This is a genomic window from Aquisphaera insulae, from assembly GCF_011064615.1.
Classification (GTDB): domain Bacteria; phylum Planctomycetota; class Planctomycetia; order Isosphaerales; family Isosphaeraceae; genus Aquisphaera; species Aquisphaera insulae.
The window spans coordinates 1-97,000 of sequence record NZ_JAALJH010000028.1 but is presented as its reverse complement, the minus strand read 5'-3'; the positions used below and the strand labels follow the sequence as shown (position 1 = coordinate 97,000).

Sequence of the window (97,000 nt, the reverse complement as noted above, 5' to 3'; positions counted from 1 at the left end):
CTGGCGATCGCGCCGGGGCCTGGTTCCCAACGGCATCGCGGGCCGCGTCGGGCGGAACAGAAACCGTCACGACCACATCCCGGATGGGGGGTAGTCAATACCAACCTTTCATCGCGCCAGCCTCGCCCTCCCGGGCAACGGAGAGGCCTGACCTTGCGGGAGGACGGGGACCCTGCCGAGCCCCGGGCGAGCCATCGGATCGCCCGAAAGCCCTCGATCTCGAGCCTCGTATCCGGTCTGCAATGCCTGCGTCGTCCAGACGGACCGCCCATCTCGCCACGCTCAAGATCCCGGTTGTTGCCGCTTCCCCATCTGCTTCCGGACGGCGTGCAGCGTCTCGTCCAGCTTCGACAGGAATTTGGACCGGTCCGTCTTCGTGAACGGTTTCGGCCCGCCGCCGAACTCGCCCGATTGCCGCAGCATGTCGTGCAGCGCACGCGTGGCCATGGCGTCGCCGATGGCGTCCTCGGTGAAGACGCGGCCCGTGGGGCCGAGCACTCGGGCGCTCACCTTGAGGCAGCGTTCCGCCAGCGGGATGTCCGAGGTGATCACGACGTCGGTATCCCCCGCGCGATCCGCGATCCAGTCATCGGCCGCGTCGAAGCCCCCCCGGACCACGACGAGCTCGATCAGGTCCTCCTTGGGGACGAACATCGGTGCGTTGGACACCACGAAGACCCGCGCCGAATGCCGTCGCGCCACGCGGTAGATCTCCTCCTTCACGGGGCAAGCATCGGCATCGACGAGGATTCGCATCGGAGGGACCTCCCGGCGGCCTGGCGCGATTCGCGATCACGGTTCGCGGGCGTGCCGCGGATTCGAGGCACGCGGCTTCTCGCCCGCCATTTTCAGGTTGTATACTCGACGCGGGGCGATGGAGCTACATATCATGAAACTGCGCACAAGCCTCCCTGGCAAGGTAGGCTTTCGATCCCGCCGTCGACTTTGTCCCTCCTTGATGCCGCTCGAGCCGCGTGTCGTGCCCGCCCTGACGTTTCCGGGGATCGCGGGGATCGTCGCCGACTCGTCGGGCAACCTGTTCGTCAGCTACGACAGCTCGACCTATTATTCGGGCCAGAAGCAATCGGTCGCCGAGGTCTCGGCGAGCGGGTATCTGCTCAGCTCCAGCGTCTTCGGCACGACCGGCACGGCCGCGCATCCCGGGGCGCTCGAGGCGGTGGGGGCGTCGCCGGCCCTCCCCGGCATCACGAGCTCGCACGCGATCCTCGAGCTCTTGCCCGACGGCGAGCTCGACGTCTTCGATCCCGTCGCCGGGACGTCCTCGCGGTATGACAACCTGGCGACCGAGGCGGTGAACGCGTCGAGCGTGTACGACGTGCAGGCCGGTGCGACCGTCAATCTCGGCGGCCAGATCAACCTGTCGAACGCCACCTACGGCGATTTCGGCATCCGCGGGAACGACTTGATCGTCTCGGCCGAGTCGAACCACATCGACTTCCTGCTCCGCGTCGCGTACGGCCCGTCGGGGGGCACGGCGACGGTCCTGGTCGCTTCATCGGCGAACGACGGGCTCTCGGCCTCGCCCGGCGGGGTCGCGGTCGATCCCGAGGGGACGGTCCTGGCCACCTTGCCCTATCAACCGTCCGGCTCGTCGGTGATCCACGTCGCGGTCGGCTTCAACCTCCTCTTCGACACCGGGAGCGGCCTCACGCCGACGATCCCCAGGCTGGGGCTGGCCACCGTCTCCGACATCGACAGCAGCGGGATCACCGTGGACTCGCAGGACAATTTCCTCCTGGCCCTGAGCACCTCCTCGCTCTACGGCGGCGGCCCGGGGATCGCGCACGTCAACGCCGCTCTGACGGCGTTCCTGGCGGATCCGGTCGGCCAGTACGGCGAGAGCCCGGCGGCGATCACCTACGCGAACGTGGCAGGCGCGGATCATCTCGCGTTCACCAACTCGGACACGGACACCTACACCGAGGCCGGCGAGCTCGCCCTCTTCAGCGGGCAGATCAGCCCGTCTCAGCTTCGGCACGCTTACGGGATCGACCAGGTCCGTTTCACCGGGCCGGGCGGAACGACCGTGACCGGAGACGGGACGGGGCAGACGATCGCCATCGTGGAGATGGGCGTCGATCCGACCATCGAGGCCGACCTGACCACCTTCGACCAGTACTTCGGCATCGCGGCGCCGCCGAGCTTCCGGGTCGTCAACCAGAATGGCGTGACGACGCAGAACCTGGACATCGTCGGCGAGGCCTCGCTCGACGTGGAGTGGGCCCACCTGGTGGCGCCCGGCGCCTCGATCGTGGTGTACAACTCGGCCTATCTCCCGAACGACTCGACCACCTCGCTCCGGAACCTGATGACCGCGATGCAGGAGGCTTCGAGGCTGCCGGGAGTCTCGGTCGTGTCGCTCAGCTATGGGATCTCGGAGGCGGCGCTCGCCCAGTCGGGCCTGAGCCAGAAGACGATCGATTCGTACTTCACGACTCCCGGGGTCACCTTCGTCGTCGCCTCGGGGGACACGGGGATTTACGGCAGCGGCGGCTACCAGGTCACGGCCGACTATCCCGGATCCTCGGCCAACGTCCTCTCGGTCGGCGGGACCTCGATCGTCGTCGATGCGGCGGGGGACTACCCGGGCAACGGCAGCTCGGGCGAGGTGGCCTGGGGATATGGGAGCAGCAGCGGGTCCGAGGGGGGCAGCGGCGGCGGCCTGAGCGCCTACGAGGCCGAGCCCTCGTGGCAGCAGGGGGTGGTGCCCGCGAGCCTCGATTCCGTCAACGCCCGGGCGCTGCCGGATGTCTCGATCGATTCGGGCGTGGCCCAGGAGTACGACGTCTTCACCAGCACGCTGGGCTCCTCGTCCGTCTCGGCGTCAGCCGTCGGCTGGCTCGGCGACGCCGGCACGAGCGCCGCGGCCCCCATCTGGGCGGGACTGATCGCGATCGCCAACCAGGGCCGGGTGCTGGCCGGGGGGACCACTCTGACCGGCAACTCGCAGACCCTGCCGGCGCTCTACTCGCTCCCCTCGACCGATTACCACGACATCCTCTACGGCAACAATGGAGACGCCGCGGGCGCCGGCTATGACCTGGCCACCGGCCTGGGGACGCCGATCGCCAACCTGCTGGTCCCGGATCTGGCCGCCTACCAGATGGCGAGCCAGTTCCAGATCAAGACCGAGCCACCGTCGACCGTCGGCGCCAACGGACTCTTCGGCCTGAGCGTCCTGGTCACGGATCGGCAGGGCAATCCGGTCAGCAACGGATCCGTGACGGTCGCGCTGGGTGCCAACCCCGGCCATGCCACGCTCGGCGGCACGCTCACGCAGGCCGTCTACAACGGCGTCGCCACCTTCCCCGACCTTTCGCTGAGCGCAGCCGGGACGGGCTACACCCTGGTCGTCACCGTCGTCGGCGTCTCGGGATCCCTGGCCACGTCTCCCATCACCGTCTCGGAGGCGAGCACCCTGACCACCGTCGCCGTGACCTCGTCGCCCGCCTCGCCGGTGTACGGTCAATCGGTGACGCTCACGGCCACGGTCGGCGTGCCGAGTCCGCAGGCCGGCGTACCGACCGGGACCGTGACCTTCAGGGACGGCTCATCGTTCCTCGGGACGGCCACGCTCTCGGGGGGTGTCGCCACGCTTTCGTTCATTCCGTCGAGCGGCGGGACTCACGGGATCACCGTGGTGTACGGTGGCGATCTCGCTGACCAGCCCAGCCAGACGAGCCTGTCGCTCGCGGTCAGTCAGGCGATGCCCTCGGTCGCGTGGACGACCCCCGCGGACATCACCGCCGGGACGGCCCTGGGGGCGGCCCAGCTCGATGCGACCGCTTCGTTCAATGGTTCGCCAATCGCGGGGACCTGGGCGTACACCCCGGCGGCGGGCACGGTCCTCGCGGCGGGCGACGGCCAGGTCCTGACCGCCCGGTTCGTCCCCGACGACACCGTCGATTTCGCGAGCGTCACGACCACGGTCTCCATCAACGTGCTGCCCCGATCGATCCCGCTGACGACGGCGATCACTGCCGAGCTGCCCGTCTATCATCGCAAGGTGAAGAACGGCAAGCCGGTCGGACGGGCCGTCCTGGCGGGCTTCTCCCTGACCTTCGATGAGCCGCTGATCGCCTCGGCCGCCACGAACCTGGGCAACTTCGAGCTGGACGCCGTGGCGACCGTGACGGTGAAGCGGAAGGCCACCCACGTCCTCCGGAAGGTCACGGGGCTGACGGTCTCGTACAGCCCGGCCACTGAGACGGTCACGCTCACGCTCGCCGGCGCCGCGAAGTTCCCCCAGGGGGGCCGGCTGTCGGTGTTCTCCGGCGTCACCGAGGGGTCGGGCCGAATCCTGAGCGGGAGCACCGTGTTCACGATCGCGGCGGGGGGGAAGGCCCTCTCGCCCGCATGATCCGAGCGCCTGGCTTCACGGATCTCGCGGGGCCAGGCACCATTCGATCGCGTCCCGCGGCAGCAGGCCGTCGGGGATGGGTTCCGGGCCGGTCCAGGACCGGACGATTCGGTCGTGCATCGCGCCAATGAGCTCTCGTCGAACGGCCTCGAGCGACGGATCGCCGCTGAGGTCGACCTTCTCGTCGGGGTCTTTCTGGATGTCGAAGAGGCGGAGGTACGGGCCGGACGGAGGACGGTCCGATTCGAGATGGTCCCGGCGGGCTCGTCGCCCGGTCCCCAGGACGAGCTTGTGACGAGCCGTCCGGATCATGGCCTCCTCGTTCTCGTTGTACTCGCTGAAGACGAAATCGTGGCCCGCGGCGCCGGGCTTGCCGCGGGCGAGGTCGGAGAGGTCCTTGCCCTGGAGGTCGTCGGGCAGGGGGACATCGAGGAGCTTGCAGGCGGTCGGGAAGAGGTCAACGAGCTCCACGAGGTCCTCGACCCGGCACCCCTTCGGGAGTTTGCCGGGCCACCTCAGGATCAATGGCACGCGCACGGCCGGCTCGTAGAAGCAGTTCTTCTCGACGCGTCCGTGCTGGCCCAGCAGGTAGCCATTGTCGCCGAGGAAGACAACCAGGGTCTTCTCGCCGAGGCCGCTCTCGTCGAGTCCCCGGAGCAGCCGGCCGACCTGGTGATCCATGAACGACGTTGAGGTGTAATAGGCGGCCTGGATGCCCCGGATGTCGCCCTCGGTCAGGTCGCGGAAGGCCCTGGGGATCTCGCGACTCTCGGCCTCGGTAACCTTCGGGACCTGAAAGGCGTCCTCGCGGTAGCGCCCATTCCATTCCCTCGGGAACCGGAACGGGGCGTGCGGCTCGTAGAAGCTGACGACCATGGCGAAGGGCCGATCCTGCTCCCGCCGGATGACCTCGAGCGCCCGGTCCACGAAGTAGGCCGCCGAGGTCGATTCCGCCGGCAGGCCCTCGTCCTCGCAGCGGGCGTTGAGCCATGCCGCGGCGGGGTCCACGAATGGCCGCCATGGGCGCCGATGGTCGCCCCCGGCGGGGGGCGATTGCTCGAGATGCCGCCGCCAGTCGGCGACGTCCACGCGGGTTTCGAACCCGTGGTGAGACGGGCCGTTGAAGTGCATCTTGCCGATGGCGGCCGTGTGGTAGCCGTGCTCACCGAGCCAGGTCCCGAGTGTACGGACGCCCTCGGGCAGGCGCGTCTCCAGCCGGGTCACGCCCACGGCGTGCGGCAGCTTGCCCGTGAGGAACGACTGGCGGCTGGAAGTGCAGAGAGGCGAGTTGCAATAGGCCCGCGAGAAGAGGACCCCCTGGCTCGCGAGCGCGTCGAGCTGGGGAGTGGCCCCGCGAGCATCCCCGCCGGCGCCCGTCCAGAGCCCGGACAGGTCATCCGCGACGACGATCAGCAGGTTGGGCCGATCCTCGATCGGGTCGTACGCGACCCTGTGTTCTCTCACCGTCGGGCAGCCCGCCAGGGGCAACGCGGCCGCGACGCAGAACGGGGCCAGGAACGCGGCGAACCTCCCAGAACGCCCGGACCGATGACGGATCGGTTCCAAGATCGTCCCCCCGATCGGCGGAGCGGCCCCTGCCGGGAGCGCGTCGGGACGCGGGACGCCCTTGCCCCGAGTCAGGCACGATGATCCGGATCGTCCCGCCGTGAGTCTATCGCCTTCTTGCCCGGGTCGAGCCTCGAGCGGTTCCTCAGGAAAAAGCCGGTGTGACTCTCCTGGGACTCGGCGATGACCGGAGGCGGCCCGGTCGCCACCACATGCCCTCCCGCCGCGCCGGCATCCGGGCCCAGGTCGATCACCCAATCGGCGGCGGCGATGACGTCCAGGTTGTGCTCGATGACCACCAACGTGTTGCCGAGGTCGGCCAGCCTCTTCAGGATGCCGAGCAGCCGGTCGATGTCCGCGAAGTGGAGGCCCGTGGTCGGTTCGTCCAGGATGTAGAGATGTCGCCCGTGAGACGGCCGGCCGAGTTCGGCCGCGAGCTTGATCCGCTGGGCCTCGCCGCCGGAGAGCGTCGTGCTCGACTGGCCGAGAGTGAGGTAACCGAGCCCGACCTCATGGAGCGCGTCCAGCCCGGGCAGGACGCGAGGCTGTGCGGCGAAGAACTCGCGGGCCTCATCCACGCGGAGGTCCAGGGCCTCGCCGATCGACCGTCCCTTGAAACGGACCTCCAGGGTCTGGCGGTTGAAACGCATGCCCCGGCACTCCTCGCAGGTGACGTACAGGTCGGGCAGGAACTGCATGGGGATCCGGCGTCGACCCTGCCCCTCGCAGGCCTCGCACCGCCCGCCCGCGGCGTTGAAGCTGAACCGGGACGCCCGATACCCGCGCAGCTTGGCGAGTCGGGTCGCGGCGTAGACCCGGCGGATCTCGTCGAAGACCCCGGTGAACGTGGCCGGCGTCGATCGCGGGCTGCGGCCGATCGGCGCCTGGTCGACCACGACGAGCGACTCGATGGACTCAAGGCCATCGACCCGGAAGGTCGAGGCGACGGCTCCCGGCTTCGTCGCGAACTCACGCCGCCGCCAGGCGACGGCCAGGACGTCATGGACCAGGGTACTCTTCCCCGATCCGCTGACGCCGGTCACGCAGGTCAGCGTGCCGATCGGGATCCGCGCCGAAACGTCCCGGAGGTTGTGCTCCGAGGCGTGGGAGATCTCGATCCAGGCCGAATCGTCTCGAAGCCGGCCGGACGTGGCAGGTCCGGTCGAGACCTCGTCCCGCAGGTATCGGCCGGTGACCGAATCCGTCGATCGCGCGAGGTCCTCCGGCGTGCCCGTCGCCACCACGAGCCCGCCATCCGGCCCGGCCCCGGGGCCGAGGTCCACGACCCAGTCGGCGGCGCGGATCACGGCCTCGTCGTGCTCGACGACCAGGACGCTGTTGCCCGCCTCGCGGAGCCCCTGGAGGGCCTCGATGAGCCGGCCGGTGTCGCGAGGGTGCAGGCCCGCCGTCGGCTCGTCGAGGACGTAGCAGACGCCGACCAGCCCCGAGCCGAGCTGGGTGGCGAGCCGCGCCCGCTGGAGCTCGCCGCCGGACAGCGTGGGCGAGCCGCGATCAAGGCTGAGATAGCCGAGACCGACCTCCCGGAGGAACCGCAGTCGGCCGACGATCTCGCCGACCACCGGCGCGGCCACGGGCGCCTCCGCCGGGTCGAAGCTCAGCGCCTCGAAGAACCGGATCGAGTCCTCGACGGCCAGGGCGGATACGTCCGCGATCGACCGCCCGCCGATCCGCACCGCGAGCGCTTCCGGCCCGAGCCTGGCCCCGCGGCAGGCGGGGCAGGGGACCTTCTCGTCCGAGTTCGACTCGGCCGAATCGACGACCCCCAGCCCCTGGCACGTCGGGCACGCACCGAATGGGCTGTTGAAGCTGAATCCGCGCGGCTCCGGGGCTCGCAGGCCTGTTCCGCAGCTCGGGCAGGCGAGGTGGACGCTCCGGACGTGGTCCTCCCACTTGCCACCGGATTCGACGGCGAGCAGGACGATCCCCTCGGAGAGCTTGAGTGCCAGGTCGATGCTCTCGGCCAGCCGGGGCCGGATCCCGTCGCGGATCACCAGGCGATCGACGACGGCCTCGATGTCGTGTGACTTCGTCTTCGCCAGCTTCGGCGGCTGGTCGGTGACCTCGATCATCTCACCGTCGACCCTCGCTCGGATCAGCCCGGCGCGGCGGATCGCCGGGAAGACCTCCGCGTGCTGCCCCTTGCGGCCGCGGACGAGCGGGGCCAGCACCATGACCTTCGTGCCGGCCGGAAACGCGAGCGCCCCCTCGGTCATCTGCTCGGGAGTCTGGCGGTGGATCGGCTGCCCGCACTTCGGGCAATGGGGGATGCCGACGCGGGCGAACAGGAGCCGGAGATAGTCGTGGATCTCGGTGAGCGTCCCGACCGTGCTCCTCGGGCTCGCCTGCCCGGCCCTCTGGTCGATGGCCACGGTCGGCGGCAGGCCCTCGATCTCGTCCACGTCGGGCCGTTGGAGCTGGTCGAGGAACTGCCGGGCCTGCCCGGAGAGGCACTCGATGTAGCGCCGTTGCCCCTCGGCGAAGATCGTGTCGAACGCCAGCGAGCTCTTCCCCGACCCGCTCACCCCGGTCAAGACGACGAGTCGGTCCCGCGGCAGGTCCACGCCGATGCCTCGGAGGTTGTGCGTGCGAGCACCGCGGATCGAGATCGATGAGGATGGGGAAAGGAATTCCGTCGCGTGGCTCATCGCCGCATTCTCGCCCGATCGGCGGGGCGATGACAAGGCGGATGGGGATGGCGGGCGGAGAGTCGGATCAGGCGCCACGTCGAGACCCGAAGATTCACCGGAGGACCCGCGTTCGCTTACGCAGAGGCTGTCCACGGGTTAAGCAATCGTGCACCGGTCAGGGCGAAGTCGTCGACGTTTCGAGTCACGAGAGTCATACCATGAACGAGTGCGGTGGCGGCGATCAGAGCATCTGCAAAGGGGCGGGGATCCGGGACATGCATCGCCGCGCCATGCCGGGCGACGGCCGTATCCACGGGCAGTATGCGGTTGATGAAATAGTGCAGAACCTGGTCGTCGAGCCAGGCACGGAGGACCGCCCCCTGCGACGGGTCGCGTCGTTCCGCCAGGAGAACCCCGATCTCCAGTTCCTGGACGACGATGGCCGAAAGGAAGAGACTGCCGGCCGGCACCGCGTTCGCCCATGCCGTGACATGAGCATCGGCCTTTCCCGATCGAGCCTTGCGAAGCTCGGAGACGACATTCGTGTCGAGCAGATACATCACGAAAGATCCGGGGAACGGGGCAGATCCCGCGAGCGGGGGATCTCGAACTCGACATCCTCGACTCCGGCAGGCAGGCCGAGGGCATCGATGATGCTCTCCCTGACCCCGGTCAACCGCCGGTATTCCTCGATGCTAAGCAGGACGTGCGCGGGTTCCCCTCGATCCGTGATGAAGACAGGCCCTTGATTCGCGGCCTTCTTGGCCCGGCTCGTATCCTGGTTGAATTCCCGACTGGTTAGGGTCGTGATGGTCATGAGCGTTCCGCACTTCCAGAGAAACCGAGAGAAGCTGCTTTGTAGAAACGTTACTACATTTCCTTCCGCTGGTCAATGGCCGCTTGGTTTCTCGAGCCGTCCCAGAGCCTCCAGGATCCGGTCGAGCTTGCCATCCAGTTCCTCCACATGGGGTTCGGTGACGGCGATCCTGGAATCGATCGTGAGGTAGCCGTCCTTGACGAAGTACGAAAGGCCGAGGGGCCTGAGGGCCTGGTGCAACACAAGCTTCAGCGGGAGACCCGCGCGCTCGATCTGGACCGGCGATTGCAGGGTGTGCCCGGCTTCCTGAAGGCCGTAAGGCGAGGCGGTGATCGGGATTCCCGGGAAAGTAGGCGTGGCGGTCGCGCGCTTGATGGAAACGAGCACGACCTCGAGCGGTGTCGGCTCGGGGAATGCCAGCGCGATCGGCTCTTCCAGCTTCTGGAGGATCTCCTGGTTCTTCCTTCGGAGGAAGGCGGCGCTGGGCGGCTTCGCCGGGTTCGTCACCGGCGAGGGAAGGGCGGCCTCGCCTGTCGTCGCGGTCTTATCCTGGCGGGCGACGACGACCGTGGTCAGGGCACTCGCGCCCAGGAGGAGAGCGAGCCCAACGGCGGAGATCCTGATGGTCTGCATGGTCATGGCCTGAGTCACTCCTTGAACGAGCGCGGCGATGGGTTCGGGGATGGCTTCCACGCCAACGAGCAAGCCGGCGACCGAGGGCCATCTCGACGCCAGTTGCGTGGTCCCCTCGACGAGCGAACCGGACGGAAGCGAGAAATGAAGGCGGATCGCTCCCAAGGTCGGGGCGAGGAGACCCCGCCTCCGGAGCCTGGCGGCCAACTGCCTGCGGGCGCGGTGCAGGCGGCCCCGGAGTGTGGGCTCACGCACGCCGAGCGTGCTCGCCGCCTGATCGTAGCTCAGCCCTTGCAGGCCGCAGAGGACCAGCGGTGCTCGCAAGGACTCGGGGAGCTGGGCGATCTCCTCGAGGATGGTCGACTCGGCGGCCGACGATTCGGCATCCGCGTCCGGAGGACATGTCGGATCGACCAGGTTGGCGATCTCAAGATGTCTGTGGCGCCGCGACCTGACTCGAGCCTTGCGGGCCACTCGACCGGCCACGCCGCAGAGCCATGGGCCGATCGTCTGGCGATTGCGGATCGACGCGGCCCGCCGCGCGAGCACCAGGAACGTGGCCTGGAACGCGTCCTCGGCGTCGTGGGCATCCCGCACGATCCCGCGGCAAAGCCCCAGGACCATCGGTCCGTGCCGCTCGACCAGGAGTCGAAATGCCTCCTGTCCGGATGCATCGGGACGGGCCTGGAAACGGTCCAGGAGTTCTCCATCGTTCAGGCTCCCGAGCGCCCCGGCCGTCCAGAGAGTCTCCAGCGGCCCGCTCGGGGATTGGCTTCCTGACGGCACCCTCATCTCGACTCACTCCGTGTGCCATTCGGCGTCGCTCTCTCCCGCCTGCCCTGGTAGTGCCACCTTCGGTCGGATCCTCACGCGATTTCGGGTCGGACTTGCGGTACAATCTGAACAGGGGATGGAGGCGAACCGCAATGCAATGACCCGGATGGACTGAGATGACGTCGGGTCGAGATACACCGTGAGGACAGGCCATGACAACGATCAGTATCGAGGAAGCTCAGGCCAGACTCACGCAGCTCATTGATCAACTGATACCCGGGCAGGAATTGGTGATCACGCGTGATGCTCGGCCGATCGCCCATCTCGTTGGACTTCCCCTCGTCGCCGCGCCCGGTCCTGGGACGAGGGAGGGGTAAGCTCGTCATTCTCTCTGAAGATGATCAGCACCTGAAGGACGTTGCGGAATACATGCCGTGAGGATCTTCCTCGATACCTACGTGTTGCTTTGCTTCTACCTGGGAGATACGACTCGACGGAACTTCGTCCCCAGTGACTACCCCCTTCGATTCGCGACACCCGCAAATTTACCTGCCGGGGACGAATGACGGTCGCGTCGGTGGCGTCGCCGCGCGAAGGGAACGAGGCGAGAACGGGGGCAGAGGTTCGTTAGAATTCTCAGGTTTCTCCTCCTTGAAACACTGTGTTTCCATGAATGTGATCGATGCCGTATATGATCGTTTCTGCGAAAGCCGATTCAAGCTGCCATCGCCGCTCGAAGTCGCGGAGTTGGAGAGGAGCCTTGGTGCGGATTTCCCAAAGGACTATCGCGAGTTCCTGCTGGAATACAACGGCGGGACCTTTGCGGAGCCTGAAATCGTCCCCCCGGATGACGAGTGTCCCGTCGATTGCTTGACCTTCCTCTGCGGTGTCGGGGCGACTTTCGACGTGGCCGAGCTCGGTTCCACTATGGGACTAAATGTCTTCGAGGACAATGTCCCCTGTCAGGTCCTCCCGATCGGATACACCCTGATGGGCAACATGCTCCTCCTGATCCTGCGAGACGAGGACCACGGTTGCATTCTCCTCAAGGCCGCATGGTCATCTGAGTGCTTCTTTCTGGCCAACGGGATCGAGGAGTTCCTCACCCTGCTGCGAGAACCGCAAGAAGAGCAAGAAGCGGCTGAGTGACCGCGGCGCTCCGCTCTGGCCGATCGATCGTCCATGATGGCTCAAGCCGTAGTGGGGGGCTATCTCGGGTTCATCCGGGAGGAGCGGACGCCAGATCGGGGGCTCACGGCCGATGAGGCAAGACCACCTCCGAGATGGCCCGGACCATTCACGCCCTCTAACTCCCCCTTGGTTGAGGAGGAGAGCCGGATCCAGCCCTGTCCTGAAGCCCGCGCACGCTTCCGTCGGATCAGCCCTATTTCGGAGCCTCGAAACCCGCCGGCATCCACGCCGGCAGGCTCTGGACCGAGGCCCGTGCGCCCTCGCTCGTCGGCATGCCCCAGGCGCGGAAGAAGGGGCCGAGGTTCTTGCCGACGGCCTTCGAGAGCCGCACCAGCCACTGGTCGCGCTTCTCGTCGTCGGACCTGGGACGCTCCTGGTCCGGCAGCTTCGCGTACTCCGCGAAGGCGGCCTGGAAGGGGGCCGGGCCGAAGGCTTCGTAGAGCTGGATGTACATCATCAGGGCCAAGAATGGGTCCTCTTTCCACTTCTCAAACGACGATCCCTTCGCCATGAAGTCCTTGATTCGCCGGTCCCGCTTCGCGCGGTCGCGGATATCGGGGTGGCCGGAATCGAACCGGAGGCCGAGGACCTTATCGAAGACGTACAGGACCATCAGGTTGTTGGTCACCTCGCCGGTGCCCTCGAAGGTCCAGTCGCCGCGCTGGTGGTTGTGGCCGAGCTCGTGGAGGTGGCCCCAGGTGCCCTCCTTGCGGAGCCTCGCCTCGTCCAGCTCCAGCGGGACGCTGTCATCGACGGGGATCATGATCGGGTAGCCGGAATGCATGTAGCCCGCGGAGATCTGCACATCGGCGACGATCCGCTCCGGCCGGTCGCGGCGGGGGTGGCTCACGAATTCGTCCTGGGCGGCCACCATCCGGTCCCAGAGCGTCATCAGGCTCTGCGGGTCATTCAGGCCGCGAACCGCGATCGAGGGGACCGTGAAGATGACGTTCTTGCCCGCGATCTCCGCCCATGGGCCCGGACGCTTCCGCTGCTTCGTCAGCCATTCGTCGGGGGTCGTCTCGCCCAGGCGATAGAGGGGGGCCTCCACCGCGTGCCGGACCGTGACGGCGAGCTTCCGCGGCGGGGTGTGGTCCGGGACGTCGATGTAGAGGAGTCCCCCCAGCGCGTTCGCCACGGTGGTCGTCTCGGTCGTGATCGGGAACCGGCGGACGACCTGGGGGATGCGCTCCCAAGAATCGAGGTGCCAGAGCGAATCGGTGTGGGAGCCGATCTGCGCGGAGAGCTTCAATCCGACGGCATCTCCGGGGATGGTCACGGTGACCCTGTCGCCCGGCGCGGCGTAGAGGCCCAGGCTGTTCCAACCCGGCGTGAGGTCGATCGTGATCGCGTGCTCCCCGCGGTGTGCGGCTTTCGGGACCGTGCCGGGGAAGGCGGCGGCGGCGGGCGAAGCCGCGACCTCCTGGACGGGGGCACTCAGCGCCAGGCTCGTTTCGAGCCCCACGGCGAACCGCCGTGAGGGGTCGTCGGCGCGGACGGGATTCTCGCGGCTGGGCACGAGCGAGGCCCGGCCGCGGGCATCGAGCAGCTTGCGGACCTGGGCGCGGAAATGAGGCTCTCCGGCCGGGAGGACCTGGAACGCCTGGCGGACACTGCCGAGGGCACACGCGAGGTCCCTTGCCTCGGCCTTGCGGCTCCCCTTGAGGAGATCGAGGGCGGTCGCGGCATTGACGTAAGGGGAGATCGCGACGTCGCCGCCGGCCTTGAAGCCCTTCGGCCCCGTCTTCTCGGCCATGCCGTCGGTCCAGGCCAGGCCCGAGCCGTCGAGGAGCCGGTTGCCGGCGAACTCGGCCATCCGCTGTTCGCCGGCCAGCGGCGACGCCCAGCCCGTCGCGCCCAAGATCAGGCCGCCCCCCGCCTGGACGAAGGCGCGAAGCCGCTGCAACTGCGGGGCGGTCAGCTCGTAGGGGGTCAGGACCAGGACGTCCATCCCCGGGAAGCGATCATCGAGCGATGGCCGGCCGACGGTCGCGCCTTGTTGCTCGAACAGGGGTTGCAACGCGTGCCCGTGGATCAGCCCGACGCGCGGCCTGGACTTGCCGCCGGCGGACCAGTGCATGGCGTTGGTCAGGAGCCTGGCGGTGTCGGCGACTTGGAGTTGCTCGGCCGTGAAGAAGCCGTCGTGCGAGAAGGCCACGATGCGGCCCTTGCCGAGCCGCCCGGAGGCGACGACGACCGCCTGGCTGTTGCCTTCGCCGCCGCCGCCGACCGCGGCGCCGGCCGTGGGCGAAAAGACGGCGAGCGAGCCCGGCGCGCCGGGGGCCGCGATCTCGCGGACTTCTTCAATCAGTTGCGCCCGGTCGTTCTTCCCGAGGGCGGGCTTGCGGGTTTGGGCCTCGGAGCTAGAGACGCCGACGAACAGGAGCAGGGCACAGGCGCAGTGGATTCGCATCGAAGACTCCGGGCGGGGCCGCGGAGCCGACCGTCCGCGTCGAGGCTCAGTATACAGCGCCCGCCGGGCGCGACCCAGCGACGGGCCCGATGCGGGTCGCATCCGCCCCTTCCGACGAAGGTCGGAGGATGCTAGACTCGGTGCGGCCACGAGCCGGGGAGCGACCTCCGCGACCGGCTTCGAGCGTCCACGTCCGAAGGGTGCATCTCCAGGTGAAGAGGCCCGCTCGCATCGCCCCGGCCCTGTTCGCCGCAGTCCTCGCGGCCCTCGCCCTGGGCGACCGCGCGGCGATGGCGCAGCTCTCGGCCTCGGACGAGGAGCGGCTCCAGATCCTCTCCGATCCGGAAGCGGCGAAGGCGAAGGTCAAGGACGAGAAGGCGCGGCCCCCGTTCGAGTTCTTCCGCTCGCAGTTCGCCCCCTTCGACATCCTCCCGTTCATCAAGCCGAGGACGTGGAACACGGTCACGCTGGAGCTCCGGGCCAACGAGGCGGATTACGAGGGGTCTCTCCAGTTCCAGCCGGTCGCCCTGCCCGGGATGCCCCAGGCGGTCGTCTACGCTCGGGATGCGCGGCTGACCAAGGAGCAGCGGTCACGCCTGAGCCTTCAGGTCATGGTCCAGCGCCCTCCCGATATCAAGTCGCCGACGGAGATCGGCGTCGAGCTGATCCGCCCCGGGGCCATCCGGGCCGACGAGGCGTGGCCCGTGCCCCTGAAGCTCATCTCGCCGAACCAGATGCTCGTGGTCATCATGAGCAAGGAGTCGTCGAGCCAGTACGCGGCCTGGAACCGCTACCCGTGCTTCATGCCCTCGTCGATCGACCCGGGTGACGCGATCGCGCTGGACCTGAACCGGTATTACCGGCTGGTGATGCCGGAGCACGCCGACCGGCCGTTCCTCTCGCCGCATCCCCTGACCTGGGGATCGATCAGCCACGTCATCTGGGACGGCCTGGCGGCCGACTCGGTGCCCGTCTCCCACCAGCAGGCGATGCTCGACTGGCTGCACTGGGGCGGCCAGCTCGTGCTGGTCGGGGGCGCAGGCCCGTCGCTGACGATCTTCCGGGACAGCTTCCTCCAGCCCTATCTCCCGGCCGACCCGGACGGCCAGGACGTGCTGCTCGGCGAGGCGGACCTGAAGCCCCTGGCGGCGGCCTACCGCCCGGGGGCCATGCCGGTCGCCCCCCCCCAGGACGGCGAGGAGGCTGCGGCGGAGGCCCCGCCGCGGCCGGCGGGGAACGGCCGTGCCTATCAGCCGGTGGCGCCCCTCCGCCCGCCGCCGAAGCGGCCGGTCCTGCTGACGGGCCTGAAGCCGCGGGCCGGCGCCTCGAGGATCACGCTCGGCGAGGGATCCGACCGGCTGCTGGCCGTGGATGGCCGCGTCGGCCGCGGCCGGATCACCATGCTCGCGGTGAACCCGACCGAACCGACGCTGGCCGCCTGGCCGGGCATCGACACCCTGGTCCGCCGCGTGGTCCTGCGACGGCCCGAGGAGCCGCTTGGCGGCCTCCCCGGCGTGCCAACCGAGGCCCGGCTGTCCGCCCGGGGGATGCTCGAGGCGGTCGACCTGAGCTGGTATCGGATCACCAGCCGCGACCACGGGGCCGAGGCCCAGGCCGAGGCGGATCGGCTCCATTCGCAGGACCTGGCGCGGATCCCGGTCAAGGTCCAGATCAAGAGTCCGCGGGTGATCTCGCCCACCGGGGTCAACCAGCCGTCCGCGTCGAATCCTCCCAATTCCGAGGCCGAGGAGGCCGCCATGGCCCGCGCGGGGATCGCCGAGTGGCGGGACACGGCGCCGATCCCCAGGCTCTGCCGCGATGCGCTCGAGAAGGCCTCCGGGATCACCGTCCCGAGCTCGTGGTTCGTCCTCCGCGTGATCGCGGCCTACCTCCTGGCGATCGTGCCCCTCAACTGGCTGGTCTTCCGGATGCTCCTCAATCGCCGCGAGTGGGCCTGGGCGGTGGTCCCGCTCCTGTCCCTGGGCTTCGCCATGGCGGTCGAGCGGATGGCCGCGTACGACATGGGCTACGACTCGGCCTGCGATGAGGTCGACCTGCTGGAGGTGCACGGAGGATACCCGCGGGCCCACCTCAGCCGGTTCGGCTCGCTCTACACGACGGGCCGCGAGCGGTACACGGTCGCCTTCCCCGACAACCCCCTGGCGCTCGCCATGCCGTTCAACAGCGAGCGGTCGATCGGCGGCGAGGAGGCCTCCACGGCGGTCTGCCGCTCCTACCCCGTCCCCGCGCTCGAGGGCTATGCCGTCCAGCCGCGAAGCCTCGCCCTGTACCGGGCCGAGGAGTACATCGACCTGCCCGGCGCCATCTCCCTGAAGGCCGGGGCGGCGGGGCAGCGGACGCTGATCAACGCCAGCGAGATGGAGCTGCGAGACGCGATCCTGATCGAGCATGCCTCCGGCGGTCGCGTCCAGACCCGCGTGGGGACGATCGCCCCGGGGGCGTCGGCGGAGGTCGGCCCCGCGGGCTCGTCCGAGATCCCGGAGCAGGTCTCGGGCTTCGACGGGCCGGATCCCTCGCTCCTGCTGGGCGTGCTCCGGAGGTCGAGCGACCCGCTCCCCGAGGCCGCGCACGAGATCCGGCTGGTCGCCTGGACTCCCGGCCCGCGCGGCGGCCAGTCGTTCGAGCCGGCGCTGGATCGACATCGGGGGGTCACCCTGGTGCTCGTCCACCTCCGGCAGGGGGATGCGCCGGCGCCGGACGGGTTGCGGTATAACCTCCTGGCCGACGAGTCGCTCCGGAAGGCGCTGGACGCTCCCGCGCGCACCCCGGAGTCGCCGCCGCGTCGGCCCCGGAGGTAGGGGGCGGTCGTCGGCTCGCGGCGTCTTGGGTAGGCATGGAGCGTCAGGAAGAGGGCCGGCATGATCGAGGTGATCCACTTCACCAAGCGCTACGGGGATTTCGTGGCGGTCGACGACCTGAGCTTCTCCATCGGCAAGGGGGAGACCTTCGGGTTCATCGGCCCCAACGGCGCGGGCAAGAGCACCACCATCCGTTTCCTGGCCACGCTCCTGCGGCCGACGTCGGGGGAGGGGCGGATCGCCGGCCACTCCGTGACCGCGGACCCGATGGCCGTCCGCCGCGCGATCGGGTTCATGCCCGACGACTTCGGCGTGTACGACGGCATGAAGGTCTGGGAGTTCCTCGACTTCTTCGCCGTGGCGTACGAGATCCCGCGTGCCTCCCGGAGGAAGATCATCGGCGAGGTGCTCGAGCTGCTCGACCTGACGCACAAGAAGGAGGATTACGTCAACGGCCTCTCGAAGGGGATGAAGCAGCGCCTCTGCCTGGCCAAGACGCTGGTCCACGACCCCCCGGTGCTGATCCTGGACGAGCCGGCGTCGGGCCTCGATCCGCGGGCCCGGCTGGAGATGAAGGCGCTGCTGAATGAGCTCCGGCGGATGGGGAAGACGATCCTGATTTCCAGCCACATCCTCTCCGAGCTGGCGGATTTCTGCACCTCGATCGGGATCATCGAGCGGGGCCGGCTGCTCGCCGCGGGGAGCATCCAGACGATCCAGCAGCAGATCCGGTCGCACCGGGTGATCAAGGTGCAGCTCCTCGACGAGGCGACCGACCGCGCCGCGGCGATGCTCCGCGACGACCCGGCCATCCGCCAGGTGGAGTCGTACGACCACACGGTGACGGCCGAGTTCGAGGGCGAGGACCGCGACATGGCCCGGATCCTCGGCCGGCTGATCGGCTCCGGGATCGCCGTCCGGTCGTTCGCGGAGGAGCCGCTGAGCCTCGAAGAAGTCTTCATGATGATCACCAAGGGCATCGTGAGCTGAGCCGGCAGGTCGACATGCTGATCCGAGACAACCCCGTCCTCTCTCGAGAATTGCTGGTGACGCTGCGATCGTCCCGATCGTTCGCGCTCCTGTTCGTGTACGTGGCGGCCCTCGGGGCGCTCGTGTACTTCTACTGGCCGGCCGAGGACGGCGGCCCGCGGCAGGTCGGCCCCGGCGTGGCCCGGCGGCTCTTCGACATCTTCTTCCTGGGCCAGTTCTTCCTGGTGGCCGTGCTGGCCCCCACCTTCGCCGCCGGGAGCATCACCGGGGAGAAGGAGCGGAAGACCTACGAGATGCTCCTGGCCAGCCCGCTGCGGCCGGGGACGATCCTCGTCGGCAAGCTGCTCAGCTCGCTCACCTACCTGGTGATCCTGATCCTCTCCAGCGTCCCGCTGATGATCCTCTGCTACCTGCTGGGGGGGCTCCTGCTCTCGGAGATCGCCCGCAGCTACCTGGTGCTGATCCTGGCGGCCGGGACGTTCGGGCTGCTCAGCGTGGCCTGCTCCAGCTACTTCGGCCGGACGTCCTCGGCGCTGGTGGTCAGCTACCTGATCACGCTGCCGCTGGCCGTGATCTGCGTCTCCATGACGCGGACCGAGGACCCCGCGACGCGCGACTTCATCTCGATCGCCATCCTCCCGCCGTGGTGCCTGGCGACCTGGACGGTACTCCAGATCCTGATCAATCGCCGCCTCCTCCACCCGCCCGACGTGGGGAGCGAGGGGAAAGACGTGGTGGACGAGGAGGAGGAGATGAAGTACGCCATCGGCGTGGTCATCGACCGCGACCTCTTCCCGGACAAGCTCTTCGCGCCGGCCAAGCGGACGGACCTCATGCCCGACGGGACCAACCCCGTCCTGGACAAGGAGCTGCGGAGCGAGATCTTCAGCCAGGGGACGCTCATGCTCCGGGTGGTGATCCAGGTGAGCATGCTCCTGTCCATCCCCCTGATGGCGGCGCTGCTGTTCCTCCGCTCCGACAAGGCCCCCTGGTACGTGGCCTACGTCCTGACCTTCAACCTCCTGGTGGGCCCGGTCTTCTCCGCCGGGAGCGTCACCCAGGAGCGAGAGCGTCAGACCCTCTCGCTGCTCCTGACGACCCTGCTGACGCCGGGCCGGATCATCTTCGCCAAGCTCGTCGCGGCGCTCCGGGTCTCCACCGTGCTGACGTTCCTGCTCACCGAGCAACTGCTGCTGGCGTACGTCATGCTGCCGGAATTGCGTTACCGCTACTGGACGCTGATCGTCTTCCTGCTGATCATCGCCACGACCTGCCTGGCGACCTCCACCGTGGGCCTGATGTGCTCCGCGCTCGCTCGCAGGACGGCCACGGCCATGGTGCTGACCTACATGACCCTGCTGGTCCTGTTCGTCCTGCCCCTGGGCGTGAGCTGGTACCTGGAAGGCCTGACGCCGCAGCCGTTCTCGCCGGAGCGGCTGGCGTCGTTGACCGTCACGAGCCCGTTCTCCGCCGCCCTCGGCGTCCCCATGCACAGCTACCAGACGACCGGCTGGAACTCGCAGAACATCCCGGTCGAGCCGACTCTCGCCATACCCATCGGGGGCCCGTATCGGCTCGCCTTCTGGATGTTGTTCCTGCTGATCTCGCCGCCGACGAGCGCCCTCTGCTTCGGCGTCGCCTACCTGGCGTTCCGCTACCGATGGTGGCGGGCCAGCGAGTCCGGCTGAGGCGGACGGGCCCCGTCCATCGGGCGCGGGCCATCCCCGGCTCAATCCGGATCGTCGGACTCGAGGTCCCGGTGGGAGGACTCGAGACACCCGTCGTTCAGATACCACATCTTGTCCGGGCCGCGGACGAAGCCGCGCTTCAGGGGGATCAGGCCCAGCGATTTGAATCCGCCCGGGCCGGGGGCCTGCACCCGGACCTTGAATCTGGCCTCGATCTCGGTCTTGCCGGCGCTCTTGTCGTCGGCGCGGAACTCGGCGACGTGGAAGACGAGCGGAGCGAGGATCCCGGCCTTGCCGTCGGACAGCTCGCGGCGGCGTTCATTCCAGTAGCGGACGAATTCGCCGAAGGACGACCATCGGGACGAGTTCCTGGCGTCCTCGCTGAGCAGAAGCCACATCCGCCGGTAGTGGGGGAGGCGATGGGAGAGGGCGTTGAAGTAGTCGCGAGCCGCCTGCTCGGGAGTGATCCGGACCGGGCGCTCGAGGGTGATGAAGATCGGGTAGCAAAGCACGACCCCGGCCAGGCCGCCCAGCACGAGCAGGCCAAGGGCCGGCCAGAGGAATCCGGCGGACATCGCGAGATAGACGAGGGCCAGGACGATCGCCGCCCAGACGGCCAGGATGACCAGCGATGGGCCCCATTCGGCGCCCCGGGACCAGACCTGTTCCACCCTGGCGGGCCTGGCGGGTTCGGCGATCTTCGCCCGCTTCGTCCTCTCGATCCGGACGTCGCCCGCCTGGACGTGAGTTTTGGGCGCCGGGGGGGGGGCGTCCGGCTCGGCTTCGGGCTCGGATCCGGGAGGGATATCGACCAGCTTGAACTCGGCGGAGTCGCCGTCCGCGATCAGCGGTGATCCCGACCCGGCGCCGCGGCCATCGCCGAGGAGCCAGTCCGCGGCGGCGATCTCCAGTTCATGCTCGGACCGGGGGGGTGGCTCGGCCATGGGCGGGGCCCTGGTGTGATGGCGGGACGACTCGGTGTCCGTCGTTCGATCCGGGTGAAGAGGCCATCTTCCCCGCAGAGCCACAGGTAGAGCAAGTCCTTTTCCCGCCGCCCGTCCCCTGGCCCGCGCAGTCCGCCTATTTCACGACGGCAGGACACGGTCGCCGGGCTCTACCCCTGAACGGGGCGGTCTCGGGGCTTCAGAGACTCAACCAGGCCCCGGTAAACCGGATCTCCGTTTCAATCCGCTGAAGCCATATGCCCGAGAAAGCCGAATCATGCAGCAGGACCCGATCAATCGGGCTAACCAATACCAACGGCGAGGCCAGCCCCCCGCCTCGGCGGATGGTGGGCAACCGATTCACTGGCCGAGGTTTGTGCCGAAATGGAGCCAGCGGTGAGCAAGCAATACGGGATCGAGAGAGGCCGAGGCGGCCGGTCTCGACGGCGGCCCATCCTCCCGACTCTTGCGGCGGCGGGATGGCTCCTCGCGGGGTTGGCCGGGGCTCGAGCCCAGGCTCCCTCCCAGCCGCCCGGCGGCGTCCCGGCGGTGCCGCTCCCGCCCCTCCCCCAGCAAGGCGGGCTGATCCTTCCCCCGGAGGCCGACGAGATCACCGGATCCTCGCCCAAGGTCATCGTGCCCTCCCCGCGTCCGGCCCGTGAGGCGGTCCCCCCGCCCCCCTTGCCGGGTGCCGAGATGCCGCCGGCCGCGGCCCCCCAGCCGATCCCGGGGCAGGGGCCCGCGGCGGGGCTGGGCCGGCTCAGCGTCATCCCCTCGGCGCGGGACGCCACGGGGTTGATCCCGGGCCGGCCCCCCGGCACGCCGGCCGAGCGCGACACGAACGAAGTCCAGGAAGACGTCGAGAGGACGCTCAAGCTCATCAAGGTCCCGGAGGCCGAGATCGCGGTCGTCCTCAACGAGTCCCGGATCATCCAGACGAAGAAGGACCTGGTCCGGGTCGTCATGACCAACCCGACGGTCGCCGACGTCGAGGTCCTCACCGAGGACGACACGGGCAAGCGGGGGACGCTCCTGAATATCTCCGGGAAGGCGTTCGGCACCACGTCGTTGACGATCTGGGACGAGCCCGATCACGCGATCTCGTTCCTCGTCCGGGTGACCCTGGACGCGAAGGAGCTGGAAAATCGCGTCAACCAGGCGTTCCCGGGGGCGCAGGTCAAGGTCCGGCAGATCGGCATGCAGCTCATCCTGGAGGGGCAGGTTCCCGAGGCCAAGATGATGAGCGACATCCTCCAGGTCGTGCAGTCGTATGTCATGACCAGCCTCCGGGCCCGGGGCGGCACGTCGGGCGGCGGTGCCGCCATGATGGGCATGCAGGGGGGCGGTGCCGGCGGCGCGGGAGGTGCGGCCGGCGGTGCGGGAGGCGCGGCCGGCGGTGCGGGAGGGATGACGATCATCAACCGCGTGACCGTGCCCGGCCCCAGGCAGGTGATGCTGCACTGCAAGATCGCGGAGCTGAATCGCCAGGCGATCCGCCAGCTCGGGATTAGCTGGCTGAACACCAAGGGGAAGTCGATCATCGGCTCGAGCGTGGGGGGGGCCGGCAGTGTCGCCGCGACGACCACGGCCAGTCATGCGGTCTCGGCAGCCAACCCGATCGGGTTCCTCTCGCCGGTCAGCTCCGCCTTCAACGGGGCCGGGACCGCGAGCAGCGGCGGCCAGCTCTTCGGCGTGTTCGACGCCGGGCATTTCTCGCTCTTCATCAACGCCCTGCGAAACAACAGCCTGGCCAAGGTCCTGGCCGAGCCGAACCTGGTGGCGCTCGATGGCGAGCCCGCGCGGTTCCTGGTCGGGGGCCAGTTCCCGTTCCCGGTGCCCCAGAGCTCGTCGATCCCCGGCGGTACGGCGGTGGTCACGATCCAGTTCCAGAAGTTCGGTACGATCCTCAACTTCCTGCCCCAGATCCTGGCCAATGACGTGATCCGCCTGGACGTGGAGCCCGTCATCAGCAACCTGGACTTCGCCCAGGGGACCTTCGTCAACGGCGGCCCCGTGCCGGCCATCATCGAGCGGAGCGCCCGGACCGTGGTCGAGCTCCGCGAGGGCCAGACCCTGGCGATCGCGGGACTGATCCAGCTCCGCACGACCGGCGACTCATCACGGGTGCCGGGCCTGGGCGACCTGCCCCTGGTCGGACCCTGGTTCAGCAACAACCAGATCACCACGATCGAGACCGAGACGATCATCTTGGTCACCCCGGAGCTCGTCTCGCCGCTCGAGAAACATGAGGTGACCGAGGCCCCCGGCGACCGCGTTTTCCAGCCCAGCGACGCCGAATTCTACTTCCTGGGCCGGATCGAGGGGAAGCTCGGACGCGAGTTCCGGGCGACGGTCGCGGACAAGGATCCGCTCAATCTCATGAAGCATTTCCAGAGCGAGCAGCAGTGGGTTACCGGACCGCACGGCTATGCCGACTGAGCATCCGTGGCCGGCTGCCCTGGCAACCGGTGAGGCCGTGTCGGGGATAATCACGAGGGAGACGAGGATGCGTATCGATCGAAACCGTTTCGCCTGGTGGGCCGGCGCGGCGATGCTCTCCGGGCTCATCGCCGGCGGCGTGGCCGCGGCCCAGCCGCCGGAGGCCTCGACCGGGGGCGAGGCCCCTTGCCGCTGCAATCGGCCGTTGCACCGAATGTTCCACCATACGGCCTATACCCTGCACGACCGATTCATCGGCTATCCGGAAACCTTCATCGAGCCCCCGCTGGGCACCTACGTCCGCGAGCAGATGTCGATCCAGGTGGCCAAGGCCGATCCCCACCGGTACACGCTCTATCGCACCGACTTCCTGCCGGGGACGGACAAGTTCTCGCCCACCGGGGCCGCCCGCTTCAACCTCATGTTCGCCCGGACGGACAGCTCGCCCTGCCCGATCCTGCTCGAGTGGACCCCCGACCGTCCGGGCCTCACCGAGGCCCGCAAGCAGGCTGTCCTGGCGGCCTATCAGCGCGGCGGCCGGCCCATCGATCCCGATCGCGTGCGGATCGGCCCCTCCCCGTACCCGGGCGGCATGGGCACCGAGGCCGGCAACACGTTCAACAGCCTCATCTACCGGTCGCAGCAGGCCCAGAACACCTATCCACTCCCCCCCGCGCAGAACGCGATGGCCGGCACGACGGGAGGGACGAACTGACATGAGTCCCCCGATGGGCAAGGATCGACGGACCATCCCCGTTACGAGCGGTCGCGGCCGGCCGCGGGGCGGGATGGCGGTCGCGATGGCGGCCGCCCTGCTGGCGGGCGCCCCCACGGCGAGCCCGGCCCGGTCCCCGGGGAATGAGACCCCCGGGGCGACCGTCCCGGCGACGCCCGAGATGAACGAGCCGAAGACCGTGTCGGTGGATGTCGGCAAGCTCCGCGACCCCAACGACTTCAAGAAGGATGTGACGCCCGGCCAGAGGCTCCACACCCACCTCGACCTCGGCCGGGCGCTCGAGGTGAGCGGCGAGTTCGAGGCGGCCCTCGCGGAGTACCAGCAGGCCCTCGCCTCCTGCGAGCGGAAAGGACTGGGGCGATCGCGGTCGGCCGACGAGGCCCTGGCCCACCGGCGGATCGCCGGGGCGCTGGACCGGATGGGGCGGTTCGCCCAGTCCGAGGTCCATTTCAAGCGATCCCTCGCGCTCAACCCGCGGGATCCGAAGACCTGGAACGACCTCGGCTACAGCGACTACCTCCAGGGCCGCTGGGCGGACTCCGAACGGGCGCTTCGGACGGCCCTGAAGCTCGCCCCGGAGGACGAACGGGCGACGACCAATCTCGGCCTGACCCTGGCCGCGGCCGGCCGAACCGATGAGGCCATGCCGCTGCTCAGCCGGTACAGCGGGGACGCCATCGGTCATGCCAACCTCGGCTACCTCCTGGCCGCCACCGGCCAGGTCGAGCTCGCCCGCCAGCAATATCTCCAGGCCCTCGCCCTGCGGCCGTCGCTGGCCGTGGCCCACAAGGCGCTCGCCCAGCTCGATCGCGGTGCGCCGGCGGGCACGATCGCCGCTGCGCCCAGGGGCGTGGGCGGACCGGCCCAGGATCCGGCCGTCGCCAGGACCGCGGCGACGTCCGCGAAGATCCCGCCCCCGACCCGGTTCGCTCCCCCCGCCTCGGCGAAGATCCCACCCCCGCGCCCGTTCCGCCCGGGAACGGGGACTCCGAGGTGAGTCGATCGCGGCCCGGCGCCCGGGCACTTGGTTCCGGGCGACCGGGTTCGTAACATGAGTTCGCGCTCGAGACCCGGGCGTTCGCATCACTCGAGAGGACAGCATGGACAGGATGCTCATCTCATCGGCCGCCCGACGCGCGCGGCGGGTTACGCGGCGGTTGGTCTGGCGAATCGCGCTCGCGGGGCTCGTCACGGCCGTTTGGCATCAGGACTCTCGGGTCATCGGCGCCGACGCATCACCCTCGATCGACCTGACGCGCGCGATCGTGGTGACGCCCGGGAGCCTTACGGCGAGGGAGCGGAAGGCGGTCGAGCTCCTCGTGGACGACGTCGCGCGTCGCTCCGGCATCCGCTGGAAGGTGGCCGACGGGCGGGCAGCGGAGGATCGCCGGGGGCCGGTCGTCGTCGTCGGACCGATCTCGTCCGGCTTCCCGCCGCTCGCCTCACTCAAAGGCGAGGCGTCGACGCCGCTGCCGCCGGAGGGCTTCCACCTTCGGACCATCCCCGAGGGCACCGGCGTCCTCGTCGGCGGCAATGACGAACGCGGCGTCCTCTTCGGCGTGGGCTGCCTGCTCCAGGAGCTGAGGACGTCCCCGGGACGCGTCTCGATCGACTCGCCGCGGGAGATCCGCACGAGCCCCGCCTACCGGCTGAGAGGCCATCAGCTCGGCTATCGGCCCAAGACGAATTCGTACGACGCCTGGGACCTTCCCCAGTGGGAACGCTACATCCGCGACCTGGCCATCTTCGGGACCAACGCCGTCGAGCTGCTCCCGCCCCGCTCGGACGACTCGGACGAGAGCCCGCACTTCCCCCGCCCGCAGATGGAGATGATGGTGGGGATGTCCCGCCTCCTCGACGAGTACGGCCTGGACGTCTGGGCCTGGTATCCGGCGCTCGAGAAGGACTACACCGAGGGCCCAATCGCATCGCGCGAGCTCGTCGAATGGGAAGAAGTCTTCCGCAAGCTGCCGCGCCTCGACGCCATCTACGTCCCCGGCGGCGACCCCGGCCACACGTCCCCCGCCATCCTGATCCCGTTCCTGGCCCGGGTGGCGGAGGTCCTCCATCGCCATCACCCGAAGGCGACGCTCTGGGTCTCTCCCCAGGGCTTCACACAGGAGTGGCTCGACGAGTTCCTCGGCATCCTCCGGTCACAGCCGCTCCCCTGGCTGGCCGGCGTCGTCCACGGGCCCCAGATCCGGATCTCGTCCGCGGACCTGCGCAAAGCTCTGCCCGGTCGGTATGCACTGCGGACCTATCCCGACATCACCCATTCCCAGCAATGCCAGTTCCCGGTCCCCGACTGGGACGTGGCGTTCTCCATGACCGAGGCCCGCGAGACGATCAATCCCAGGCCGATCGACGAGGCCGCCATCTTCCGCTACTACCAGCCGGGCTCGATCGGATTCATCAGCTACTCCGAGGGATGCAATGATGACGTGAACAAGTTCATCTGGAGCGCCCTGGGCTGGGAACCGGGGGCGGACGTCGAGGCGATCCTCCGACGCTACGCCCGGGCCTTCATCGCGGATGGCCTCGCCGATCGGTTCGCCCGCGGGCTGATGGATCTGGAACGGAACTGGCAGGGTCCGCTGCGGACCAACTCGCAGGTGGAGCAGACCCTGCGGCTCTTCCAGGAGCTCGAGAAGGAGGCCGGCCCGGACGTCCGCGGCAACTGGCGGTTCCAGCAGGCCAGCTATCGGGCCCACTACGACGCCTTCCTCCAGCGCCGGCTATCCGTCGAGACGAAGATCCAGGACGAGGCCCTGTCCGCCCTGGCGACGGCCCGCGAGAAGGGGGCCATGACGGCGATCGCGGACGCGGAGCGGATCCTCGATCGCCTCTACCGGGTCGGTCCTCTCGACGAGATCCGCGGCCGGGTCCGGTCGCTCGGCGACGACCTGTTCGCCAGCATACGGATGCAGCTCAGCGAGCCGCTCCACGACGCGATCGCCGTGGACCGGGGCGCGAACCTCGACACCCTGGACATGCCCCTGACGGACCGGCTCTGGCTCCGCGACCGGCTGGCCGCTGCGCGTCGGATCGGCGACGAGTCGGGGCGGCTCGCGGCCATCGAGGCGATCCTCCATCGCACCGATCCCGGCCCGGGCGGATTCTATGACGACCTCGGGAACCTCGAGCGCCAGCCCCATCTCGTCCGCGAGGCGGAGTATGCCTCGGATCCCGACTTCCGCCGCTCGTCGCTGGTCGGATTCGGCTCTCAGGCGGGCTGGCCGATCGCCTGGTGCCAGAACGCCCAGACGCTCCACGACGCCCCGCTGCGGATGCGCTACGACGGCCTGGACGGCTCCGCCCGATACCGCATCCGGATCGTCTACGCCGGCGACAGCTTTCGGAACAAGATCCGCCTCGACGCCGAGGATCGGCCGGTCCACGACTGGCTTCAGAAGCCGTACCAACCGGTCCCCGTCGAGTTCGACGTCCCCGCCGAAGCCACGGCGGACGGACGTCTCGAGCTGACCTGGCGGCAGGAGCCCGGTAAGGGGCGGAACGGCCGCGGCTGCCAGGTCGCGGAGGTCTGGCTGATGAGGAAATAATCCGCGACCAAGACGGAGGACCCCGCGCGATGAGCCGCGACGAGATGCCCCGGGCGAGCCTCCCGGCCGATGCCCTCAGCCTGCCGGGCCGGTATTACACCGATCCGGACCACTATCGCCGCGAGATGGAACGGTTCTTCCTGGGCGGCTGGGCCCACGTCGGCCGCCAGGAGGAGATCCCGTCGCCCGGGGATTACATGCTCCGCGAGGTCGCGGGCGAGAGCCTGATCCTGGTCCGGGGCGATGACGGCGACCCCCACGCCTTCTTCAACGTCTGCCGCCATCGGGGCACTCGCCTCTGCGAGGCGGCCTCGGGCAACTTCGCCGGCTACATCCGCTGCCCGTATCATGCCTGGGCCTTCGACCTCTCCGGCCGGCTCGTCGCCGCGCCCCAGATGGACGACCTGCCCCATTTCCGTCGCGAAGATTACCCGCTGGTCTCCGCGGCCGTGGCGGCCTGGGATGGTCACGTCTTCGTCAATCCGTCGGGCAACTCGCGGCCGCTGCCGGAACATCTCGGCTGTCTCCCCGAGCGGTTCCGGCCCTGGGGAATGGACCAGCTCCGGCTGGGGAAGCGGACAACCTACGACGTGGCCGCGAACTGGAAGCTCCTGATCCAGAATTACTCCGAGTGCCTCCATTGTCCGGGAGTCCACCCGGCGCTCCAGCGACTCACCCACTTCCTCAGCGGCGAGAACGAGCCCGCCAACGACGGCTACCTCGGCGGCCGGATGTCGCTCCGCGAGGGGATCGAGACCCTGACGATGGACGGCACCCTGCGCCGTCCCTGCCTCCCCGGCCTCTCCGAGGCCGATCGGCGGATGGTCCTCTACTACGCGATCCTGCCCAACCTGCTGCTGAGCCTGCATCCGGACTACGTGATGACCCACACGCTCTATCCCCGCGCCGTGAATCGGACGGAAATCGTCTGCGAGTGGCACTTCCACCCCGAAGCGATGTCCGCGCCCGATTTCAGCCCGGAGGACGCCGCGAGCTTCTGGGACCTGACCAACCGCCAGGACTGGCACGTCTGCGAGCAGATGCAGCTCGGCGTCGGCTCGGTGGCCTATCGCCCCGGCCCGTACTCCAGCCGGGAGGACTTGCTCCACGGGTTCGACCGATTGGTCCGGGTGGACGGCTAGAAACGTGAGGTCGATTAACACCATGTGTAAAGAAACATAAAAAACTCGCACTAATACATTAAGAGAGTTTGATTAATAAACAGATCGATTATCATTTGCATGCTTGAAGCGAGACGCCTTTTCGAACGGACTCTGCGAGCCTCTCGGTTCCGGCCCGGACAACCCCGGCCGCGTGCGGGGCGTCCCGTTTCCGACGGTCTGGGGAAAAACAGTGAATGCAGAGAATTTTCACTGGCTTTTCAAAACTCCTTCGGTAAAACAGTCCCTGAACTGGATAAGCATGTCAATCAAACCCGCGATTTCCATGGTGTGGTGAGCACGTCAGGATTCGACGATCGCCGGGTGTAGTCCAGCAGGCTTGCTCTTCCGCAGGGTTGGAGGCCGAATCGACGCCGGGCCTTGGGGGCGATTTGCCCGCTACGGCGGCGCAACCAGCCCTTGGGGGGTTCCGCGCGCACCCCGTCAGGCCAATCCCCATGACATTCGCCGACAAGGTCCTGATCCGCCTGGCAGACCCCGCGACTCGCGACGCCGTGTTCGACGCCGTGGCCCTGGAGCAGTTCGCGTCCGCGGCTTACGACACGTCGCGAGTGGCGATCCAGGGGCCCTACTCGGCGGTGTTCGAGGAGCTTCGGCTCGGGGTGGCGGTCGGTCGGCGGGGGGTGGCCGAGGGCCAGTGGGGCCGACTCGGTTCGAGCGAGAAGTCGGCGGCCGAGTTCCAGGTGTCGGGGCTCGGCGGGACCGGGGTCTTGGTCGACGCGATCTGGCGGGGGTTCATCGTGGCGAGGGCGAACGCGCCGGTCGGCCGGATCACCTCGGTCACGACCAGTCACGCCGACCTTGCGGCCATCGACCGCGAGATCGTCGCCGCGCTCGGGGCCTTGCCGTCCGACCCGGTTGCGCTCGGGCAGGAACGGCGTCAGCGGCTGGTGGCGCGGCTCAAGGCCGCCGTCTCGGAACCGCCGATCGTGACCGACGAGCTGGTCGACCGCCTGCTCTCAACCGCCGGCGCGGCGGGGGTCAACGAGTTCTTCGACGTGGCGTCGCGCGGGGCGGCGTTCGAGCCGGTGCGGGTGACGTTCAGCGAGGGCCCGCCGCCCCCGCCCCCGTCGCCCCGGCCCTTGCCGGTGGCCGCGGCCGTGCTGGTGCGCGACGCCGGGTTCGGGCTCGCCCAGCTCCTGGCCGACAGCCGGGCGGTCCGCGACCAGCTCGAGGCCGACGCACTCGGCCGCGCCGACGACCCGGCCCTGCGCTCGAGGCAGGGGGTGCTCGTGGTCTGGATCGTGCCTGCGGCCCTCTTCCTGGACGCCGACTGGCCGGGCGCCAACCCCGACGCGCGCCGCAAGGCGGCCGGCGACTGGCTCGCCCGGGAAGGGATCGGGCTGGCGACCGCAAACTGAACGGAACCCGGCCGGCCGCCACGAGCCGGCTGGCGACGAGGACCAGAAAGGAGCGACCCGACCCATGGCCACCGTGCCCGCAGCTTACCCGTTCATCGAGGTCAAGATCGACACCTCGGCGCTGCAGCCCGTTGCTCAACGCGCGCCGGGAGTCATCGCCGTGGTCGGCATCACCCCCGACGGCGCCGACGGCGGCACCGCCGCCCTGAACACGCCTTTCGCCGTCGACACCCTCGCCCAGGCCGCGGCCCTGTTCGCCAAGGTCGCGGACGACAAGACGGTGACCGAGACGCGTCTCTACACCTCGCTCAAGGGCGCCATGCTCCAGGACCCCAAGCCGTCGAAGATCTACGGCGTCCGGGTCAAGGACGACTACGCCGCCGGCCTCGCGGCGCTCGAGGCGCTCGACGACGTCACGTTCGTGTCGCTGGCCAACGAGACCAGCGTGAACATGCTGAAGGAGCTCAAGAGCCACGTCGAGAACATGTCGTCGCAGGGGTACAAGCGGATCGGGGTGGCGATGGTCGACCCGACCACCGCGAGATCGAACACCTACGCCAAGGACGTCACGACCGCGGTCTCCGCCCTGCAGAGCTCGGCCAGCCGCATGGTCGTGATCGCGGCGCGCGGGGCCGTCTCCGACCCCAAGGCCGGGGCCGTCGGCGACGTGGCGACCGCCGCGATGGCGGCCATCGCCGGCTACGAGCCGCAGGTCTCCACGGTGCTCAAGCGAGTCCGGGGGGTGAGCATCCCGAAGGGGGCTCAGTACGGGCCGACCGAGATCAAGGACCTTTCCGAGGCCGGGATCATCCCCCTGATCCAGCCCGCCCTGATCGTGGGCGGCGGCTTCTACTTCGCCGAGGGCCGGACGTTCACGACCGACGCCAGCCTGCTCTACATCGACATCGTCCGCACCCTGGACGACATCGACTTTCGGCTCAAGGCCGGCCTGATCGGCCTGATCGGCGACGCCCGGATCACCAAGCCGGGGTTGATCCTGCTCAAGTCGCAGACCGAGGGCATCCTGGGCCCGCTCCAGCGCCGGGCCGTGATCGATGGATTCTCGATCGACATCCCCGTGCTGAACGTCCTGTCGATCCCCGAGGCCGCACGGACTCCGACCGACACGACGATCGTGACCGAGGCCCGGGCCAACCGGACGGTCGACATGTTCGTGTCCGTCACCTACGGGCCGGCCGTCCACCAGCTCCGGGTTACCCTCGCGCCGAAGTTCTGACCGAACCGGGTATCGAAGGAGTCCGACCATGGCCGACTGGAAGACCCGCCTGGCGGTGAGCTACACCGAGGGCGCAACAACCACCGAGATCTCGCCCATCGACTCGTTCACTCCGTCGTTCACGATGAACGCCGAGGTGCTCCACTCGCTCGAGCGGACCCACATGGGGATCATCTACTCGCCCGAGTCGATCAGCTTCTCGATGACCGTCAAGGCGATCGGCGACGTCGCCGCGCAGCTCACCGCGCTGGCGATCCAGCGGAAGCGGTTCAACCTGACCTTGCAGGAGAAGGTGGGCGACGACTGGTCGTTCGCCAAGGTGCTGCTGACCGATTGCGTCATCACGAGCGCCACGCCCACGTCCGCCACGGTCTCCGGGGCGCCCTCGGCCACGTTCTCCGGGGTGAGCCTGGCGGCCAGCAGCGAGGACAACCAGAACGTGGTCAGCAAGCTGCCGGCGGCGAGCAATGCGTGACTTACCGAGGAGCGATCCGTTCGGGGCCGCCCCGGAAGGTCAGCCGGCCCGCGTGGTCCGGACCGGGATCGCTCTGGTCCACGAGGGCGAGCTGGTCTTCCCGGCGGCCGGCAGCGAGGCCGAGGCCGAGCTGGCCGGGTCGGACGACCGCGTCGTCATCAACTATTACTTCCCGGTCGAGATCGAGGTCCGGGGCGGGCCCGAGCCGGCCGCCTCTCATCACGACGACATTCGCGCCGCCCTCCGGCGCCTGGCCGATGCCTTCGGCAACATGGCCTGAGCGGGCGCGCCGCGCCCGGCCTGCTGCCGTCCCCCAACTCGCGTCACCCGCACCATGCCGGTATCGGTCCACATCCCGGTGAGCATCCGGATCGACCGCTCCGCCCTGGCCGACGGCGGGGGCGACGCGGCCGATGCCCTGCGTGCCGCCGCCGCCCGCGCCCTGGCGGCCTCGCGCCGCGAGGTGCTCTCGCCTCGGGGCGAATGCCGCGGCGTGCGGGTCAACGAGCCGGATTTCTGCTGGAGCGGCGATCCCGTCCCCGGCCTCGAACGTGCCGCGTTCGAGGACCGCCTCCGCCGCGCCCTGGCCGACGCCGTCGGGCGCTCCGGCCTGCTCGACCGCGCCCGCCGCGACGCCGCGACGCCGCTGCAGGACCCGCCGGTCGAGCGTTTCGACCCGTCTCGCGGCAGCGACGCGCTGGGCGTCTATGTCATCCCGAGCTACAAGGGGCCGGGCCAGAACGCCAACGCCCCCCTCAAGGGCAAGCCGGGCTCGCCGCCCCCGCGGATGGTCCCCGAGGCACGGTGGATCCAGAACCCGAAGTGGTACGTCGGCAAGTCCGATGCGTTCCTCGAGAAGATCACCCGGCTGGCGTACGCGCAGATGGGGATGGTCTATCCCGAGGGGGAGCGGAACGCGCTCATCTCCTACAACGGGCCGCAGAAGTATCCCTGGACGATCTTCATCTTCGGGCTACCCGGGGGCACGGTCGGCCAGGAATTCGGGTCGTTCAGCACGCGCGCCGTCGCGCAGTCGGGCGGTGCGACGTTCCAGTTCGAGTCGCAGGACGTCGGCCCGCCTCCGGGCCCCGGCTTCCTCGAATGGGTATCCCTCGACGCGTTCCTGGAGAACCACCGGCAGGAGTCGATGGAGGCCGTCCGGACGATCAAGAAGCCGGAATCGATGGAGGCGGCCACCTACGAACAAATGCTGAAGACGATGGTGAATGACGAGGTCGCCGCCAAGGAGGCGGAGGCGAAACAGAACGGCGTCGCGGAGCTGCTCTGGGTTTCGGTCAGCGGGTACGGCACCTATTTCCATTCCCCGAACTTCGTCAAGTTTGCCGGCCGGATCCCGCTCGCGCCCCTGGCCGTGATCGTCGAGGTCGAGGAGAAGGTCAAGCCGGAGGACGAGAAGGAGAAGAAAGGGAGTGCGGTCCTCACCGAGGATCAAGACGATGAGGCCGGCGAAGGTTCCGGGCAGGGCGCGGGACCTGGGGGCCCCGGTGCCGGCAAGAAGGTCGGGGGCGAATCGGGTGCCGCGGCCGGCGGTCGGAAGGGCGAGGGCAAGGGGGACGGGGGCAAGGATGGCGGCTTCGCCTCCTTCGGCGATGACCAGGAGAAGGGCGAGTCCGGCGGCCGGAAATTCCTCGACGAGGGAGGTGGCGAGGCGCCCGTCTGCGAGGCGTTCATCGGCGAGCCATCGCTCGACGAGCTCGGTGAGGACGGCAAGGTCCTGCGGGCGCTCATCGACGAGATCGCCTACAAGCTCGAGATGCCGTTCTGCGAGTACCCGGCCAACTTCTGCCTCGATGCGGCCGGGCTGATCAGCGGCCGCTCCATCAGGGTGTCCGAGTACGGCGTCAAGGAGGGGTTCGAGATCATGATCTCGAACCCGAAGTACGATCCGGTCGGGCCGGGGAGGTATGACTTCCGGCCGACGGCGTCGCCGTCGCTCCAGCTCATCCGGCACCTGGCGACGGTCGTCCCCCGGATCGCCTTGCTCGGCCAGCTCGTCTTCGAGGTGCTGAAGCGGCCCGCGAATTCCGCGAAGATCTCCGGCTACCGCAAGGGTGACCCGATCGGCTGGGCGGTCAGCTTCTTCTACAAGCTGAACACCCGGATCTCCCGGTCCGTGGCCCACATGTTCATCGCCACCAACCGCATCCTTCTCGCCCAACTGCTCCTGTCCTCGAAGAAGGGCATCGAACAGCGAATCGGCAACGAGGAATACGCTCGAGTCTTCGAGTTCCTGGTGAAGGCGCAAATGACCAAGGTGGACGAGCTGATCGAGTTGCGCGAGCAGCTCCGCCTGTATGCCCTGGAGCACGGCGACGTGAAGGAGGCTCCAGGAGTCGTCATTCATAACTGGCGGCGGGCCCGTGGCTCGCTGTTCGACGCCTTCTCGCTCCGCGACCCGTTCGCCAATTCGTCGTACGAGCCGGGCGTCCCCTTCACCGAGAACGGGCGGCGCGGGATCCGCGACAGCAACGGCCGCGCCTGGACTGGCGAGCAGCTCGACCACGCCATCGCCCTCCGCCGCGACACCGTCAGCCAGCTCGACCCGATCGCGCACCAGGTCGTCATCGACGAGCGGCTGCGGGCCCGGTTCAGCCGCGGCACGCTTCGGATCCGGGAGGAGCTCGCCCTGCTCCTGGAGGAGATGCAGGAGAAGAACAAGGACGTCATGGGGAAGACGCGGAACCGCGTCGACTTCGCATTCAAGCTCTGCTCCTCGCCGTGGGACCCCGCGCACGGCGTCTCCGGGACCGGCTACGCGCTGAACGGGATCCACCGCATGGCGAACGATGCGATCCAGGAGTTCTTCGCGGGCGACCCGACATACTATCGCGGCCTGTCCGAGGCGCTCGACATGCTCGAGGGCTACCGGACCGCCATGACGGTGCTGGAGGTGGGCACGGTGGTCGGCCTGTCGATCCTCTGCCCGCCGCTCGGCACGCTCGTCGGGGCCGGTTTCGCGGCCTATCACGAGTATGAGGCCCAGGAGAAGCTCAAGGTCTACCAGAGCCTGCTCGACCCCGAGCTCGTCCTCAGCCGCGCCGAGGTCGAGGCCGAGCTGTTCGCGGCCGACCTCGGCGCGGCGCTCGCGTTCATCCCGGCCGGGAAGCTGCTCGGGAAGTTCGCCGCCGGCGGCATCGCGGGCAAGGTCGCCCAGGGCGAGATCCGCCAGGCCGGGCGGGCCCTGGCCACCCGGGTCGTCCGGGTGATCACGGTCGAGACGGTCAAGGCCCTGAGGCAGGATCTCATCCTGGTCCTCGCCCGCGACCTCCTGGTCATGGAAGTCTTCCAGTACCTGATGGGCCGGATGGTCCAGCCCCTGATGATGCAGATCCAGCACGACCTGGCGACATTCGAGCAGCTCGATGAGATGGCCCGCGAGGTGACCCCGTGAGCGGATCAATTTTCAAGTATGTGTTCCACGGCGAGACGGTCCACATCGACGTCGACGCGCTGGCGGCCAAGCACCCCGACATCGGGCGATTGCTGGCCCACTGCGAGCAGGTCGCCGGCGACGGCCGCAAGGCCACCGCGCGGCAGGCGGTCGCGGGCTTCATCGCGAGGGTGACGCGGCTGTACGGCGAACACTACCTCGAGCGGGTGACCTCGGCCCTGGAACGGATCAGCCGGGCACGTGGCGTCCTCGCCGACGAGATCGAGGCGACCCTTCGCGGCACCCTGCCGGATCTGACCAAGGTGAAGAACGCGTTCGACGAGATGGACCTGGCGTTCCCCGAGGTGCTCAGCCCGGAGGAGGCCGCGAAGGAAGCCCCCAAGCTGCCGGTAGAGGCCCTGATCGGCACGCGGAAGCCGCCGCCCGCGCCCGACAAGGTCATGGGGCGGGTCCGCGCGGCCGTGTCTCGCCTCCCCGCGCGGGCCGCCGCCCTGGTCGAGCGCGTCCGCCAGCTCGACCCCGAGGCCCTGTCCAGGGCCATCACCGCGGAGGCCGAGGAGACCCTAAACGCCCTCGCCAAGCGACTCCGCACCACCCAGGGCTGGAACCCGTCCGAGGCTGACGAGTTGCTCGAGGCGCTCAAGGACCTGAACAAGGAATGGAGGCGTCTGAACGACCCCAAGGTGGCCGCCGACCTCACGGCCGAGCTCGCCGCCGAGATCAAGAAACTTCCCGATCGGCTTCGCGGGGCCGTCCAGCGCAGCCGCGCCCTCCGCGACCTGTTCCACACCAACCGAGAGCAGCTCCTGGAATACTGGTCGAAGTACTCCGAGAAGCCGCGCCGCTACGGGTTCGGCCTGTACGTGTGGTTCAACATGTTCCACGTCAAGGGCCAGATCGGCGAGTATGGCGCCGCCTTCGACCTCGGCAACGTCGTGATCTTCCTCAAGGGGCCCGAGGGGAGGGTCACCCAGCGCGGCACGGACCTCGTCGGCATCGACCGATTCACCGGCGAGCTGCTCCTGATCGACAACAAGGCGCTCCGCGCCCGGATCGTCGACAAGGTCTCGGCCCTGATCAAGAACATCGCCCGCAACATGGGCGACGACCTCGCCGATTTCCGCCAGCGGCTGGTCGGCCGGGAGGTCCCGCCGCGGGTCCAGGAGGTGCTCAACAACCTGGCCCGCGCCAACGAGAAGATCGAGCGGCTGCTCTCCGAGCCCGGCCGCGACCCCGACGGCGAGCAGACCAGGCAAGAGATCGCCAACATCCTCGAGGACAACCACATCCGCCGCATGGTCACCCCAGCCGGGGGCCAGTCCGTGGACGTCGCCGCGGCCCTCGACAAGCTGGGGCTGGATTTCGAGGATCTCAACGCGCCCGTGGGGGACTAGCCGATGGCCGACCGCGAGCAGAGCTTCCACTTCTACGAAGGCATGCCCTCGGCCATCCTGACCGACGGCCTGATCCCGGTGCCGATGTACGCCGTCACCGCGATGACCCTGAACGAAACCTACATGCTCCCCCCGATCGGCTCGACCGCCGCCCGGTCGCTGGTGGACACGCACAACGACACCATTACGCTCACCGGCCTGCTGCTGGGCAAGGAGCGGTTCGCCTGGAAGCTCGCCCTGGAGACGATCGCGGAGTCGAGCAAGCGGGGCGGGGCCGGGCTTACGGCGGGGCTCTCTGCCCTGGGGGTCGACATCTCCGGGGTGATCCTGATCACCGCCATGACGATCCGCACCGATCTCCAGGTGCAGAGCCTGTCGTTCACCGCGACGGCCGCCAAGCGCGACGCGCTGGACGTGGCCATCCAGCTCGCCCACATGCCGCCGCCCGGCGCTCGCTCCAATCTGCTCGACATGGCGAGCGTCGCCGTGTCGACCCTGGCCGGATGGTAGCCCCCGGCGAAAGACCGAAGGAGCCCCCGCACGTGCTCGTGACCATCGCCGCCCGGTATCTCGTCCCCGACCCGCCGGCCTCGCCGCCCGAGGGGTTCGACCGCCTCGACGCGCCGCTGCGGCGGGGGCTGCCGCACCCGGTCCAGTTGACGCCCGGGCTGCGGCTCCTGCTGATCGTGCCCAGCGGCGTGGCCCGCACCTGGCGCGAGGCCGACCCGACGCTGGTCGTCTCCTCGTCGTCGCCCGACCGGGCGCCGGCCTTGCCGGACGACCCGGCGGCCCCGGTCTTCGGCGACCTCGCCCGCCCGCCCGCCCGGCTCTTGCTCCAGCGGTCCGGCACGACGGTCGCCGTCGTGCCGCTCGTCGCCGGCGCGGTCCGCCGCATGCCCGACGGAGACGACGCGCAGGGGGTGGCCGTCGAGGTCGTGGTGCTCGACTGGCTGCTCCACGCGGGCACGCTCGTCGGGCCCGGCGACTTCGGGTCGCGGCTGTCGCTGGCCTGGCGCACCGCCGACACCGCCGTCTCGGCGTTCTCCGAGCCGCCGCTCAGCGAGATCGTGCTGGCCCGGCTGAGGCCGGCGGACCGGCTGGCCTCGGTCGTCGGCGTCGACCGGTCCATCGTCAACCGCCGGTTCCAGACGAGGAGGTTCACCGCCCGATGAACGTCGTGCCGAGCCTGCCGAGTTCGAGCGAATCCGACGTCAAGATCGGCCGCGACGCCGGCTGGATCCTGACCTTCCATCAGGAGGATCGGGGCGGGGTCGCGCACGACCCCTTGCTCGAGTTGTCGCGAGACGATTACTACGCCGACATCCAGGCCACGCTGCCGTCGGGCCTCGAAGGGGGCCTCTACACCTTCGTGCTCGAAGGTGTGACCGACAAGCACTACGGGATCATCGCCCAGAACTCGGACACGTCCCCGAGCGTCGTCCGCCTGTTCCTCTATTACCGCGACCTGGAGGCCCCGGACCTCGGGATCCTCACCAACGTGCTGGGGGCCGACTTCCTCTCGAGCGGCTCCTCGAAGTGGGAGAAGCACTTCCCCAAGGACCTGGTCGCCGAGCTGAGCATCGTGTCGGTGACCCGCCGCGTCGGCGCGCGGAATTATGAGGCGGTCGTGACGGCTCGGGAGCGGGTGTTCGAAGCGGTGTCCGGCCGGCGCCCGTGCGGCGACCAGCCGGTTGACGCGACGCGGCTCGAGCCGGCGATCAAGGAGCTGATGCGCCGGGCCTGGCGGTTCCCGAACGACGGGGTCATCCCCCACGTGTTCCACCGCCCGTCCTCTCCCACCTTCCAGGACGACAGTGCGACGCGGCCGGTCCCGGCGCGCCAGCCGATCCTGACCGCTCTCATCGACCTGGCGGCGCGGATGGAGCGCGAGACGGGCCTCTACGGCCGCGGCATGCTCCTGATCCGCGACGGGACGCTGCATTTCGGCCCACGCCTGATCCCGCTGGAAGGCGAACGGAAGGCGAAGCCGCTGACCATCTCCAGCGGCCTGATCGAGCCGGTGGCCCTGCCCCCGGAGCCGGTCGACCCGAACTGGGACCCCTGCGCCAAGGGGGCCAAGCCCCGCCAGGAGATGCGCCGGGTCTTCCGGCTGACCCTCCGCGGCCGCCCCGACCTCAAGCCGGGCGACCTCGTGGTGTTCGACCCCCCGCCGGAGGACGACGTCAACACCAAGCCGCCGCTCGGCGGCGCGCTCGGCGCGCTGGGCGACCTGGGGGCCGCGATCGGGGCGGCGTTCGGCTCGTCCGACATGAAGTCCCCACTGCAGCTCTACGTGCGGTCGGTCGAGCACCGGCTCGCCCGCACGGCCGGGTTCCAGACGACCCTGGTCGGGGTGGAAGTTCAGGGCGACCCGCAGGGGCTCCAGTTCAGCTTCTGGGACAAGCGGGTGGCCGCCGATGTCCCGGGGACCACACCGGAGCGGGCGCCCCAGGAGGCGTCGGCCGAGGTGCAGACGGCCAAGGCGATCACCTCGTTCCTCGACCGCGCCGTCCGCGCCCTGGGGAGCACCGAGGTCGGCGAGGTTCGCGCCTTCCTCCCCCGGGACGACGGGACCAAGCCGGGGCAGACCGAGACCGTCTGGCGCGGCCTGGAGGGGACCGCGACGGCCAACCCAAGCCGCGTCGTCGACATCAAGAGGCCGACCGAGGCGAAGGCCGACGGCGTCCCGTATCTCACCCCGTTCGCCTGGGGCAAGTGTGGCCTGATCCTGCCCCGTTACCCGGGCATGCGGGTCGCCCTGGCGCACCGCCACTTCGACCTCAACGACCCGATCGAGGTCGGCGCGCTCTGGCAGACCGGCCACGCGCCGGCCGAGGCCAAGCCCGGCGACTGGTGGCTCATCCTGCCGGCCGACAACCCCTCCACGGGCAACGCCCCGGGAGACAAGCAGTCGGGTGCACCCCAGGACTATTCGGGGGCCGTCACCCAGGACCTGACCGACGCCAGCGGCAACCGCCTGGTGGAAGCGGGCACGATGGCGGTCCGGGTCGGAGTCGATTCGCTCAAGTCGCTCGGAGGCGGCCAGGTGCGCCCCGCCCTCGCGGACGCGAATGACGCGGCGGGCAAGAGCCCGACCGTGTTCGTGATCGAGAACACCCGCACCAGCACTCGCATCCTGATCAGGGACGACGGCAGCATCGCCATCGAGGGCCCGAACATCGAGATCACGGCCAGGACGAAGCTCACGATCACGGCCCCGACGGTCGAGGTCAACTGCGATTCGATGGAGGTCAAGTAACCGTGGACCCCGTGATGACCACCGACGGCTCAGCCTCCTGCCCCGACAAGGGGACCGTCACGCTCACGACCAAGAACACGAAGCTCAAGGCGGGCGGCGGCCTCGTGCTGCTCGATGGCGACGTGTCGTCCTGGAAGATCGCCGGCTGCAAACAGACCGGCTCGAACCAGACTCCCTGCGTCTCGATCCAGACCCACGGCGGGGCCTCGACGAAGTTGAAGGTGGGCGGATCGCCCGTCATCCTCGGCAGCTTCTCGGGCACGAGCGAGGGGAAACCCAAGAACACGATCTCGATCGGCGAACCCGGGCAGACGAAGCTCAAGTCGGTCTGAGACCGAAGGGGGGCGGTGATGAACAACGGCGACGGCAAGGACCGGGACCTGGTCCGCTTGCAGGCCCTGGGGTGGACGTTCGCGATGCCCGAGGTCGTGCCGGGCCTGGACGTCGGTCGCGACCTGGTGCTGGCACCCGGCCCGAACGGGCTCGACCTGGCCACGGTTGAGGGGATCGACGCCCTTTCCCAGTCTCTCGCCGTGGCCCTGACGACCCGGCTGGGCGACGACGTCTTCAACACGGCCTTCGGCTTCGACGGGCTGAATGCGCTGGCCGAGGAGCCCAACCCGGCCCTGATGCGAGAGCGAGTGCGGATCGGGGTCATCAAGGTGCTCAGGAAGGAGAACCGGGTCCGTCGGATCGTGGACGTGGGATTCGCGGGCGACGACCGGCTATCGCCGCCGGTGGTGGTTGACGCGGGCGGGGCCGACGCGGCGTCGGCCGGCTTCCGGGCGCTGGACGTCCGCGTGGTGTTCGAGGCCGTCGGCGGCGACACGGCCGCGGTGGACCTGGGAAAGGTGGTGTTCAGTGGCTGACGCGACCCAGGACCAGGCGGTCGCCGACGTCCTGGCGGTCGACGCCTCGGTCCAGACGGCCACCGGTGCGGCCGGCTACGGCCTGACTCCCACCGGGTTCGTGCCCAAGCCGTTCGCTCGACTGCTCGCCGAGAAGCTCGCGCTGGCCCGGCTGCTGTTCGGCGACGGGGTCGACCTGACGAGCGGCTCGGCGGTCCGCAAGCTGATGGAGGTCACCGCGCTGGAGGACGCCCGGACGTGGTCGGCCCTGGCGGCCACGTACGACAACTGCTTCCTCAGCTCGGCCACCGGCGCGGCCCTCTCTCAGCTCGGCCGCGAATTGGGGCTGGAGCGGCCCTTCCTGGAGGCTCGCGGGGCAATCACGCTGAAACTCACCGGCGCGCTGCCGGCCGGGCTGCTCCAGGTCCGCATCCCCCGGGGCGCGAGGCTGTCGTCGGCCGGCGGGCATCACGTCTCGCTCGACGAGACGGTGGTGCTCTCGGCCACGGCCAAGCAGCGGGACGTGGGCGTCACGGCGTTCTTCCCGGGGGCCTCGCACAACCTCAACCCGGCGGTCCCCGGGCAGGCGCTCGATCGTTTCAATCGGCTCGACCCGGCGCTCGAGGAGCTGAACGCGGCCGAGCGGCTCGCCGGCGCCCCGCTCGTCGCGATCGAGCACACCCTGCCGTTGACCGGCGGCGACCTCCAGTGGCCCGACGCCCGCTACCGCGATCTCCTGCTGCGAGCACCCCGCTCCGTCTGGACGACCGGGTCGATCCAGACGGCCGTCTCGCTGGTGCCGGGGGTCCGCCAGTGCGTCGTCCGCGACCCGATGGGCGGCCTCGACATCAACCAGTCGATCTTCGGGAATTTCAGCTTCCTCGAGCGAGTCTTCGGCACCGAGCGCGACCTGGGGAGCCCTTACTACTTCGGCGTGCTCGTGGCGCCGACCCCGGCGGCCATCTGGGACGGCCCCGGCGGCCTCCGCGCTTCGGTCGATCAGGCCATCCAGGACCTGCGGCCGATCGGGATCTTCCCTCAGATCCAGGAGGCCGAGCAGGTGGCCGTCGGCGTCCGGGCCCGGCTGGTGGTCGAGGGGCTGCCCCTGCCGACGGGCGGTAAGGCGGCGGTCAACGCCTCGGCCGCCGCGGTCGCCCTGAAGGAACGGCTCCTGATCCGGGTCGGCCGCTACATCGACGGCCTCCGGTTCGGCGAGCCGGTGCGCGCGGCCGAGGTCGTCTGGTCGATCATGAACGAGCCGGGGGTGGCCGACGTGCTCGACCTCCACCTGGTACGTTTCCCCGCCACCTTCGAATCACTGGCACTCGGCGCCGCCTCGCCCGATGGCGTGCTGGTCATGGGCGTGGGCCAGAACGTCACACTCCAGGCGGCCCAGATCGCCGTGTTCGTCGATGACCCGAGCGGCCTTGAGATCATCTGAGCCGCGCCCAGACCGGAGCCGAGCCGTCATGGCCTTCGACCTGCACCCCGATCCGTGGCTGTCCGCCTCGCACCGAAACGTGGCCGAGCACCTCTGCGGCCCGTTCGCCGCCGGGGCGGTCGACACGGGGGTCGAGGTGGCGGCCGACGGCACCGCCCGCGTCGGGGTCGAGACACGCGAGCCGCTGCTGCTGGTGGCGCCCGCCAGGCCGCTCGACGACCTGGTGATGAGGGTGGGCGCGACCCTCGATCCCGACGGTGCCGCCACCGCCTTGCCCACCCTGGAGTACGCCCCGTACACCGAGCCCGGTGCATTCTTGCCGCTGCTCGTCCCGGCCGTCGACCCCGCGACGCGGCTCACGCCGCCGTTCGTGGTGCGTCTCGCCGTGAGCTTCCTCGACCGGGACGGCGACCCCGTGGCCGTCGCCGTGCCCGACGTCTCGGCCTGGGTGGAGGCGCGGGTGTTCGAGGGCGTGATGGGCAAGACGCTCTATCTCCTCATCGCCGAAACGGCGAGGGTCCGACGCCAGGCGCGTGAGATCGCGGCCGTCCGCAACCTCTCGCACGCCCGCTGGGACGCGCTCGACCGATTCGGCGCCGACCTCTCGGTGCCGCGGTTCGCCGACCGGATCGAGTTCGACCCGGTGAAGCGGGAGATCGTCACCCGCGTGCGGACCCAGGGCGGGGACCCCGTCGCCGAGCCCGACGACGAGTACCGTCGACGGCTGGGGCTCTACTTCCCCTGGGTCGCCTCCACGCCCCGATCGCTGCTGGAGACGCTCAACGGCCCCGGCGCCCCGGACGACCCCAATCGCGGGGCGCTCGGCGCGATGGGACTGGACGCGCGGTTCCGGCTCGACGAGACGGCCAACGAGTTCGCCGTCGCCGTCCACCTGGTGTCGCCCGGGGCGCCGGCCCTGCGGGCGAACTTCCTGGCATTCCTGGCGGAGAACATCCTGGTGCGGCCGATCGACTCCCCGGCCGACAACGGGGCCCATGCCCAGCGGTTCCTGCCGACGGCCCGCAAGACGGCCGTGGAGGAGCTCCGGGCGCGGCTCCGGACCGCGTACACCCTGCCGGCGGCCTCGGCGCTGGCGCCGGTCCTCGCCGACGCGCTCGACCGAGTCGGTCGCCTCCGCGCCGCGCTCGGCGCCGCAGGCCCGCTGACGATCAAGCGGACGTACGATCCCGCGGCCGGCAGCCGTTATGAGCTGGGACTGGGGGCCGACCTCGAGCCGCCCGCAACGGCGGAGCTCGATGCCATGAACGCGGCGCTCCGCGCGGCCCCGCCGCCGACGTCCAATGACCCGGAGATCGCCGGGCTGATCGGCAAGCTCGCCGCCGCGGCAGCCGCCCCGGCCGACGACCCGGTCGCCGCGACCGCCCCCCGGCCCGGGGCCGAGGACCCGGACGGGAAGTGGCTGCTCGCGGCCTGCGGCCTGCGGACCGTTCACCGGCTCGACCCGGCCGTCGTCTACGTTTCCCACCTCCCGACCGCCGGCCTGGTCATCCAGGAGGGTCCGCCGATCGCTGGCTCGCCCGCGGTCGCGTTGGAGGCTCGATACCACGCGCCCGGCGACCCGGGCTCGAACGCCATGCTCATCGCCGCTCTGTCCGACGTGAAGGCCAAGTGGGCCGACGCCGGACGCGAGGCGTGGGTTGAGGTGGCCGACGCCGACGCCCGTGCGCTCTGGGCTCGCGACATGCCGCAGCCGCCGGCCGCACGCAACCTCTTCCTCGCCGCCGGGCTGCCGGCCGTCGGCAACGTGACCGAGGTCGGTAAGGCCCTGGCCGCGATCCCCGACGAGCTCTTCGAGGCGATCCAGCTTGGGCCCGTCCTGGCGCAGGAGGTCGTCGCGGGCACGCCCGCGGCGGTCGATCTGCTCCGGGAGCTGACGGGGCTGTTCCGCGCCGCCCACGTCAGCGCCATGCTCCCGCTGGTGACCGGGCCGAACGAGGTCACCCTGGTCCTGGCGGTGGTGGGCCTCCCAGGGGCAGGGATCAACCTGTCCGACCGGCTCTCATCCGGCTTCCGCTGGTACGCGGCGCCCGTGCAGGGGCCGGGGGGGACGATCCGGCCGACCGGGAGCCGCTCGTTGTTCGTCGCCGACAAGCCGGGACTGACCGCCGTCGTCGCCCTGGGTTACCTCCGCACCGGCGGGGTCGACCCGTACGAGTACGGCGTCGGCCTGCCCGCCGGCGTCGCCCTGACCCTCGACCAGTACGAGTTCCTGATGAATCTCCTGGACCGGACCTATCCGCTCGGCGTGATGGTCAACACGTTCGACCTGCGGCGGTCGCACGTCGACCTCGACGGCGACGGTCTGGCCGAGCCGCTGCCCGAATCGGTTTTCCGGACGTTCCGCAAGTTCCAGCGCCGCCGCCAGCGCGGCGAGTCGGGGGCCGCGCCCGTGGCGTCGCCCGGATCCTGAGCCCCACGACCGAGTTCGACCCGACAGGAGGCCCGCGATGGCCGTGAAGACCCTGAACGTCGGCGACCTATCGCCCGATCTGGTGTTCCAGACCCTGACCAAGCAGGGGCTCGACGCCAGCCAGGCGGCGAGCTTCGTGGGCGAGTGGCTGGTGGCGACCTACGGCACCGCCGAGCGGCGCTTCGACTTCATCGTCGCCCTCTCCGAGACCGACCCCGCGGCCGTCGCGACGTTCCAGCGGTCGTTCGTGCACAAGGACTGGGAGGACGGGGTGAGCATGGTTCAGGCCTCGGAGACGCCCGGGGAGCTTGGGTTCAACGCCCGGTTCCACCTCATCGAGGCCGACCTGGACGCCCTGGCTCGCGACACCGCCAATGGCCTCGTCTCCCTGGCCGCCCTCCGCAAGCAGGTCCACGACGCCCTGGCCGAGGTCCGTGCCGAGCTGAACCGGCTGAACGCCGACGTCGGCCGTCTCGGCGGCGGCCAGAAGGCCCCGTTCGGGGGGCCGAGCGGCCCGATCTTCCAGGGGGGCACGCTCGTCGGCAAGACCGTGTTCAACGGCAAGGCCATGCAGATCTGGCAGACCAACCAGGGCGCCATGCTGCTGCCCGACCTGGTGACGGTCGACCCCAGCCTCGCCACCAACCCGCGGTCGCAGCGGGTCGGGGCGCTCTACCAGTATCTGATGGAGAACCCTTCGGTGCGCCAGGCATTCCCGGCCGCCGTGTCGAAGACCGATGTGGTCAAGAAGTTCGGCGGCGAGAGGACGGGCGACGGGACGCTGGTCCGCGACCTGCTCGGGACGCTGCCGGACGACGGCCAGTACGCGAACCTCGACGCCCTCGCCCAGGACGTCGCCGACCGCGAGGCCGCCGCCCTGAGGACCACCTCGGGGGCCGTCGACGCGATCTCGGAGGCATTGGGCGCCGACGCGGTCGGGGGCGATGCGTCCAAGGTGTCGGTCGACACGCTCGACATCCTCGCGCCGGCCGCCCGCCAGGTGCTGCGTCAGGCCGGGGTCGACACCCTGGCACAGCTCGCGCAGCTTTCGCCCGGCCGGATCAGCGAGTTGGCCGCGAAGGATCGCACCGGCCAGTTCACCGCCGGCGACATCGCCCGCGCCTCGGGTCAAGCTCGGCTGGTGGTCAAATTCCGCTGATCGGAGCGGCGGCTCGAGCAGCCGGTCCCATGCATTGGATCCCCACCGATCCCGGGCCGCGTGGATCCCACCGCGGCTCACCCGTCGTCGCCGATGGCCTCGACGGGGCATTCCTCCAGGGCGCTTCGGCAAGCGGCCTCCTCGGCCGGACCTTCGGGCTGGCGGTGGACGAAGCTGCGGCCCTCTCGGTCGTTGCGGCGGAAGTTCTCCGGCGCGGTCTCGCGGCAGAGGTCGCAGTCGATGCACGTGGCATCGACGTAGAACCCGCCGCGGACGTTCTCCGGGACCTTCTGGCTGAGATCGGCCATGGGTGACGACTCGAGGAGGCCGTTGTCAGGGCTTGGACTTCGGGCTGGCTGAGGGACAGGCGGGAATGCCTGCCCCCGGATTCTACCCTCTGCCTCCGGACCCGAGGGCAGGCATTCCTGCCTGCCCGTCTATCCGAACCCTCAATGACGCGATCAAACGTCCTTGGCGTTGATCCAGGGCATCAGGGCGCGGAGCTTCTTGCCGACGATCTCCACCGGGTGCTGGCGCTCGAGCCGCCGCGTGGCCTTGAAGCCGGGCTGGTTGGCCTTGTTCTCGAGGATCCACTCGCGGGCGAACTGGCCGCTGCGGATCTCGCCGAGGATCTTCTTCATCTCGGCGCGGGTCTGCTCGTTGACCACCCGGGGGCCGCGGGTGTAATCGCCGTACTCGGCCGTGTTCGAGATGCTGTAGCGCATGTAGTTGAGGCCGCCCTGGTACATCAGGTCGACGATCAGCTTGAGCTCGTGGAGGCACTCGAAGTAGGCGCTCTCGGGCTGGTAGCCGGCCTCGACGAGCGTCTCGAAGCCCATCTTCACCAGGGCGGAAACGCCGCCGCAGAGGACGACCTGCTCGCCGAAGAGGTCGGTCTCGGTCTCCTCCGCGAAGGTGGTCTGGAGCACCCCCGCGCGGGTGCCGCCGATCCCCTTGGCGTAGGCCAGGGCGAGCGCCTTGCCGTTCGGCGAGCAATTGTCGGCGGTGGCGATGAGGCAGGGGACGCCGCCTCCCTTGACGTACTCGCTGCGGACCAGGTGGCCCGGGCCCTTGGGGGCCACCAGGGCGCTGTCCACGCCTTCGGGCGGGACGACCTGGCCGAAGTGGATGTTGAAGCCGTGCGAGCAGAGGAGGAGGTTACCCGGCTTGAGGTGGGGCTTGATATCCTTCGCGTAGATGTCGGCCGTGACCTCGTCGGGGAGGAGGATGTTGACGAGGTCGCCCGCCTCGGCGGCCTCGGCCGCGGAGACCGGCTTGAAGCCGTCGCGGACGGCGAGGTCGTAATTGGCCGAGCCCGGGCGCTGGCCGACGACGACCTTGAGGCCGGAGTCTCGGAGGTTCTGGGCCTGGGCGTGGCCCTGGCTGCCGTAGCCGATGATCGCCACGGTCTTTCCCTTGAGCAATCCGAGGTCGGCGTCCTGGTCGTAGTACATCAGCGCGGGCATCGTGGATCTCCTGGTGCGGGCCGCTCTCGGCCCCGTGGACGAAGACAAAAAGACCCGGGGCCGCATGCGGTGGCCCCGGGCGTGGATTCGGCGTTGAGAATATCGGGTCCGACTCGCCCGCGGCGGGGCGGACTAGAGCTCGGAATGCCCCTGCACGGAGGCCTCGTCCTCCTCCTCCTCGGCCGGCGCGACGGCGGCGCCTTCCTCCGCCTCTTCGAGGTGCTTCAGGCCCCGGACCAGCGCGATGCCGCCGGTGCGGGCCAGCTCGAGGATCCCGTAGCCGCGGACCGCCTCGATGAACGCCTCGATCTTCCGCTCCTGGCCGGAGATCTCGATCATCAGGTGGTCGGGGCTGACGTCGACGATCCGGCCCCGGAAGATCTGGGCCAGCGTCTGGACCTCCGGCCGGTCGCCGGCCGTCGCCTTGAGCTTGATCAGCATCAGGTCGCGCTCGACGTAGTCCTCGCGCGAGATGTCCTGGACCTTGACCACCGGGATCATCTTCTCGAGCTGCTTGCGGACCTGCTCGAGGTGGCGCTCGTCCCCCTTGACCACGACGGTGATCCGGGAGAGGTCCTGGTTCTCGGTCTCGCCGACGGCCAGGCTGTCGATATTGAACCCGCGCGAGGCGAACATGCCGGAGACCTGGGCCAGGACCCCCGGCCGGTTCTGGACCAGGACCGAGAGGACGTGGCGACTCCGGCTCCCCGCCCCCGAAGGGCGGGCCTGAGAGGCGGCCGGGGCCGCATTCGCGTTCGATCCCGAGCCCGCTGCTGACGCTGACGCCATCGACGATTCCCCACGCCGGCCTGCCCGGGTCGCGCGAGCCGCGGCCTGGCATTCACGTTCGAGCACAACCAGCCAAAGAATTTACATCTTTCCTGCCAATTCACGCAAGGGCCTCGCCGCCCGCCGCGGCGCCCGCTAGACACCGCGGGCCGGCGGCGGGTTCAACTCCGTCACGCCGGCCCGAAATTCGGGGCATCGTCGCGGGGCTCGCCGCGACGCTCAGGGCTGGATCGGCGGCAGGCCGCCGGGGAGTCCGCCCCCCGAGGGGAAGCCGGGGGGGAGGCCGCCGGCGCCGGGGCCCCCGGGGGTCTCCGCCTTCTTGGGGCGGACGAGCGCGACCGGGTCCACCTTGATCGACCGGAAACTGTCGCCGGGGGTCACGTAGTACCAGGGCCCGAACCGGTCGGTCAGGTCCTCGGCCTTCTTCTTGCCGTCGGCCAGCTTCTTCTCGTAGTCCTTCTGATCGCGCTCCGCCTTCTCCTTCTTCGCCTTCTCCCTGGCCACGACGGCCGGGTCGTTCGGGTTGTCCGCGAACGGGCGGGCGGGGATCGTGCCCGGGGTCGTCACCGGCTTGGGCGCGTCGTCCTCGGCCTTGGGCTTGCTGATCAGCGACGGGTCATACCAGGCGGTGACCATGACGTAGCGGTTCTCCGCCGATCCCGCCGGCTTCTTCGGGTCGTCCTTCTTCGCCTCGGCGGCCTTCTCGGCGTCGTCGGACTGGCCGGCGGACAGGTCCTCGCCCGAGCCGAGGGCGAGCTCGCCGAACCGCAGGGCGTAGACGATCCCCTCGTCCGTGAAGACGCGGACGTCACCCTGGTTGGACAACATCTGGCCGTCCCGGGTGGGGAAGAAGCCGCGGGAGGCGAGCGAGGTCAGCACGTTCTTGGGGAAGTTGAAGTCCTTGTCGCCGCTCCGCTTCAGCTCGCGGGTGACGCCGGCCGGCTTGGGCCGGACGCCGACGATCTTGAGATCGGCCAGGGCGTCGGCCATGGCCCGGAGCTTGTCCGGGTCGAGCTCCTTGTCCTCGGAGACGCCCTCCATCGTCCAGGGGGAGCTCGCGTCCTTCCGCTCGATGGTCAGGATCGGGCCCTGCTCGATCCCCTGGTCCAGGCTCACCTTGTGGTTGTCGAAGACGACCTTGCGGACGTGGCTGGCGTCCAGCTTCAGGAGATTGGTCTCGATCCAGTCGGCGAACCGGACCGAGGGCTCGGCCTTGATCTTCACGCCATAGACCCGCTTCTGGTCGGGCAGGCGGACGTAATGCTGGACGGCCCGGTCCTTGGGCTCGGCCCCCTTCGAATCCCCGCCCTTGATCTCGGCTCCGATGATGAAGTCGGCCAGGACCTTCTCCGAGGCGTCCCGCAGGGTGATCCGCTTGCCCCGGCCCTTGAGGGTGGTGTTCTTGGTGTCGAGCGGGTCGATCACCCCCATCGCCTCGTAGTTCTCCGGGCTGTCGGTCCGGATCGTGTCCTTGGCCAGGTCCATGAGCGCGGCGGCCGTCTTCGAGAGGCGGTCGCGGGCGTCGGCCGGATAGTCGTAGTGCGACGGGATCACCCAGCGGTTGTTCTTGAACATCACCCGGAACCGCAAGGGCTCGGCCGTCGCGGCGTTGAAGTCGACGACCTCCAGGTCGGTGCAGGCGAGCGGGTCCTTGAAGTCGGGATAGAACGCCTGGCCCTGGTCGTTGAACGCCTCGGACTGGACCACGCGGTCGCGCGTGGAGAGGAGCGCCACCACGGAGAGGACCAGGGCCACGGCGGCGAAGGTCAGCGTCTTGGAAAGCTCGGTCATCATGGATCCTCGGGGAGGAGCCCGGCGGCGACGGGGGCCGGCCGGGCTTGCATCGGCGCGATGGTCCTGGAACCTCGGTGTCGGTGTCGGTGCGGCGAAGAGGTCGTCTCGCCGGGTCTCGCCTCGCCTCGCCTCGTCAGGCGAGGCGGGTGGGGACGGCCCCCGTGTTCTCGCGGTTGAGCCGGATGAAGAAGACGACCAGGCCCAGCAGGAGCGGGGGCAGGGGGGGCAGGGCCGCGGCCATGAACCGGACCCGGTTCTCGATCGCGCGGGTCTTCTGCTCCGACTCGGCCTTCGCGTCGCGGACCTTGTCCAGCCGCTCGTCCTCGACCTTGGTCTTCTCCACGTCGAGCCGCCGCTGGGCCACGTCCTGGAGGTTGGCCAGCATGATCTCCTTGGTGCGCTCGTCGTAGTCGGTGCGGGCCTTCACCTCGTCGACCTGCTTGTTGAACCGCTTCTGGGCGTCGTCCAGCTTCTCCTTGGCGGCGTCCTCGGCGAGCTTGGACTGCTTCTCGTACTCGGCGACGAACGTCTTGGTCTCGCGCTCGATCCTCTCCAGCGTGCGGTGCTTGAGCCGCTTCTTGCGGAGCTCGACGAAGGAGTCGTCGCCGGCCAGCACGTCCACGCAGTTGAGGATGAAGGTGACGTTGTCGAAGTCGAGATTGGCGACCTTCTGGCGGCGGAGCTCGAAGAACTGCTCGCCGATGAGGTCCATGTCGGCGATGGCGATGACCTTGATCGTCGCCGGCTTCTCGTCCTTCTTCGGCTCGTCCTTCTTGGAGTCCGCCGCCGGGGGCGTGGCCTGGGCGGCCGGGCCGGAGATCCGCGCGGCCAGCGTGTAGCTGGAGCCGGTGGAGACGTGCCGCCGCCGCGGGTTGATGCCGCCGATCCCCATGAAGCTCTGCTGCACCGCGTCATCCCAGTTGAGGATGCCCCCGGAGTCGTCCGTCCGGAGCAGGGGGGTGAACTCGGGGCCGGCACCGCCGGCCTTGGGACGCAGCAGGCCGGGGAAGAGGGTCACGACTTCCTGGAGGCCTGAGGTGGCCGGCTCCTTGGGATTGAACGCCTCGGCGTTGCCGCTGCCGTCGCCGACGAACACGATCTCGGGCTCGAGCATGGCGAGCTGGGGGTGCGGGTTGTACCGGTTCCAGACGATCTCGGTGCTCGGCCAGTCCAGGCCCAGCAGGTCCAGCAGCGGCTTCAGGTCACCCTTCGGCTCCGGCGGCTGGCCGCCGCCGAACATCCCGCCGGGCGGCATCCGCGGGACCGACGGCGAGAGCTGCGGGTTGAAGATCGGCAGCGGGTCGAGCAGCAGGATCGTCGGGCCGCCCCCCTTCACGTAGGTCGTCAGGTTGTCGATCTGCTTCTGCGTGAGCGACGACGGCAGGCCGACGATGAGCGCGTCCAGGTCCGACGGCACGGTCGAATCGGGCGAGACCATGCTCACCTCGTACTGCTTCTTGAGCTCGCCGACGACCGACCACTCGGGGGACTGGTTCATCGACCGCATGTCGAAGCCGCCCATCATCTTGGCGTCGGTGTTGAGGATGCCCACCTTCTTCCGGGCGGTCCGCGAGACGACGCGGATCGACCGCGTCAGCTCGTACTCGACCGGCAGCCCGCGGTCGAAGAAGGGGACGACGACCTCCTCGAGCCCGGAGGTGAACGCCACGCCCAGGATCACCTCGGAGACCGACCGCTTGGCCTGGTCCTCCGAGAGGACCTGCTTGGGCTCGATCCCGAACCGCTTCTCCGCCTCGTGGGCCGCCTCGGAGTAGAGGTCCGCCGGGACCAGGTTGAGCTTGATCCGGCCGCCGCTGGACGCCTCGAACTCGCGGAGCAGGCCCAGCAGGTCGGATTTCGTCTGGATGAACTCGCGGGGGACCTCCGGGCTGTAATACGCCTGGACGAGCACCGGGCGGTCGGCGGGGATCTGACTCACCAGCGCCAGCGAATCCGCCGAGAGGGTGTGCATCCGCTCCGCGCTCAGGTCCTTCCGGATGCCGGACTTCTCGAACATCAGGCTGAGGGAGAAGAGGCTCACGAGCACCGCCACGAACCGGATCGCCGAGTGCACCCAGCGTCCCTGGCTGGCCTCGCCCCCCGCCCAGTGGCGGCGGCCCAGGAGCATCATGTTCAGGTAGAGCATCGCCGCGGCCAGCGAGGCGAAGTAGAAGACGCCCGAGAGCGACACCACCCCGGTCCCGAAGTCGCGGAACTGGGTCGGCACGGACCAGCTCTCGATGTTCCGGCGGAGCGAGCCCGCCGTCGGCGAGCCCAGCCATTCCAGGAAGATCGGCACGGCGCAGAAGAGGGCGCCCATGATGAAGGCCACGGTCACGTTCGACGACAGGAGCGAGGCCACCATGCCGACGGCGATCAGCATCGCGCCCATCAGCCAGTAGCCCAGGAAGGTCGCGAACATCACGCCGTAGTCCGGTGAGCCCAGGTAGGCGAGCACCACCAGGTGGCTCAGCGAGAAGCCCAGCGCGACCGTGTAGATCCCCAGGGCCGCCAGGTACTTGCCCAGGACGACGTCCAGGTCGTGGGCCGGCAGCGTCAGGAGGAGCTCGTCGGTCCCCTGCCTCCGCTCGTCGGCCCACGAGGTCATCGTGATGGCCGGGATGAAGAAGAGCAGGACGTAGGGCATGTACCGATTGAGCTGATCCAGGTTGGCCAGGTTGCTCGCGAAGAACTCCGGCTGCCAGAAGGCGACGCAGGAGCAGATGATCACGAACAGGGTGATGAAGACGTAGCCGGCCGGGTTGCTGAAGTAGCTCTGGAGGTTCCGCTTGAAGATCGCCCAGATCACATGCGGGCGGAACGGCCCGGCGCCGGCGGACGGTCGCCTGGCCGCCGGAGGCTTGCTCGTCGGTTGGGTCTCGAGGGTGGTCACCGCGGGGATCCTCTGGGAAAGTTGGCCGTCGGACGTCGCCTCCGGCCTGTCCTGACTGACAATGTGCCTGGTGGGGGTGGCCCGGTCGTGCGCGTCGCGTCAGACCGGCTGGGCGGTCAGCTTGTAGAAAGCCTGTTCGAGGTTGCCGGCCTCGTGGGCGAGCTCGGCGGGCTTGCCGTCGAAGACGATCTTGCCGTCGTGGATGAACAGGACGCGGTCGGCGACCGGCTCGACCTCCTGGAGGATGTGGGTCGAGACGAGGATCGTCTTGGACCGGCCGAGGTCGCGGATCAGGGACCGGACGCCGCGGATCTGGTTGGGATCCAGGCCGCTGGTCGGCTCGTCCATGATCAGGACCTCCGGGTCGTGGAGCAGGGCCTGGGCCATGGAGACGCGCTGGCGGTATCCCTTCGAGAGCTTGCCGATGGGCTTGTGCGCCACGGTCCGGAGCGAGCACTGGTCGATGACGGCGTCCAGCCGGCTCTCGAGCCTCGCCGCCGAGAGCCCCCGCGCCGTGCCGAAGAAGCGGATCAGGCTGGTCGGGGTCATGTCGGGGTAGAGGGGGCCGTTCTCCGGCAGGTAGCCGAGGTGCTCCGCGGCCCCGATGCGATCCTCCTGGACGTCGATCCCGGCGATCCTGGCCGAGCCGTGGGTGGGGGCCACGAATCCGGTGAGGAGCCGCATCGTGGTGGTCTTGCCGGCGCCGTTGGGGCCGAGGAACGCGACGACCTGACCCTTGGGGATGGTGAAGGTCACGTTTCGGACGGCCAGGAACGACCCGAACTGCTTGCAGAGACCGTCGGCCTCGATCATCACGGGTGTGGACATGCCGACAACTTCCTCCCAGGCCACGAATCCACTCGCCGGCCGTCGCGGGCCGGATCCCAATCTCTCGCCGGGCGAGCCGATCTTGCCTCGGGCGCGGTCAAGGGGGAGCCCGCCCACGGATCGGCTGCATCACCGGTACATCGAACGCGGCGGCCGGCCGCTCTCCGTTGATTACTACGAGCGGCGTCCGAAGGGGTTCATTATGCGCGCCCGGCAAACCCGATGCAACCGTTACCGAGCCCGCGTCGGAGTCCATGCTAGCCGCGGCGAACCCCGCCTCCGCGCCGCGTGTCCGAACGAATGCACGGGCATCGGCCCCTTGCCAGCACGAGGTCGGATCGCTACGATGATCTCACGTCGAGCAGCACGACGCACCCGTAGCTCAATTGGATAGAGCATCGGTCTACGGAACCGAAGGTTATAGGTTCGAATCCTATCGGGTGTACTTGGATTGAACAGCCACGAAGCATGGTCCAGGCCCGCGGGCTCTCTGTAGCTCTTCGTATTGATTGAACCGAATCCAGACAGCTCTCCTCGCCTGCTACAACACTTCCCGCCAGGCCTCACGTGCCGACTGCTTGCGTTTCTGCGTGCCGTGTTCCCACCCGGTATGGCGGCCACGGTCGAAGGGATTCTCTCCTTCACGCCCACTCCAAAGGTGGTGCCAGATGTCCACAGTATCGACGACCGGCCAGGCCGAGGCGACTGCGACGGCGCGATCGGCCCCGCCTGGGCGCATCAGCCTGGCGGAGTACGAAGGGTGGATCGACTCGGGGGCGATCGAGGAGGGGGCGCCGATTGAGCTCTTCGAGGGGAGGTTGGTCCGGAAGATGACCAAGGGGCGGAGGCACTGCGCGTCGTCGGTCAAGGGCCTGCAGGCGATCGAGCGGATGTTGCCCCCCGGCTGGTTCGTCGGGACCGAGTTGCCGATCCGGATGCCGTCTTCCGCGGGCATGCCGGAGCCGGATCTGTCGGTGACGCGGGGCGAGGCGGACGACTACCTGGAGCGGGCACCCGGCCCGGCGGACGTCGCCCTTGTCGTCGAGATCGGCGATAGCTCGTTGTTCGAAGATCGCCGCCGGGCGGCCGTCTTCCTGGCCGAGGGTTATCCAGCTTATTGGGTCGTGAACATCCCCGATCGCCGGCTTGAGGTCTACACGCCAGCCGGCGTCGAGATCCTTCCCGAGGGCGCCTCGGTCGAGCTGATACTCGACGGCGCGGCCATCGCCCGGATCGCCGTCGCCGACTTGCTACCGCGGCGCACGGCCGACTGATCACATCGCCGGGGCCGATCCTCAGAACCGCGTCGTCGCCGTCTTCCGCTGGAGCTGCAGGACCATCGCGTCGGGATCGACGACGATCTCCTCCGGCTCGAAGGGGCAATCGATCGTCACCTCCTTCGATTCGCCGGCCCCCGGCGAGGCCGTGGCGCGAGCCTCGAGGTAGTCGGCAGAGGGCTGGCCCTTCGTGTCGAAACGCTTGCCGCGGGTGGCGGCGACCTCGACGGGCATGATCCCGGTGCCGGCGTTCTCCAGGCGGACGGTCACCTTCCAGCGGTCCCCCTCGGCCACCTTCTTCGGGTCGTGGAGGCGGTACTCGGGGAGGACCACCTCGCGGAACCACTGGCGGGCGAAGGCGTCGAAGTCCGCCGGATCGGCGGCGAACGGACGCATCGCGGCCAGGAAGTCCTGGATCACGGGGTGATCCGGGTTGTTGTGGTATGCCTTGAAGAAGGCGTGCAGCCCCTGCATGGCCCGGTCGCGGCCCATCCGGTTCATCAGCATCCAGAAGGCCCAGCCCCCCTTGTCGTACGTGACGGTCGTGTCGCCGTCGCGCGAGCCGTCGAGCTTGACGAGCGGACGCTCCGAGTCCGCCTTTCGGCTCTTCGCGTAGCTCGATTCCAGGCGCTTGCACAGGTCAATCCGGGCGTTCAGGCCCTTCGCCCGCTCGACCAGGAGGATCGTCGAGAAGTGCGACGTCCCCTCGGAGAGGACGTTGCCGCCGGGCCCCTTGCCCGGGCTGACGATGCTCCCCCACCACTGGTGGGCGGCCTCGTGCGCCGTGATCTCGAAGGGGGCGTGGATCTCCGCGCTGTCCTCGGTCAGGAAGCCGATCCCCTCGGAGAACGTGATGTTGGTGGGGAAGCCCTGGGCGTAGGTCGCCAGGTTGGGGAACTCGCTGAGCTTCAGCTCCTTCCAGGGGAACGGATAGAACCACTCGGAATAGTACTTCCGCGCGGCGTCGAGCGAGGCGAGCATCTCGGCCACGTTGTAGGCGTGGGGCGGGTGGTGGAAGACCGCGGTCCCCTCGCCCCGATCGACGTCCCAGCGGCCGGCGACGACGTTGAAGAAGCTGACCGGCTGGTCGCTCTCCCAGGTCGTCGTGCGGCGGCCGTCCCGGACCTCGTCGGCGACCTGCGTCCCGACCGAATTGAGCGTGAAGTCCGCCGGGCCCGTGATCCGGATCCGGGTGGTGAACGGGCTCCTCGGGCCGAGGCCGGAATCGGTCTGCCCCTCGAAGAAGTCGTCGGGATACTCCTTCGAGTCGAACTTGTTGTCGTCGTCCACCCCGAGCTGCTCGACGAACCCGACCACCGGCACGAACGTCGGCGTGAAGCTCGTGAGCACGACCGACGACGGGAGGATGAACTCCATCAGCGAGCCCCCCTTCTTGCTGATCCCGCGGGGGACGGCCCCCTCGTGATGGAAGCCGATCTTGACCGACCCGTGCCGGGGCAGGGGGGCTTCGGGGGTGAAGACATAGAGCTTCGAGCGGTCGGCCGGCTCGTAGGGCCGGCCGTCGAGGGTCCAGGTGAGCTTTTCCCAGTTCATCCCCCCGGTGAGGGTGACCTGCCGCAGCGGGGCTTCATTCGGGTTCGTCAGGTCGTAGGTCCCCGAGGCCCGGAAACGGCCGGTCTCCGGGAAGAGCTCCAGGTCGAGGTCGACGTGGGTGATGTCCGGGACCTTCGCGTCGTGGAAGGTCGCCAGGTTCTTCCGCCAGTAATCCTTCTGCTGCTTCTTCGCGGCCTCGCCCCCGTAGCCCCACGAGACCTCGAGGGCCAGCCAGAGGCCGGCGACCAGCGCCAGCGAGCCCCAGCCTGCCAGTCGAAGGCCCGTGCCGAGGATGGAGCGGGGCCGCAATCGCTGGATGATCCGCACCGGATCGGCCTCGCGCCGGCCGAAATAGCGGGCCGTCGCCGCCACGAGCCCGACCGCCAGGCCGACGGCCAGCAGCCGGCTGAGGACCAGGGCCCGGCGGTCGAGCTCGAGGACGCTGATGTCGCTCCAGCTCGTCGCGCTCCAGAGCGGCCAGTTGCCCACCCAGTTGATCTCGCCCGTGAACAGTCGATAGGCGGTGAAGGTGATCGTCGCCAGGCCGATCGCGTAGGTCGCGTAGCGGTTTTTCGTCAGGGACTGGACGGCCATGACGAAGCACGCCCAGGCCGCCAGCGAGGGGAGCGCCAGGAGGCCCCAGACGATGACGAAGGGGCGGACGGAGAATGGCACCTTCCCCTGAACGAGGATCGCGATGTATCCCGCCAGCGCGGTGGCCGCGACGATCACCATCGCGACGGCCGCCTGGGCCACGGCCTTCCCCAGGATCATCGAGCCGGTCCGGACCGGCGTGGCGAAGGCGATGGCCGCCAGCCGGGTGGCCCGCTCGCGCTCGAACGAATCCACCGAGTAGAAGAGCAGGAGCAGGCACGTGCACGTCACCAGCGGGTTCATCGAGCTCATGGCGAAGTTGCCGGGGGTCACCAGGAACGACGTGTCCAGGAACCCGACCCGCGAGACGGCCACCTCGTAGGTCTGAAGCAGGATGAGCGCCGCGAACAGGTAGATCCCCGGGCTGGTCAACAGCGCGGCGAGCTCCACCTGCGCGACGGAGATCGCCCCGGCGAGGAAGCCCGGCCGGCGACACGTCATCTCGAGGGCGGCGAGCGGCGAGGCGGCCTGCGTCGCACCGACTCCGAGCTCATCCCCGACGGCTCCCTCCGACTGGATCACGGCGTCGGCGAGCGCCGCACGCTTGCGCCGGCCGACGAGTCCGCGCACCATGGCCGCGAAATGCGAACGGGTCCAGGCCACGGCGGCCAGCCCGGCGACCACGAGCACGATTCGGCTGATGAGGAATCCCGGGTCGGGCGGGATGGGCGAATTGTTGTAGAAGGCCGCGCCCCGGTCCACTTTCAGCCACGTCTCCTGGAGCCAGCGGAAGCCGCCGATGTCGAGCCACATCAGGAGGCGGTTGAGCCGCGGATCGAGCCAGCCGGGGGACCAGCTCCAGAGGAAGAAGATGTCGAACATGAACATCGCCAGCGGCAGCAGGAAGACCAGGACAGGCCGCCGGGATCGCTCGCCGACGAACATCGACACGCCCGACAGGAAGACCAGGAGCGGGACCGAGATCGACAGCGCCGGCCGGATGTAGTTGATCGCGTGGAGCGGCCCGCGGAGGTCCTTGGCCGCGGCGTTCGGGACGACGTGGTTGAAGAAGACCATGGCCGCCAGTTGGAGCGCCAGGACGAGGAGGCCGATCGAGAGGACGGCCAGGTATTTCCCCCAGATGTACTCACCCGGCCGCAACGACGTGGCGTGGAGGACGTCGCCGAGCCGCCATTCCTCGTCGTGGAGGATGGTCATGCCCGAGAGGATGGCGAGGAAGAAGCTGGAGACCAGCGGCGTGAGCATGGCCAGTTGCATCGCCACGGCGAACTCGGACGTCAGCCAGGCCTTGGTCCCGCCCACGCCGGAGTCCCCGCTCTGGATCCGGACGGATCCCGAGGACATCCCCCACGCGAGCAGGACGAGGAGTCCGCACCAGACCAGGACCGTCGGCTTGCGCACCTGCTGGCCGAATTCGCCGGCGAACACGGTCAGGAAGCGGCGGAGGCTGAGGCGCGTGGCGGCGGCCGCGGGCCGCGAGGGGGTGAGATCGGTCACGAGAGGCCTCCCGCGACCGGGGCGGCGGCGTCAGTGGCGGTGGCCGGTTCCGGCGTACCCCCCGGCGGCCGTTGATTCCCCTGAATCATGAGCATGTAGGCGTCTTCCAGCGTCGGCGAGACGGGCGAGAAGCCCGGGGGCGGGTCTCCCTCCGGCTGATGGATGCGGACGCGGTCCTGGCCCTCAACGAGATACGACTGGGTGACGCAGCGGCCAGGTCCGCGGAGGATCTCGGGGAGCGTCCCCGCGGGCAGGGTCCCCTCGAAGAGCGTGCCGGAGAGCCAGCGGCGGGCCTCGGCGGGCGTCGTGTTCGCCACGAGCCGGCCGCGGCGGACGATGGCGAATCGCGGGCAGAGGACGGCCACGTCCTCGACGATGTGGGTGGAGAGGAGGACGATCCGGTCCTCCGCCAGCTCGGAGAGGAGCCGGTAGAACCGCAGCCGCTCCTCGGGGTCGAGCCCGGCGGTCGGCTCGTCGACGATGATCAGCCGCGGATTGCCGGCGATCGCCTGCGCGATGCCCAGCCGCTGCCTCATGCCGCCGGAGTAGGTCTTCACCTTGCGCCCGGCGGCATACGAGAGGTTCACCTTCTCGAGCAGCTCGTCGCAGAGAGGATTCAGGCCGCGAGGACCGGTGACCCCCTTGAGCCGCAGCAGGTACCTGAGCATCTTCGTCCCCGTGAGGTGGGGGAAGAAGCCGAAATCCTGCGGCAGGTAGCCGAGCTGTCCCCAGACGCCGGCCGGGTCGTCGAGGATCGACGTGCCGTCGAGCGTCGCCGAGCCGGACGTGGCCTCGAGCAGCCCGGCGAGGATCCGCATCAGGGTCGTCTTCCCCGCCCCATTGGGCCCGAGCAGCCCGAACATGCCCTGGCCCACATCCAGATCGATCCCCTGGAGCGCGGCGACGGGCCCGGGATAGACCTTCACCAGGTCGCGGATACTCAGCATGCCAGCTCCACTCCTCGTCGAGAAACCTCGGTCCATGGGAGCGTGTTCGCCGCCCAGCGACGATTGTTGCCGAGGCCGGCGGAATTCGGCAACGGCGGCGGCCGGTTTTGCCCGCGGTCGCGGTATCGTGGTAGGCTGAAGGGAGATGACAAGGCCTCGGCTCAATGGCCCTCGACCACGAGTGCACAACGATGCCATCACCGTTCCCGGGCATGAATCCGTATCTCGAGCGCGACGATGTCTGGCCCGACTTCCACCATCGGTTCCTCGATCGGATTGCCGAGGCGATCGCCGACCAGATCGATCCTCGGTATCTCGTGAAGATCGAGGAACATCTCTACGTGCAGGATTCGCCCGGGCTTCCCCATCGTGCCGGCCCGCGTGCCGACATCGGTGTCGAACGAGCCGAGAGGGGCGAAGGCCCGGCAGCCGGCCTTGCCGTCCTCGAAGCACCCACGCGAATCACGATCCCGTGGCCGGACGTCGAAACTCAGGCATACCTCGAGATCCGCGACCGCTCGTCCCGAGGACTGGTCACGGTCCTGGAGTTGCTGAGCCCGACGAACAAGGGCCGGCACCGCGATCAGCACGTCCGCAAGCGAGACCAGGTTCTTGTGAGCACGGCGAGTCTCGTCGAGATCGACCTGCTCCGGGGCGGCGAGCCGATGCCCTCACCGGATCGGCCGGATTGTGACTACTCGGTCGTCGTCAGCCGGGCGGAGAAACGTCCGGAAGCCGACTTCTGGCCGATCGGCCTCCGAGATTCGCTGCCAATCATCCCGATCCCCTTGCGTGCCCCGGACCGAGACGCGATCCTTCGCCTCCAGGATTTGTTCCACCGCGTCCACGACGCCGGCCGTTACGCACGGTACGTCTACGACACGCCGCCAGGACCGCCGCTCTGCGCGAATGACGCCAGATGGGCGACCGAGATCGCCTTAGCCTCTCCGGGGGCCTGAGCCGACTTCGCTTGCCACCGCCGCCGAGTCCTCGCCAGAAGGAAAAAGGACATGCCGACGACCCTCGAGACCGAACCGGTCCGCTCGCTCCTGGAGCGGCTCTTCCGCGAGGCGGACGAACGCGACCCGGGCATCTTCGCCGTCGTCGGCCAGCTCGAGAAAGGTGGCGCGTCGCGCGAGGATCCGAAGGTCGCCGCGTTGCTGTCGGAGGCGTACATGCCGGTCTCGCCCGCCTCGGGCCGGCTCCTCTACCAGCTCATCCGGGCCAGGCCGGCGCGGCTCGTGGTCGAATTCGGGCTCTCGTTCGGGCTGTCGACGATCTACCTGGCCGCCGCCGTCAAGGACTCGGGCGTGGGCCGCGTGATCACGACCGAGCTCGACCCGTCCAAGATCCGCCGCGCCTCCGAGAACCTCCGGATCGCCGGCCTCCTCGATCACGTCGAGATCCGCGAGGGGGACGCACGGCAGACCCTCGCGCCGATCGACGAGGACATTGACGTCCTCCTGCTCGACGGCTGGAAATACCTGTATCTTCCGGTCCTGAAACTGCTGGAGCCGAAGCTGCCGCCCTCCTCGTTCGTGGTGGCCGACGACATCGACCTCCAGGTCGAGGCGCTCCGGCCCTACATCGACTACATCCGCGACCCGGCCAACGGTTACACGACCGTGCACATCCCGATCGATGACGGGCTCGAGGTCTCTCAACGAGGCTGAGCGTCGGCCGCCCAGATGGCGCGGATGGCCCGCTCGTCGCCGAAGCCCTCGGGGACCGCGGCGCTCGGCCTGTTGGCGTAGTACCAGTGCGGAGCCCGGCCGCGACCGGGGCTCAGCGTGCGGCTGCCGGGCATCTGCAGGTGGGCGGCCGGATCGGCGTGTCTGAGCCAATCCCAGGCGTATTGCAGCCAGAGCGAGCGGTACTCGGCCGGCTGGAGGGCGAACCAGGTGATCTCGTCGTAGCCCCAGACCCAGACGCCCCCCTGGCCCGGCTCGCCGGGATGATTGCTGACGCCCCAGTTGTCGATCTCGCCCAGGTACGGCAGGTGCTCGCATTCCCAGCCGCTGGGCGTGATCCCTCCCTTGCTCCGGCCGTACAGGCTGTCGATGAAGCCGACCTCGAGGACGCCATCGCGGGGCTTGGCGGGGACCTCCTTGATCCGGAGCGGGAACGCGTGCGAATCCAGGAGCAGGCGGCCGTCGCGGACGAGCCCGCCGCTCGGGACGTGGGCGTCGCAGAGCACCAGGTGGCGCCTGGAATGGGCGGCCGCATAGGCCCTGATCTTGCCGAGCAGCTCCGCGTAATGGTCGTGTTTGCTGTCGTTCCGGTCCATCAGCTCGACCTGTCCCAGGTGGAGCGCCTCGAGGCCGGCGTCGAGGAAGGACCGGGCCAGGAAGTAGAAATAGAGCTTCGTCTCCGGGCGGCTGACGTCCGGCACCGACTCCCCGCGTCGCCAGTGGTCCGCGAACCGTCCGTCGGCAAAGAGCATGTCGGCGTAGCGGAAATTCCGGGCCTCCGCGGCCCGGCCGAAGGCGGCGAACGCCCAGTCGGGCACGGGGACGCGATCAACCTGCGTGGTGACGATCTCGAAGATGCAGCCCTGGAGGACCATCTCCGGATCCGCCGCCAGGACCTTCGGGACCTGAGACCTCGCGCGCTCGAGGTTGCCCATCAGGTTGGCCTCGTTCCCCCAGAGGCAGAGCGCCCGGCCGATGAACTTCGCGCCGGTCTCCCGGAGCATCCGTATGTTGTCATCGAGGTCCCCGCGGCCGTTCAGGAGCCCCTCCATCGTGATCGATCGCGACAGGTAGTTCTCCAGGACCGGGCGGGAGATCGTCCGGTCGAAGCGATAGTCACGAGTCGCCTTCGCGGAGGGGAGCGAACCGTCGTCGGCGATGACAGACGGGAGAAACGGGACGAGCGCGAGCAGGGACGCGAGGCGGAGCGGGAGGGGCTGTCTCATGGGAGGGACCATCCTGTGGCGGTGTCGGCGAGGACGCAGACGGTTTCCGCATTGGAAGGGCTCTCGGCGCCTCGGTCAAGCGGGTGGCGAGGCCGGCGCCCGGTAGCCGCCGTTAGTTGGTGCCGTTTCCCTTCATGTGGTCGGATGTTAAGATGGGAACTTCCTGAGCGACCCGAGCCCAAAGACACGGGGCTCACCCAAAAAATCCCCGCAAGGGCGCGAGCACGAGGTCCGACACTTGAATCGATTCCTCCTCTCCCTGAAAACCTTCTGGCGGACGTTGACGGATGCGGCCTTTGCCGAGCGGGTGGAGCCGCTCTTTTCCCCGGCGCCGACGGGGCCGGACCTGAGGATCCTGGCGGTCCTCCAGCGCGACGGGCGGCTCGTGGACTTCCTCCAGGAGGACATCGATGCCTATGGAGACGCGCAGATCGGCGCGGCGGTGCGGGACATCCACCGGGGCTGCCGCAAGTCGCTCCGCGATTACCTGACCATCGAGCCGATCCTGCATGGGCCCGAGGAATCGCCCGTGAACGTGCCGGCGGACTTCGACCCCGCCGCGATCCGCCTGATCGGCAACGTGGACGGCAAGCCGCCGTTCCGCGGTGTCCTCAAGCACCACGGCTGGCGCGTGAGCGCGGTGCACCTGCCCTCGCTACCGGCCACTCGCGACGAGACCTCGGTCCTCTCCCCGGCCGAGGTCGAGATCCACTGACCTTCCCCGAGACGTCCGACCACGAGAGAGCCCACCGCATGTCCCGCTACGTCGTCGGCATCGACCTGGGAACGACGAACTCCGCGCTGGCCTACGCCGCGTCCGAGGTCGAGGGGCCGGGCTCCGCCCTGGCCGCCGCCGCGGGGACCGTCGCGAACCCGATCGAGTCGCTCCCGATCCCCCAGCTCGTCGCCGCGGGGGACGTCTCCGAGCGGCCGCTCCTCCCCTCGTTCCTCTACCTGGCCTCGTCGCGCGAGTTCCCGGCCGGCGCGCTCGACCTGCCGTGGAAGTCGCCCCCGGACCGGGCCGTCGGCAGCTTCGCCCGCGACCACGGGGCCAAGGTCCCGGGCCGCCTGGTCAGCTCCGCCAAGAGCTGGCTCTCGCACGCGGGCGTCGATCGCCGGGCCGCCGTCCTGCCGTGGACGGCGTCGGAGGACGTGCCGAGGATCTCCCCCGTGGCCGCCTCGGCCGCCTACCTCGAGCACCTCCGCGAGGCGTGGAATGCTCGGGTCGCCGGCAAGAAGGCCGAGGAACGGCTCGAGAACCAGGACGTCCTGCTGACGGTGCCGGCCTCGTTCGACGCCGTCGCGCGCGAGCTGACCGTGGAGGCGGCCGGCCTCGCCGGGCTCAAGCACGTCACCCTCCTGGAGGAGCCGCAGGCCGCCTTCTATGCGTGGCTGGCCGCCCAGGGGGAGCGGTGGCGGAAGCATGTCAAGGTCGGCGACATCCTCCTGGTCTGCGACGTCGGCGGCGGCACGACCGACCTCACGCTGATCGCCGTCACGGAGGAGGCCGGCGACCTGGTCCTCTCGCGGCTGGCGGTCGGCGAGCACATCCTCCTGGGCGGCGACAACATGGACCTGGCGCTGGCCTACGCCGTCGCCGCCACGCTCCCCCAGGGGATGGACGGGCTGGACCCGGTCCAGCGCGTCGCCCTGGGGCATGCCTGCCGGTCCGCCAAGGAGGCCCTGTTCGCGGAGCCGAAGAAGGCCGCGGCACCGGTCACCGTGCTCGGCCGCGGTTCGAAGGTCATCGGCGGATCGATCAAGACCGAGCTGACGCGGGAGCTGCTGGACCGAACCCTGCTGGACGGCTTCTTCCCCGCGTGCAAGCCGACGGACCTCCCCACCCGGGGCCGCCGCGTGGGGCTCGCCGAGATCGGCCTCCCGTATGCCGCGGACCCGGCCATCACCCGCCACCTGGCCCGATTCCTGGGTCAGCAGGCCGGCTCGCTGCACACCGGCGGATCGATGGTCCTCCCCTCGGCCGTCCTCTTCAACGGCGGCGTCTTCAAGGCGACCGAGCTCCGCAAGCGTGTCCTCGAGGTCATCTCGACGTGGGCCGGAAAGCCCGTGCCCGAGCTCGAATCGACCGACCTGGACCTGGCCGTGGCCCGGGGCGCCGCGTATTACGGGCAGGTCCGCAAGGGGAAGGGGGTCCGAATCCGGGGCGGCGTGGCGCGATCCTACTACGTGGGCCTGGAGACCTCGGCGCCGGCGGTCCCCGGGGTGGCGCCCCCCATCAAGGCGCTCTGCGTCGTCCCCATGGGGATGGAAGAAGGGACGAAGGCGGACGTGCCGAGCCCGGACCTCGGCCTGGTGATCGGCGAGCCAGCCGTCTTCCGGTTCCTCAGCTCCACCACCCGTCGGGATGACCCGGTGGGGACGATCCTGGACCGTTGGAACGCCGAGGAGATCCAGGAGCTGGCCCCCCTCGAGACGACCCTCCCCGCCGAGGACGGCGACGCGGGCGAGGCCGTGCCGGTCCGCCTCCACTCGGACGTGAACGAGGTGGGGACGCTCGAGCTCTGGTGCCAGAGCACCCGCGACGATCGCCGCTGGAAGCTCGAGTTCAACGTCCGCGAACCCTCCGAGGATTGATCGGAGCCGGGAGACCCGACCGATGAACGAGCCCGCCCTGGTCGTCGATGGCCTGGTGGAGAATCCCCGGGAATTCGCCCTCGCGGATCTCGCCGGACTGCCGGCGGACGCACAGATCGAGGACGTCTCCCGCTTCCATTCGAAGCGGAAGGGGGACGGCGTGGCCCTGGAGGCCGTCCTGGATCGGGTCCGGCCGCTCCCGGAGGCGAATTACCTGACCCTCCACGCCGATCGCGACGACTTCCACGTCTCGATCCCGCTCCAGGCCGTCCGGGCCGAGGGCATCGTCGTCTACCGATTGGGGGATCGGCCCCTGGGCGTCGAGCAGTGCGGCCCGTTCCGCTTCCTGATCCGAGATCCCGCGGCCTGCCACACCAGCGAGCTCGACGACTGCGCCAACGTGAAGTACCTCAGCCGGATCGAGCTGAGTCACCGCCGCGGCCGCGATACTCGGCCGCGGACGGATGACGAGCACGCGAAGCTTCACGAGGAGTCTCGGTAAGCGGCGCGAGCTTCAGACGATCCATCCCATGTTCTGGGCGAGCTTCCAGGAGAGGACGATCGCGGTCACGGCGCCGGAGCCGAAGGCGGCGACGAGGACGGCGGCGGCGGCGATCTCGCGGGCCATGCAGAGCCTCGGCTCCTCGGGGTCGCCGATGGCCCGCGCCAGGGTGTCCACGGCGCTGTGGACGAGCTCCGCGATCAGGACCAGGCAGGCGCCCAGGATGAGCAGGCACCATCCCCACTGGTTCACGCCGAGCACCGAGGCGGTGATGACGATGAGCGTCCCGCGGTAGCCATGGGCGAAGAAGCTGGAATCGCCGCGGATGGCGTGCTTGAGCCCGCGAATCCCGGCGAGCATCTTGCCGCGGGTATTCCGCCGGTCCGCCTGCGCGGTCAGCTCGCCGGCCTGGTCGAGCTCGAACTGGAGCCGGTCCTCGTCGAACTCGGGGACCGGCAACAGGCCGCGCGGGCTTTCGACCGCGGTCGCCCCGGCGGCCTCTCCGGCCGCGAAGGCGTCATCGGGCTTGCGGCGTTCCGTCATGGGCTCCCCCTGCCGGCTCCCTCCGGGCGGGCCGTCATCCGCTCGCCACGTGGTCGCCATCGTTGCCGCCTCGCCCCTTCCCGTCAAGTCGGGTCGCCCCGGAGGCTCCCCCGTTTGCACTCGGCCCGTGCCGTCGTCGCGAGGCCGCGTCGAATCACTGGGTCGCGGCGTATCGCGAATCGAACTGATTCAGGCCCACGCCGGAGCCGAGCCTGATGTTCGGCGAGAGCCGCGGCGACACCTGGATGGCGAACATGTAACTCTGACGCTGCGGGTCGACGTTCAGGCCGACCGACGTGAGGTAGTCTGCCCCGATCCTCGTGAGCGAGAACATCGATCCCAGCAGGATCTTGTTGCCGAAGTCGTACGAGGTCGAGAACGACCCGTACCACTTCGGGCTCAGCCAGTAGGAGATCGACGTGTTCAGGGCCGACGTGTTGATCACGCCCGAGTTGATCACCGTGTAGCCGATGAAGACGCTGGCCCGCGGCGGCCGGCTCAGCGAGATCCCCGTGGTGATCACGTTCAACCCCTGCGGGTTGTAGGTGTTGACGTTGTAGTTGTCCAGCGGCTTGCTCCCGGAGATGTCCCAGTAGTCGAACCATCCGGAGGAGATGAAGCTGGTCCGATCGCCGAGGAACCACTGGTAGTTGTAGGTCGTCTGGCCCCAGGGGGTGTTGAAGTTGTCCCGCTGGGCGTTCGGGAAGTACGTTCCGTTGACGTCCAGCGTCATCCAGTCGACGATCCGCCGCTTCCCCTCGGGGCCCCGCTTGGTCTGGAGCCGCTGATGCCAGCCGAGCTGGAGCGTCGTCATCGACGCCTGCACGTCGGTCGTGCCGGTGATCGGGGAGATGTTCCTCCGGAGGATGAGGTGACGCGGGTCGTACATGCCGGGGAGGATGCCGCCGGTCCAGCTCGTCATGGCGGAGTAGCGGCGGACGAACTCATACGTGTTGTCGTCCAGGTCGTCCTGGACGGCGATCTGGTCCAGGTTCCGGTTGGCGTACGAGGTCCGGAAGTCGCCGGAGATGCTGATCTTGTTGTTCAGCCCGTGGATGTTGAGGATCTCGTTCTCCGCGCCGGGGTAGACCTTCCAGGCCGACATCTCGGTGTGCACGCCGGCGGCCCCCCAGATGCGGCCGAGCGCGCCGGTATCCTGCTGGTTGAACGGGCCGCCGCCGATCTGGTTGCTCCAGCCGACCGCCTGCCCCTGGAGGTATGGCTTGACCCGGACCACGTCGTAGATGTTCAGGGGCATGTCGATCTCGTGATTCGTGTACGCGCGGAAGGCCTCGAAGACCCCGCTCGTGTTCGAGATCGGATCGTACGGTATGAAGGCGAACAGGTTCGGGTTGTTCACCATGATGTCGGTGTGGGTGTTGGCGTAATCCGCCCCGGAGTGCTGGGAGTAGTTGATCCAGTTCCCCAGCAGCGAGTCGCCCAGCCGGTAGTAGTCGAGCCGGGGGAGCCACTGCGTATCGGTGTTGAAGTCCTGGAGGTTGGCCTCGGCCCACAGGTCCCAGGACGTGCTGTTCTTCTGATACTGGAGATAGCCGACCGTCTCCTGGTCCATCCCGACCTCGTTGAGCCGCTTGTAGTACTCTTCCATGAAGTGCCGGTCGGAGACGTAGGCGAGCTCCAACTGGAGCCGCAGGTCCTCGAACTTGTGCTCGTCGTCGTCGGGGAGGAAGTGCTGCATGTGGCGGATGTTGAACCGCCCGCGGAAGTCCTGGAAAGGCGGGACGTTGTCTCGCTGGTATCCCTTCGTCCCGGCCCCGGGCGGGCCGTTGGTGACGACCGCCGGGCCGGAGCCCAGCACGTCGTTGCCCGAGTCCTTCAGGCCCCAGATGTCGAAGTAGCCGAAATAGTCCTTGGTGATGTTCTCACCGGGCGAGCGATCCCGGTGATACGGGTCGGTCAGGTCCTTGATCAGGTCGGAGCCGAACCAGCCCATCTCGCTGCCGAGCGCGGGGAAGTCCTTCGTCCGGGCGCTCAGGTAGTCCAGGTCGAGGTTCCAGTTGTCGATCCACTGGGGTCGTCGCAGGCCGAAGACCTTGAACCCGTTCCAGTCCGTCAGGACCTGCTGGCCCAGGTAGTTGTTGGACCGGAAGGCGATCTGCCGCAACGGCGTCTCCAGGTCGTCGATGTCCCCCTTCAGCCGCGGCCAGTAGAAGATGGGGACCCAGCCCATCCAGAAGACGTTCTGACGCGCGTCATAGTGCCAGAGGAGGTCCACGGGGGGATTCGGGTCGTCCGGATCTCCGACCTTCCGGCCGGAGTTCGGGTCGCGCAGCGGCCCGGTCGTGCGGGACAGGTCCACCGTCCGGTTGTTGAACTGGTAGGCCGGGTTCGGAAACCGGCTGCCGGTCATCATCGACCGCTCGGCGCGGATCTCCGGGTTGGGATCTTGGATGAAGGTCCCGTCGGGCCGCTGCATGATCTTGTGGAACTGGTCGATGCGGGGCGACTTGATCTTCAGCGGCGAGATCAGGCCCGGCGCGAAGAGGTTGGCCTCGCCGTCGAGCACGACGACGCGATTGGTGAGGAAGTTGTAATAGGCTCGCTTGGCCAGGTAGGTTCGCTGGTCCCCCTTGCCGGCGATCTTGTTCTCGTCCTGGCGGATCACCACGTTCCCCTCGAGGTAGATCTCCATGGGATCGCTGGCGTTCTCGATGATCTCGCCGTTGGGGCCGAGCGCCTGCTCTCCCTTCTTGCGGGGATCGGGATGCCGCCAGATCACCAGGCTGTCGGCCTCGCCGTCGATGGTGCCGTGCTGGGGCGTCTTGCCGACGATGTTGACGCCCCCTCGCCAGGTATAGACCTCGGTCCCGTCCGGCAGGACCTGCTTGGTCGAGATCGGGTTCACGCTGCTTCGCTGGTTGATCGAGACGACCCGCTGCGTCCCGGGAAGGAATGGGGTCGTCGGCGCGGCGGAAGCGCCCGGGCGGGCGGCGGGTTCACCTCGCAGGGGGGGCGCGGGCTCGTCGTCGGTCGCCCCGGGCAGGGGTTGCGACCGGGGCACGTTCGCGGGCGCCTGCTTCAGATCCGGGACCTCGAACTGCTCGGCGCCGTCGATCGGCGGCAGGTCCACGTCCGGCTCGGTGAGGGGAGGCGGCTGCGCGGGCTCCGCCGCGGCGGGCTTCAGGTCGTCCGCGAGCGGCTCGCCGCGGGCCTGTGTCTCCACGACGGCCTCTGGCGGAGCCGGCAGCGGCTCCGCCACGGGGGGCTGCGTCACCTCCGCGCCGGCTCGTCTCACCTGCGGATCGCTGAGCCGGGCCGGTGCGGCGGCCACCAGCCCGCTCCGGGCCAGGATCGGCAGGTTGCGCGGGGCGGCCCTGAGCGACTGGAGCCCTTCCGCTCGATAGGCGCCCAGGCGGACGTCGCGAGCGGTCCGGATCGTGGTCCGGAGCCTGGGCTTCGGATCTCCGCCCTGGCCCGTGAACCGGATCTCGCCCTCGGCGTAGACGTCGGCCTGGTAGCCCTTCCCCTGTCCCATCTGGATCTCAACGATGCGGACGACCGCATCGCTGCAACGAAGCCCCTCGGTCCCCTGGAGCAGGGACGTCTCGCCCGAGAGGACGACCCACTGCTCGCCGGGCGTCCGCCAGGTGAGCACGCGGTGAGCGGCCAGCTCGATCGGCTCGGCGGATTCTCTCCGGCCGGCGGCCGCGTCCCGGGCCGCGCCGGTCCTCGCGTCCACCACCGCCGCATCCGGCTCCTGGGCCGACGCCGCGGCGGGCGCCGCCAGGGATCCGACGGACACGGAGAGGCAAACGGAGACGATAAGGCCTGGCCATGCCCCGAGGGGCGCGTGGCCTCTGGGTTGGTCGTGCTCTCGCACGGTTCCTCCCACGGTACGACCCGCCATTGCGCTGCGGACAGCCTTCCCTGGCCGTCCCGCGACCGTCCCTGGCTCGAAATATCAGGCTTCCGAATCAGCCCGGCACACGCCGATACGAGACGGCCCGAAAGCCCCCGCGAGCGATGCCCGACCCATTCGACTCCCCGCCCCGTCTAGCCCTGGAATCGGGCCCGGATCGCGCGGGGTTTCTGACAGAGATGCGAGTGACAGGACAATCGCCCGGGAAGTTAGCCGTTTCGCCCGGGGGGGTCAAGGGAGAGAACGTCGATTCCCAAATCCAGGAGATTCCCGAGGGGGGCGATTCCTGGACGAAGACCATCGTTTGAGGGGTCGTCGGGGATGCCTGGCCTCGTGAGGACCAGGAGGGACAGGCATCCCGCCTGTCCCTCAGCCAGTCCGGAGCCCGGGCCCCGGCGAGACGCCCCGGCTCAGTCCCCATCCTCGAGCGGCACGTTCCAGTAGGCGTCGCTGAGGAACCGCGACCAACTGGCGATCCGGACCGTGGAGGCGTCATAGAGGGGCTTCCAGGCCGGCCGCACCGGCACCTTGCGGAGCTTCATGTTGGCCTGCTCCGGGGTGCGATTGGCCTTCCTGGCGTTGCAGGAGACGCACGCCAGGGCGCAGTTCTCCCAGGTCGTCTGGCCGCCCTGGGAACGGGGGATGACGTGGTCGATGGTCAGCTCCTCCGTCCCCGGCCGGCAGCCGCAATACTGGCAAGTGGTGTGGTCCCGCTTGAACAGGTTGCGGCGGCTGAAGGTGACGGCATTGTGCCGCGGCCGATCGTGGCGGGTGAGCGTGAGCACCTCCGGCACCCGGAGCCGGAACCGCACGGTCCGGATGAACAACTCGTCCTCCCGGGGGGTGAGCTTCGCCCAGTCGGCCCAGGAATAGAGCTGGAAGTTGTCGGGATCGACGACGAAGGCGGCCTCGTTCCAGAGCAGCACCAGGGAACGCGCCACCGTGGCCACATGCACGGGCTGCCAGTGGCGATTCAGGACGAGGGTCGGCCGTTGCAGGACGCTAGCTCCCATGGCGAACGCTCTCCGACTTGTCGTGACCGATGATACCTGGCTTCTTCGGCGTCTCTCCCGCGGGCAAGTTGACGACGGACCTGCTCGCAAGATCATAACCTATATACACAACCACAGCACAGGACCTTCCCCGTGAAATCCCCGGCGGCGGCCGGGAAGGCAGGCCGCCGGCCTTTGCTATCCTGGATGGACCGGGATACCTTCGCAGGCGGCCCGGCCAGTCGGACCTCAACGGAGCACGCAACCGTGTTGAAAGCGGAAACCCTCGCCATCGGCACCGAGCTCGTCAGCGGCCAGTCCCTGGACACGAACAGCCAGTGGCTGGCCCGGGAGCTCGGCGCGATCGGCATCCCGGTCCTGTTCCACCAGACGGTCTGCGACCAGCTCGAGGAGAACGTCTCCGCGCTGCGGATCGCGGCCGGCCGGGCGGGGCTGGTCGTCCTGACCGGCGGCCTCGGCCCCACTCAGGACGACCTGACGCGCGACGCCCTGGCCGCGTATGCAGGCGTCCCGCTCCGCGAGGACCCCGCGTCCCTGGAGGCGATCCGGGCGATGTTCGCGCGCCGGAACCGGCCGATGGCCGATCGCAACCGGGTGCAGGCCCTCTTCCCGGAGGGAGCCGAGCCGCTCCCCAACCGGGTGGGAACGGCTCCGGGAATATGGATGGAGCACGGCACCGCCACGTTCGCGTGCCTCCCCGGAATTCCGTCCGAGATGCGCGTGATGTTCCACGAGCAGGTCCTCCCGCGTCTCAGGGCGAGGGGCCTGGGGACCCGCAGCATCGTCTATCGCAAGATCAACACGTTCGGTCGCGGCGAGTCCGACGTCGAGGCCATGGCCCCGGACCTGATCGCCCGGGACCGAGTCCCGGAGGTCGGCATCACCGCCCACGAGGCCACCATCAGCTTCCGGATCCGCGGCGAGGGGGAGACGCCGGAAGAAGCCTTCGCCCAGACCGAGCCGACCGCCGCGATCATCCGCGAGCGATTCGGCGACCTGATCCTGGGCGAAGGCTCCGACGACCTCCCGGAAGCCGTCTTCGCCGAGCTGCGCCGCACCGGCGCCACGCTCGCCTCCGCGGAGTCGTGCACCGGCGGCCTGGTCGCCCAGATGATCACCTCCATGGCCGGGGTGAGCCCCTATTTCCTCGGCGGCGTCATCAGCTATGCGAACTCGGCCAAGACGAGCCTCCTCGGCGTGCCCGCGGAGCTGCTCGCGACCCACGGGGCCGTCAGTCCGGAGGTCGCCGAGGCGATGGCCGCCGGGGCCCGAGTGCGGTTCGGTGCCGACATCGCGGTCAGCACGACGGGCGTCGCCGGGCCCGCCGGCGGCACGCCCGAGAAGCCGGTGGGCCTGGTCTACCTGGGACTTTCCACGGCGGACGGGACCTGGTCCAAACGCCTGGATATCGGCCCGGAGCAGCCCCGCGACATCATCCAGCGCCGGGCGGCGAAGAACGCGCTCAACTGGATCCGGCTGACACTCCGGGGACGGCCTCCGGGCTAACCCGGACGCCCTCTGGCCCTAAGGCGTCCGACGTGGGCTATTTCGACTTTCGGCGAGTCGATGCGGGACCGAGCTCGTCGCGGAAATCCTTCAGGCTGGCGCACGTGGCCGCGAATTTTCGCAATTCGCGGAGACGAGCCTCGTCCTCGATTGCGGCGAGTCGCTTTTCCATGGCCGAGGAGCGTGAACCGAATCGCGCGTCCAGGTTGTCCAGGATCGATTCGACTTTCTCCTTGTGCGTGGCTTCGCGAGTGGCTGTGATCTTGGCCTCGCGAGCGGCCTCGCGAGTCCACTCTTCCTTCAGTTCCTGAAGCAGCGGCGACTCGATCATGTTGGTTTTCCTTCCCAGCAGGTTCAGAAGCCAACGATCATTATAGCGGAGGCTGGCGAGGACCATCGAGACCGAGATCAGGTTCTCCTTCTCGCCGGGCTCTGCCTCGCGGTCGATCCGTTCGCGGCAGCGTCGGAAGACGGCTTCGGGGGGGCCGTCGATGTGGGCGACGGTGGCCCAGGGGACGACGCCGACGTCGTCGGCTTCGAGGAGGAGCTGCGCCGGGATCTCGGCCAGCTCGACGGTCCGCCACTGGAGATTCAAAATGGTGGTGCCACGGGGCCCCCGCAGTTCGATGGAACGGGGGAGATTCCGGCCGCCGCGGGGGCGGAGGACCAGGACGACGACCTCGGGCATGACGCCGCGATCGAGGTAGACGAGGGCGGCATCGCGGAGGGCCTGCTCGGCGATCCGGGGCTCGGCGTTGGTGGCGATCTCGAGGATGAAGAGCTCGGGCTCAGACCGACCGGCTCGCCAGACCATGATCAGGCCATCGGGGAGGCTGCGGGGCTGGACGACCTCGGCCTGGAGCGGCTTCCACTTGACGACGTCGGTGATGCCCGCGAGCCAGAGGATGGCGAGGCCGTGGTGCTGGATGAGCCACTTGCTGCTCTTGTCGTAGTCATGCATCGCAAGAACCGGACGGAAGAGGCCGCATCGCCGAGGTCGTTCCGATCCTCCGTTCTTTCCATGTCGCGATCCGTTCTCAACGTCCCGGCCCCGGCGTGCCATGAGGGGACGCCGGGCCCTCCAGGAAACTCCGCAGCGACCCGAGGAAGTCCGCGAGACGGGCCTCGATCTGCGGTGTGGAACGGAGGCTCCCGAACGGGACCGAGGCGATCGACCGGACCTGGGCTCCTCCCTCGGTGAGGAGGTCCGCGGATAGTCTCGCGACGCGCTGGTCCCAGGAGATGGAGAGCATCGCACCCGGCGCGGCGTAATCGAGGAACAGCATCGGGCGAGCATCCTTGCGATTGCGGCCCACGAGGCGGTAACCGGCCGTCAGGAGTTCCGGCTCGATCTGGGTGCGAACTCGAGCGAGGAGCAGGCCCGCGTCCTTGTACGGGTTCGGGTCTCCGCCGGAGACCTGCGCCTCACGTCGCCGCGCCCTCTCTCGCTGCCGGCACGGGCGACACAGGCTGGCCGTCGAGAACACGTCCCCCCGGGCGACCTCGTACCACCATTTCTGCTGGGCCGCGGTCCAGACCTGAGGTTCGCCGCACGAGCGGCAGACAAACGGCGTATCGACGTAGAAGCCACGCTTGACGAACCCGGGCTCGTCGTAGCTATTGCTCGGGGCGAGGGCCTCTCGGTTGACGGGGAGACCTTCCGCCCCGGCCGGTCGCCGTTCCTGCTCCGCCCGAGCGGCCAGGCGTGCTTGCCGTTCGTGAAAGCGGCGCTTTCCGCTCATGGTCGTTCCGCCTCTGCCCTGGGTGATCGATCTCGCGTCAGGCCGTCCTCCTGGACCCTTCCCGATCTGCGGACCTCACGAGCCGTTCGACGAGCTTCCCGTATTCTCCCTTCATCGGCAACTCGCGATCGACCTTCATTCGCCTCCGCACGGTTTTCACGGCGAGGCCCCGCATGGGGTCGAATCCTTCCTTCTCGAACCGCTCCCAGTAGATCCCGGTCCCGCGTCGCTGCCAGCAGGGGAGCTCGTTGAAGTTGATGCCGTGGTTGCGAAGCAGATCGTTCTTGAAGGCGACCGACTTGCCATGGAGGGCGGCTGTCGCCTCGGCCACGCTCCGGCCGGCCTTCCGAAGCGTCCAGTAGGACCATCCGTTGAGGGCGCAGCGGGTGGCATCGGCCTGCCGCCAGCGGAAGTAGTCGACCACGTCCTCGTCGCGGGCACCGAGCCAGGCCCGGCTGTCGAACTGGACGGGTTCGCCGCAGGCGATCGAGAAGACAGCGCCGGCGAGTGATGCGGACAGGCTCGCGGCCTTCTCGAGCTCGCGGTCGAAGAGGTCCCAGTCCCGGGGGAGGAGGATGGAGATCTCGTCGCTCTCCGTGTAGGCATAGAGCCCCTGGAAGCGTTCGAGGAGCCGCTCCGCGGTCGCGATCATCTGGGCGTGGAAGCTCGCGTCGAACGGCTTCTGAAAGCGCCGGGCGGTGAATCGGGTGAAGCCGTGTCCGTCCAGCCGCAGGACGGCCCAGGTGGCCGGCAGCATCCGCAGGTCGTGGAAGAACTCGCCCGACCTCATCCGGGCCTCGAAGTCGGAGGGTTTCACGGCACGGACTCCTCAAGGTACTCGAAGATGCCTTCTCCCGTTCGCACCAGCCGGACGACCGTGATCCGATCGAACCCCTCGTCCCTGGTCGGCGGTTTCAGCCGCCCAATCGTCGCCAGGATCGCCACCTTCGGGACGTTCGCCCGGCCGGTCCGCCGACCGTTCCTCTCGAGGCAATCCGCGAGCGGCGAATCGAAGTGATACGCGGTCACTGTCGCGCCGTGGGCTTTCGCCATGGCGATGATCGGGGCGCGATCCTCGACCGTCGGATCGGTGTTGTCCACGACGACCGAAAGGCCCTGCAACAGCGATTCCTCGATCAGGGTCATCTGCTTCAGCCGCGGGCGACGAGCGTTCCGGAAGTTGTCCATGCTCACGTGGACGTGCGTCCCCGCGAAACGGTCCCGATAGAACGTGCTCTTCCCCGATCCCTGGATTCCGACGAACACCATGACTTCCATGGACCGGACTCCGGGGGCGACTCCGCGAATTGGACACCGGTCATCGCACCAGGTTCGACGATCCGAGCGGGGAGGTCGAGGCGGATGGAGAGTTTTCGGGTTATGACGATCCTGTGGGTTTCGGTCTGAATTCCTTTTGGGAAACATGGCTCGGAGGGAACAAAAAAACTCGATCATGGCGCACTCTCTCTATAGGCGCAGCCATGCAGGAGGTTGAAGGTGCGCGCCGGCGGGCGCATGCATGCGGCTCGCCGCGGCCGACGAGGTTCTTCACGCGGGACCCTCGGGCGACCGGCGAGACAGTAACACGGATGCTCTTTGGCGGTTCTGAAGTGGCGAGGCCGAGCCACGCACCGGCCCGCACGGACGACGAGGATCGGCAGCCGAGACGGGACCCTTGCGGGTGCAAAGCCAATCGAAAAAACGACGCCAATGGATTCTGTATTAAGGACTTACGGCGAACGTGCGAAACACGCCGCGCGACGAACGGAGCCAATTTTCCGCGATCCGGCTCCGAGACTTCGAGCCGCGCTAGAGGGGGCCGGCGACCGGCCTGGAACCACCCGCCCAGGAGAGGACCCGGGAGACCAGCCGATCGGCGAGGTCCGGTCCCGGTCCGAGGGTCTCAACCGGCCGGTCCTGGCGGACGAGGTGGACGGTGTGGCGGCCGGCGGTCAGGATCTGGAGGTCGTTGGCGACGGTCAGGTCGGCGCGGTTGGTCCGGCCGGCGGTCCTCGCGGCGGCGATGAGGTCGTCGGTCGAGGCACGCGAGAGGAGCTTGAAGCCGACGAGGTAGACGCCCGGCGACCAGTCGCGGACGGACCGGATCACCTTGGTCGTCCGACGGCAGCGGATCGTCAGCGCATCGGGGCTCGACGAGAGCTTGCCGGCGTGCGGGTCGGGCTCGAAGTCGGAGACGGCCATGGCCAGGAATGCAACGTCGATGGGATGAGTGCGGAGGAGGTGCTCGAGGGTCGAGGCGTACTCGGCGACCGTGCCAACCTGGAGCGGCTGGAGGTGGAGACGATCCTTCGAGGCATTCCAGGTCCGCCGCAGCGCCTCGAGACGCCCCATCTCCGCGGCCGGTTCCGGCGACTCCGGATCGAACCGGGCGTGGCGGAGCAGGGGGAGGGCCGCGGAAGGGGCATGGACGTGCCAGACCTCGGCGCCTCTCGCGAGGGCGCTCTCGGAGATGGACGCGGCGAAGCGACCGGTGGAGACGTTGGTGATGGTCCGGACGTCGTCGATGGGGGCCACGGTCCCGCCCCCGGTCACCAGCACCTTCATGGCTGGCCCGCCGCGATCAAGAGGCTTGCACGCGGCGCCCGGGCCGGGCTAGGTTGAGCGGTAGGCATGCCGCGGAGACCCGCCCGAATCGGGGCCGGTCGCGGGCCGAGAATCCCCTCCACGACCGAGTTCAACACGATGACGCTGGCTCGCAAGACGATGCTCCCCACCAACCCGCAGGCGCGTGCCCTCTTCGAGGAGATCGCGACCTGGCCGATCGTGGATCCCCACTCGCACATCGATCCGCACCGGCCCGCGGCGCGGAACCTCGACGAGGTGCTCGGCTACCACTACTATACCGAGCTCGCCCACTCCGCGGGCATGCCCGCCTCCCAGGTCGCGGCGGAGCTGGACCCGCGGACCCGCGCGGGCAACCTGGCCGAACACCTGGAGCGGATCGACAATACGGTCCAGCATTCATGGCTGATGGAGATCGCGCGCACCTTCCACGACTTCCCGGACGAGCGGATCGACATCGGGAACCTCGACATCCTCTACGACCGCGCGAATCACGAGCTCGATGGCGAGGATTGGGACCGGCGGGTCTGGACGACGACGAACCTGGAGTCGGTCTGCCTGACGAACGACTTCGACGACCCGCTGGAAGGCTGGGACACCACCAGGTACATCCCCTGCCTCCGCACCGACGACCTGGTGCTGAAGCTGCATGAGCCGGCCGTCATCGAGCGGTTGCGGCGATGCACCGGTGAGGACGTCCAGGACCTGGCGAGCCTGCGCGAGGCGCTCGGGAAGCTCTTCAGCCGGTTCACGAGCAAGGGGGCCTGCGCCTGTGCGATCAGCCTGCCGCCGGATTTCGTCCCCCGCCGGGGGGCCCCGAGGCGGGCCGTCACCCCGATCCGGCGGGCGATCCAGGGGCTGGACCTGCGGCCGGACGAGCACGCGGAGATCCGCGCGACGGTCTTCTGGATGCTCGCGGAGTTCGCGGCCGAGTTCCGGCTGCCGTTCGACCTCATGATCGGCCCGGTGCGGAACGTCTACCCCGCGGGGGTCGCGGGGGGGCGGGACCTCTTCGATCGGCGGGTCAGCCTGCACGACTATCGCGAGCTGTTCAACCACTTCGCCGGGGTGACGTTCCCGGTCTCCACGCTCTCCCCGGACGCCGCCGCGGAGCTGGTCGCCTATTCGTGGATCTTCCCCAACGTCCTGCCGCACGGTCACTGGTGGTACTCGAACGTCCCGGCCTTCATCCGGGCCGACCTGACGGCGCGGATCCAGGCCCTGCCGAAGGTGAAGCTGCTGGGCTATTACTCGGACGCCTACAAGCTCGAATTCGTCCTCCCCAAGTTCAACACGTATCGGAGGGTCCTGGCGGAGACGCTGGCCGAGGCGTGCGTGCAGGCGCAGGGGTGGAGCGAGGGGCGGGCCCTCCAGCTTGCCCGCGCGATCCTGCTGGACAATCCGCGGCGGGTCTTCGGGCGAAACCCCCTCGGATCGCCCGGCTCGATTTGACGGCGGTGGGATCGAAGGGCATGTTTTGGGGTAAGACGCGATCTCCGTGCGTCCGGGACCCCTCGCCCCCGACGCCCGAGCGGGCGCGCCGTCGAGCCTCCACGGTTCTGACCGTACGAGTTCAAGGATCTACGCCATGCGCCCACGACATCGGCAACGGCATCCGCGTTCGCTCCGCCCCCGGCGCCTTCCCGTCATCCTGTCGGCGGGCCTCGCCCTGGCCGTCCCGGGCCTGGCGTGGGGCCAGGTTCCGCGACCACCGGCGGGGATCCCTCAGCCGGATCCGATCGAGCGGATCCCGCTGCCGGGCCCGGGGATCGACGTCCGCTTCCCGGACGACCCCTCGCTGGCCCCGTTCCTGAATCAGTCGATCGGCGAGGAAGGCACGAACGCCCGGGCCCAGGTGACGCGGCCCTTCCTGGAGTCGATCAAGCTGATCAATTCCAGCTACGACCGCTGCCGGGCGCTTCTCCAGACCACCCGGGAGGCGATCCTCAGCAACCAGCTCGTGCTCGCCCACAAGACCCTGGAAGAGGCGTCGCAGGCGGCGATTGCGGAGTCGTCGGGGCTGCACCACGATCAGTTGCTCATCGAGTCGATCACGGTGACGGGGCTCCTCACCGACGCGCTGGTCCGCGAGGGGCGGCTGCAATCGGTCGCCGCCGAGACCGGCGATCGGACGGCCCCGCTGCCGAACGCTCACTCCCCCAAGCAGTTGGTCCGCCTCGTCAGCCTCGAGTGGCGGCGGGCCGGCGCCCTGGCCGGGAAGCTCGACAATCCGACCTATCGGAACGAGTACGAGGCGAGGGTCGCCGAGGGGATGAGCCGCGACAGCTCCAAGATCATCGGGGAAGTCGTCCGCCGGACCCAGTCCGCCGAGGCCCTCGGCGAGGCCGACAAGATTGACCCCGCCAGCGTGAAATACTACGAGGACCAGGCCGGTAGCCTCCTGGAAGAGGCGGCGAAGATCGCGACGTCGATCGAGCGGCCGATCTGGAAGTTCGCGGCGCTGGAACGCGTGGCCATCTCGGCCGGCGAGTCGCGCCAGTTCGCGCTCGGGATGAACATCGCGGGGCGGATCACCAACGCCGAGGCCCGCGCCCAGGCGTTCGTGCTGCTGGCCGAATCGGAGACCCGCGCCAACCGGACGGAGGAGGCCTCGGAGTCGTATTCTCACGCGGCCGAGGCGATCGCCCGGGTGGAGCAGGGGGGCCTGCGGGGCGTCCTGGCGGGCTACCTGGTGGACAGCCTGATCACCTCCGGGCGATTCACGGATGCCCGCGCCAGCCTGGTCCTTTACCCGACCGAGGGCCAACGGTTCGTGGCACTCGGGGCCATCGCCGAGTCCCAGGGCCGTCGAGGCGGCGCGGACAGGGCCCGCGAGTGGATCGCCCGCGAGGCCCCGCCGGCCTACCGGTCGGCCCTCTATCGCCGGGTGAACGACGGCGTCCTCGCCTCGGTCGGCAACGAGCGGCAGAACCTCTACTACACCGGACCGGCCTCGCGCTGAGGCCGGTCGCATCGCGTGGCGCTCCGCGGTATCGGGCGAAATCCGCTTCCGATCGCCGCGGCCGGCGGGCATACTGGCCGGGGGGCACCCTCCGTCGGGCCCCGCCGGATGTCCACGCGAGGCCCGATCATGGCACGGATTCTCGTCGTCGAAGACAGCCCGACGCAGGCCTCGGAGGCCCAGTTCCTGCTGGAGGACGCCGGGTTCGAAGTGGACGTGGCCGGCGACGGGCTGGCGGCCCTGGAGTCGCTCCGGGAGCGGTTGCCGGACGTCATCGTGACCGACCTGCAGATGCCCAGGATGGACGGCCTGGCCCTGGTGGAGGCCGTCCGCCGCGATCACCCGACGGTCCCCGTGGTGCTCGTCACGGCGCATGGGAGCGAGGACATCGCGGCCCGCGCCCTGGTCGCCGGCGCGGCGAGCTACGTCCCCAAGAAGAACCTCGCCAATGACCTCGCCCGGGTCCTCCGGCCGATCATCGCCATGGCTGCCCCCGACCCGGCGCAGGAGCGGGTCCTCAAGAGCCTGGAGGAGGTCCGGCTGCGGTACTGCCTGGCGAACGACGAGTCCCTGGTCGCCCCACTGATCCGCCGCCTCGAGGGCCTCGTCTACGAGATGGGCGTCTGCGAGCGGCCCGACCTGATCCGCCTGGGGGTGGCGCTCCAGGAGGCCATCGTCAACGCCATGGATCACGGCAACCTCGAGCTCGACTCCGAACTCCGCCAGGACGATGAGCGGGTCTATCACGAGCTCGGCGAGCGGAGGAAGGCCCAGCCCCCTTATTGCGACCGCCGGGTCCGGCTCGACGCGGGCGTGACCCGCGCCGAGGCGTCGTTCACGATCCGCGACGAAGGGCCGGGCTTCGACCCCTCCACGCTGCCCGACCCGACCGACCCGGCCAACCTCTGGCGGATCGGCGGCCGCGGGCTGCTGCTGATCCGCACGCTCATGGATGAGGTCCGATTCAACGAGACGGGCAACGAGATCGTCCTCATCAAGCGGAGGTAGGGGCCGGATCCGGCGGATGTCCGTCGGAGGCTCCTCATCCCCCGGCCAGCGGCTCGAGGGCGGCGGCGAGGCGGCCCATCGCGGCCTCGAGCGGCGAGAAGGCCGCGTCGGCCCCGGCGAGCTCCCCTGCCTGGCCCATCGATTCCAGCGAGACGACCATGTCGGCGAGGCCGGGGACCTCGAAGAGCCCGCACGCCCCCTTGAGCGAGTGTGCCGCACGCTTCAGGGCCGCACCGTCGGCCGCGGTGATCGCCGCGTGCATCTCCGCCAGCAGGACCGAGGACTCCTTGAGGAATGTCCGCACGATCGTCCGCAGCCGGTCCTCGCGGCCCCCCACCCGGGCCAGGAGGGCCTGGCGGTCGATCCGAATCTCGACCGGCCTCTCGGGCCGGTCCCCCGATGGTCCCCCGTCGCCCGGGAGTTGAGCATGGCCCGTCGAAGCACCGCCGGCGACCCCCTCGATCGCCTGGCGAAGGTCGGAGAAGCGGATCGGCTTGGCGACGTAGGCGTCCATGCCGGCCTCCAGGCAGCGTTCGCGGTCCCCTTTCATCGCGTGGGCGGTCATGGCGATGATCGGCAGATGGCCGCCGCCCTGGCGCTCGCGGTCCCGGATCCGGGCGGTCGCCTCGAAGCCGTCCATGACGGGCATCTGCACGTCCATCAGCACCAGGTCGAACGACCGCGACCCGAGGACGTCCAGGGCCTCCTGGCCGTTGGTCGCGAGCTCGACCTCGTGGCCGTCCTTCTCGAGGAGGGAGAGGGCCAGCACCTGATTGGTGGCGTTGTCCTCGACGAGGAGGATCCGCAGCGGGGCCGGGCCGCCGGCCTCGCGCCGGGGAATGGTCCGCTCGGCCCGCGGAGGGGCCGGCCCCGGCTTCCGGGACTTTCGGCTCATCGCCGTCATGATGGCGTCGAGCAGCTCGGATTGCTTGACCGGCTTGGTGAGGAAGGCAGCCACGTGGGGGCCGTCGACGCGGCCGCGATCGCCGTCGCCCCGGGCGCCGGCGGACGACAGGAGGATGACCGCCGCCTCCGCGAGATCGGGCCGGGTGCCGATCCGCTCGGCCAGCTCGAAGCCGTCCATGCCGGGCATCATCACGTCCGAGACGACGATGGCGAAGGGGGAGCCCGCCGCGGCCGTGATCTCCATCATGCGGAGCGCGGCGGAGGCGTCGGGGGCCAGCCTCGGGGACATGCCCCACTGCGAGAGGACCTCGCGGAGGATGAGACGGTTGGTCTCGTTGTCGTCGACCGCCAGCACGCGGAGGCCGCGGAGGCTGAGCGGCTCGACGGCGCCGGCCGCCCCCGGCTCTTGCTGGAGCAATCCGGCGGTGAAGCGGAACGTGCTGCCGAGGCCCGGCTCGCTCTCCAGTTCGATCCGGCCGTCCATCATCTCCACCAGCCTGCGGGCGATGGTCAGGCCCAGGCCGGTGCCGCCGTACTGGCGGGTGGTCGACGAATCGGCCTGGGTGAACGGCTGGAACAGCCGCGACTGCGCCTCCCGCGGGATGCCGGGCCCGGTGTCCCGGATCTCGAAGGCGAGCCGGATGGGGCCCCCGGCCGGTGCCGCCGGGGCGCCGCCCCGATGCCGATCGTCGCGGCGGACGGAGAGGACGACCTCGCCCTGGTCGGTGAACTTGATCGCGTTGCCGACGAGGTTGATGACCACCTGGCCGAGCCGCCCGGGATCGCCGAGGAGGGCGTCGGGGACGTCCGCGGAGAAGTCGCAGGCCACCTCCAGCCCCTTGCGGTGGGCCCGCATCGCCAGGGCCTTCATCGTGTCCCCCAGGCGGTCTCGGAGGGAGAAGGGGATCTCCTCGAGCTCGAGCTTGCCGGCCTCGATCTTGGAGAAGTCGAGGATGTCGTTGACCACGGAGAGGAGCGAATCCGCCGAGTTCTTCGCCAGCTCCAGGTAGCGCCTCTGCTGCGGCGTGAGGTCGGTGTCGAGGGCCAGCTCGGTCATGCCGAGGACGCCGTTCATGGGGGTCCGGATCTCGTGCGACATGTTGGCGAGGAAGTCGCTCTTGGCCCGGCTGGCGGCCTCGGCCATCGCCTTGGCCTCGCGGAGGGCCGCCTCGGCCTCCTTGTCGGCGGTGACGTCGGTGTGGACGCCGACCCATTCGCGGATCTTGCGGTCGTCGTCGAGGATCGGCACGGCCCGGACGACCATGTGGCGGTAGACGCCGTCGCGGCGGCGGAGGCGGTGCTCGACGTGGTAGAGCAGCCGCCCGGCGACGGCCGTGCACCAGACGCTCGCGGTGTCCGCCCGGTCGTCGGGATGGACCGCATTGAGCCAGCCCCAGCCCCGGAGCTGCTCGAACGACTGCCCCGTGAACTCGCTCCAGCGCGGCTGAGGGACCTCGAATTCGCCGGAGGCCGGCGTGTTCCAGACGATGGCGGTGGTGGCCTCGACGAGCGACCGGAACCGGAGCTCGCCGAAGCGGAGCTCCGCGGCCTGCCTGCGAAGCTGGTCGACCTGCCTCCTCAGGTTCTCGTTGGCCGCCTCGAGCACGACGAGCCGCTCGCGGATCGAAACCTCCTCGTCGGGGACCATCGGTCATCCTCCCGCCAGGTCGGTTCACGATGCGGGGAAGAAGCCCGGGTGCCGCTCCTTGGCGGCGCGGATGCCGAGATGGACCATCTGGATGTCGGCCGCCAGGACGAAGAGCCGGCAACCCATGGCCCGCATCCGCTCGGCATACTCGGGCCCGCGCGACCAGACGCCCCAGGCCTTGCCGGCGGCCTCGCAGGCGCGGGCGATCCCGGCGATGGCGTCGATGCACCGCGGGTTCTCGAAGTCCCCGGGGATCCCCAGGACCTGGCTCAGGTCCGACGGGCCGACGAAGAGCATGTCCACGTCCGGGATCGCGGCGATCGCGGCCACCTCCGCGAGCGCCCCGGCGGTCTCGATCTGCACGCCCAGGAACGTGGAGGCGTTGGCCGTGGCGATGTACTCCGGGATGGGCGTGAGGCCGAACCGGCCGTCGCGGTTCCCCCCGTTCAGCCCGCGCTCGCCGCGGGGGAAGAACTTGGCCCAGCGGACGGCCTGCTCGGCCTGGGCCGCGGACTGGACCATGCTGAACATCAGCCCCCCCGCGCCGGCCTCGAGGGGCCGCATCACCGAGGCGTAATCCGTGGGGGGCAGGCGTACGAAGTGGTCCATGCCGTAGGCCCGGGCGGCCAGCGTCGCCAGCTCGACGTCGCGGATCGTGATCCCGGCGTGCTCCGCGTCCAGCCAGAATGCGTCGAAGCCGCCGTGCTCGCCGACGACCTGGATCAGCTTGGGGCTGATGAGCTGGCCGGCGGCGAAGACCCGGACGGCCCGGCCCTCGGCCAGAATGGTCTTGATCTGGGGCATCCGCGTCTTCCTCACGCCGGGCCGGTCGGGCAGAATCATGGGGTCCGGTCCGTCGAACGCGGCGAGGCGATGCGAGGCGGCCCGGGTGCGTTACACCACACTACACGCGGGGCCGCGCTCAGGGTAGCGTCATTCGCGGGGCGGCCCCACGTCGGGGCAAGGAGCATGGCATGGCGGATCCTGGCCGCTATAGGGTCCTCTTCGCGGACTTCCTCGACGAGAACTCCGTGGAATCGCCCGTCCTGTCGGACATCGCCGACCTGGTCCTGGTCGGCGCCTTCGACGAGAAGGACCTGGCGGCCCACCTCCCCGAGGCCGATGCGATCGTGCTCTATCACGACGTCCCGCTCCTGGGCGAATCGAGCTTCGCCGCCGCGAGCCGGTGCCGCTGCGTCATCCGCGCGGGGGTCGGCTACAACAACATCGACCTCGAGGCCGCATCGAGGCACGGGGTCGTCGTCTGCAACGTCCCGGACTACGGGACGGAGGAGGTGGCCGACCACACGATCCTCTTCCTGCTGGCGCTGGCGCGGCGGCTCGTCGAGTGCCACGGGGACATCCGGGCCGGCACCTGGCATTACCGATCGGCCGAGGGGACGCCCCGGCTCCGGGGCAAGACGCTGGGGCTGATCGGCTGCGGCCGGATCGGCACCGCGGTGGCGATCCGGGCGAAGGCCCTGGGGCTGGACGTCGTCTTCTACGACCCGGACCTCCGCCAGGGGATGGACAAGGCGATCGGGATCCGCCGCGTCTTCCGGGTCGAAGACCTGCTCGCTCAGAGCCACTTCGTCAGTCTGCATTGCTACCTCGACGAGTCCACCCGGCACATCATCGACCGCAAGGCCGTCGCGGCGATGCGCCCGGGGACCTACGTCCTCAACACGGCGAGGGGGCCGTGCATCGACGCCGAGGCCCTGCTGGAGGGCCTCGATTCCGGCAAGATCGCGGCCGCCGCCCTCGACGTCGTCGAACGCGAGCCGCTCGACGACGCCAGGCTCCGGGAACACCCGCGCATCCTGTTCACGCCGCACTCGGCCTTCTACAGCGTGGAAGGGTTCGTGGAGCTTCGAACCAAGGCCGCGGAGGAGGTGCGCCGGGTCCTCCTCGGCGAGCCGCCGCGGAACCCGGTCCGGCATCCTCCGGGCGGGCCGGCGTAGCCGATCCAGACGTCGCGAGCACGTGGGCGTTCGAAATTCGGAATATTCTCCGAATTCGCGCGAACATCTCGGGGCGATAGAATGTCTCTAGGGCAGACTCGCGTTCGCACCGCGCTTCCCGGCCCGCCGGATGGACGTGTGGATGCGGTTTGCCCGATGACGTGTCGGTGAGAACCGGGAGGAGTTCCCGTTCCGCCGCTTATTCTCGGAGTTGGCCTCTAACCCATGAATCCCTGATCGATCTCCAGGGCGTCCAGGAGACGTCCTTCCCCCGTGAGGTCTCGCCCCGCCATCCCGCCGGTCCGCCGTCTCATCCACCGCGGACGCAAGAGGATGCGTCAAGGGCGAATCACCAGCCTCACTCATGTGCCCGCCTCTACGGCGGATGCGAGGGTCTCGCCATGTTGAACCGCAAGAACCTGACTCTGTCGGCTCTTTCTCTCGGGAACCTTCTCGGGACGCGGTCGCTCGTCCTCAACGCGAGCGTCAATCATGGCGGTCTGACCCTGCGCACCTCCCATCTCGATTCGATTTGGATGCGCGAAGTCATGCGCGAGGACGTCGTTACCTATTTTGAGGTAGGGGAATACGACGTCCCGAGCGTGCCAGGTCCGATCGTCCCCGGCGTCCCGCAGCAACCCATTCGGGGCGGATTCCAGGGACCGGGCCAGTCTGCCCTCAGGTCCTGCCACGGTCACGATACCAGTTCCACGACGTGTGGGACGTCCGCGAAATCGGCCACGACGGCGCGAAAGCGCCGGCCCGGTCGAGCTACGCGGGCGGCCGGCACCGGGAGCTGGCGGACCGTCGCGAGACGAGGGGCGGAGGGGTCACCGGCCGGCACCTTACGGGTGCTCGCCGGATCCTGAGCCGAGCCGGCGAAGGCCGGGAGTCGTCGTGACGCAGCTCGCTAGCTCGACCGGGCAGACCCGCCCGACGTGGAGTCGGGGTCGGGGACCGCGCCCGGGGATGGACCTGCCAGCCGCGGCTTGCATCGACTCCAGACCGAGTTCGGCCCGACGCGGAAGCCTCGAAGACCGGGCGTGATCCGGGAAACGGGCCGCCGCAGACGCGCATCAACACCGTCGCCGCGCCGGGGTGATGGCCCAGGCTCGCCGCGATCCACGGCGGAACCGTGATCGCCCGAGCGGCCTCCCCTGACCGCCGCGCAGGACGTTCGACGATCGAGATCCATCCCGATGGCCCCCAGGTTGAGACGCCGCAGGAGCGGTGCGAGGGGAGGCAATCGGGCGAATCCCCGTGGTCGGGGAAGGTGGGGCACGTGGTTACCCTGGAGATGGATGAGGTGCGGACTCGGGGCTGGTCGGCCGTCGCGGAGCTGGTCCGGCTGGCCCAGGATGGGGATCGGGAGGCCTTCGGGCGGCTCGTCGAGCAGTTCCAGCCGACGGTGCAGGCGATCGCCGTCCGCCGGCTCGGGAACGTGAGCGAGGCCCTGGAGCTGACCCAGGAGGTCTTCCTCCACGTCCTCCGGAGGATCCACCAGCTCCGCGAGCCCGAGCGGTTCGCCGGCTGGCTCCGGCAGGTGGCCGTCCGGATGGCCATCAACCGTGCGACCCGGCGGGTGGCCCTCCCCACCGTGGAGGACTCGGTCCTGGAGGGGGCCCACGAGGCCGCCGACCAGCCGATCGACGAGCTGATCACCCGCGAGCGGGCCGAGCGGCTCTGGGAGGCCATGGGCCGGCTCAAGGAGCTCGACCGCGAGACCCTGATCGCCTTCTACATCCGCGGCCTCTCCCTGGTGGAGATGGCCGACGAGCTGTCCGTCCCCATCGGGACCATCAAGCGCCGGCTCCACACCGCCCGCAAGCGGCTGCGGGAGGAGCTGGAGTCCTCCGTGGCCGACGCGGACGAATGGACCGAGGGTCCCGGGCGGGATGACGACGAGGACGACGACGAGCCCGAGCTCCTGACCGTCCTCAGCGACTCCGCCCGGTGGTGAGAGGACAGGACAACCGGGAACTGAAGCCCACGGCCTCGTGGCGGGTGCATCGTCGTCCGCTCACGGGGTCGTGGCGTTTTCCCGATCCGCTCCGAGTCGTCGCCGCTCCTCCTGGAATGCGGCCAGTTCCTTCAGGTACGCCCGGGCTCGTCGGTTGAGCCGCAGGTCGCCGAGCCAGGCTCCCGCGACGATTGGGAGGAAGAGCAGGGCGACCACGATCAGCCCGATGTCCGGGCGGCCGAATGCCGTGAAGAGCACCAGGAAGAACCCGGCAAGGACCGACGGGATGAGCGTCAGCGCCCAGGTCACGCCCCGGTAGCGAGCGAGCTGCTCCGCCAGCGGCTCGACTCCCAGGCGGAGTCGGCCGAGCTTCCGCGCCCAGGCGATCTCACGGAGCCGCCAGCGGTGCGTCAGGACTTCGATCGGGTCCATGCTCCCGGGAGCCATTTGCGTGATCCTCCGGCCGGAGGTCTCGACCCAAAACGATCGGCCACGGCTCGCCCGAGATTCTATGCGGAAGGATCGCACCGAGGTAGTGGCGACCATCCGCAACGCCTGCCCGTGGGTCATGTTGCGAGAAACTTGTATGATTGAGGCCGGCGGCGGGCATTATCCTCGACGGTTTGCGACGGAGCGGCTCCCCGGAGATCCTCACGCAATGGACCTGGCAGCGAACGGAGCGGCGACGGCGGACCTCGGCCGGCTCTTGGGAGTGGGCACCGTATCCGGGTTGTCCGATCGTCAGCTCGTGGATCGTCTCGTCCGAGAGGGTCTCGATCGGGGCGATGCCGACCTCGCGTTCCGGGCGCTCATCGATCGTCACGGCTCGCTCGTCTGGGGCACCTGCCGCCAGATCCTGGGCAACGTCCCGGATGCCGAGGACGCGTTCCAGGCGACATTCCTGGTGCTGCTCCGCCGGGCGAGCTCGCTCCATGTGGGCGAGTCGCTCGCGCCGTGGCTCTTCCAGGTCGCCTCCCGGGTCGCGCGGCGGGCCAGATCGGACCGGTCGAGGGATCGGGCCAGGGGCGGGCCCCTCTTCGAGGATCTGGAATCGCCCGAGGGCGTGCCGCTGCCCGCTCCCGAGGAGCTCCGCCTCCTGCATGCGGAGCTGGAACGACTGCCGGCCCGCTATCGCAACCCCATCGTGCTCTGCCACCTCCAGGGCAAGACCCATGAGGAGGCGGCACGCGCCCTCCGATGCCCGATCGGCACGCTCAGTGGCCGGCTCTCGCGAGCCCGCGCCATGCTCCGTTCCCGGTTGGAGCGGAAAGGCTGGCGGTCCGCCCAGGACCTTTCCGGACTGCTCCTGCCGGCGTGTTCGCGGTTCGTCGTCCCGCCGGGCCTGGTCTCGGTGAGCGTCGAGATGGCCTCTGGCGGGGCATCGCTCGTACCTACCCCGGTTCATCGACTCACGAGAGGAGTGCTCAGAACCATGTTTCTGGATCGTTGCAAGAGACTCGCGGTCGCCCTCGTCGCCTTCGCGACGATCGGCGGAACGAGCGTCCTCCTGGCCCAGTCGCAGGCGCCGAAGGCGGCCCGGAGAGTCACCCAGACGGCGGCAAAACAGACAGAGCCCAGGCCGTCGCCAGAGTCGAACGACCCGCTGCTGGTCGAATCGCCTCCCGTCGTCGTCAGGACGGTGCCGGAGGCCGGGTCGTCGGTCGTCGATCCGAGCCTGAAGGAGATCCGCGTCACCTTCTCGAAGGCCATGGCGGACGGGAGCTGGTCCTGGTCGACCGTTTCCAAGGACTCATACCCCGCAGCCACCGGGAAGCCGCACTACCTGGAAGATGGCAAGACCTGCGTCCTCCCGGTCAAGCTCGAGCCGGGCCGGGCCTATGGCATCTGGGTCAATTCCGCCAAGTTCAGGAACTTCAAGGACCGCGACGGTCGGCCGGCGGTCCCCTACCTGCTCGTCTTCAAGACCAAGGGCTGATCGCCGAGCTGTCGACTCTCGGGGGGCGTGATTCGCTGAGTTCTGCGTTAGACTGGATCGCTCGGTCAGACGAATCACACCCTCCGACGCAGGCCCACCGAATGAAAGTCCAGCCTTCGCGCGTTCGTGTCCTACCGGGACTCGTCTTCCTCCTCACCATCCTCCAGGCCGCGCTGACCGATTCTCCAGGCTTCGCCCAGGGCACGAAGGCCGATTACGAGCGAGCCGCGAACTTCGGACAGAGGACGACCGGGAAGGTCTTCAAGGCCCGGGTCCAGCCCCACTGGCTGCCCGGCGGGCGGCACTTCTGGTATCGCAACGACCTGGCCGACGGCCGTCGCGAGTTCGTGTTCGTGGACGCGGAGAAGGCCGAGCGGAAGCCCCTCTTCGATCAGGCCAAGCTCGCCGAGGCCCTAAAGAAGGCGTCCGGCAAGCCGCAGGACGGGACGAAGCTGGCGATGGATCGCCTGGTCGTCGTCCCCGAGGGGTTCCTCCACTTCGAGGCCGCGGGCAAGACCTGGCGGTTCGACCCCAAGACGGGGACGCTGACCGAGGCCCCGATCCCCGCGGCACCCGCATCGGCCGCGAACGACGGGCCGGGCCGTCGCGGCCGCCGCGGAGGAGCCCGCCAGCCGGGCAGCCCGCGCGGTGAGGATTCGCCGGACGGCAAGTTCCGCACCTTCATCCGCGACTTCGACGTGAACCTCGAGGAGAAGGGGACCGGCAAGAAGTCGCCGGTCAGCTTCGAGGGGGCGGAGACCGACGGCTACGAGTCGGGCGTCTTCTGGTCGCCCGACTCGAAGAAGTTCGTCGCCCTGCGGACGGCGAAGGGGGACACCCACATCGTCAACATGGTGGCGTCGTCGCCCACCGACCAGCTCCAGCCCAAGCTCGTCTCGCACGACTATCTCAAGCCCGGGGACAAGCTCCCGATCAGCCGGCCTCACCTGTTCGACGTCGCCAGCCGTCGGGAGATCCCGATCGAGGACGACCACGCCCCCAACCCGTTCGGCATCGAGGACGTCCGCTGGTCGCCCGATTCGAAGCGGTTCACGTTCGTCTACAACCAGCGCGGGCACCAGGTACTCCGGGTCGTCGCCGTGGATGCCGCCGACGGCCGCGCATCGGTGCTCGTAGACGAGGCCAGCAAGACCTTCGTGGACTACGCCCACAAGCAGTTCCTCCACTTCCTGGACGCGAAGAACGAGCTGATCTGGATGTCGGAGCGGAGCGGGTGGAATCACCTCTACCTGATGGACGCGACCACCGGGGCGATCAAGAACCCGATCACCCGCGGCGACTGGCTTGTCCGCGAGGTGGAGCGGGTTGACGAGGACACCCGCCAGGTCTGGCTGCGGGTCCGCGGCATCCATCCCGGGCAGGATCCCTATTTCGAGCACTTCGCCCGGGTGGGCCTCGACGGCAACGGCCTGGTCGTGCTGACCGAGGGAGACGGCACCCACGACGTCGAATACTCGCCCGACCGGAAGTACCTGATCGACAGCTACTCGCGGGTCGACATGCCTCCCGTGACCGAACTCCGCAGGGCGAGCGACGGCAAGCTCGTCGTGGAGCTCGAGCGGGCCGACGCCTCGGCCCTGATCGCGGCCGGCTGGAAGGCTCCGGAGCGGTTCGTGGCGAAGGGGCGGGATGGCAAGACGGACATCTACGGGGTGATCATCCGGCCCACCACGTTCCGGGCCGATCGCAAGTATCCGGTGCTGGAGGACATCTACGCCGGGCCGCAGGACGCCTTCGTGCCCAAGCGGTTCGCGCCCAGCCAGCCGGGGCAGGGGATGGCGGAGCTTGGGTTCATCGTCGTCAAGATCGACGGCATGGGGACGAACTGGCGGTCCAAGGCGTTCCACGACGTCTGCTGGAAGAACCTCGCCGACGCGGGTTTCCCGGACCGAATCGCCTGGATCAAGGCGGCGGCCGCGAAGGAGCCGGCGATGGACCTCACCCGGGTGGGCCTCTACGGCGGCTCCGCGGGGGGGCAGAATGCGCTCGGCGGGCTCCTGACGCACGGAGACTTCTACAAGGCGGGGGCCGCGGATTGCGGCTGCCACGACAACCGGATGGACAAGGTCTGGTGGAACGAGCTCTGGATGGGCTGGCCCCTCGGGCCGCATTACGAGGAGCAATCCAACGTCACGATGGCGCACCAGCTCCAGGGCAAGCTCCTGCTCACGGTGGGCGAGCTCGACCGCAACGTCGACCCGGCCTCGACGATGCAGGTGGTCAACGCCCTGATCAAGGCCGACAAGGATTTCGAGCTGATCGTCTTCCCCGGCGCCAACCATGGCGCGGGGAGTTCGCCATATGGACGTCGCCGCCTCCAGGACTTCTTCGTAAGGAATCTCATGGGCGTGGAGCCGAGGAGCCGTTGAGCCGTCGCTTCCGCGCGAGGAAGCCGCCGTGGTACGCTCGAACGGGGCGGGCCGCCCTGGCCCGCCCGGGTCGACCGAGGGGAGGTCCGGAATGAGCCGAGCGTCGTCGAGGAATCGACACTTGATGCTGTTTCTGATCCTGGCCGGCTCGACCGGGGTTGCGGCATCCGCGCGGGAGGAGACCATGAAAGCCGTCGTCGAGGGGAGTAACGGGTTCGCCCTGGACCTCTACGCCCGGCTCCGGGAGAAGCCGGGGAACCTGTTCTTCTCTCCCAGCAGCATCTCGACCGCGCTGGCGATGACCTACGGCGGCGCCCGGGGGGAAACGGCGGCGCAGATGGCCCGCGTCCTCCACTTCCCCGCCGATCGAGCCGCGCTCAACGAGGGCTACCGGGCGCTCCTGGAGGCGACCCGCCCCCCCCGCGAGGACGCGGGTTACCGGCTCTCGGTGGCCAATCGACTCTGGGGCCAGCAGGGCTTTGGATTTCTCCCGGACTACCTGGCCCTGACCCGCGATGTCTACGGGGCGGAACTTGCCCAGGTTGACTTCGGGGGGGCCGCCGAGCCCTCCCGCAAGCAGATCAACGCCTGGGTCGAGGAGCAGACCCGGGCGAAGATCAAGGACCTGCTGCCGGTCGGCGTGATCACCCCGCTGACCCGGCTCGTCCTCACCAATGCGATCTACTTCAAGGGGGACTGGACCTCGCCCTTCGACCGCAACCTGACGAGGGACGAGGAGTTTCACGTGACCTCGGACAAGACCACCAAGGTCCCGATGATGCACAAGGTCCACGACTTCCGCGTCGCCGCCGTCGCGGCCGACGGGCTGAAGCTGGTGGAGCTGCCCTACGGGAAGGGGGATCTCTCCACGGTCGTCCTCCTCCCGGATGCGATCGACGGCCTCCCCGCCCTGGAGACGAAGCTCTCGGTCGCCGCGGTGGACGGCTGGCTGGCCTCGGGGGCGAGGCGGAAGGTCGAGCTGTCGCTGCCGCGGTTCAAGGTGGAATCCCAGTTCTCCCTGGCGGAGACCCTGGCGGCCATGGGCATGCCGCTGGCGTTCAACCCCAAGGATGCGGACTTCTCCGGGATGAGCACCGAGGGTGAGCTGCACATCTCGGCCGTCATCCACAAGGCGTATGTGGACCTGAACGAGGAAGGGACCGAGGCCGCCGCCGCGACGGGAGTCGCGATGGCCCTGCGGGCCGCGGCGCGGCCGACCCCCCCCGTGATCTTCCGGGCGGATCACCCCTTCCTCTTCGTCATCCGGGACAATCGGACCGGCGCGCTCCTCTTCGTGGGCCGGATCGTCAATCCGGCCGGTTGATCCGGGCCGACGACCCTCGCCGGCCGTTCGAGAGGCCGCCGCGGTCCGGGATTCGAATCCAGGTCGGCGGCGGCCGAGAATTGCACGTGGCCACGGGAGCACGATAAGATAAGGCAGGTAGGGCGCGATCATCTCGGCCCGATCGGGCCTTCTCGACGGATAGGATACCGAGGCCAACGGCATGTCGACGACCTTCACGGCCCGAGAGGCGGGGGATGCCCTGGTCCTCCACTTCGATAGCTCCGCCGGCCTCAACGACTTCCGCAGCAGCTCCCTGCGCGACTCGATCTACGCGGTCGTCCAGCAACGAGAGACACCCCTGATCGTCCTCGACCTCGACCAGATCGACTACCTCTCGAGCTCCGGCGTCGCCATCCTGGTCGGCCTGAAGCGCCGGATCGATACCCGGGGCGGAAAGCTCGCCCTCTTCAATGTCCAGCCAGTCGTCAGCGACCTCCTCAAGGTCATGAAGCTCGACCGCTATTTCCCGATCACGGAGGACGAGGCCTCCGCGATTGCCGCCCTCCGTCCGGTCCCCACGAACTAATCGGCTCCTTCGCTTTCCTCGATACCCGGCCTTCCCCATCCTTCCTTGTCCCATGAAGTCCTGTCGGGAAGTCGGCCGAATTCTAAAGTTGTCAATGACCAGCCGCGTCGGGGTCGGGGAGTGGCGGGAGGTCCTTCACGGGATGCCTCCGGGGCCGCATGCGTCCGCCCGGGGTGTGCGGTCGCGTCACCATTCTGGGCCGGCTGGGCATTCGTAAACAGGGAGGGCGGCCAGGCAGGCGGGCTCCGCGGCTTGATGCGCGGGTGGGCCTGATACGTCGCCGGGGGAGGGAGTCTTCCATGGGATTCATGCAGCATCGGTCGGACCGGCCCTATTCGGCCCGGCGCAGGCAATTCCACGCCCCCGAGGCGCTGGAGAATCGGCAGGTCCTCTCCTACGGGGGGATGTTCCAGGCGCTCTACACGCCGACGGATGTCGCCGTCACGAACCCGATCACGCATCAGAAGATCCCGACGTCGTATCGGAGCCTGATGCAGCACAACAATCCCAACAGCCCCCTGCTGAGCAACGAGGGCAAGATCGTCACCGGCACCGACCGCGAGGGGAATCAGTGGACGATCACGGTCCACGGCCCCGGCAAGGTGATCGTCACCGATACCTCGCCCAATGACGGCAGCCTCGACGACGACATCGACACGATCCAGATCGTGGGCTCGAGCCTGAAGTCGACCTACGTGACGGGCTACGTCACCACATCCAATCGCGTCCTCTCCTCCGGGACCGTCGCGTTCAACCGGCTGATCGCGATGAACGGCGTGAAGTCGATCGAGCTCAACGGGTTCGACCTGAGCAACAACGTCAGCCCGACGGTCTCGGACAGCCCCGGCGTCTTCCTGTACGGCGGCGTCAAGACGCTCAGCTTCCACGACATCCTCGCCCTCGTCGACACCTCGGTGGACGACACGGTCTACCAGATCGTCATCGGCAGCCCGACCGTCCCGCTCACGGTCAAGCCGTCGATCTACCTCGACTCGATCTACAACTCGGTCTTCGACAGCACGTCGGAGACGACCCCGTCGACCCCCTTGACCACGCCGAGCGTCCAATTCAGCATCAACGGCGTGATCCAGACCTTCAGCGTCGTCTCGATCACCCAATCCCCGATCAGCCCGAACATCGTGGCGGCGTCCCAGGGGGGGACCGTCCAGAACTGGACCGGGGTGCCGCAGTCCGGGCCGCTGACCGATGCCTACCAGTTCTTCTACAACGTCGTGGGCACGACCGGCCGGACCTCGCTCCAGACCCAGGCGATCAACAACCTGAAGGTCCGGGGCAAGGCCACCAACTTCACCGCCCAGAAGGACACCACGCCCTTCACCAGCGGCCTGAGCGGCATGAAGTATCTCCGCAAGGCGAGCTTCGGCGCCAATGCGGATGCCGTGGCGCTCGACGTCAACGGCTCGATCGGCTCGCTCAAGTTCAAGAAGGGCCTGGGCAACCCGACGGGCGTCTTCACCGGCTCCAAGACGGTGACGAACTCGCTCAGCGGGCAGACCAGCACGGTCCTCCTGCCGGCCTCCGAGTACGGCGTCCCCGCCGGGACCGAAGGCTATCCGGCTCACGGGCTCCTCGGCGGCGTGGTCCGGGCCACTCGCATCAAGTCGCTCAAGGCCGGAGCGGCGAACACCGTCATCCAGACGTCGCAGAATCCCAATTTCGTCCAGACCTGGAGGCCCGGCACCGCCCGGATCTACCTGGCGAATCCCGGCACCGCGATGACCAATGTCGCGGTCACCACGGACGGGTCCATCAACCAGGTGGACGTCACCGGAAACCAGCTCAATACCGAGATCAAGACCGGCTTCAACTACGCGTCCTATCTTGCCGGCCTGCAAGGGACGCGAGCGGCCAGCCGGATCGCTCGCCTCCGCCAGCGCGGGGACCTCGTCAACAGCGTCGACTCCGCGACCGTCCGCGCGACCGCCGATTCCTCGGGCAACAACACCTACACGACCTCGACGGCCGTGGAGGGCAACGGGGCGATCAGCGGCACCACCACGATCGCCGTCGGCCACGGTATCGCCGCCAAGACGTACGCGAAGCGCCTGGCCGCGGGCTCCGCCTATGCCACGGGCGGCCGGACCGCCCTGGGCAATTACGGTGCGGGCTACTTCGCTCGCCGGCTCCGGGGCAACATCGCGAACAAGCAGTCCTGACCGGATCGATCCCCCCGACCGGCCGTCGGGTGGGCCCGCGAAAGGAACACTGCCGTCCCCGGGTTGAGCCGTCGTCGGCCGAGGTCTCCTCGGTCGTCGTCGGCTCCGCCCGTTTGGGGCCGCGTCCTCACCAGTTCCAGAGCACGGTGCCCCAGTTCAGTCCCGAGCCGAAGCCGGAGAAGAGGACCTGATCGCCGCGACTGATCGCACCCGAGGCGTGGACCTCGTCGAGTGCGATCGGGACCGAGCCGGCGGAGGTGTTGCCGTACCGCTCCAGGTTCTTGAACACGGCGTCCCGCGGGAATCCGAGGACGTCGCTGGCGGCATGGATGATCCGGACGTTCGCCTGGTGGGGGATGAACCAGCGGACGTCCTGGACCGTGGATCCGGCGTGGCCCAGGACCGCGAGCGTCGAGTCGGCGAGGATCCGGACGGCCCACTTGAAGATCGCCCGCCCGTCCATCGTCAGGTAATGCAGGCCCTGCTCGACGGTCTCGCAGGTGGGCGGGATCCGGCTGCCGCCGGCGGGGCGCGTGAGCAGGTCGCTGCCCGATCCGTCGGAGCCGAGCTGGTAGGCCAGCATCCCCTGCTCGGCCGTGCCCGGGCCGAGGAGGACCGCCCCGGCACCGTCCCCGAAGAGCGGGAAGCTCTTCTGGTCGCCCGGATTGATCACCCGGCTGTTGCAGTCGCCGCCGACCACCAGGACCCGCTTGCAGTTCCCCGTCCCGATGAACTGGGAGCCGATGACCAGGGCGAAGACGAACCCCGCGCAGGCCGCCTGGATGTCGAAACCCGGACAGTTCAGCTTGAGCCGATCCTGCACCAGGTTGGCCGTGGAGGGGAAGGCCATGTCGGGCGTGAACGTCGCCAGCACCAGCATGTCGACGTCCGCCGGGCGGCAGTCCGCCGCCTTCAGGCAGCGGCTGGCGGCCTGGATGCAGAGGTCGCTCGTGGCCTGGTGCGGCAGGGCGAATCGCCGCTCGTGAATCCCCGTCCGGTTGACGATCCACTCCGGATCGAACCCCAGGGAGTCCTGAAGGTCGAGATTGCTGACGACCTTTTCGGGGACATAGCTCCCCGTGCCCAGCACCTGTACGCCCGTCAGTGTTCGTGTCCGGGGTATGATGTGCGCCTGGCCATTGCTGATGGGCAGGACGCGACGATCTTCGTGCGTGGCAGGAGAGACCGCTGTGTTGACGAACGGTTCCGACATTCCGCCGTGACTTCCCCATGCACGAGGGATTCTGGCGATTTCGGCAATGATTCGCCAGGAGATGGATGGAGGATCCCGCGCCCGACGGACGGGCATCAAGCGCCGCCCGAGACTCGCGACCCACGTTTACGAGACGGACGCACGCGGAGCAGGCTGCTTCGGGAGGAACCCGACTATAATGCGCGCCGTCACTGAAGGCCAGACCAAAGCCCCGATTCCGAGGTCGAGCG

General features: G+C 69.0%; 70 protein-coding genes and 1 tRNA gene. 42 read left to right on the top strand and 29 right to left on the bottom strand.

The features are described 5' to 3' along the window. Nucleotides 1-282: 282 nt before the first annotated feature. Nucleotides 283-756 carry a YaiI/YqxD family protein gene (locus G6O54_RS16740; protein ID WP_165226790.1) on the bottom strand — a complete coding sequence of 158 codons (474 nt, stop codon included), beginning with the start codon at nt 754-756 and terminating at the stop codon, nt 283-285. 223 nt (nt 757-979) lie between these two features. Here G6O54_RS16740 and G6O54_RS16735 point away from each other — a divergent pair, with 223 nt between their 5' ends. Beyond that, complete coding sequence (locus G6O54_RS16735) at nt 980-4,381, top strand: Ig-like domain repeat protein (protein ID WP_165226789.1); 3,402 nt, start codon at nt 980-982, stop codon at nt 4,379-4,381. A 15-nt stretch (nt 4,382-4,396) separates the two neighbouring features. Here the strand turns inward: G6O54_RS16735 and G6O54_RS16730 are convergent, their stop codons facing one another. From G6O54_RS16730 to G6O54_RS16710, 5 genes are all read right to left on the bottom strand, one after another. Beyond that, nucleotides 4,397-5,947 (bottom strand): sulfatase family protein, encoded by a 1,551-nt coding sequence (locus G6O54_RS16730; protein WP_165226788.1) that lies wholly within the window; start codon nt 5,945-5,947, stop codon nt 4,397-4,399. Between the two features lie 71 nt (nt 5,948-6,018). Continuing rightward, a complete protein-coding gene (gene uvrA, locus G6O54_RS16725; protein WP_165226787.1) occupies nt 6,019-8,613 on the bottom strand; it encodes an excinuclease ABC subunit UvrA in 2,595 nt (864 codons plus the stop codon). Nucleotides 8,614-8,729: 116 nt separating this feature from the next. Then, the gene (locus G6O54_RS16720; protein WP_165226786.1) at nt 8,730-9,155 is read right to left on the bottom strand and encodes a type II toxin-antitoxin system VapC family toxin; all 426 of its coding nucleotides are present in this window, start codon (nt 9,153-9,155) and stop codon (nt 8,730-8,732) included. Next, nucleotides 9,155-9,412, bottom strand: a complete 258-nt coding sequence (locus tag G6O54_RS16715) for a type II toxin-antitoxin system Phd/YefM family antitoxin (RefSeq protein ID WP_165226785.1) — start codon at nt 9,410-9,412, stop codon at nt 9,155-9,157. The genes G6O54_RS16720 and G6O54_RS16715 overlap by 1 nt, the downstream gene beginning before the upstream one ends. A gap of 72 nt (nt 9,413-9,484) precedes the next feature. Then, nucleotides 9,485-10,837, bottom strand: coding sequence for an RNA polymerase sigma factor (locus G6O54_RS16710; RefSeq protein ID WP_165226784.1), 1,353 nt, complete (start codon nt 10,835-10,837; stop codon nt 9,485-9,487). Between the two features lie 651 nt (nt 10,838-11,488). Between G6O54_RS16710 and G6O54_RS16700 the strand changes: the two genes are divergently transcribed. Next, nucleotides 11,489-11,968 carry an SMI1/KNR4 family protein gene (locus G6O54_RS16700; RefSeq protein ID WP_165226782.1) on the top strand — a complete coding sequence of 160 codons (480 nt, stop codon included), beginning with the start codon at nt 11,489-11,491 and terminating at the stop codon, nt 11,966-11,968. A gap of 235 nt (nt 11,969-12,203) precedes the next feature. Here the strand turns inward: G6O54_RS16700 and G6O54_RS16695 are convergent, their stop codons facing one another. Continuing rightward, complete coding sequence (locus G6O54_RS16695) at nt 12,204-14,423, bottom strand: M60 family metallopeptidase (RefSeq protein WP_165226781.1); 2,220 nt, start codon at nt 14,421-14,423, stop codon at nt 12,204-12,206. 212 nt (nt 14,424-14,635) lie between these two features. On the opposite strand from G6O54_RS16695, the gene G6O54_RS16690 reads away from it, so the two are divergent. The 3 genes from G6O54_RS16690 to G6O54_RS16680 are packed head-to-tail and all read left to right on the top strand — an operon-like array spanning nt 14,636 to nt 19,920. After that, on the top strand, nt 14,636-17,242 hold the full coding sequence (locus G6O54_RS16690; protein ID WP_165226780.1) for a hypothetical protein: 2,607 nt from the start codon (nt 14,636-14,638) through the stop codon (nt 17,240-17,242). A gap of 60 nt (nt 17,243-17,302) precedes the next feature. Further along, on the top strand, nt 17,303-18,232 hold the full coding sequence (locus tag G6O54_RS16685; RefSeq protein WP_165226779.1) for an ABC transporter ATP-binding protein: 930 nt from the start codon (nt 17,303-17,305) through the stop codon (nt 18,230-18,232). A gap of 14 nt (nt 18,233-18,246) precedes the next feature. After that, entirely contained in the window at nt 18,247-19,920 is a 1,674-nt protein-coding gene (locus G6O54_RS16680; RefSeq protein WP_165226778.1) for an ABC transporter permease subunit, read from the top strand. Between the two features lie 41 nt (nt 19,921-19,961). On the opposite strand, the gene G6O54_RS16675 is transcribed toward G6O54_RS16680, so the two are convergent. Continuing rightward, nucleotides 19,962-20,864 (bottom strand): hypothetical protein, encoded by a 903-nt coding sequence (locus G6O54_RS16675; protein ID WP_165226777.1) that lies wholly within the window; start codon nt 20,862-20,864, stop codon nt 19,962-19,964. Nucleotides 20,865-21,260: 396 nt separating this feature from the next. On the opposite strand from G6O54_RS16675, the gene G6O54_RS16670 reads away from it, so the two are divergent. The 19 genes from G6O54_RS16670 (at nt 21,261) to G6O54_RS16580 (ending at nt 45,797) form a co-directional block, all read left to right on the top strand. Continuing rightward, entirely contained in the window at nt 21,261-23,303 is a 2,043-nt protein-coding gene (locus tag G6O54_RS16670) for a type II and III secretion system protein family protein (RefSeq protein ID WP_250846935.1), read from the top strand. 67 nt (nt 23,304-23,370) lie between these two features. Continuing rightward, nucleotides 23,371-24,018, top strand: a complete 648-nt coding sequence (locus G6O54_RS16665; RefSeq protein WP_165226776.1) for a hypothetical protein — start codon at nt 23,371-23,373, stop codon at nt 24,016-24,018. A gap of 1 nt (nt 24,019) precedes the next feature. Next, nucleotides 24,020-25,036 carry a tetratricopeptide repeat protein gene (locus G6O54_RS16660; RefSeq protein ID WP_165226775.1) on the top strand — a complete coding sequence of 339 codons (1,017 nt, stop codon included), beginning with the start codon at nt 24,020-24,022 and terminating at the stop codon, nt 25,034-25,036. Between the two features lie 103 nt (nt 25,037-25,139). Then, entirely contained in the window at nt 25,140-27,599 is a 2,460-nt protein-coding gene (locus G6O54_RS16655) for a beta-N-acetylhexosaminidase family protein (RefSeq protein ID WP_205678858.1), read from the top strand. 29 nt (nt 27,600-27,628) lie between these two features. Then, nucleotides 27,629-28,741, top strand: a complete 1,113-nt coding sequence (locus G6O54_RS16650; protein WP_205678856.1) for an aromatic ring-hydroxylating oxygenase subunit alpha — start codon at nt 27,629-27,631, stop codon at nt 28,739-28,741. 476 nt (nt 28,742-29,217) lie between these two features. After that, nucleotides 29,218-30,141 carry a hypothetical protein gene (locus G6O54_RS16645; protein WP_165226774.1) on the top strand — a complete coding sequence of 308 codons (924 nt, stop codon included), beginning with the start codon at nt 29,218-29,220 and terminating at the stop codon, nt 30,139-30,141. A gap of 64 nt (nt 30,142-30,205) precedes the next feature. Continuing rightward, entirely contained in the window at nt 30,206-31,378 is a 1,173-nt protein-coding gene (locus tag G6O54_RS16640; RefSeq protein ID WP_165226773.1) for a hypothetical protein, read from the top strand. Between the two features lie 28 nt (nt 31,379-31,406). After that, a complete protein-coding gene (locus G6O54_RS16635) occupies nt 31,407-31,853 on the top strand; it encodes a hypothetical protein (RefSeq protein ID WP_165226772.1) in 447 nt (148 codons plus the stop codon). Continuing rightward, the gene (locus tag G6O54_RS16630; protein ID WP_165226771.1) at nt 31,846-32,133 is read left to right on the top strand and encodes a hypothetical protein; all 288 of its coding nucleotides are present in this window, start codon (nt 31,846-31,848) and stop codon (nt 32,131-32,133) included. The genes G6O54_RS16635 and G6O54_RS16630 overlap by 8 nt, the downstream gene beginning before the upstream one ends. Before the next feature lie 54 nt (nt 32,134-32,187). After that, nucleotides 32,188-35,265, top strand: a complete 3,078-nt coding sequence (locus tag G6O54_RS16625; RefSeq protein WP_165226770.1) for a hypothetical protein — start codon at nt 32,188-32,190, stop codon at nt 35,263-35,265. Further along, on the top strand, nt 35,262-36,659 hold the full coding sequence (locus G6O54_RS16620) for a hypothetical protein (protein ID WP_165226769.1): 1,398 nt from the start codon (nt 35,262-35,264) through the stop codon (nt 36,657-36,659). The genes G6O54_RS16625 and G6O54_RS16620 overlap by 4 nt, the downstream gene beginning before the upstream one ends. 3 nt (nt 36,660-36,662) lie before the next feature. Beyond that, on the top strand, nt 36,663-37,169 hold the full coding sequence (locus G6O54_RS16615; RefSeq protein WP_205678854.1) for a hypothetical protein: 507 nt from the start codon (nt 36,663-36,665) through the stop codon (nt 37,167-37,169). 32 nt (nt 37,170-37,201) lie between these two features. Beyond that, a complete protein-coding gene (locus G6O54_RS16610; RefSeq protein ID WP_165226768.1) occupies nt 37,202-37,831 on the top strand; it encodes a hypothetical protein in 630 nt (209 codons plus the stop codon). Continuing rightward, the gene (locus tag G6O54_RS16605; protein ID WP_165226767.1) at nt 37,828-39,918 is read left to right on the top strand and encodes a hypothetical protein; all 2,091 of its coding nucleotides are present in this window, start codon (nt 37,828-37,830) and stop codon (nt 39,916-39,918) included. Before G6O54_RS16610 ends, G6O54_RS16605 begins: the two co-directional genes overlap by 4 nt. A gap of 2 nt (nt 39,919-39,920) precedes the next feature. Continuing rightward, entirely contained in the window at nt 39,921-40,250 is a 330-nt protein-coding gene (locus G6O54_RS16600) for a hypothetical protein (protein WP_165226766.1), read from the top strand. An 18-nt stretch (nt 40,251-40,268) separates the two neighbouring features. Then, a complete protein-coding gene (locus G6O54_RS16595) occupies nt 40,269-40,787 on the top strand; it encodes a GPW/gp25 family protein (protein ID WP_165226765.1) in 519 nt (172 codons plus the stop codon). Beyond that, the gene (locus G6O54_RS16590; protein ID WP_165226764.1) at nt 40,780-42,207 is read left to right on the top strand and encodes a baseplate J/gp47 family protein; all 1,428 of its coding nucleotides are present in this window, start codon (nt 40,780-40,782) and stop codon (nt 42,205-42,207) included. The genes G6O54_RS16595 and G6O54_RS16590 overlap by 8 nt, the downstream gene beginning before the upstream one ends. Nucleotides 42,208-42,235: 28 nt before the next feature. Next, complete coding sequence (locus G6O54_RS16585; protein ID WP_165226763.1) at nt 42,236-44,638, top strand: hypothetical protein; 2,403 nt, start codon at nt 42,236-42,238, stop codon at nt 44,636-44,638. Nucleotides 44,639-44,675: 37 nt separating this feature from the next. Beyond that, on the top strand, nt 44,676-45,797 hold the full coding sequence (locus G6O54_RS16580) for a hypothetical protein (protein ID WP_165226762.1): 1,122 nt from the start codon (nt 44,676-44,678) through the stop codon (nt 45,795-45,797). 77 nt (nt 45,798-45,874) lie between these two features. Here G6O54_RS16580 and G6O54_RS16575 read toward each other — a convergent pair whose 3' ends face one another. From G6O54_RS16575 to G6O54_RS16550, 6 genes are all read right to left on the bottom strand, one after another. Further along, nucleotides 45,875-46,105: a ferredoxin gene (locus G6O54_RS16575; protein ID WP_165226761.1), complete on the bottom strand. Its 231-nt coding sequence runs from the start codon at nt 46,103-46,105 to the stop codon at nt 45,875-45,877. A 153-nt stretch (nt 46,106-46,258) separates the two neighbouring features. Beyond that, nucleotides 46,259-47,263, bottom strand: coding sequence for a ketol-acid reductoisomerase (gene ilvC, locus G6O54_RS16570; RefSeq protein WP_165226760.1), 1,005 nt, complete (start codon nt 47,261-47,263; stop codon nt 46,259-46,261). Between the two features lie 132 nt (nt 47,264-47,395). Continuing rightward, on the bottom strand, nt 47,396-48,052 hold the full coding sequence (gene ilvN, locus G6O54_RS16565) for an acetolactate synthase small subunit (protein WP_165226759.1): 657 nt from the start codon (nt 48,050-48,052) through the stop codon (nt 47,396-47,398). Nucleotides 48,053-48,271: 219 nt separating this feature from the next. Then, nucleotides 48,272-49,846, bottom strand: coding sequence for a DUF4340 domain-containing protein (locus G6O54_RS16560; protein WP_250846934.1), 1,575 nt, complete (start codon nt 49,844-49,846; stop codon nt 48,272-48,274). Nucleotides 49,847-49,979: 133 nt separating this feature from the next. Next, nucleotides 49,980-52,739, bottom strand: a complete 2,760-nt coding sequence (locus G6O54_RS16555; RefSeq protein WP_165226758.1) for a Gldg family protein — start codon at nt 52,737-52,739, stop codon at nt 49,980-49,982. A 99-nt stretch (nt 52,740-52,838) separates the two neighbouring features. Then, nucleotides 52,839-53,567 carry an ABC transporter ATP-binding protein gene (locus G6O54_RS16550; RefSeq protein ID WP_165226757.1) on the bottom strand — a complete coding sequence of 243 codons (729 nt, stop codon included), beginning with the start codon at nt 53,565-53,567 and terminating at the stop codon, nt 52,839-52,841. 371 nt (nt 53,568-53,938) lie between these two features. Between G6O54_RS16550 and G6O54_RS16545 the strand changes: the two genes are divergently transcribed. Together G6O54_RS16545 and G6O54_RS16540 are read left to right on the top strand one after the other, a co-directional pair. Further along, nucleotides 53,939-54,012, top strand: a tRNA-Arg gene (locus G6O54_RS16545). Between the two features lie 223 nt (nt 54,013-54,235). Next, nucleotides 54,236-54,841, top strand: coding sequence for a Uma2 family endonuclease (locus G6O54_RS16540; protein WP_165226756.1), 606 nt, complete (start codon nt 54,236-54,238; stop codon nt 54,839-54,841). A gap of 21 nt (nt 54,842-54,862) precedes the next feature. On the opposite strand, the gene G6O54_RS16535 is transcribed toward G6O54_RS16540, so the two are convergent. Both G6O54_RS16535 and G6O54_RS16530 read right to left on the bottom strand, forming a co-directional pair. Next, nucleotides 54,863-58,510 carry an ABC transporter permease/M1 family aminopeptidase gene (locus tag G6O54_RS16535; RefSeq protein WP_165226755.1) on the bottom strand — a complete coding sequence of 1,216 codons (3,648 nt, stop codon included), beginning with the start codon at nt 58,508-58,510 and terminating at the stop codon, nt 54,863-54,865. Further along, the gene (locus tag G6O54_RS16530; protein WP_165226754.1) at nt 58,507-59,457 is read right to left on the bottom strand and encodes an ATP-binding cassette domain-containing protein; all 951 of its coding nucleotides are present in this window, start codon (nt 59,455-59,457) and stop codon (nt 58,507-58,509) included. The genes G6O54_RS16535 and G6O54_RS16530 overlap by 4 nt, the downstream gene beginning before the upstream one ends. Before the next feature lie 191 nt (nt 59,458-59,648). On the opposite strand from G6O54_RS16530, the gene G6O54_RS16525 reads away from it, so the two are divergent. Next, complete coding sequence (locus tag G6O54_RS16525; RefSeq protein ID WP_165226753.1) at nt 59,649-60,416, top strand: DUF4058 family protein; 768 nt, start codon at nt 59,649-59,651, stop codon at nt 60,414-60,416. 51 nt (nt 60,417-60,467) lie between these two features. After that, the gene (locus tag G6O54_RS16520; RefSeq protein ID WP_165226752.1) at nt 60,468-61,130 is read left to right on the top strand and encodes an O-methyltransferase; all 663 of its coding nucleotides are present in this window, start codon (nt 60,468-60,470) and stop codon (nt 61,128-61,130) included. Here the strand turns inward: G6O54_RS16520 and G6O54_RS16515 are convergent. After that, nucleotides 61,118-62,374: a hypothetical protein gene (locus tag G6O54_RS16515; RefSeq protein WP_205678852.1), complete on the bottom strand. Its 1,257-nt coding sequence runs from the start codon at nt 62,372-62,374 to the stop codon at nt 61,118-61,120. The two genes, G6O54_RS16520 and G6O54_RS16515, sit on opposite strands and share 13 nt — an antisense overlap. 238 nt (nt 62,375-62,612) lie before the next feature. On the opposite strand from G6O54_RS16515, the gene G6O54_RS16510 reads away from it, so the two are divergent. From G6O54_RS16510 to G6O54_RS16500, 3 genes are read left to right on the top strand one after another with little or no spacing between them, the layout of a single operon-like run. Further along, nucleotides 62,613-63,089: a DUF2760 domain-containing protein gene (locus G6O54_RS16510; protein WP_165226751.1), complete on the top strand. Its 477-nt coding sequence runs from the start codon at nt 62,613-62,615 to the stop codon at nt 63,087-63,089. A gap of 38 nt (nt 63,090-63,127) precedes the next feature. Then, a complete protein-coding gene (locus G6O54_RS16505) occupies nt 63,128-64,969 on the top strand; it encodes an Hsp70 family protein (protein WP_165226750.1) in 1,842 nt (613 codons plus the stop codon). A gap of 22 nt (nt 64,970-64,991) precedes the next feature. Next, complete coding sequence (locus G6O54_RS16500; RefSeq protein ID WP_165226749.1) at nt 64,992-65,471, top strand: molybdopterin-dependent oxidoreductase; 480 nt, start codon at nt 64,992-64,994, stop codon at nt 65,469-65,471. Nucleotides 65,472-65,483: 12 nt separating this feature from the next. Here the strand turns inward: G6O54_RS16500 and G6O54_RS16495 are convergent, their stop codons facing one another. The 3 genes from G6O54_RS16495 to G6O54_RS16485 form a co-directional block, all read right to left on the bottom strand. Further along, a complete protein-coding gene (locus G6O54_RS16495; protein WP_250846933.1) occupies nt 65,484-66,074 on the bottom strand; it encodes a diacylglycerol kinase in 591 nt (196 codons plus the stop codon). A gap of 94 nt (nt 66,075-66,168) precedes the next feature. Then, nucleotides 66,169-69,777, bottom strand: a complete 3,609-nt coding sequence (locus G6O54_RS16490) for an LPS-assembly protein LptD (RefSeq protein WP_165226748.1) — start codon at nt 69,775-69,777, stop codon at nt 66,169-66,171. Nucleotides 69,778-70,304: 527 nt separating this feature from the next. Further along, nucleotides 70,305-70,907, bottom strand: a complete 603-nt coding sequence (locus G6O54_RS16485; RefSeq protein ID WP_165226747.1) for an HNH endonuclease — start codon at nt 70,905-70,907, stop codon at nt 70,305-70,307. Between the two features lie 246 nt (nt 70,908-71,153). On the opposite strand from G6O54_RS16485, the gene G6O54_RS16480 reads away from it, so the two are divergent. Next, on the top strand, nt 71,154-72,413 hold the full coding sequence (locus G6O54_RS16480; protein ID WP_250846932.1) for a competence/damage-inducible protein A: 1,260 nt from the start codon (nt 71,154-71,156) through the stop codon (nt 72,411-72,413). A 37-nt stretch (nt 72,414-72,450) separates the two neighbouring features. Here the strand turns inward: G6O54_RS16480 and G6O54_RS16475 are convergent, their stop codons facing one another. The 5 genes from G6O54_RS16475 to G6O54_RS16455 all read right to left on the bottom strand — a co-directional run bounded on the left by G6O54_RS16475 (nt 72,451) and on the right by G6O54_RS16455 (nt 76,720). Next, entirely contained in the window at nt 72,451-73,374 is a 924-nt protein-coding gene (locus tag G6O54_RS16475; RefSeq protein ID WP_165226746.1) for a hypothetical protein, read from the bottom strand. A 76-nt stretch (nt 73,375-73,450) separates the two neighbouring features. Further along, nucleotides 73,451-74,155 carry a zinc-ribbon domain containing protein gene (locus G6O54_RS16470; RefSeq protein ID WP_165226745.1) on the bottom strand — a complete coding sequence of 235 codons (705 nt, stop codon included), beginning with the start codon at nt 74,153-74,155 and terminating at the stop codon, nt 73,451-73,453. Nucleotides 74,156-74,192: 37 nt separating this feature from the next. After that, entirely contained in the window at nt 74,193-74,972 is a 780-nt protein-coding gene (locus G6O54_RS16465) for a tRNA(His) guanylyltransferase Thg1 family protein (RefSeq protein WP_205678850.1), read from the bottom strand. Further along, nucleotides 74,969-75,433 (bottom strand): ATP-binding protein, encoded by a 465-nt coding sequence (locus tag G6O54_RS16460; protein WP_165226744.1) that lies wholly within the window; start codon nt 75,431-75,433, stop codon nt 74,969-74,971. Before G6O54_RS16460 ends, G6O54_RS16465 begins: the two co-directional genes overlap by 4 nt. 531 nt (nt 75,434-75,964) lie before the next feature. Then, a complete protein-coding gene (locus tag G6O54_RS16455) occupies nt 75,965-76,720 on the bottom strand; it encodes a phosphopantothenoylcysteine decarboxylase domain-containing protein (RefSeq protein ID WP_165226743.1) in 756 nt (251 codons plus the stop codon). 138 nt (nt 76,721-76,858) lie between these two features. Here G6O54_RS16455 and G6O54_RS16450 point away from each other — a divergent pair, with 138 nt between their 5' ends. From G6O54_RS16450 to G6O54_RS16440, 3 genes are all read left to right on the top strand, one after another. After that, nucleotides 76,859-78,190 carry a glucuronate isomerase gene (locus tag G6O54_RS16450; protein ID WP_250846931.1) on the top strand — a complete coding sequence of 444 codons (1,332 nt, stop codon included), beginning with the start codon at nt 76,859-76,861 and terminating at the stop codon, nt 78,188-78,190. A gap of 136 nt (nt 78,191-78,326) precedes the next feature. Then, a complete protein-coding gene (locus G6O54_RS16445; RefSeq protein ID WP_165226742.1) occupies nt 78,327-79,700 on the top strand; it encodes a hypothetical protein in 1,374 nt (457 codons plus the stop codon). A gap of 129 nt (nt 79,701-79,829) precedes the next feature. Then, nucleotides 79,830-80,708, top strand: a complete 879-nt coding sequence (locus G6O54_RS16440; RefSeq protein ID WP_165226741.1) for a response regulator — start codon at nt 79,830-79,832, stop codon at nt 80,706-80,708. Nucleotides 80,709-80,742: 34 nt separating this feature from the next. On the opposite strand, the gene G6O54_RS16435 is transcribed toward G6O54_RS16440, so the two are convergent. Then, on the bottom strand, nt 80,743-83,262 hold the full coding sequence (locus G6O54_RS16435; RefSeq protein WP_165226740.1) for a PAS domain-containing hybrid sensor histidine kinase/response regulator: 2,520 nt from the start codon (nt 83,260-83,262) through the stop codon (nt 80,743-80,745). A gap of 24 nt (nt 83,263-83,286) precedes the next feature. Continuing rightward, on the bottom strand, nt 83,287-84,105 hold the full coding sequence (locus G6O54_RS16430; protein ID WP_250846930.1) for an HpcH/HpaI aldolase family protein: 819 nt from the start codon (nt 84,103-84,105) through the stop codon (nt 83,287-83,289). A gap of 131 nt (nt 84,106-84,236) precedes the next feature. Here G6O54_RS16430 and G6O54_RS16425 point away from each other — a divergent pair, with 131 nt between their 5' ends. Continuing rightward, nucleotides 84,237-85,223, top strand: a complete 987-nt coding sequence (locus tag G6O54_RS16425) for a C-terminal binding protein (protein WP_165226739.1) — start codon at nt 84,237-84,239, stop codon at nt 85,221-85,223. A 1,282-nt stretch (nt 85,224-86,505) separates the two neighbouring features. After that, a complete protein-coding gene (locus G6O54_RS16420) occupies nt 86,506-87,183 on the top strand; it encodes an RNA polymerase sigma factor (RefSeq protein ID WP_250846929.1) in 678 nt (225 codons plus the stop codon). A 60-nt stretch (nt 87,184-87,243) separates the two neighbouring features. Here G6O54_RS16420 and G6O54_RS16415 read toward each other — a convergent pair whose 3' ends face one another. Continuing rightward, nucleotides 87,244-87,630 carry a hypothetical protein gene (locus G6O54_RS16415; RefSeq protein WP_165226738.1) on the bottom strand — a complete coding sequence of 129 codons (387 nt, stop codon included), beginning with the start codon at nt 87,628-87,630 and terminating at the stop codon, nt 87,244-87,246. A gap of 211 nt (nt 87,631-87,841) precedes the next feature. Here G6O54_RS16415 and G6O54_RS16410 point away from each other — a divergent pair, with 211 nt between their 5' ends. From G6O54_RS16410 to G6O54_RS16390, 5 genes are all read left to right on the top strand, one after another. Further along, a complete protein-coding gene (locus G6O54_RS16410) occupies nt 87,842-89,119 on the top strand; it encodes a sigma-70 family RNA polymerase sigma factor (RefSeq protein ID WP_165226737.1) in 1,278 nt (425 codons plus the stop codon). 101 nt (nt 89,120-89,220) lie between these two features. Further along, complete coding sequence (locus tag G6O54_RS16405; RefSeq protein ID WP_165226736.1) at nt 89,221-91,509, top strand: prolyl oligopeptidase family serine peptidase; 2,289 nt, start codon at nt 89,221-89,223, stop codon at nt 91,507-91,509. A 124-nt stretch (nt 91,510-91,633) separates the two neighbouring features. Continuing rightward, a complete protein-coding gene (locus tag G6O54_RS16400) occupies nt 91,634-92,833 on the top strand; it encodes a serpin family protein (RefSeq protein WP_165226735.1) in 1,200 nt (399 codons plus the stop codon). A gap of 181 nt (nt 92,834-93,014) precedes the next feature. Further along, nucleotides 93,015-93,380, top strand: a complete 366-nt coding sequence (locus G6O54_RS16395) for an STAS domain-containing protein (protein ID WP_165226734.1) — start codon at nt 93,015-93,017, stop codon at nt 93,378-93,380. A 299-nt stretch (nt 93,381-93,679) separates the two neighbouring features. Continuing rightward, entirely contained in the window at nt 93,680-95,557 is a 1,878-nt protein-coding gene (locus G6O54_RS16390; protein ID WP_165226733.1) for a hypothetical protein, read from the top strand. A 127-nt stretch (nt 95,558-95,684) separates the two neighbouring features. On the opposite strand, the gene G6O54_RS16385 is transcribed toward G6O54_RS16390, so the two are convergent. Then, nucleotides 95,685-96,770, bottom strand: coding sequence for a 3-oxoacyl-ACP synthase III family protein (locus tag G6O54_RS16385; protein ID WP_250846928.1), 1,086 nt, complete (start codon nt 96,768-96,770; stop codon nt 95,685-95,687). Nucleotides 96,771-97,000 lie beyond the last annotated feature (230 nt).

Coding starts and splice junctions, on each gene's coding strand:
- G6O54_RS16740 (WP_165226790.1), bottom strand. CDS start 756: ATGCGAATCCTCGTCGATGCCGATGCTTGCCCCGTGAAGGAGGAGATC.
- uvrA (WP_165226787.1), bottom strand. CDS start 8,613: ATGAGCCACGCGACGGAATTCCTTTCCCCATCCTCATCGATCTCGATC.
- G6O54_RS16720 (WP_165226786.1), bottom strand. CDS start 9,155: ATGTATCTGCTCGACACGAATGTCGTCTCCGAGCTTCGCAAGGCTCGA.
- G6O54_RS16715 (WP_165226785.1), bottom strand. CDS start 9,412: ATGACCATCACGACCCTAACCAGTCGGGAATTCAACCAGGATACGAGC.
- G6O54_RS16710 (WP_165226784.1), bottom strand. CDS start 10,837: ATGAGGGTGCCGTCAGGAAGCCAATCCCCGAGCGGGCCGCTGGAGACT.
- G6O54_RS16700 (WP_165226782.1), top strand. CDS start 11,489: ATGAATGTGATCGATGCCGTATATGATCGTTTCTGCGAAAGCCGATTC.
- G6O54_RS16695 (WP_165226781.1), bottom strand. CDS start 14,423: ATGCGAATCCACTGCGCCTGTGCCCTGCTCCTGTTCGTCGGCGTCTCT.
- G6O54_RS16685 (WP_165226779.1), top strand. CDS start 17,303: ATGATCGAGGTGATCCACTTCACCAAGCGCTACGGGGATTTCGTGGCG.
- G6O54_RS16680 (WP_165226778.1), top strand. CDS start 18,247: ATGCTGATCCGAGACAACCCCGTCCTCTCTCGAGAATTGCTGGTGACG.
- G6O54_RS16675 (WP_165226777.1), bottom strand. CDS start 20,864: ATGGCCGAGCCACCCCCCCGGTCCGAGCATGAACTGGAGATCGCCGCC.
- G6O54_RS16665 (WP_165226776.1), top strand. CDS start 23,371: ATGCGTATCGATCGAAACCGTTTCGCCTGGTGGGCCGGCGCGGCGATG.
- G6O54_RS16660 (WP_165226775.1), top strand. CDS start 24,020: ATGAGTCCCCCGATGGGCAAGGATCGACGGACCATCCCCGTTACGAGC.
- G6O54_RS16655 (WP_205678858.1), top strand. CDS start 25,140: ATGGACAGGATGCTCATCTCATCGGCCGCCCGACGCGCGCGGCGGGTT.
- G6O54_RS16650 (WP_205678856.1), top strand. CDS start 27,629: ATGAGCCGCGACGAGATGCCCCGGGCGAGCCTCCCGGCCGATGCCCTC.
- G6O54_RS16645 (WP_165226774.1), top strand. CDS start 29,218: ATGACATTCGCCGACAAGGTCCTGATCCGCCTGGCAGACCCCGCGACT.
- G6O54_RS16640 (WP_165226773.1), top strand. CDS start 30,206: ATGGCCACCGTGCCCGCAGCTTACCCGTTCATCGAGGTCAAGATCGAC.
- G6O54_RS16635 (WP_165226772.1), top strand. CDS start 31,407: ATGGCCGACTGGAAGACCCGCCTGGCGGTGAGCTACACCGAGGGCGCA.
- G6O54_RS16630 (WP_165226771.1), top strand. CDS start 31,846: ATGCGTGACTTACCGAGGAGCGATCCGTTCGGGGCCGCCCCGGAAGGT.
- G6O54_RS16625 (WP_165226770.1), top strand. CDS start 32,188: ATGCCGGTATCGGTCCACATCCCGGTGAGCATCCGGATCGACCGCTCC.
- G6O54_RS16615 (WP_205678854.1), top strand. CDS start 36,663: ATGGCCGACCGCGAGCAGAGCTTCCACTTCTACGAAGGCATGCCCTCG.
- G6O54_RS16605 (WP_165226767.1), top strand. CDS start 37,828: ATGAACGTCGTGCCGAGCCTGCCGAGTTCGAGCGAATCCGACGTCAAG.
- G6O54_RS16595 (WP_165226765.1), top strand. CDS start 40,269: ATGAACAACGGCGACGGCAAGGACCGGGACCTGGTCCGCTTGCAGGCC.
- G6O54_RS16585 (WP_165226763.1), top strand. CDS start 42,236: ATGGCCTTCGACCTGCACCCCGATCCGTGGCTGTCCGCCTCGCACCGA.
- G6O54_RS16580 (WP_165226762.1), top strand. CDS start 44,676: ATGGCCGTGAAGACCCTGAACGTCGGCGACCTATCGCCCGATCTGGTG.
- G6O54_RS16575 (WP_165226761.1), bottom strand. CDS start 46,105: ATGGCCGATCTCAGCCAGAAGGTCCCGGAGAACGTCCGCGGCGGGTTC.
- ilvC (WP_165226760.1), bottom strand. CDS start 47,263: ATGCCCGCGCTGATGTACTACGACCAGGACGCCGACCTCGGATTGCTC.
- ilvN (WP_165226759.1), bottom strand. CDS start 48,052: ATGGCGTCAGCGTCAGCAGCGGGCTCGGGATCGAACGCGAATGCGGCC.
- G6O54_RS16560 (WP_250846934.1), bottom strand. CDS start 49,846: ATGATGACCGAGCTTTCCAAGACGCTGACCTTCGCCGCCGTGGCCCTG.
- G6O54_RS16550 (WP_165226757.1), bottom strand. CDS start 53,567: ATGTCCACACCCGTGATGATCGAGGCCGACGGTCTCTGCAAGCAGTTC.
- G6O54_RS16540 (WP_165226756.1), top strand. CDS start 54,236: ATGTCCACAGTATCGACGACCGGCCAGGCCGAGGCGACTGCGACGGCG.
- G6O54_RS16530 (WP_165226754.1), bottom strand. CDS start 59,457: ATGCTGAGTATCCGCGACCTGGTGAAGGTCTATCCCGGGCCCGTCGCC.
- G6O54_RS16525 (WP_165226753.1), top strand. CDS start 59,649: ATGCCATCACCGTTCCCGGGCATGAATCCGTATCTCGAGCGCGACGAT.
- G6O54_RS16520 (WP_165226752.1), top strand. CDS start 60,468: ATGCCGACGACCCTCGAGACCGAACCGGTCCGCTCGCTCCTGGAGCGG.
- G6O54_RS16515 (WP_205678852.1), bottom strand. CDS start 62,374: ATGAGACAGCCCCTCCCGCTCCGCCTCGCGTCCCTGCTCGCGCTCGTC.
- G6O54_RS16505 (WP_165226750.1), top strand. CDS start 63,128: ATGTCCCGCTACGTCGTCGGCATCGACCTGGGAACGACGAACTCCGCG.
- G6O54_RS16500 (WP_165226749.1), top strand. CDS start 64,992: ATGAACGAGCCCGCCCTGGTCGTCGATGGCCTGGTGGAGAATCCCCGG.
- G6O54_RS16495 (WP_250846933.1), bottom strand. CDS start 66,074: ATGGCGACCACGTGGCGAGCGGATGACGGCCCGCCCGGAGGGAGCCGG.
- G6O54_RS16485 (WP_165226747.1), bottom strand. CDS start 70,907: ATGGGAGCTAGCGTCCTGCAACGGCCGACCCTCGTCCTGAATCGCCAC.
- G6O54_RS16475 (WP_165226746.1), bottom strand. CDS start 73,374: ATGCATGACTACGACAAGAGCAGCAAGTGGCTCATCCAGCACCACGGC.
- G6O54_RS16470 (WP_165226745.1), bottom strand. CDS start 74,155: ATGAGCGGAAAGCGCCGCTTTCACGAACGGCAAGCACGCCTGGCCGCT.
- G6O54_RS16460 (WP_165226744.1), bottom strand. CDS start 75,433: ATGGAAGTCATGGTGTTCGTCGGAATCCAGGGATCGGGGAAGAGCACG.
- G6O54_RS16455 (WP_165226743.1), bottom strand. CDS start 76,720: ATGAAGGTGCTGGTGACCGGGGGCGGGACCGTGGCCCCCATCGACGAC.
- G6O54_RS16450 (WP_250846931.1), top strand. CDS start 76,859: ATGACGCTGGCTCGCAAGACGATGCTCCCCACCAACCCGCAGGCGCGT.
- G6O54_RS16445 (WP_165226742.1), top strand. CDS start 78,327: ATGCGCCCACGACATCGGCAACGGCATCCGCGTTCGCTCCGCCCCCGG.
- G6O54_RS16440 (WP_165226741.1), top strand. CDS start 79,830: ATGGCACGGATTCTCGTCGTCGAAGACAGCCCGACGCAGGCCTCGGAG.
- G6O54_RS16435 (WP_165226740.1), bottom strand. CDS start 83,262: ATGGTCCCCGACGAGGAGGTTTCGATCCGCGAGCGGCTCGTCGTGCTC.
- G6O54_RS16430 (WP_250846930.1), bottom strand. CDS start 84,105: ATGATTCTGCCCGACCGGCCCGGCGTGAGGAAGACGCGGATGCCCCAG.
- G6O54_RS16425 (WP_165226739.1), top strand. CDS start 84,237: ATGGCGGATCCTGGCCGCTATAGGGTCCTCTTCGCGGACTTCCTCGAC.
- G6O54_RS16415 (WP_165226738.1), bottom strand. CDS start 87,630: ATGGCTCCCGGGAGCATGGACCCGATCGAAGTCCTGACGCACCGCTGG.
- G6O54_RS16410 (WP_165226737.1), top strand. CDS start 87,842: ATGGACCTGGCAGCGAACGGAGCGGCGACGGCGGACCTCGGCCGGCTC.
- G6O54_RS16405 (WP_165226736.1), top strand. CDS start 89,221: ATGAAAGTCCAGCCTTCGCGCGTTCGTGTCCTACCGGGACTCGTCTTC.
- G6O54_RS16400 (WP_165226735.1), top strand. CDS start 91,634: ATGCTGTTTCTGATCCTGGCCGGCTCGACCGGGGTTGCGGCATCCGCG.
- G6O54_RS16395 (WP_165226734.1), top strand. CDS start 93,015: ATGTCGACGACCTTCACGGCCCGAGAGGCGGGGGATGCCCTGGTCCTC.
- G6O54_RS16390 (WP_165226733.1), top strand. CDS start 93,680: ATGGGATTCATGCAGCATCGGTCGGACCGGCCCTATTCGGCCCGGCGC.
- G6O54_RS16385 (WP_250846928.1), bottom strand. CDS start 96,770: ATGTCGGAACCGTTCGTCAACACAGCGGTCTCTCCTGCCACGCACGAA.